Origin of the sequence: Haloplanus ruber, assembly GCF_024494725.1 — an archaeon.
Taxonomy (GTDB): Archaea; Halobacteriota; Halobacteria; order Halobacteriales; family Haloferacaceae; genus Haloplanus; species Haloplanus ruber.
Window position 1 is genome coordinate 1 of record NZ_JANHDK010000003.1, and the last position, 110,018, is coordinate 110,018.

Here is a 110,018-nt window from a genome sequence, read left to right on the forward strand (position 1 = left end):
ACCACGGGGTAAGAGCTGAACGCATCTAAGCTCGAAACCCACCTGGAAAAGAGGTACCACCGAGGACACTCGTAGAAGACGAGTTAGATAGACTCGGGGTGTACGCGTCAAGGCAACGAGACGTTCAGCCCGCGAGCACTAACAGTCCAAGCCACATTCATTGGAGTCCGCGCTGTGACCCGATTTGACTGTCGGGTCCAGGCGCTAACTGGATCGCACGTACACACGGTTGAGAGACCCTCACCGACACTGGTATGGCGACGGTTCGAATCCGTCGGTCGGCATGAAGGCGGCCAGAGCGGCAGGGAGACACCCGTACCCATCCCGAACACGGACGTTAAGCCTGCCTGCGTATCGGGCAGTACTGGAGTGGGCGACCCTCTGGGAGTGCCGATTCGCCGCCTCACCATTCATACTTCATCAACCTTGGCGAGCGACAGTGCTGTCGCTCGCCACTTTTCATACACACTACCGGACAGCGACCGCTAGGCTTAAGCGCCGGACACCGGTACTATCGACTGCGCCAAGGTGGCAGAGTCCGGCCTAACGCAGCGGCCTGCAGAGCCGCCCATCGCCGGTTCAAATCCGGCCCTTGGCTTTCTTACGCTGAGCAACTCGACAGCGCGGCCTCAGCCCTGGTTCTCGGACAGGGCGTGCTCGATGCCCCGCTTGATTGCCTCGTCCTCGTCGGCGTCGTCGACGGCAGCCTCGTAGCCTGCGGTAAAGGAGTCCATCACGTCCTTCGCCAGCTCGCGACCATCGGCTTCGGAGGGTTGCACGTTGTCGACGGCGGCCGAGTCGTCGCGTTCCTCGTCGACGATCCACACCTCGAAGTTTCCGTCCTGATCCGGCGTCGGCTGGAACTTCACCTCGACCTCGACGGTTCGGTTCTCGTACTCCCGCCGCCCGGTTTTCAGCCACCCGTCGGGTACTGCTCGACTCATAACCGCTACTGGGACCGTAATCGGGATAAGCGTATCCGTGCCGTGCCCCTGACGGATCGTCAGTCGTCGGCGGGCGTTCGGCTCTCGGACTGTGCGTGCCAGAGTGCGGCGTAGTCGCCTTCGTCGGCCAGAAGATTCGCGTGCGTTCCCGATTCGACGATTTCGCCGTCCTCGAGGACGACGATGCGGTCGGCATCGCTGATCGTCGAGAGGCGGTGAGCGATGACGAAGGCGGTGCGGTCCTCGACGAGACGGTCGAGGCTCTCCTGGATGCGTTCCTCGGTTTCGGTGTCGACGTCGCTGGTCGCCTCGTCGAAGACGATGATCGCGGGGTCGTTGACGAGGGCGCGGGCGATGGCGAGGCGTTGGCGCTGGCCGCCGGAGAGTTTGATGCCGCGTTCCCCGACGAGCGTGTCGTAGCCGTTGGGGAGGTCGCTGACGAAGTCGTGGGCTTCGGCGGCTTTCGCCGCCTCGATCACCCGGCTGCGGGCGGCATCGTCGGCATCCCGCTCGGCGGCCAGCGCCGTCTGGTCCCCGTAGGCGATGTTCTCGGCGACGGTGCCAGAGAAGAGATAGGGGTTCTGTTCGACGACCGCAATCTCCTCGCGCAGGGCGTCGAGGTCGTACTCTCGAACGTCGACGCTGTCGACCCGGACGGCTCCAGCGTCGACGTCGTGAAACCGCGGCAGAAGCTTCACCAGCGTCGACTTCCCTGCGCCGGTGGTTCCCGCCAACCCGACGGTGGCACCGGCGGGCACATCCAACGAGACGTTTCGAAGCACCGGCTCTCGGTCGCCGTAGCCGAAGGTCACGTCGTCGAAGGTCACGTCGCCGTCCACGTCGTCCGGGCGGTAGGGATCGGGCGGCGAGGTAACCGTCGGTTCCCGTCCGAGGAGGCCGAACACCCGTTCCGCGCTCGATTTCGCGAGCTGATATTTGTTCGCGGACTTTCCGACGCGGCGCATGGGCGAGTAGAGCCGTCGAAGGTACAGAAAGAAGAGGGCGAAGCTCCCGGCGGTGAGCGCCCCCTCGGCGCCGTTGATGTTGTCGAGACCACCGACGTAGAGCACGAGGACGAACACGACGCCGGTGAGGAGGCGGAGACCGGCGAAGAAGGCCCGTCTGATCCGCAGGGCGCCGATCTTCTCGTCGTGATAGTCCTGGCTTCGCTCGGCGACCCGGTCGCGCTCGAAGCCGTAGCGGTTGAACGTCTTGATCACCGCCGCGCCGCCGAGGTTGTTCTCCAGGCGGGTGTTGAGTCGGGCGACCGACTCCCGAATGGACTTGTAGCGTGGCTCGATCCAGGTGAGGAACCGACCGCTCGCGAGGCCGATAACGGGGACGGGCGCGAGTGCGATGGCAGCGAGTTTCGGTGAGTAGTGCCAGAGGACGACTGCGATGCCGCCGACGGTGGCCACAACACGGATCACCTGCCGGAACTCGGTGTTGAGGAACTTCTCCAGTCGGTTGACGTCGCTGTTGAGCACCGACATCATCGCGCCGGTCTGGTGGTCGACGAAGAAGTCCATCGAGAGGCGCTGGAGGTGGTCGTAGGTGTCGTTCCGGAGGTCACGCTGGATCTTCTGGGCCGAGGACTGGAGGAGATAGCGGGAGGCAAAGCGGGTGCCCGACCGAACGAGGTACGCGAGCGCCGCGATGAGCACCAGTCGTTCCAGGAGCGCGACCCGGGCCGCCCGGCCGACGATGGGTTCGGCCGGGAGCAGCCCGACCGAGGCGAGCAGTCCCGGGTCGGCGGGACCGTTGATAACTCGGTCGATGGCGGTGGCGACGAGTATCGGCGGGACGAGGCGGGCAAAACGGGTACAGAAGGAGGCGAGGACGCCGAGGGTGAGACGCGGCCAGTAGGGGCGGGCGTAGGCTAGCAGGCTCACCATCGGGTGTCCGTCGAGCGTCTCGCTGACGTCCTCGAATCCCCCGTGTTCGTCGGCCATCGACGCGCGATACTCGACGAACGGTCAAGTACTGTGGGATTCCGGGTCGGCCCGCCGCAGTTCCACACAGAAAACGGCGCCTTCGGGATCGTTGTCCTCGACCCAGACTGCTCCGCCGTACGTCTCGGCGAGGTTGTCGACGAGATAGAGACCGAGACCGCTTCCAGGACTGCCGAGTCCCTTCTCGCCGCGGCCGAAGATGGCCGGCTTTCGCGCGTCGGGAACCCCGGGACCGTTGTCGGCGATTCGGACGACGACCGTCGCGTCGCTCACTTCGGTGTCGACCTCGATTTCGATGGCTGGCTTGTCGTTGTGAAAGACGGCGTTGTCGAGGAGGTTGCCGAAGACCGACGAGAGAATCGAGGTGGCCCACACGTCCACTGTCGGCAGGTCGTCGTCGCCGCGGATCGTGAGCGACTGTGACCGATAGTCGAAGTTCGAGCGCACACGGTCGACCTCTGTCCGGAGCACCGGCGCCAGGCAGACCGCTTCGAGTTCCGGATCGGTCGTCCCTAGGATGTCGATGAGATTCCCCACCGACTCGGTAAGTTCCTTGGTGTGAGTGGCGGCGGTCATGATCCGCTCGAAGGCGTCCTCGTCCTCCGGGCCGATCCGCTCGGCGAGTTCGCCGCCCCACCCTAGCGCGACCGACATGTCGTTGCGGATGTCGTGGCGGACGATCTGGTTGAGGAGTGCGAGCCGATCCCGCTCGGTTGCGAGGTCGCGTTCCGCCTGTTTGCGGTTGGTCACGTCTTGTTGGAACCCGACGTAGTGTGTGAGCTCGCCGTCCTCGTCGTGCAGGGGCGCGATGGTGACTTGATTCCAGAACTCCTCGCCGCTCGGCCGGTAGTTGCGTACCTCGACGGTAACGGGTTCTCCGTTGTCGACCGCGCGGCGCATTCGAGCGACCGGCTCCGGATCGGTGTCGGGACCCTGCAGAAACCGGCAGTTCCGCCCGAGCACCTCCTCGACGGGATAGCCCGTGATGCGCTCGAAGGCGTCGTTGGCGTAGACCACCGGCATGTCCGGTTGCTCCGGGTCCGCGATGGTGATTCCGATGGGCGCCTCGTCCATCGCTCGCTGTTTGAGGCTGGCATCGACGTCCGCCCCGTTCTGTCGGCCGCGCGCTCGGTCGGTGTGAGCGAGGACCGCGTACCGGTCACCGTCGCGGAGCACCGCGGCGAGGTGGATGCGCAGTCCCCGGCCGTCGTCGTCGGCTCGGTACGCGAGAGTGCGCTCGTCGTCGTCGCCGTCGAGAAGCGACCGCAGGTGCGCCGCGACCGCCGACACCTGTTCGTTCTCCGAGCGGGTGAGCGCGCCGAGATACGACTGTTCCTCGGACACAGACGCGGGGACAAGCGGGTGGTCGTGGTCCGTGGCGAACGCACGCCACGCGGCGTTGGTCTCGACGATTCGCCCCGTCTCGTCGAGTACCGCGACCCGGTCGGGGAGGGCATCGAGCACCTCGCGCATCAGTCCCGGTGCCATGCTATCGCCGTCACGTTCCGCTCTCTGTGGCCACAGTATTAGAACTGTTCGCTCCCGGCGGGCAGCCCCATCGCGGTGCAGTCTGCGAATCTTTCCGCCGGTCGACGAGCGACAGTCGATGCGATCAATCGCTCACCGGAGGGCGCCCGTGACCGGGACAGCCGTCTCGTGCGGAGCGGCAGTACGCGAATCGCACCGACGCGACCTTCGGGACGCCCAACGATCCCAACTGATGGCGGCTGTCGGTCCGGAACCTCTCGACCCCCGTCGGTCACGGTCGGATGCGGGCGGCCTTGCCCCGAGCGCACGCGTTTTCCCGTGTCGTCCCGTCGGTCGGAGTATGACAGACACGATGCGAGCGGCTGTCGTTCCCGAAGCGGGCGCCGACTTCGAAGTGGTCGAACGGGAGGTGCCGGAACCGGCACCAACCGAGGTACGCATCGACGTCGACGCCTGTGGCGTCTGTCACAGCGATGCCTTCGTCGTCGAGGGGGGCTTCCCCGGCGTGAGCTACCCCCGGGTTCCGGGTCACGAGGTGGTCGGTCAGGTCGACGCCGTCGGCGAGGACGTGACCGCTTGGGACGAGGGTGACCGCGTCGGCGCCGGATGGCACGGCGGCCACTGTTTCACCTGCGATCCCTGTCGTCGCGGCGACTTCCTCCAGTGTGAGAACGCCGAAATCACGGGGCTGACCTTCGACGGCGGCTACGCCGAGTACACAACCGTCCCTGCCGAGGCGCTGGCGGCCGTTCCCGGCGATCTGTCGGCCGTCGACGCTGCGCCCCTCCTGTGTGCCGGTGTCACCACGTACAACGCGCTCCGAAACAGCGATGCACGTCCCGGTGACACCGTCGCGGTCGTCGGCGTCGGCGGCCTCGGTCACCTCGGTGTCCAGTATGCCCACGCCGCCGGCTTCGAGACCGTCGCCATCTCCCGAAGCCCCGAGAAACGCGAGTTGGCGCTCGACCTTGGCGCGGATCACTTCGTGAACGCGACCGAGCGCGACCCCGCCGAGGCGCTTCAGGAACTCGGCGGCGCCCGAGTCGTCCTCTCGACGGCCCCCTCCGCGGACGCCATCGAATCGGTCCTCGGCGGCATCGGCATCGACGGCGACGTCGTGATCGTCGGTATCCCCGGCGAACCGGTGCCAACGGACGTCCAGCATCTGGTCGCCACCTGTGGCTCCGTCTCCGGATGGGGTTCCGGACACGCCCGCGACTCCCAGGACACCCTCGAGTTCAGCTCTCTTCGTGAGATCACGCCAGTCGCCGAAACCTTCGATCTCGACGATGTCGGCGAGGCCTACGACCAGATGATGGAAAACGAGGCTCGCTTCCGCGCCGTGCTCGATCTCTAGTCCGGGCGCTATCACTCCGGATAATCGACCACCAGATATATTCGCTCATACGTTCGTCTCGATGCTAGCCACGGCGAGATCCATGAGCACACCCAAACAACCTAACCGACACGCGGCTGCGTTTCCCCTCTCGTTCGACGCGATCATCGGCCGGATCGGCGCACCCATCTTCATTCTCGACGCCGACCACGATGTCGTTCTCTGGAATCGGGGGATGGTGGAGTTAACCGGGAGCACTGAAGCCGACGCCCGGGCAGCGGACACGGTCGGGGAGGCGTGGTACCAGGACGGCCGGCGGGCCAAGACCCTCGCGGACAAGGTCCTCGAATCGCCCCGCGACGCCCATCGGGAGTTCGACGTCGAGCGGATCGACGACGGCGATCACCCCGAGTATCAGGACCGGAGTACGTTCACCGACACGCGCGGCGACACCCGGCATATCACGTTCAGCGCGTCGCCGCTGTACGACGACGACGAACTCGTGGGTGTGGTCGAACTCGTGACAGACCGTACCGAAGAGGTCCGCCGCCGGCAGCGTATCGAGGATCTGGTCGCGGAGGTCACCTCGGCCATGCACGCGATTCAGGACGGCGACCTGGGTGCTCGCGCCGAGTTCACCGCCGACGAGTACATCGACGAGGAACTGCTGACGGTCGTCGACTCGCTAAACGAGATGGGGGCGACCCTAGACGGACTCGTCGCGGACGTGGACGAACAGACACAGGAACTCCGAGCGATCACCCAGGAGGTTGCCGACAGCGCTACGCGGATGGAGGGGATCGCCGAGGAGCAGGCCGACCGCACCGAGGAGGTCGCCAGCGAGGTGTCGAACCTCAGCGCCACCGTCGAGGAAGTCGCCTCGACAGCCGACTCCGTCGCCGACACCAGCCGGCAGGCACGGGATCACGCCGAATCGGGGCGCGAGGTCAGCCAGGAGGTCCGCGACGTGATGTCGTCGGTCCGGACGTCGAGTCGGGAAGTCCGAACCGACGTCGACGAACTCAGCGGCACCGTCGACGAAATCGACGCGGTGATCGACGTGATCAACGACATCGCGGACCAGACGAACTTGCTGGCGCTCAACGCCAACATCGAGGCGGCCCGTGCCGATCACGACAGCGACGGATTTGCGGTCGTCGCCAACGAGATCAAGTCACTCGCTCAGGAGGCCCAAGCCCAGGCAGGGGAGATCGAGTCGATGATCGTCGAGGTCCAGCGACGGACCGAGGGGACCGTCGAGAGTCTCGAAACGACCGAGGGAGAGATCGACGACGGGGTCGCCGAGGTCGAGGCGAGCATGGCGAAACTCGACGAAATCGTCGAGGCGGTCGGCGAGGCCGTCGCGGGGATTCAGGAGGTGTCGACGGCCACCGACGAACAGGCCGCCAGCGCCGAGGAGATTGCCGCCATGGTCGACGAGGCCCGCGACCGCGCCGACGAGGTCGCGGAGGAGGTCACAGAGGTGGCTCGCGCCGCCGAGCGCCAGACCGAGAAGGTCACCGAGATCGAACGCAGCGTCGGACAGTTGCGCACCGAGTAGCCCTCGGGCGATTGGCGACAACATCCGCCGTCACCAAAACGCCGTAGTGGTCGCCGCCTCTATCTTCCTGGCGACCATGGACCGACGCGCAACCCTCGGCATGTCGTTCGCGGAACTGGTCATGGCACGGGTCGGCCAAGGAATCGGCGTGCTCTGTCTCGTCTTCCTGTTGCCGATCCTGCCCTTCCTCACCGTCGGTGCCCTCGTTTCGTCGCTCGTTCGACCCGACCCCGACCATCCCGAACCCTCCTACCGTCCGGACTGGGCGGAGTGAGGGCGTGACCCGTTCTGGGTGGCGGCGGCTGTTCGGGGGTTGGAACGGCGCTCGATGGTCGAGAATCGCTTCGAACTCGGCGAGCCGTCAGTGGTCGTGATCGTGGTCGGCGTGTCCGCCGTCGCCCGCGACCAACGTGTCGGCGTCGCCGTCGATCATGTCCATGTTCTTGAGGTTGTCCCGCTCCTCGAAGTCCTCGACCGCGTCGAGGATGTCCGCCTGGGTGAGTGTCGTCCGCTCTTCGGTGAGTGCCTCTAGCACCGCCTCCCGGAGGACCATCCGGAGGTCGCTCCCGGTGAGGCCCTCGGTGCGGTCTGCGACCGCGGCCGGATCGAACTCGGCGATGTCCATTCGGCGCGTGATCACGTCGAGGATGTCGGCCCGCATCCCGCTGTCGGGTTTGGGGAAGTTGACAATCTCGTCGAACCGACGCCAGGCGGCGGCGTCGAGTTGATCGGGGTGGTTGGTCGCACCGATCAGGAGCACCTCGTCGCGGATGAGGCTGATGTCGTCGATGCTCTTGAGCAGCGTGTTCACCGCGCGTTTGAGCGCCGCGTGTTCGTCCGACCGGCGGGTCTTGGCGACCGAGTCGAACTCGTCGATAAAGAGGATACACGGGGAGAGTCGTTTGGCGACCTCGAAGGTCTTTTCGACGTTCTTGGCCGTCTCGCCGAGGTACTGGCTGGTGATCATCGACAGCTTCACCTCGACGAAGGGAAGCCCGAGTTCGTGTGCGAGCGCCCGCGAGGCGGTCGTTTTCCCCGTCCCCGGCGGCCCGACAAAGAGGAGTTTTCCGATCTCGCGGAGTCCGATCTCGGCCAAGTACTCCCGGTGTTCGATGGCCTTGACGATCTTCTGAATCTCGCCTTCCTGATCCCCGGTGAGCACGAGGTCGTCGAGTGTCATCTCGATTTCCTCGGGGGCGCGGACCTGGACGAGATCCAGCATCTCGCCGTCCTCGTCCTCGTCGAAGTAGGCCTCCAGCAGGCTGTCGATCCACACCCGGTCGGCGTGGATCGGCCGGGTCTGCTCGCGCGCCTCCGCGAGTGTCACGTCGACGTCGTCCCGGTCGGCGACGACCGACGCGACCGTCGGGTTGGTCGCAATGCGGTCGCGGTCGGCGCGCTCGACCAGCCAGTCGATTGCCATATCGGCCTGCGTGAGCGAGATACGTCCGGAGAAGTTCTCCTGTTCGGTGAACAGCAGGTCCGAGACGGCGTCCCAGGGGTGTTCGACCCCCGTTGCCTGTCTCGCGGTCGTCTCCGTGACGACCAGCGGCCGCTCGATGCCGCCGGTCGGCGTCCGGTCGTCCGCCGCGTCGTCGTCGTCCCCGTCCTCGTCGGTCCAGAACACGCGACGGTATCGCGGCGGCAGGTCGTTCTCGTCCAGGCTCCGGTCGTCCGTGTAGACGTGAGCCGTTAGGAGAAACTCTACGACTTCGAGAGCCGGGTCGGTCATCCCTATCCCGTTCTCGTGGGAGCCGTTTAAGCGCGTCGGATCGGGCGACGGCACCGACACGGTGTGTCAGGCCGTCTGTGGGCGTCCTACTTATCGGGGTGGACGAAGGCCAACGCCTCGGCGATAGCGTCGTCGTCCCCGATCAGGGTGATCTGGTCGCCCCGTTTGAGCTGGCAGTCGCCGTCGGGAACGATGCTTTTTCCGTCGCGGGTGATCAGCGCGATCAGACACCGGGCGGGAAGCTGTGGGCCGATCTCCGAGATAGTCTTGCCGACGAGGTCGTCGGCGGTGACCTCGATCTCCTGAACCTCGCCTTCGTGTCCGATCTCACTCGTCCAGTTGACGAGCGACGGGCGCTCGATGTAGTCGTCGAAGGCCATCGCCGTCGCCTCGGTCGCGGAGATGGCTCGCACCCCGAGATCCTCGAACGCGTCGACGTTGTCGGGGTTGTTTACGCGCGCCAGGATGGTGCCGGGCGAGAACTTCGAGTCGGCCAACTGGGCGACCAGCAGGTTCACGTCGTCGTCGCCGGTGGTTGCGGCGACGATTTTGGCGTTCTCGGCGCCGGCCGACCGCAACACCTCGGTGTCGGTTCCGTCACCGTGGTGGACGGTCAACCCGTCGTTGCGGGCTTGCTCTACGTTGTTCACGTCCTGTTCGATCAGGACGACGTTCTCTCCACGGTCTTCGAGGCGCCGAGCGAGGGTTCGACCCACGTTTCCGGCGCCGATGATGATTACACGCATTGGTATCACGTCGAGAAATTCGGCGATCTGTCTGGCGAATCCGGCCTCTAGCGCGACCGTGAGGAAGATGACGAGAAAGACGGTGCCGACGAGGACATTCGCCTCGGCGACCATCCCTTGGGCCCGGAACTCGACGGCAAAGAGCGTCGCGACCGAGGCGGGGATGATCCCCCGTGGCCCCACGAAGCTCATGAAGAGGCGCTCTCCGCGGGTGAAGCGGTCGCCGGCGGTGCTGATGAACACGAGTAGCGGCCGGATGATTACCGCGACGAGAGCGGCCACGAGCAGGCCGCCCACACCCAGCGCAAGCAGATACTCGACCTGGAGCAACGCCGCGAGCGTAATGAAGACAAAGGAGAGGACGATCAGCGTCACGTCGCCTTTGAAATCCGTGATCTCGTCCTCGTAGGGCACGTCCGTGTTGCCGAGCAGAATACCCGCGGTGGCGACGGCGGCGATGCCGGCCTCGGTCGCGACGACTTCGGCGGCCCCGTACGCGACTAGCGCCCCCCCGAGTACGAGCAGTCGGGCGTTCTGTGGCGCGTTCCCAGGTGAAAGGTTGACATACCGGAGCGCGTAGAAGACGACGGCCGCGACGGCGAGGCCGACGGCGATGCCGCTCCCGAGTCGCTGTGTGAACAGCACGAGCAGTTCACCCGGCGCGCGGACGTCTTGGATGATCGCCTCGAAGATGACGACCGCGAGAATCGCCGCCGTCACGTCGTTGACGATCCCCTCGGTCTCGAGGGCGGTCCCGACGCGGTTTCGCACCGGCACCACCTCCAAAATAGGGGCGATGACGGTCGGACCGGTGGCGACCAGCAACGCGCCGATCAGCGCCGCGACCATCCACCCCGTGCCGAGGGCGTAGTGGACGACGACGGTGGTTCCGATCAGCGCGATGGCCGCGCCGAGTGTCACCAGTTTGAACGTCGCAGCCGGGGCTTCGCGCAGGCGGCCGACCCGCAGGTGGAAGGCGCCTTCGAAGACGATGATCGCCACCGAGAGGCCGACGATGGCCGAGAGTGCGTTTCCGAAGGAGTCGGGACCGACGACGCCGAGTACCTCGGGACCGAGGATGACACCCGACGCCAGGAGGAAGACGACGCTCGGAACCCGGAAGCGGTCGGAGAGTATCTGTGCGACGACTCCGACCCCGATGAGTGCGGCGACTAGCGTGATGAGGTTCCCGCCACCGGCGGCCATTCAGTGCACCTCCATGTACGTCCGTGATCGAAGAGCGACACCGATAAAACCCGACGTTTCGCCCCGGCGATACCGGGGCAAAATACGACAGATGGAAATTGATCGCCGGGAGGGTGGACGATCAATCACTCTTCGGCCGTGTCGAGGTAGCCGAGGACGCCTCGGACGTTGAGTCGGTGCTCCGCGCGTGTCTTGCGTCGCCCCCACGGTTCGATTGGGTCCGCCGTCTCGGCGAAGTGTTCGATCACGGCCTCGTCCGTGTCGAGCTCGGCCCGTTTCTCGCGCACCTGTTCGACCCACGAGGACAGGACGTCGGCGTACTCGTCCATCAGATCCGGGCTGAAGGTGGCGTCGCCGAAGTGGCCGAAACAGATCGTCTCGGGGTTTCGCTCGGCGATGGTCGCCGCGTCGTCGAGACAGGTCTCCAGGTCGAAGTTGACCGGCGGCGAGGTGGGGTGGAGTTCGTCGGCGCCTCGCGGTCGGATGCCGGCGGCGTCGCCCGAAAAGAGGACGTCGTCGGCCCGGTCGTGGAGGACGACCTGGTGGGGGGCGTGTCCGGGAGCGTGGACCACGTCGATAATCCGGTCGCCCAGATCGATCGTGTCGCCGTCGGACAGCGACTCGATTCGCTCCTCGGGGACCGGCTTCGGGTCGACGTAGTACTGCCACTGGTCGCCGACGGCGGCTTTCGTCCCCGCGACCAGCCGTGAGGGGTCGATCAGGTGCGGCACGCCGATTTCGTGGGCCAACACGGTCGCTCCGGGGTAGGCGTCGAGCAGGTGGCCCGCCCCGCCTGCGTGGTCCAAGTGAACGTGTGTCGTCACCACGTATTCGAGGTCGTCGATCCCGCGTTCGTCGAGCGCGTCGATCACCAGGTCGACGTTCGTGCCGAGTCCGGGGTCGACGACCGCCGGGCGCTCGGCGTCGATCAGGTAGACCGACCCGTAGCCGGGGACGTCGTAGGCGCCGACGTCGACGTAGTGGATGTCGGTACGAGGGACCGTCGCGAGGTCGCCGATGGCCATGGACGAACCCCGACGGCGGTGGTGAAAAGCGTTCGGTCCCGACACGGTTTTGTCTCGGCCCCGAGAAGTGCGTCCAAATGCTCAGCAGGCAGTATCTCCGGGAGAACCCGGACGTGGTGCGACGGACCCTCGCGGACCGGGGGATGGCCGACGACGTCGATCTGGACCGACTCCTGGAGATCGACGAGGAGTGGCGGTCGCTCAAAAGCGAGGGCGACGACCTGCGACACGAGCGCAACGAGGTGAGCGACCGCATCGGTCGCCTGAAGGCCGAGGGCAAAGACGACGAGGCCCAGGCGGCTATCGAGCGCTCCCAGGAGCTCAAAGAGCGCCTCGCGGAGGTTGAGGCCCGGACCGACGAACTCGAAGCCGATCTGGAGGCGGGGCTGATGGAACTCCCGAACGTTCCGCACGACGACGTGCCCGTCGGTGCGGACGAGAGCGACAACGTCGAGACGCGCCGTCACGGCTTCGACGACTCCCGCGACCTGCCCGACACGATTGTCCCTCACTACGACCTCGGGGCGGACCTGGACATCATCGACGAGGCCCGCGGCGCCAAGACGACCGGCGCCGGCTTCTACTTCCTGAAAGGCGACGGCGCCCGCCTCGAACACGCCCTCATCCAGTTCATGCTCGATGTCCACCGCGAACAGGGGTACGTCGATCTCTTCCCCCCTGTCCCGGTGAAATCGGCGTCGATGGAGGGGACCGGCCAACTGCCGAAGTTCGCGGAGGACGCCTACCGCGTCGGCGGCGCCGAGACCGACGACTACGACGACGACGACCTCTGGCTCTGTCCCACCGCGGAGGTCCCCGTCACCAACATGTACGCCGACGACATTCTCCTCAGCGACGACCTCCCGCTCAAACACCAGGCGTACACGCCCAACTTCCGGCGCGAGGCGGGTGAACACGGCACCGAAACCCGTGGTATCGTCCGCGTCCACCAGTTCAACAAGGTGGAACTCGTCAACTTCGTCGACCCCGCCGAGAGCTACGACCGCCTGGACGGGTTGGTCGACGAGGCCGAGGAGGTCCTTCGGCGCCTCGGCCTCCCGTACCGGGTTCTGACGCTCTGTACCGGCGACCTGACCTTCGCCTCCGCGAAGACCTACGACATCGAGGTGTGGGCGCCGGGCACCGACGCCGACGACGGCCCGGATCGCGGCGGCCGCTGGCTCGAAGTCTCTAGCGCCTCGAACTTCGAGGACTTCCAGGCTCGGCGGGCCGGTCTGCGGTACCGCCCCGAACGCCACGAATCGGCGACGTATCTCCACACGCTCAACGCCTCCGGGACGGCCGTGGGCCGTGTGATGGTCGCCATCCTCGAATACTACCAGAACGACGACGGGACGGTCACCGTCCCCGAGGCGCTCCGGCCCTACATGGGCGATCAGGCGGTCATCGAGGGTCACGAGAAGGTCGGCGAGAGCGCCGTCGGCGCCGGCGAGCGGGAGTGAGACGGTCCCGAACGCGGTAAGGGGCTCATACTTATCGAGTCGGTGCGCGATGGGACTGACATGGCAGAGCTTCCAACCGACGACACGGACCACGACGACGCCGTCACCGACGACTTCTTTACACGGGAGTACGGCGTGAGCGCCGCCCACGCGGGGGAGTTTCTCGTCGAACTGGGTGAACAACTCCAGTCCGGCGACGGCGACGTGACGATCTCCGGTGACGACTGGGAGATCCCCTTCACCTACGGGGAACCGGTCGAACTCGAAATCGAGTTCGTCGGCGGCGCCGACGCGGAACTGGAGATCGAGGTCGAACTGTCGGCCGCCCGCGACGGTGAGATGCCGTCGCTCGGCTGACCGGGCGCCATCGCCGCCGTCAGTCGGTGTAGGTCGTCAACGACTCGATCACCCCGTCGACGCGGTGGACGTCGACGAAGCCGAACAGGTCTTGGCCGTCGGTCGACCGGAGGCGCCCCCGGGCGAACGCCGTCGCGGGAGCGTCGTCGGTTGACACGCACAGGGTCGTCAGCACGTGTTCGGTGTCGGTGCGTGGGCGCTCCTCGCGCATGAACCGCACGAACTGCTCCCGGCCGTCGAGGGTTTGGTCCGGGCGGCGGTGGACGAACGAGGGGCCGAGAAGGCGTTCGAGGCGGTCGTACGCGCCCTCGTCGATGGCAGCGTAGAACGACCGCACGGTCCGTTCGACGGCGGCGCTCGACCCGTCTCCGCCCGCATCCACGTCCATACTCCGTCGATGCGTGCCGACAGGCAAAACCGTTCGGTCCCGAACGCGGCGCTTTTGCCGGTCGCCCGTCTGGGTCCGCCGTGGACCTACACGTCCGCTACGAGGGCGACGACGACCCCGAGAAGTGTACGGCCCGGAAGCTCGCGCGATTTGACCTGGTCGATCTGCACCGCTCGGATCGGGCGACGCCCTACGGCGTGGTGCTCAATCCGCACGCGGAGCGTGCGCTCTCGCCCGCCGACGCGAATGGGACGCTGGTCGCGCTCGACTGCTCGTGGGAGTCGGCCGGCGAGGCGCGTTTTTCGATCCCGGGCACACACCGTGCGCTCCCCTACCTCGTCGCCGCCAACCCCGTCAACTTCGGCAAGCCGTTCCGACTGACGACGGTGGAGGCCCTCGCCGCGGGGCTGGTCATCCTCGGGGACCGCCCCCATGCCGAGCGCCTCCTCGCGAAGTTCACGTGGGGAGAGACGTTCCTCGAACTCAACGCCGAACCCCTGCGGCGGTACGCCGACTGCGCGGACTCCGAGGCGGTCGTCGCGGTCCAGGCAGAGTATCTGGACCGGTAGCGGCGACGACCGTCGCGTGGATTGATATGCGCCGGCCGGCAAAACGAGCGTATGCGCCCCCGACGATTGGTCCCCGTCGCGCTCGCGGCCGCTGGTGTGGTGGCTATCGTGATCGGCGTCCAGCAGGAACTGGTCCACGTCGCCTCGGGGTACGAAGGCAGGGTCGTGACCGGCTGGGGTGGCAAACTCAACCACGAGGAGCGACTGCTCGCCCGACTCGGCGCTGTCGGCGTCGCCGGTGCCGTCGCCGCCCTCCGGTGGCGACGGCTCGCCGTCGTGCCCGTCGCGACGGGTAGTGTCGTCCTGTGTTACGCGCTCCGGGCCGTCCTGTACTACGCCTTCGATCCGGGCCTCTACACGACCGTTCCAGTGTACGGCGGGACGACGCGACTGGTCCTCGGCGCCGAACCGGCGTTGCTCGCCGTCGGCGGCACCCTCCTTGTCGTCGCCGGCGTCGTCCGCGGGCGGGCGACGACGGAGCGCGTGGCCGAGGGAACGCCGCTCACGCCGACGTAGCCGTCGCGAACGGACGACCTTTTATCCGCCCGTGTCGAAGCGCCGACAATGATTTTCGAAGGCCTGCCGACCACGCCCCGGTCGGAGGAGCTCATCGACAAGGCGTTCTCGCGGGCGGCCCGCTCCGGGCGTGCGAAGTCGGGCCTAGAGGCCCAGCAGTCGATGTTACAGACGGCAGGGAACATCCTCTCAGACAATCTGGAGAACGTAGTGACCGAGTGGCCCGATTTCGGCATCGTCGATCCCTTCTATCGGGAACTCGCGGACGCGGTGTTGCGACGAGAGATCGATCAACGAATCGCCGAGGACGGCACGGAACAGTGGGGGCTAGACGCCCTCCGGGCCAGCCTCTCCGAGGTGACGTGGGCGAGCCGCCAGGTCGAGACGATCCAGCGGGAGTACAACTCGAAGCTTCGGAAGACCGACCCCGAGACGGCGCGCAAACACCGCAAACAGGCGTTCGCGCGGATGGCCGACGTGGTCGAGGAGGTCGAATCGGACCTCCTGCGGGTTGGCGAGGCGCGCAACGCGCTCCGTGACCTGCCGGATATCCGGCCCGACGAACCGACCATCGTCGTCGCTGGCTACCCCAACGTCGGCAAGTCGTCGTTCGTAAACGAGGTCACCCGCGCCGACAACGAAATCGCGCGCTATCCGTTCACCACCCGAGGGATCCAGATCGGACACTTCGAGCGTGATCACATCCGCTATCAGATTATCGACACCCCGGGGTTGCTCGACCGCCCCGCCGACGAGCGCAACGACATCGAGAACCAGGCCGTGAGCGCGCTGTCCCACCTCGCCGACGCCGTCGTGTTCGTCGTCGACGCCAGCGGGTCGTGTGGCTACCCCCTCGACGCACAACTCGCCCTCCGAGATGCGGTCCTCGACCGCTTCGACGCGCCCGTCCTCACCGTCTGCAACAAGAGCGACCGCTCGCGCGACGTGGAGGCCGACGCCTACATGAGCGTCACCGAGGACGAGAACGTCGACGCAGTCCTCGATCTGGCCGTCGAAACCGTCGACTGGGAACCCGACCTCCCCTCCCGTTCGGGGTAGTTCAGAGCTACGTCCGCCACGGCGTGCCGACGGTGGCGGGCACCGTCACCGGCCCGATCAGCCTCGGCACCCTCGGCGTCCGCGAATCGATCCGCCGGCACGGGATCGAACGCTGTCCCGACGGTGACGCGGTCGACGCCCGTCACCGAGCGGTCCGCGGCGGTCGCACGCTCGACGACGACAGAGCGCACCTCGATGGCGACGGGGCGGTCGGGTCGGAAGGGTGTGTCGCTGATCGTGTTGATCCGCTCGGCGAGGCGGCCTGCCAACGCCGGTGTCTCGCTCCCCGGCGGGTGGCCCACGACGACGGTCACCCGCTCCGGTCGGGTGAACGGAAACGTCTCCTCGTAGCTGATCGTGATCGAGATGCGTTCGAGGGCCGCGTGCTCGTCGAGGACGTCGTCGACGACGACCCGCGTCTCCTCTTCGAAGGTGGATGTCCGGTAACTGCTGTACGTAACGCCCGCGAGCAGGGTCGAGAGGACGAGCAACACGGCCCCGAGGGCGGCGATGCGTTTCAGCGTCGCGACCCGCGCCTCCTCGTAGCGGAGCCATCCCTTCGGGCGGTAGCCCATCGCCCACAGCACCGCGAGCGCCGCGAAGTTGACCGACAGGAAGTTGACGAGGACGAGAACAACGGCGCCGGTGACGGTGCGGGGCGACCCCCACGCGAGGCCGATACCGACGACGGCGGTGGGTGGGACGAGCGCCGCGGCGATCATGACGCCGACGAGAGCGGTCGAGACGCCGGTCGAGAGGGAGAGCGCGCCCGCCGCCCCCGCCCCGAGCGCGATGACCAGCGAGAGGACGTCCGGAACGAGTCGCTCGCGCACCTCGCCGATGGCAAAGATATCGGCCGTCTCCAGCGGCACGATGTGGGTCGTTCGCAACAGGATCGCGAACGCCGCAGCGGCGAGGACGGCCAGGACGCCCCCGGCGACCTGCTGTTTCACCCCTCGGCGGAGGAGTTCGTGGTCGTCGACGACCGATCCCGTACTCGTCGCCATCGCGGGGCCGATCAGGGGCGCGATCACCATCGATCCGACGACGACCGCCGGGGAGTCGAGCAACAGGCCGGCGGTGGCGACGACCGAACTCACGACGGTCATAATCGCGAACGTGCGCCAGTTGGGCGCCAGCGACCGGGCTCGCGCCGCGAGCTCTTCCCGGGCGATCCGGTCGCCGTTTTCGTCGTCGGCCTCGTAGCGGTCGACGAGGTCGTCGAAGCGGCGCGATATCACCGTCTCAGCGTTCAAAACCACAGTGTAGGCCTCCCGATCTAGCCCTGCCTCGTGGAGGCGTTCGAGGACGGGTTCGACCGCCGCCTGCGGGAGCGGGAAGGTGATCGACGCGGTGTACTCGCGGTTACTCGTCTCGTCGGCGACGACGTAGTCGATGCCTTCGTCGTCGAGGGTCCGCAAGACCGCGTCGCGTTTCCCCGGCGGCACCATGACCTGGACGAGTCGCACGCCGACACGTCCGTCCCCCGGGGAGATATAGCCTGTCGTCGCCGTCAGTCCGCGGTCGCGGCGTCGGCGTTCGCCGCCCGATCCTCGCGCCAGGTGAAGTAACTCGCCAGCGCGGGACCGGTGACGTTGTGCCAGACGCTGAACAGGGCGGGAATCAGGGCCGCGGCCGGCGAGAACAGTGACGTGGCGAGCGCCACCGCCAGCCCACTGTTCTGGAGACCGACCTCGAAGGCGCAGGTGCGCACGCGGTCCTCGGACATGCCGGCGGCGCGACCGACGCCGAACCCGGCGCCGAGACCGATTCCGTTGTGGGCGACCACCGCGAGGACGACCAGTGCCCCGGCAGTGCGGATGTTCTCGACGTTGGCACCGACGACACCCGCGACGATGGCGACGATGGCGGCGACGCTGATGACGGGGAACACGTCGACGCCCACCTCGGCCGCCCGTGGTGCCTTCCGGTCGAGGACATAGCGGATCGCGAACCCGAGGACGACCGGGATGATGACGATCTGGACGATGCTCGTGAACATCTCGATGAACGTCACGTCGACGCTCTCACCGAGAATAAAGAGCGTCCACGCGGGCATCACGATTGGCGCGGCGAGGGTCGTCAGCGTCGTGATCGCCACCGAGAGGGCAACGTCACCCCGGCCGAGGTAGGTCATCACGTTCGAGGCGGTCCCGCCCGGTGCTGCGCCGACCAGAACGAGGCCGAGGCCGATGGCGTCGGGCAGATCGAGGACGAGATACAGGGCGTAGGCCGCAAGCGGCATCACCAGCCACTGTGTCACGGCACCGATTCCCACGTCGACGGGACGGGCAACCAATCGCTCGAAGTCGGCGGGCTGGAGGGTCAGCCCCATGCCCAGCATGATCAGGCCGAGCAAGGGCGTGACGTAGCTGAGCACGGGAACGAACGGGTCCGGGTTCGTGAGCGCCGCGCCCGACGCGAGCACGACCCAGACGACGAAGTATTTGCTTGCGAGACGGCTGATGTGTGAGAGTCTGTCAGTGAAGCTCACGGGAACAACGTCGATGCAGTGTCCCGGATAGCTCTGACTATTTCCTCGTGCGGGCGTCGAGCGTCCGGTGGCTGTCGTGTCACCCGCCTCGCCGGATCATGCCCCCCGCAGTCGCTCCAACAGCGGTATCTCCGCGACCCGCTCGGCCGGGAGCGCGTCCCAGTCGATCCCGGTCGGCTTCGCGCCCGCCGCCGTTCGGACCGTCCGCGACGGCGTGACGACGCCGTCCATCGGCACGTCGTGGGCGGCGGTCGGCAGGTCGTCCGCGAGTACCTGTCGTTCGTGGACGGTCGTGACCGTCGTCGTGTCCGGTCCCACGCAACCGAACTCCCGGAGGACGGCGAACTCCAGGTCGCTGTACCCTTCGCCCTTGCCGATCCGCGTCCCCGCCTCGTTCACCGCGACGCTTCCGCTGACGATCAGGTCGATGGCCTCCATCTCGTCGGGACCGACCGGCGTGCCGTACTCCTCGATACCGCCGACGGTGGTCGCGGCGTCGTAGTCGTCGACGTTCTCGGGGTCCAGCCGCCGGAACGCCCGCTCGTCGCGTAACCGGGGGACGGCCACGTAACACACCTTCCCGTCACGGAGCGCCGCCCGTCGCACCGGCAACTGCGGGGCGTCGGGGTTCGCCTTGATAACCGCCGTCGCCGCCCACTCGTCGGTCGCCGCCAACCGCTCGGCGGCGTCGGCGGCATCCGCGAAGTTGGGGATGCGACCGTGGGGCGGGAACGGGAACCGGGCCACACCGCTTTCCTCCAAGTCGTCCCAGATGCGCGCTCTGATCCGATCCTTGTCCATGGTCGGTCACAGCGCTGGACGCCCATACGTCGCTCGGGGTGGCGCCGCGCCGACACGCCGACTTTAACCGCCCGAGCGTCCAAGCGAAGATATGTTCGAGGACCGCCCGGACCGCGACGAGGTCGTCCTCGTCGGCCGGTCGAACGTCGGCAAGTCGACGCTGATGCGCGAGTTGACCGGGCACGACGTCTCTACGGGCCGCAAGCCGGGCGTGACACGCCAGCCCAACCACTTCGACTGGGCGCCCGAGGGGTTCATGTTCACCGACCTCCCGGGATTTGGCTTCATGTCCGGCGTCCCGGAGGAACACCGGGAACAAATCAAGACGGACGTGGTGCGGTATATCGAGGACAACGCCGACGACATCCTGGCCGGCGTCCTCGTCGTTGACGGCAAGAGCGTCGTCGACATCATCGACCGCCACAGCGGCGAGGGCGAGGTACCCCACGACGTGGAACTCTTTCACTTCCTCCGGGACGTGGGGGTGCCGACCGTCGTCGCCGTCAACAAGATGGACAAGGTCGACGACCGAGACGAACGGCTGGACGACCTCTGTGACCGCCTCGGCATCCTCCCGCCGTGGCAACAGTGGCGCGAGACGGTCGCTCCGATCTGTGCGAAACGCGGCGACATCGACCCGCTGGCCGACGCCCTCGAAACCCACTTTCACGAGGCGAAACGCGACGACCTGCTGAAATTTTTGTAGGTCTCACCCGCCGAGACCGAGGCGGTCGTCGCCCATCCGCTTACCGCGTTCGACGAGGCGGCTCCCCGCGTCGGTCCGGTCTCGCCCCCACGCCGCGAGTGCGGCGGTAAGCGTGTCGTGATCGTCGAGCGCCGACGCCAGTTCGACCGCGTCCTCGGCCGCCTTCGCGGTTCCGGCGGCGGTGTGCGGGCGGGCGACGAACGCCGCGTCGCCGAGCAGGCACGCTCGGTCGACGACCATCGACGGGGTCGTCAGATCGTAGATGGCCTGTACGAACGGCTCGTCGGTCGCCGCCACCACCGCCGCGAACGTCGGCGGGAGAGCCGTCGACGCCCGGTCGCGCTGCCGGCGCTCGACGGGGGCACGGAGCTTGCCTGGCGGAACGCCGAACCGCTGTTCGGTCCCGCTCGCGTCCGTGAAGAGTTGCCCACGGTCCCGTCCCGCGAGCGTGTCGTACCAGACCCAGTTGAGGCGGCGGTCTCCGGGGTCGATCCCGCCGTCGGGACCGGGGATGAAGTACGCCAGGATCAGCGACCCCGTCCCCTGATAGAAGGTGAACCGGTCGTCGAAGGCGTCGGCGACGTCCGCGGACAGGTCACTCTCAGGCACGACCCCCCGCCAAGCGACGTAGTCGGCGAATTCGGGCGACACGTCGGGAAACAGTTGCTCGCGGGTCGACGACCGGCCACCCTCGGCGGCGACGAGGAGGTCCGCCGACCGCTCGCTCCCGTCCGCGAACGTCGCCGCGGCCGTCGCCGGCGTCACGTCGGTCACCCGCCTCCCGGTGTGATAGCGGTCGTCGGGGAAGGCGTCCCGTAGCGCGCGGTAGACGGCGTCCCACGAGGTGAACGTCATCGAGTCGGAGGTCGCCGTCCGAACGTCGCCGTCGGCGGTGAGAAACCGTCGCTCGCTCGTCGTCGTGGTAACGTGTTGGGGTGTGACGGCGGTGTGACGGGAGAGAAACGACCGGACGGACCGCTGGGCGACGATGCCGCCACCGCGGCTCCGGAGTTCGCCGGCTGACTGCTCGAAGACGGCGACGTCGTGGCCCGCCCGGTCGAGCGCGACGCCGGTGAACAGCCCACCCATCGATCCGCCCGACACGGTGACCGTACACTCCTCCGCCGAACAGGCCGCGTCGTCGTGGGGCACGCTTTCGACTCGGTGCCCGCGGACCGAAAGGGCGTCGCCTCCAGTCGCCCGTCGCCGCCGGGCTACACGACCTGGTTAGTCAGCGACTCGCCCGCCGCCAGCCGGCGCAGGTTCTCGCGGACAATCGTCGCCACGCGCTCGTAATACTCGTCGTTCATGCCTGCGGCGTGTGGCGTGACGATCACGTCCTCGCGGTCCCAGAGCGGTGAGTCCGCCGGGAGCGGTTCGGTCTCGAAGACGTCGAGACCGGCGCCGGCGATGGCCCCCGATTCGAGGGCGTCGACGAGTGCCGCCTGATCGACGACCGGGCCGCGGGCGACGTTGATCAGATACGCGTCCTCGCGCATGGCGGCCAGTTCGGTCGCCGAGATCATGCCCTCGGTGTCGGGGTTCAGCGGGACCGCGAGCACGACGAAGCCGGCGTTGGCGACGGCCTCGTGGAGGTCCTCGGGCGGGCGAACCCGGTCGACGCCGTCGACGGGCGTCGGTGTCCGCTTGACGCCGGTCACGTCCATCCCGAGCGCCGACGCGCGGGTGGCGATCCCTCGGCCGAGCGTCCCGAGACCGACCACGCAGGCAGATTCCCGGCGCAGCGAGAAGGCATCGTCCCACGCGGGCTTGCGCCACTCGCCGCGCTCCTGATTCGACCGGTGGACGTGCAGGCGGCGAGCGAACGCGAGCATCATCCCCACCGCCGTCTCGCCGACCACGTCGCCGTGGATGCCGGTACTGTTGGTGAGTGCGACCCCCCGGTCGGCTAGGTCGTCGAACGGGAAGCGGTCGACGCCCGCCTGAATCGAGTGGATCCAATCGAGGCCGGCGTCGAGAAACTGTTCCTCGTAGGCGAAGGTCACGAGGGCGTCACACCCGGATGGGTCCCCGTCCACGACCCGGACGGACGGGTCGGCATCCGCGAGGGCGTCGCGGAACACCGATACAGGAAACACTTCACCGACCGATTCGTGGACGCCGAGCGTCGAAACGGACATACTGGCGGCTACCGAAGCCGGCACAAAAAGCTTGGCTGCAACCGACGGTGGCTCAGGAAATGGGTGTCATCACACGGGGCTGAGTGGGGGTAACCGTCATCATCGCCACCGACCGGTCGTTGGGTCGGCGGTGTAAAGAATCCACGGCCTCGGAGCCGTCCGGCGCCGCCGCGTGCGGCGACCCGGCACGCCCCGGTCTCCCCATCGCCGGCTCCGCCCCGCGCCCACCACGCTTCATCGGGAGTAAATTCGGCTTAATGTGGGTTCAAACCGCCGAACATCCGGGTTCACGGCGTCGGGGGTTCAATACCCCCTGGCTACAGGCCCCAAGCGCAACGATGACCCGAACAAAACTCGTCGCCGTCGTGTTCGCGGCGCTCGTGGTGACCGTCGGTACGGTCGCCGCGGCCCCCGGGAACGCGCCCGTCGACGTCGGTGCGGACGACCAGCACGACGACCAGGCCGCGGCCGACGACGCCGCGGCCGAAAACGAGTCGACGGATGGCGGCCCGCCCGCCGATCTGCCGTCCGACGACGCCGACGACGCGGCTCCCGACCCGGCTGCCCGCGGCCCGCCCGCTGACCTCCCCACGTCGGTGCCCGATCACGCCGCCGCGATCCACGACCTGATCGGCTCGTTCCTGCGCGGTGACCTCGACGGCTCGCTCGGCCCCGCGGTGAGCGACGCGACACCCGACGACGCGCCCGACGAATCGGCGGACGACCAGACCAACACCGCCGACGCGAGCGCGGCCTAGCGGACGCCGACCCAGTATCGAAGGCCGTCTGCTCACGCTCCTCGTACGCGCTGATCGGCGGTGTGGCCATCCACGCCGGCGCTCGGCGTCCCGGGCGCCCGACCTCCCGACCCGGCCCTCACTCCGCGTCCCACGCGGCGTTCGCCCGATGTTCGGCGGCGACCGACCGGACCGCGTCGCCGTCGAGGACGCCCCGCTCCGTGACGACGCCGGTCACCAGATCCGCTGGCGTCCGGTCGAAGACGGGGTTCGCGACCGACACTGGCGCCGCCCCGTCGTAGATGTCGGCGGCGTCGCCCGTCTCGCCGTGGACCGTCTCGTCGGGGCGCACCTTGGCCGCGGCGGCGACGACGTACACCGGTACGCCCTCACGGGCGGCCGCGAGCGCCAATCCCCGGGTGCCGACCTTGTTGACGACGCTGCCGTCGGCCAGCACCGCGTCGGCGCCGACGAGGACGGTGTCGGGGTCCCGCGTCGCCAGTTCCGACGGGAGCGCGGCGTCGGTCGTCAGCGTCACGTCGAGTCCCGCGTGGGCTAGCTCCGCGGCCACGTCCGCCCCCTCGCGGGCGGGCCGGGACTCGCCGATCAGGACCGCGGGCTGTGCCCGTTCGAGCGCCGCCCGGACCGTCCCGGACCGCGAGAGGGTTACCACCGACTCGCCACACAGATCGGCGGCCCGCGTGGCGGCCTCGCCGTCGGCTTGGCGGGCCGCGTCGGCCACCCGTTCGGTCGCCGCTCGGATCGACGCGGGCGTCCGCTCGGCCGCGCTCATCACCCGGTTCACGCGGTTCGCGACGGCGGCCATGCTCGGCCTGGCAGTCCGGAGGTCACGGGCGACGGCCGCGACGACGCCGTACTCGTCGGCGACGGCCGCCCGATCCCGGAGCACGTCGAGTGCCCGGAGCGAGAGCCACGCCGACCCGTGGACGGTGTCGGTCGCGACCGTTTCCACCGTCGGCGCGACGGCCTCGTAGGCCGCCCACAGCCCCGGCACCGTCTCGCGCTCGCGAATCGCCGGCGGCAACACCCACTCGTGGGTCGCAATCTCCTCGTTTGGCGTCACCTCGCGCGAGTCCACCTCGAACAGGAAGGGGTGGACGGTCCAGGTTCGGTCTCCGTCCCGAAGCTCGACGGGGTCGCCGGCGCGGACGAGTGTCGCGTCCGCTCGCCCTGTTTCCTCGCGAACCTCGCGCCGGGCGTCCCGTTCGGCGTCGCGCGGGTCGCCCTCGACGTAGCCCGAGACACCCGCCCACCGGCCGACGTAGGTGCCGACGGCGTCGCTCCGACGGCCAAGGAGGACGTCGCGTTCGTGGCGCAGGAAACAGGTGACGACGTGGGTCATGCGATACCCTTGGGCTGCCCGCGGCACGGATCTTGCGGCGTCGGTGGGACAACGATTTGACCGTCGGCGCTCAACCCATCCCCATGCGACTCGCGATCATCAGCGACACGCACATCCCCGACCGCGCGACGGGGATTCCGGACTGGGTCCGCGAACGCGTCGAGGCCGCGGACCACGTCGTTCACGCCGGGGACTTCGAGGCCCCGGCGGTCGTCGAAACAGTCCGCTCGCTCGCCGGCGGGAACCTCACCGCGGTCCGTGGCAACGTCGATCCGCCGGGCGTCGATCTCCCCACGGTGGCGACCGTCGAACTCGGTGGCGTCGCGTTCGTCGTCACCCACGGGACGGGCAACCGCGTCGGCTACGAGGACCGCGTCGCCGCGACGGTCCGAGAGCACGGGGGTGACGTTGGAATCGCCGGCCACACTCACGACCATCTCGACACCGAACACGACGGCGTCCGCCTCCTGAACCCCGGGTCGGCGACCGGCGCCGATCCGGCCACCGAGACGACAATGCTCTCGGCGACTGTCGCCGACGGTGACCTCGACGTAACGCTACACCGCGGCGAGCGGTGAGTGGAGGTGGGGGACGACCGCCCCGATACCGGTCGCTCTCGCCATTGGCGCGGCGCTTTTCACCCCGCCCGACCCAGACCAGCCATGGATGTCTTCGCCGTGCCCGACATTCCGGAGGTGCGCCCGGGCGATTCGCTCGCGGCGCTGATCGACGAGCGGGTCGATCTTCGCCCGGACGACGTGGTCTGTGTCGCGAGCACCGTCGTCTCGAAGGCTGAGGACCGAATTGCCGACCTCGACGCCTTCACCGCCGATGGGCGTGCCCGCGAACTCGCCGTCGGCCTCGAACGCGCCACGGGCGAAACGAAGGACCCGCGGTTCGCACAGGCGGTACTCGAAGAGAGCGCCGACCTCCTGATGGAGGCACCGTTCCTCCTGACCGAGACGAACTTCGGCCACGTGACCGTCAACGCGGGCATCGACCGCTCGAACGTGCCCGGCGGCGACCTCCTCCTCCTGCCGGCGGCCCCGACGGAGAGCGCCGCCCGGATCGAGGCGGGACTCGACGCCGACCGAGTGATCGTCACCGACACCTGCGGTCGCCCATTCCGCCACGGCCAGCGGGGCGTCGCCATCGGCTGGGCGGGGACGCCCGCCGCCCGCGACTGGCGGGGCGAGCGTGACCGCGAGGGGCGCGAACTCGGCGTGACCGTTCAAGCGGTCGTCGACGAACTCGCCGCCGCCGCCAACCTCGTCGCCGGCGAGGGCGCGGGCGGCACCCCGGTCGTCGTCGTCCGCGACTTCGAGTTCGGCGACCACGCCGGGAGCGACGCGCTCTTTCGCGACATCGAGGGCGACTTCGTGCGCCAGGCGCTCCACGAGTGGTCATTCGCGGAGTAACGGCGTCTTCGACACCGGCAGGTCCCGCGACTGACGAACGGTTTTTCCGCCTTCGCGCCAATCGGCGGACAGATGCTCTCGACGCGTTCGCCACCGACAACTGCGAGGTGCCGATACCGCTGATGCTCGGGATCGAACTCACCCCCGAACACCCGATCGACCGACTGGTGGACCTCGGCACCGCCGCCGAACGCGCCGGCTACGACACCGTCTTCGTCGCCAGTCACTACAACAACCGCTCGCCGTTTGCCGCCCTGTCGCGACTGGCGACCGCGACCGACGACGTCCGACTCGGCCCCGGCGTCGTCAATCCGCTCGAACGCCACCCAGTCACCCTCGCGAGCGAGGTGGCGACCGTCGCGGAGGCGAGCGACGGCCGCGCCGTCTTCGGGATCGGTCCCGGTGATCCCTCGACGCTCGCCAACCTCGGGCTTGCCGACGACCGCGGCCTCCGCTCCGTGCTGGAGGCGTTCAAGATCGCGAACCGCCTCTGGGACGGCGAGCGTGTCACCCACGACGGCACCTTCACGGCCGACGACGCCGGTCTCAACTTCGACGTTCCCACCCCCATCCCCACCTACGTGGGTGGCGAGGGGCCACACATGTGCAAGATGGCCGCCAAACACGCCGACGGCCTCCTGTTCAACGGCTCTCACCCCGCGGACCTGCGCTGGGCGCGCGCACAGGTCGCGGACGGCCTCGGCGACCGTCTCGACGGCCTCGGCGCGTTCGACCTCGCGGCCTACGCCAGCGTCAGCGTCGCCGCCGACGCCGACGCCGCCCGCGAGGCCGCTCGCCCGCCGGTCGCCTTCATCGCCGCCGGCGCCGCCCCGCCCGTCCTCGACCGTCACGACATCGATCACGACCGCGCCGACGATATCGGCGCGGCGCTCAGCGCCGGCGACTTCAAGACCGCCTTCGACCGCGTCTCGCCGGCGATGATCGACGCCTTCTGCATCGCCGGGACGGTCGAAACCGTCGCCGACCGGATGGCTGCCGTGCTCGAGCACGCCGACAGCCTCGTCGTCGGGTCGCCGCTCGGCCCAGATATCGACGACGCCATCGACCTCGCAGCCACGGCCCACGACCGGGCCACCGCCGAATCGGCGGACGACTGAGGTCGATCAGGGGGCCACCGCTTCGCGCACCCCGTCGGCCGCCGCCCCGAGGACGAGGACGGCGAAGAAGCCGGCCGCGAACGTCGTCAACGCCGCTCCGGCGAGGAAGATCAGCAGTGTGATCGGTCCGTGTGCCGCCACCTCGGTCACGAAGATAACCACGAGTTCGACGATACTCCGCACCAACTGGACCACAAACTCGGTGACGGTCGGCATACGCTCGGTAGGAACGGGGCGGACTTGGTGGTTCCGGGCCGACGGTCGTCACGGCTAAGCCCCTCGAAGCCCGGATAGCGTCCATGGGCGACCGTTCACTCGACGAGTTCTCGACGCCGGCGGAGCGTGCGGAGGGACACGACGGGGACGACGCGGCCGATTCGCCCGCCTCCGACCCGACGCCGGCCACGCCGACGATGCGGTGGTCACCCGACGGCGCCGCCTGCGCGGCCTGCGGCGCGACCGCTTCCCGTCTGTGGCACGCCGGAGACGGCGACGCCTTCGTCTGTGCCGACTGCAAGGAGTGGTAACGAGGCCGCGCCGTCACCCCCGCCGCGGGTGGCGCTCGAACCCACGGGCGAGATGTGTCTTCTCGATGGCGAGGACGGTCGGCCGCCCGTGCGGGCAGGCGAAGGGTTGCTCGCAGGCACCGAGGCGGTCGACCAGTCCCGCCGCCTCCGCGTCGGTGAGGGCGTCGCCCGCCTTCAGCGACGGGTGACAGGCCAGATCCGCGAGGAGCGCGTCCCGGTCGTCCGGATTCTCGCCCGCCCGCAACGCCGCGAGGGTGTCACGGAGCGACTCGGGGTCGGCGACCCGCCCCACCGGTGCCGGGACGGCACGCACCCGGACGGTCCCGCCGCCGAAGGGGTCGACGTCGAAGCCGAGCGCCGCGAGTTCGTCGGCGTACCGCTCGACGGCCGCCGCCGCCTCGGGCGCGAGCGAGAGCGTCGCCGGCGGATCGAGGGGGGTCGATGGAATGCCCTCCGACCCCACCGCCGCCCGTAGGCGCTCGTAGTTGATCCGCTCGTGGGCGGCGTGCTGATCGACCACGAGCAGGTCGTCACCCGCCGCACAGAGCACGTAACAGTCTCGAAACTGCCCGATTACCGCGGCCTCGTCGAGCGCCGAGGGCGCCGACTCGACCGGATCGAGCGCCGCTTCCAGGTCCATCGCCACGTCCGCCGACCGCCGCAGGTCGGCCGTCGAGAGCGCGTCGCTGACACCCTCCTCGACGGCGTCGGCAACGGCGTCGGCCCCCCTGATCGCCACCTGTGCTTTGGTCGGGTGGACGTTCGGATCGACCGCTCGTGCCGGCACCGACACCGACAGCGCCGCGACCGGGTAGCGGTCGCCCGGGAGGAGTGAGCCGTAGCCCCGCGTAATCGCCCGGCGGAGGTCGGGCATCGCGACCGGGCGCCCGTTGACCGCAATGCGGACGTGGTCCGCCGACGCGCGGGTGATCGAGGGGTACGCCAGCAGGCCGCGGACCCCGACCGACGCCTCCTCGTCGCCGACCGGAACGCTCGCCGTGGCGGCGAGGGTCGTGCTCTCGCGGGCCACCTCCCGGTCGTAGACCGCCAGCGCGGCGTCCGCGAACGATCCCGATCCGGGGGTGGCGAAGGTCCGCCGGCCGTCGTGTTCGAGGGAGACGGCCACCTCGGGACGGAGGAGTGCGTACGCGGCGACGCGGTCGCTGATCCGCTCGAACTCCGTCGCTGGCGCGGCCATCGACGCCCGCCGCGCCGGCCGGTTGTGGAACAGGTCGGTCACCTCGACGGTTGTCCCCCGGCCCCGGCCCGTCGCCTCGACGGTCACGTCACCGTCGGCGACTTGGACCCGTGTCGCCCGCGACCCGCCGTCGTTCGTCGTCAGCGTCAGCGTCGCCACGTCGGCGATGCTGGCGAGTGCCTCGCCCCGAAACCCGAGCGTCTCGACCGCCCGCAGGTCGCCGTCCGGGAGTTTGCTCGTGGTGTGGCGCTCGACGGCACGGGCGGCCTCGTCGGCGCTCATCCCCCGGCCGTCGTCGACGACGCGCACCCGTTCGGTGCCGCCCGCCGACACCTCGATTTCGATCCGCTCGGCGCCGGCGTCGAGGGCGTTCTCCAGCAACTCGACGACGACGCGGGCTGGCCGCGTCACCACCTCGCCGGCGGCGATACGGTCGACCGTCTCCCGGTCCAGTCGCCTCATGACTCCTCGATCCGGTCTTTCAGCTCCGCCAGCAGATTCAACGCTTCGATGGGCGTCGTCGTCGCGAGGTCGACCGCACGGAGGGTGGCCAGCGTCTCGCTCGTCACGCCCGCTGCTGCGTTGGCGTGTCGCTCGTCGGTCGCCGGGGCGTCGGCGTCGGCCGTTCCGTTCTCGGCACCGTTCGCGGCGTCGCCCGCCTCGACGGCGTCCGAGAGTGTCACTTGCGTTCCCGCGTCGTCCGCGTCGTCGACGAGCGCTCGCGCCCGCCCGACGACCGGGTCCGGAACGCCGGCCATCCGCGCCACCTCGACGCCGTACGACGACGAGGCCGGTCCCTCGGCAACCCGGTGGAGGAAGGTCACGTCGCCGCCGGGCGAGGCCTCCTCCTCACTTTTGCCACCACTACGTTCCGCGGCGAAGTGGAGGTTCCGGACGCGGTCGCGTTCCCCGGCCAGTTCGGTCAGGTCGTGGTAATGGGTGGCAAAGAGCGTCGTCGCCCCAACCTCGTCGTGGACGAACTCGACGGTGGCGCGGGCGATGGCGCGGCCGTCGGCGGTGCTCGTGCCACGGCCCACCTCGTCGAGCAGGATCAGCGACTCGTCCGTTGCCTCGTGGAGGATCTCCGTGAGTTCGGTCATCTCGCGCATGAACGTCGACTGCCCGCCCGCGATGTCGTCGCTCGCGCCGACGCGGGTGAACACGCGGTCGATCACCGGGAGGCGGGCGGCGTCGGCCGGGACGAACCCGCCCGCCTGTGCCAGCACGACGATCAGCGCCACCTGGCGCATATACGTCGACTTCCCGCTCATATTCGGTCCCGTGACGAGCGTCACGCTCCCCGGCGGCAGGGCGGCGTCGTTCGGGACGAACCGCTCTTGGGTCGCCTCGACGACGGGGTGGCGCCCGGCCTGGATCTCGATTTCGCCGCCGGGTTCGCGGACGGCCGGGCGGACGTAGTCGCGCTCGACGGCGACCGTCGCCAGCGCCGCGAGCGCGTCGAGTTCCGCGAGCGCGTCCGCCAGGGCTTGGATTCGGCCGGTTTCGGCCGCGACTGACGACCGAACCTCGCGAAAGCGCTCGTACTCCAGTGCGTCGGCCCGCTCCGCGGCCCCGATGATCTCGTCTTCGCGTTCCTTGAGTTCCGGTGTGTAGAACCGCTCGGCGTTTTTGAGCGTCTGTCGGCGCCGGTAGTCGTCCGGCACCCTGTCCAGGTTGGGGTCGGTCACCTCGATGTAGTAGCCGTGGACCTGGTTGTGCCCGACCGATAGGGAGTCGATCCCCGTTCGCTCCCGTTCCTGGGCTTCGAGATCGGCGACCCACTCTCGCCCCTCGCGTTCGGTCGCCCGCAGGTCGTCGAGTTCGTCGTCGAACCCCTCGCGGATGACTCCGCCGTCGGTCACCTCGACCGGTGGGTCGGCGCGGATCGCTCGCTCGATCAGGTCGCGGACGTCGGTACGTGGGTCGATCCGCTCGCCGAGGGTCCGCAGACGCGCCGATTCGCACCCCTCGAGGGCGTCGACGACGGCCGGCACGGCGTCGAGAGTGGCCGCGAGCGACCGGAGGTCACGGGCGTCCGCGCGCTCTCGCGAGATCCGGCCAGCCAGGCGTTCGAGGTCGTACACCTCGCGGAGCGCCTCGCGGATCGTCTCTCGGGTCAGCGCCTCGGCGGCGAGTTCGCCGACTGCGTCGTGTCGCGCCGCGATCCGGTCGCGGTCGACCAGCGGCCGCCGAAGCCAGCCGTCGAGTTCCCGCCGGCCGAGCGCACACGCTGTCTCGTCGACGACCGAAAAGAGCGTCTCGCTCGCGCCGGCGCCACGGTTCTCGAACAGTTCGAGGCTTCGGATGGCCGTCGCGTCGAGAGCGAGGGCGTCACGCGGATCGTACCGTCGGACCCGGGTGACGTACTCCAGTGGTCCGTCGTCGCCCTGGGTCCACTCGGCGTAGGCGAGGGCCGCGCCGCAGGCCCGGCGCTCGGCGGTCGACTCGACTACCGCCGACGGGGTGGCGACGTACGCTTCCAGGCGCTCGGTCGCGGCGTCGTCGTCGAGTCGTGCGGCCTCGTGGTCGGTCACCATCGGGTCGACCGACAGCGCCTCCGGATCGACCGACGCGTCCGGGCCGACGAGTAACTCGGCGGGTGCGAGGCGGTCGAGTTCCGCTATCAGTCCGGGGTCGTCCGGCGGACTGGTGACCCGACACTCGCCGGTCGAGGCGTCGACGGCGGCGACGGCACGGGTCGACCCCTCCCGGGCCACCGCGGCGACGTAGTTGGTCGTGCCCGCTCCCAGGAGTTCGTCGTCGAGAACCGTCCCCGGGGTCACCACCTGCGTCACCGCGCGGTCGACGAGGCCCGTCGCCTCGGCGGGCGACTCCACCTGTTCCGCGATGGCGACCCGGTAGCCGGCATCGAGCAGTCGCTCGACGTACGCCGCGGCGTCGTCGACGGGGATGCCCGCCATCGGGTAAGTGCCCGTGCTGTCCTCGCGCTGCGTGAGCGTGAGTTCACAGACCCGGGCCGTCTCCTCGGCGGCCTCGCAGTACGTCTGGTAGAAGTCACCGTTCTGGAAAAGGAGGAGGGCGTCCTCGTAGTCGGCACAGCACTCGAAATACTGCCGCAGCATCGGCGTCAACTCCGCCTCGGCGTCGACCATCCCGTCGGGGGGGCCGGTCACGGCGTCCGCGTCCATACCCCCAGTCCGGCGGCCGAGGGATAAAAACCGTCAGGTTAGCCGAACAGCCGTTCGAGCAGGCCACGGTCGCGTTTGCGCTCGGCCAGCAGGACCGAGCACTCCACGTCGTCGACCACGTCGATTGCGAGGGCGCCCCCGATCAGCCGTGAGAGGAGTCCGCGCTCCGTTGCGCCGATGACGAGCATCGTCGCGTCGGTGGTCGCCTCCTCGATGGCCGTCTCGACGTCGCCGGAGCGCACGACGAGTTCGGCGTCCTCAAGGTCGTTTTCGGCTGCCCACTCCGCCAGGAACGCCTCCCCTTCGGCAACGTCGTCGGCGACGTGTAACACCTGTACCTCGGCGTTTCGGGCGGTGCGGAGCAGCGTCGCCACCTCCGCGGCGAGTTCGGAGTCGGGGCCGCCGGCGGTCGGGACGACGATCCGTGAGGGGTCGAACCCGCGGTCTTTCATCACTAGTATGTCACAGGGCAGCGAGTGAACGAGTTCGTCCATCGTCCCCTCGATCCGGCCGGGTGCGCCGTGGGCGCCGGGGTTCCATCCCATCACCACGAGGTCGGCGTCGTGGGTGCGCGCGGCGTCGAAGACTTCCTCGTAGGAGCGATGCGAGAGGATGGTGTGTGTCTCGATGTCGACGCCGAACGTCTCGGCGTCCTCGCGGGCGCGGTCGAGCAGATATTTCGACGTCTCGTCGATTTCGTCGGCTCGGCCCCTGGCCCGTTCCAGTGCCGTCTGGTCCGGCACCGTGATGATGTGGGTGGCGACGACGGTGCCGCCCCGCTGTTTGGCGACCGTGCTGGCGAGTTCGATCAGTTCGCGCTCGTGTTCCGGGTTCGCGAGCGGCACCATGACGCGGTACTCGCCGCCGTCGGGTTGGACGCTCGTGGCGGCGTCGACGGCGGCGTCGGGCATCCGCTCCGCGCGGTCGAGGACGTACTCCGAGAGCACGCCCTGCTTGGTGGCACGCGAGCGGGCGTAGGCGAAATACCAGACGACGGCGCCGGCGACGAGGAGGGCGCTCAGCGCGATCACCAGCGGCGCGATAAAGACGATCAGCCCGAGCGCCGTGAGCGCCCCGAGGATCGGAACGACCGGGTAGAGCGGGATCGTGTAATCCGGATCGTAGTCGGCCGGCTCCGCCTCCCGCATCACGATCAACGCGACGTTGAGGAGCGCGTAGATGACTAGGTGGAGGACACTGCCCATCGCCGCCAGCGTCTCGACGGTGCCGGCGGCGATGAACACGAGGATGAGGCCCCCGGTAACGGCGATGGAGCGATACGGCGTCGCGAAGCGCGGGTGAATCTCGTTGAGCGACTCGGTGACGATGCCGTCCCGGCCCATCGCGAAGTTGATGCGCGAGGACGCGAGAATCGAGGCGTTGGCGCTGGAGGCGGTGGCTAACAGTCCGCCGAGTAGCATGGCGATGGCGCCGGCGGGACCGAGGAGGAGTCGCGCCACCTCGACGACGGCGATCTGTTCGGTCGGCAGGGCGTCGATGAATCCCTGCTCGACCGCGGCGGCCATCGTCACCAGCACGAGTGCGTAGATGACAGTCACGAGGACGACGCTGCCGATGACCGCCCGCGGCAGGTTGACCCCCGGGTTCTTGATCTCCTCTGCGACGCTCGTGATCTGGACGAAGCCCAGATAGGAGACGAAGATGATTCCGGTCACGGCCATCGTGTCGCCGAAGCCGGCGGCTGGCGGCAGGTTCGCGGGATCGGCCCGGAGCGCGCCGTAGGCGGTGAAGACGGCGAGAATGGCCACGAGAACGATCACGATAATGTTCTGGAGACGCCCGGTCTCCTTTGCGCCCACGTAGTTGACGCCGACGAAAAAGGCCCCACCGGCGAGGGCAATGAGCTTCACCGGATCGAGACCGACCGGGCCGAGCCCGACCGTTCCCGTGATCCCGAATATCTGCTGGATATACTGCCCGAACCCGACCATGTAGAACGCGGAGGCGAAGGCGAGACCGAGCCAGTTGGCCCACCCCGCGACCGACCCGAACAGCGGGCCGAGTGCGTGGTTAACGTAGTAGTACGCGCCTCCCGATTTCGGCATCGCCGTCCCGAGTTCGCTCGCGGAGAACGCCGTCAGGAGGGCGATACCGCCGCCGAGCACGAACGCGACGACCGCGAAGGAGCCGGCTTGGCTGATCGCGGTGCGGGGTAACACGAAGATGCCCGCCCCGATCATCGTCCCCACACCGATGGTCAGCGCCGCCAACGGACCTAGGTCCTTGGCAAGTTCCTCGTCGCTCACCGGCTCTCCTCCCGGTCGTCGTCCTCGGCGCCCGGCAACACGATCACCGGCCGGTCGCTTCTCGCCACCAGGCTATCGCGCACGTTGCCGGTCAGCAGGTTGAGCCACCACGACCCGCCGCGCGGGCGGAAGACGATGGCGCTGGCGTCGGCGTCCCGGGCCGCGTCGACGATGGCTTCCGCCACGTCGGTGCCGTACAGAATATCGGTCTCTACGTCCAGGTCGTAGTCGGCCGGACAGCCACGGGCGGCCGCGAAGGCCGCCCCGGCAACCTCTTGACGCTGTTCGACGCTCGCCTTGTCGGGTGCGCCGCCCGCCTACTCGATGACGGGGACGACCAGCGGCCGACCACCCGTGGCGGCGATGCGCGGGAAGGCCACCCGGCAGGTCTCTCTCGCGTCGGCCTCCGTCGCCACCGGCACGACCGGTCAGGAGAGGAGCGCGTCGCTCATAGCTCCGTCACCCACGCGTGGTAGTCGTCGTCTAAGTCGTAGGTGACCTGGAGCGCCCGGTCGAGAAACTGGCCGAGGCGACTGGCGTCGGAGCGGGCGGTGACCCGCACGTTCGCGCCTTCAGCTTCCTCCGGCCGCTCGATTTGCTCGATGCGGAACTCCGGGAACTCGTCGAGTAACCCCTTCAGGCGGTCGAGTTCCGCGTCGGTGCAGTCGAGGTTGACAGTCTGCTCCGCGAACTGGACCCAGGGGACCGTCGTCCCCTCGTCGTCGTCGTCTCCCCCCGGTGTGTCAGCGGGGTCGACCTCGACGGTGAGAAACGGACTGCCGCGGTTCCGGTGAGCGAGCACCGCCTCCGCGAACAGCTTGCGTCGACCAGCTGCGTCGGCGGCGTCGAACCGTGTCATGTCCACCTGTCGTACCCCAGCGGCAAAAAGAGGGTTGGGTTGTGGTGGCGTATCCGAACGCCTTTTGGCGTCGCGGCCTTCCTTCGTGACGATGAACACGCTGCTGTGGGTGCTCGTCGGCGTTCTCGTCTACTCCCTCGTCGCCAAGGCGCTCCAGATCCGGGGCTATCTCCCCGACTCCGTCCGGCTTCAAGGCCCCATCGCGACGATTCACACCCAGCGCGGCCGCGCCCTCCTCACCCGTCTCGCCAGCCCTAAACGCTTCTGGCGTGCGTACAGCAACGTCGGCGTCGGTGTCGCCCTCGTCATCATGGCCGGGATGTTCGTCCTCCTGCTCTTTCAGGCGGTGACTATCCTCCGGAACCCGCCGGCGCCGTCGGCGGTCAACCAGCCTCAGAACTTCCTGGTCGTCCCCGGCGTCAACGACTTTCTCCCGCTCGCGGTGGCGCCGGAAATCGTCTTCGGCCTCCTCCTCGGCCTCGTCGTCCACGAGGGTGGCCACGGCCTCCTCTGTCGGGTCGAGGACATCGACATCGACTCGATGGGGGTCGTCCTCCTGGCGATTCTGCCGGTCGGAGCGTTCGTCGAACCCGACGAGGAGAGCCAGCGGACGGCCGACCGCGGCGACCGTACCCGGATGTTCGCGGCGGGCGTGACCAACAACTTCGTGCTGACGGCCGTCGCCTTCGCCCTCCTCTTTGGCCCCGTCATCGGCGCCGTCGGTGTCGCCCCGGGCGTCGCCGTCGACGGCGCCTACGAGGGGTCGCCCGCCGCGACGGCGGGAATCGGGAACGGCGACCGGATCACCGCCGTTGGCGGCACTCCTGTCCAGAACGACGGTGACTTGGACGCCGCCCTCCTCGCAGCCGAGAATCGCACCGTTACGGCCGAAATCGACGGCGGCGACCGGGCCGTCCAAGTCGAGCGCTCGCTCGTGATCGTCGGGAGCGTCTCGGGCAACCCCGCGAACCTCTCGGTCGAGAGTGGAAGCGATCCGATTCGGGTGACGGCCGTCAACGGCACGCCCGTCGACACCCGCGGGGAGTTCCGCGCGGCGACGGCCGACCGGGAAGTCGCTCGCATCGAGACGAGCGCCGGCGACGCCGTCGTGCCCGTCGGTGCCTACGTCACCCGCGCCGCGCCGAACGGCCCGCTGGCGAACGCCAGCGCACCGACCAACGCCAGCCTGATCGTCACCGCAATCGACGGCCAGCGGATCACCTCCTCTGCCGACCTGGCGCGTGTTCTCGACGAGTACGAGGCGGGCGACCGGGTGCCCGTTCGTGCCTACGCCGACGGGTCGGTCGAGACCTACGACGTTCGCCTCGGCGAGAACCCCCGCGACGGCCGGGGCTTCCTCGGCGTCGACATCTTCCCCGGCACGAGCGGCCTCCTCGTCACCGACTTCGGCGTCAGAGACTACCCGGCCGGCACCTATCTCGAACTCCTCGGGGGCGACGGCGGGTCGGGGTCGGCCAACCCCTTCCCCGGGCTGACCGACTCCCCCCTGAGTCTCGTCTACGTTGCGTTGGTCCTTCCGCTCGCCTCCTTCGTCCTCGGGATTCCGAACTTCCCGGGCTTTACGCCGTCGGTGACGAACTTCTACGTCGTCCAGGGGCCGCTCGCTCCGCTCGGTGACGGGGTGTTCATCTTCGCGAACGTCCTCTTTTGGGCCGCGTGGGTCAACCTCCAACTCGGTCTGTTCAACTGCATCCCCGGCTATCCCCTCGACGGCGGCCGCATCCTGCGGATGGTCGCGGAGGCGGTGGTGTCGCGACTCCCCGTCGGCGACCCTGAACGCCTCGTCCGCACCGTCACCACCGGCGTCGGCCTGACGATGCTCGCGTCACTGCTCCTGATGATCTTCGGGCCGCAGTTGCTGTCGTAGGTGGGGCCGCGACGGGCGACGACTGACAGGGCCACCAGACCACCGTCGAAACGACCCCAGCGGACTCCCGGTTTCTGCGAAGACACGCAACGCCCATACCGCACCGGTTCCAACGAGCGACCATGCGCGAGCCACCCCAGACGGACGAAGGCTGGTACGTACTGCACGACTTCCGTCGGATCGACTGGGCGGCGTGGCGTGACGCCCCACAGCGAGAGCAGGATCGGGCGGTCGACGAGGGGGTCGACTACCTCCAGACCCACGAGAACGTCGCGGACGACGAGGGCGCCTCCGCCGTCTTCTCGATGGTCGGCCACAAGGCCGACCTGCTGATCGTCCACATGCGGCCGACGCTGGACGACCTCTCGACGGCCGAACGGCGCTTCGACCGGACGGCGCTCGGCGCCTTCACCGAGCAGTCCACCTCCTACGTCTCCGTCACCGAGGTGAGCGGCTACGTCTCCGACGCCTACTTCACCGAAGACGAGGAGGAGGTCGACACCGGGCTGAAGCGATATATCGAGGGAAAGCTCGAACCCGACATCCCCGCAGACCAGTACGTCAGCTTCTACCCGATGAGCCGGAAGCGCGGCGAGCAGGACAACTGGTACGACCTGCCCTTCGAGCGACGCCGCGAGATGATGCAGGAACACGGAGAGCACGGCCGTGAGTTCGGCGGGCGCGTCAAACAGATCGTCGGGTCGTCGGTCGGCCTCGACGACTGGGAGTGGGGCGTGACCCTGTTCTCGGAGGACCCCACTGACCTGAAAGACATCGTCTACGAGATGCGCTACGACGAGGCGAGCGCCCGCTACAGCGAGTTCGGCCCGTTCTACGTCGGTCGTCGGTTCCCACCGGCCGATCTGCCGGCGTTCCTCGAGGGGGAGTCGGTGCCGACGAGTGACGCGGACGCTCCCGCGCACGCCCACGGCGACGACGGCGACGACGCGCCGGTCCACCCCGACGACGCTGTCGACGACGACGGCGACGACCACGGCGCCCACGACGCGGACGGCGACGAGGACGACATTCGCGGCGAACTCGCCGATCTGGATATCTACGCCGGCCAGCCCCACGGCGAGGACGTCTACGCGACGGTGCTCTACTCCGAAGCCGACGCCGACGACCTGTTCGAGGAGGTCGACGGCCTCCGGTCGAACTTCGACCACTACGACACGCACGTCAAGACCGCGGTGTACGATGCGCTCGAACGCGACCGGCGGGCGGTCGTGAGCATCTGGGACACCGCGAGCGCGGCCGACACGGCCGCCGGGTTCCTGTCGGAACTGCCCGATATCGTCAGTCGGGCCGGCGACGAGTCCGGCTTCGGGACTATGGGGATGTTCTATACGGTCAAGCCCGACCACCGGACGGACTTCGTCGAGAAGTTCGAGACGGTGGGTGGCCTGCTCGCCGACATGGATGGCCACGGCGAGACGGATCTGATGATCAACCTCGAAGACGAGAACGACATGTTCATCGCCAGCCAGTGGCGCTCGAAGGACGACGCCATGGCCTTCTTCCGCTCCGACGAGTTCGCCGACACCGTCTCGTGGGGGCGTGACGTGCTCGCCGACCGGCCGCGACACGTCTTCCTGGCCTGATTCCGTCGGCCGTTCCCGCTTTCGCGCCGCTCAGCCACGTCTCCGGTCGCGGCCCATCGGTTCCAGCCTGACACGCACACCCGAACCCCTTTGAGTACCCCTGACTTACGACGCCTGCAATGACGAAGCGCCACGTCGCGCTCCCCGTGGAGGCCGATGCCGGGGTCACGGAGTTCATCGACCACGTGGACGAGCGACTCGGCTCCGACGAGGACACCTGCAACGTCGTACAGGACGTGTTGATCGACCTCTTCGGGGACCGTGAGGCGTACGAGCGGTGGCAGGACGGCGGCGACGTGTCCCCCGCAGAACGTGTCCGCCTGCAGGGGTACGACCCCTGTAACGCCACACTCGAGAGCGAATACTACGCCGAGAAAGACGAGGATCGGTTTCAGGAGTCGAAATATCTCCAGTGGCTCTGGCGACAGTTCGACGCCACGCCGATGGCCGACAACGTGGAGTTCGCCCTCCGTTTCCGGTCGATGCTGGCTGATCACCTCTTCGCGGAGTGTGGCGACGACTGCCGATTTTTCAAGGGCATCACCTTCACGTACGGCCACAACATCTCCGTCGGCGACAACGTCGTCGTCCACGACGACGTCCACCTCGACGACCGTGGACGGCTGACAATCGGCGACCGCGTCTCCATCTCCGACGGCGTCCACGTCTACAGCCACGACCACGACGTCGTCGACCAGACCGAGGTCCGGAACTACCACACGACCATCGCGGACGACGCCCGCGTCACCTACGACGCCATGGTCAGTGCCGGCGCTCGGGTCGGCGAGAACGCCGTCGTCGGCGCCCGTGGGGTGGTCCAGGGCGACGTTCCCGATCACCACATCGCCGTCGGGATGCCGGCAAAGAGCGTCCGGGTCAAGCCGGGCTGGGACGACCGTGCGGACCCGCTCGAAGCCGGCGGCGAGAACCGACAGGAGTCCCGCCGTATCGAGTACGACCTCCCCGACGACCTCGACGTCTTCGACGAGTTCCAGCGGGAGCTCGACCCCTCGACGTAGGCTTTTACGGATCGAGTCCTCAAAGCCGGTATGAACCGACGACGCTATCTGGCGACCCTCGGCGCCGCGGCGGCGGTCGCTGGGTGTGCCGGCCGCCCGCGCTCTGACGGGACAGCCCAGACCGGAGCGGCCACCACCGCCGACGGCGACGACGGCACCGGTGACAGCGCTCCCGACGTCGCCGTCGAGACGCTCGCGACGGACCTCGAGGTGCCGTGGGGCGCCGCCTACCGTGAGGGTAACCTCTATCTCACCGAGCGGTCGGGCCGGATCGTCCGCCTCGCCGACGGCGAGGTGGAGCCGGTCGTCGCGGACGTTCCGGTGAAGGCCGTCGGCGAGGGTGGCTTGCTCGGGTTGGCCTTCCACCCCGACGAGCCGTACGCCTACACCCACCAGACCTACGACCCCGCGGACGGCGGAACGGCCAACCGGCTGGTGCGACACGACCTGACCGACGACTGGGCGGCCGACCCCCTGATCGAGGGCGTTCCCGGCGCCCACATCCACGACGGCGGGCGGCTTCTCGTCCACGACGATGCGCTGTACATGACCTGTGGCGACGCCGCAAGCGAGGAGCGAGGTCAGAATCCCAACGTCCTCGCGGGGTCGGTCCTTCGGGTCACCCTCGATGGCGACCCCCACCCCGACAACCCGCTCGACTCCCCGATGTTCAGTTACGGCCACCGCAACCCGCAGGGCCTCGTCGTCCGCGACGGCGCGGTGTACAGCACCGAACACGGCCCGCGGGTCGGCGACGAAATCAACGTTCTGACCGCGGGCGGGAACTACGGCTGGCCCGAGGTGACGGGACCGAGCGACGACGACCGCTTCACCGACCCGGTCACGAGCTACTCCCCCACCATTGCCCCGGCCAGCGCCGCCGTCTACGACGGCCCTATCGAGGCCTGGCAAGGGGACTTCTTCTTCGGGACGCTCGCGGGCGAACACCTCCACCGCGTCCGGTTCGACGGTGGTGGGACCGACCCCGGCGTCGCCGCCGAGGAGCGTCTGTTCTCGGGCGAGTTCGGGCGCATTCGGACGGTCTTTACCGGTCCGGACGGTCACCTCCACGCCGTGACGAGCAACCGCGACGGCCGGGGTTCGCCCGCCGCGCCCGACGACCGCGTCCTCCGGTTCGTCCCCGCCTGAGATGCCCAACCGTACCTGCTCGCCGGCGACGGCCGAGACCCGCGGCTAATGCCCCGCGCCGTCGCCATCAACGTCGGTGCCAACACCACGCTCCCGGGATTCCGGGGGCCGGTCCGCCCCGACCGCCGATTCGCGTACGTCCCCATCCCGGAGCGGGAGCCGACAGCCGAACCGGTGCCGACGTACGGCGACCTCGCTGTCCCGCTCGACGTCGACGTTTCGGCGGTCGCCGACCGTCAGGTTCACCTCGATCCGGAGTTCGTCGGGCACTACGGGTCGACCGCCTACACCTACGGCGACGAACACGGCGTGAAGGCCGGCCCACTCTCGACGCTCGAGTCCGGCGACTCGCTGTTTTTCTACGCAACGCTCACCCTGCGTGGCGACCCGGACGCGGCGCCGGACCTCCCCCCGGAGTGGGGCGCCTACCTGATCGGCGAGTTTCGGGTCGACCGCGCGGTGACCGGCGAGACGTACCGAACCCTCGACCCGGCCGAGCGCGAGCGGTTCGCGAGCAACGCCCACTGCAAGCGTACCGACTTCGACGCGAAGGTGCTCGTCGCCGGCGGTGCCGGCTCTCGCCTGTTCGACCACGCAGTGCCGCTGAGCGCGTCCGAGGGCGGCGCGACGGCTGGCCCGCTCGTGACCGACCTCTCGGCGGACTCGGGAAAGGGGCCGTGGTGGCGGCGTGTCCTCCGGTACGACGCCGACGCGACCGAGCGCCTGCGGGCCGCCGTCAACGACGCCCAGCCGTAGCTACCGACCGCGCAGGCGGTCGATCCGGTCGCCGAGGGCGACGGAGACCGACAGCGGGTTCGGGATGCGCCGTCGCGTCGGCTCCATCTCGTGGACCGCCGCGTAGCGGTCGAGCGCGTCCGCGACGGAGTCGGCGCCCAGCCGCGCCGCGGCGTGGTCGTCGGCTGCCCGGAGCGCCCGCCGACAGCCCCAGAAGCCGCCGAGGAGGGCGAGGACCGCAATCCCGAGGAGTACCCACCGCGGCCCCCATCCAGCCACCGACGCGACGAGGGGGACCCCGGCCGCGACGACGCTCGCCGCTCGCAGAGGCTGAACCCGGGTCTCGATCTGTCCGGCCTGCATCGCCAGTAACGCCGCGGCCGTCTCGTCGTCGAAGCGGTCGAGGAACGTGCTCGTGACGAACAGCCGTCGGTAGCCGGGCGGCCCGCGGACGTGTGCCGTGGCCGTCTCTTCGTCGTCGGTGTCAAGAATCACCGTGTCCCGGACGTCGAGGCCCGCCTGCTCACGGAGGGTGTCGAGGCGGTCCCGGGTCTCGCCGGTCGGTGTCGTCGTCGAACGCACCGCGGCGACAATCCAGGGTGCCCCGCCGAACAGGCCCACGACGAACACGACGAGGACACCCACCAATCCGAGCGGCGACGCGACGCCGGTGACGTGCAGCGGTGCGATGGCGCCGGCGACGATGACGCTCAGACCGAGGACATAGCGGGCCATCCGGGCGAGCGCTCGCCCGGTCGACAGCTCGATGTCGCGAACCGCCCGAATCCCGCGGATCGTCGGCGCGTACGCCGCCAGGCCCACGAGGCCCGCCCCGAGAAGTTCCGCGAAGTCGGCGAGGGCGGCCGCGGCGACGCCCTCGGTCCCGCCGAGGACCGCCGCCGCTACGGCGTCACCCAGACTCAGGAGTGCGAGGAGACCGTAGGCGAGCAGTGCGAACGGGAGTAAGACACCCACGTAGAGGAGCCGGTACTTGCCCACCGGGTTCGGGAGGCGGCGGGCGACGATACTGCCGACTGCGCCGACGCCGATCCCGAGAACGGCGAGGACGGCGAGGACGGCCAGCGGCGGTGCGAGTGAGGGCGCAGACTGGAGGGCGACGGCAGACACGCGTGGTAGTGATCGACGGCAACACAAAAATCGTGGCGCCGCGGTTCCGAGCGTGTGACCGTGGTGGCCTCGCAGGCGACCTGGAGTCATGCGCCGTCCGGGAATTGAACCCGGGCTAGTGGCTTGGGAAGCCACTGTCCTACCACTGGACCAACGGCGCTTACGCACTGAACTCGTCACGCATCCCACTTCAACGTAGCGTTTCGCCGAACGAACGCTTTTGCCGCCACACGCCGTACGATGTGGTCGATATGACAGGCTCACAGTTGTTCGAGGTGTTCCTGACCGACGAGGCGAGCGACGACTTCGGCGACGGGTCGATCCGGGCGGAGTCGATTCAGTTCTACGACTCCGGTGTCTGGGTCGACCACGCCGACGGTCGGGAGTTTTTCCCGTACCGACGGGTGCTTCGGATCAGCGAGCGGCCCACGTCCGCGACGGACGATACCTCGGGCGAGCGTCGGGACGCCGCAGGGGGGTCCGCCGGCACCGTCGACGGGGCCGGCCTCGACGTGGAGTGAACTGTCGATCTTGGCGTCTCAGTCCCGATAGCGCCAACAGATGTCCATCGCTTCTGCGGCATGAGAGAGTATTTCAAACTGGGGACCGTACTAACGTGTGATGAGCGAGCAATCCGTCATTCTGGAACCGTCGGCGCCGCTCGACCTCCGCCTCTCGGAGGCGGAACTGGCGGACGCCCGGGAACACATCGTATCGTTCGTCCGGCAGACGGTCGACCACGCCGGCGCAGACGGCGCGGTGCTCGGCCTCTCCGGTGGTATCGACAGCACGCTCACGGCGCACCTAGCGGTCGAGGCACTGGGCGCCGACGCCGTCCACGGACTCGTCATGCCCAGCGAGGTGAACGCCGCGGACAACATGAGCGACGCCGAACGAATCGCCCGTGACCTCGACATCGAGTACGACGTGATCGACATCGAGCCGATCTTCGACGCCTTCGTCTCGGCGTTTCCGGGGGAGACGGACGGGGATCGACTCGAAACCGACCCGCTCCGGACCGCCGCTGGCAACGTCCGGGTGCGGATCCGTGCCGTCCTCGACTACTTCGTCGCCAACGCCGAAAACCGGGTCGTCCTCGGCACGGGCAACCGGAGCGAGGCGCTCACCGGCTACTTCACCAAGTACGGCGACGGCGCCGTCGACTGTCACCCCATCGGCAACCTCTACAAACAGCAGGTGCGCCAACTTGCCGCCCACGTCGGCGTCGACGACGACCTCGTCACGAAGACGCCCTCGGCGGAGATGTGGCTGGGGCAGACAGACGAAGCGGAGATGGGACTGGACTACGACACGCTCGATGCCATCCTCGCGCTCCACGTCGATGGCCCGCTCTCGGAGGCCGCGACTGTCCGCGCCCTCGACGTGACCGCCGAGCAGATCGACCGCGTGGTCGACCTCTACGAGACCAGCGCCCACAAGCGCGCGATGCCGCCGTCGCCCGACCCACTCTACCTGTAACCGCGCGCTCGGGCCACCCTCTACACGACACCCTACTGTCCCGGTCGGGGAGTGGGGCCTGTCACGACACTGTCCCCGTCCGTGGCCGGGCGTTTCCAAAGGCCTTTGACTTTCCCCCCGCAACCGTAATGCAATGGACGATGCCGTGCGGGCCCGGCGTGCTGCCCGCGACGCGCTCGCCGATATCGAGCCCGAACGGCTCCGCGAGGCGATTCGTGACCGCCTGGCGGACGCCTCGATGGCCCCCAGCGTCCTGACGCTGGTGAGCGCTCGCGCCCTCGATGCCGCGGTCGATCCCGACGATACCGCAGAGCGCGCTGCCGGCGTCCAACTCATCTACGAAGGACTACGACTCACCCGGACGCTCACCCACACCGAACCTTGGCTCGACGACGACGAGGCCGCCCGCCAGGCCGACCTCGATATCCTCGCTGCCGACGTCCTCGTCTCACGTGGCTTCTACTTGCTCGCGCGGACCGAAACCGCCGAGCGGGCCGTCGAGGTGGTCCGTGCGTTCGGGCGCGATCAGACCCGGCGGCGTGACCCCGACGCCGATCCGCCGGCGCTGGATCGCAACCTCGAAGCCGACGTCTTCGCCCTCGCCGTCGCCGCGGGGACCACCGCCGCCGGCGTCACCCCCGGCGCCGAACTCCTCGAATACGCCGCCGGTCTCGCCCGCGAATTCGACGGCGACCTTCCCCCGACCGACACGGCGCTCCCCGACGCGGTGGCCGACCGCGTCCTCGCACTCGCCGACGGCGATGCCGCCCCGCCGGCGGACCCGTAAATCGAAACGCCTAAAAATTGGTCCGGCCAACTGATGTACGCGTGCCTGGGTAGCTTAGCGGTAAAGCGCGTCCTTGGTAAGGACGAGACCCCGGATTCAAATTCCGGCCTAGGCTCTTTCTGCTGTACACTGCTTGTACGTACACGTTTCCGGCTACGCTCGTCTGAACGAACCCCGATCAAGATTCACGTCTCTCGATAAACAGGGCATCCCCCGCCGTCTTTCGATTCGATAAACTGTCAGTACACACAAACTAACTCACAGACAGCGGCGGGATAGCTCCGAAAGCGACCGGGGGTACATCTCCTCAAGTGACACACCCGATTTCGCTAATCAATGCTCACAGAGGGACGAAGGGTAGTACGGAATGCGATAGAACCCCCTCGATGTGGTGAGTAGCTTCGGTAAGTACAGAGCGCGAGTCTATCGGGGGTCAAACGCGTAGTAGACGATTACCGTTGTAACTCCCATCATTACTGCGTGGACGGTGGTCAACCCCTGAAAAAACAGACTCCCAGCGAATACTCCGAAGAAGCTCGCAACACCAACTGCGATGGCGTATTTCAGTCGAGGGAGACCTTCGACCCACGCCTCCAAACGGTAGTATGATTGCAGCACCATCTCCGCGATGTTCGTTAAATAGCAGTATATAAAAATCACACCTTGATACACTCGCACCTCCTACTTTCCAGCCGAGTCATCACTGTATCTCTGAAACGAATGTGGTACACCTCGCGCAATGAAGTGCGCCACACGTATGAACCACGTAACCCCCTTCACAGATACGATGCGACGGTCGGCAACGCTCGAATCCGAATGTTCGGATCACATCTGTCGTTTCCCGGTATCCACAGAGTTCATACCGACCGAATACAGCTCGTTCACGGTTCGCTTCTCCCGTTAACCCGATCCCTCGTGACCGGCCCCTTCGATGACCGACGCGTGGGCACGTTCGGAGCCATCCGACGGCCGCGCAGTCGCCCCGGACCGAACTGGAACTACTACGTTCCTCCACGGCCTATCGGTCGTACGATGGATTACGAATACTCCAGCAACGCCCACCGCGAACTCGTCGCGGCCTATCGAGCGGACGAACCGCCGTTCCCGACGGACGACTCGCGGGTGTATCCACGCCGCGAGTTTCTGCGTGACGAGCCACTGCTTCTCAAGCAACTCCTCTTCCCGCGGTGTTGGAACGGGACGGCGCTGCTCGACGACCCCGACGAAACCCGAGGGCACCTGACCGCGCTCGGGACGTGTATGCGAAAAGGGATCGGCGCCTACTCGGGGCAGGACGGGGACGAACTAACCGAGACCGTCGACCGAACACTCGACCGATTGCCGACGATTCGGCGCGCCCTCAAGCAGGACGCCGAGGCCGCGTACAAGGGCGATCCCGCGGCGAAGAGCTACTGCGAGATCATCCGGTCGTATCCCGGCTTTCACGCCATCCTCACCCACCGCGTCGCACACGTACTCTACGAGGCCGACCACCCGGAGTACGCGCGCGAACTCGCCGAATACTCCAAAACCGAGACCGGGATCGACATCCATCCCGGGGCGGAGATCGGCGAGTGTTTCTTCGTCGACCACGGGACCGGCGTCGTCATCGGCGAGACTGCCACGGTCGGCGACTGGGTCCGGATCTACCAGAACGTGACGCTCGGCGCTCTCCACTTCGAGGAGAAGGAGGGTGCGGAACACATGCTGGCGAAGGATTACAAGCGCCACCCCGACATCGGCGATCACGTCGTCATCGGGGCCGGAAGTAACGTCCTCGGCCCGGTCGAGATTGGCGACCACGTGAGTATCGGTGCGAACTCCTGGGTTACCGACGACATCCCGGACGATACGAGCGTCTTCGTCTCCGAACACCCCGAGCAAGAGCGGAAGCCGAACCACTAATCGACGGTCGGTTGGGTCACACGGGCACAGAACGGGCGCAATCGCGGCCTCTGTGCCGGAGGCGGTACGGTCCGACGGACGCCGATTGTGGGTTTCTCCGACGCCGAGCGTCGGCCACCCGGAACCTGATGCCCGGCCCCGTGAGCGTGTACGGACTCCGCCCCGGAAGCGGCCGAAGACGGCGCCGTGGGGGAACGGCGCCGAGCACCGAGGTGCCAGTGGGGTGTGCCGGGCGCGCGGGTGGGGAGGATGGGAACTGAAGCCGGTGGTGCGCGCCCGGTCCAACAGTTGCTATCCCCCGACTTAAATATACGTCAGACGTTGACAGCGTCGTCGTGCGATGAGGGCCGTCGTTGGCGGCATCAGTACGGGGTGTGAACGCGCCAACCGGCCCGCCTCGCTTTCGGCCGTGGCACGCGTTTCGACGGGTCCCCAACGGGTGGGGAGGAAGGCTTTTGCTCGCCGCGACGGAGGGTTCGGCGTGACCTGGGACGACCTCTTCGGCCGCGCCGAACGATACGACCGGACCGAGGCGGACATACTCGACGCGCTCCGCCGGACGCGTGGTGACGATGCCGACGACTGAGGCGGAGCGGCCCCGTCTCCCCGCAGTCGTCGCCCCGAGGGGTGGCGACCGGTGACCGCCGACAGCCCACACGATCCGATGCCGACGCGGGTCGTCGCCGACGCAGGCGTCCTCGCGGCGGACCTCCTCGTCGGCGACCCGTCGCGGGCGGCGCTGGACCGCGTCCGCGAACACTCGTGGATGACTCTCGTCGCCAGCGAGCCACTTCTCGACGACGCTGCGGCCGTCGTCGCCGACGTCGCGGACGACGCGCTGGCTCGCGACTGGCGCGCCCGCGCTCAGCGGGCCAGCGAACGCGTCGCCCATCCCGACGGTGACCACCCGGCGCTCGCGTCCGCCTACCGCGGCGGGGCGATGCACCTGCTCACCCTCGACGAGTCACTGCTGTCGGCGGCGGCCGGGGCGGCCGTCCGCGGCCGTGTCGAGACGAGCGTCAGGCACCCTCGGGCCTTTGCGACGCTGTTCGACGCCGCGAGCCTCCATCGGGAGGCCGTCGGCGGCGGGTATCCGGGGCCGGATCGGGACCCGCGGGGCTAGCGGCTCGGATACCACTCCGCGAACTTCTCCAGGGCGCGCCCGCGGTGGGACACCGCGTTCTTCTTCGCCGGTCCCATCTCCGCGAAGGTGGTTCCCTCGTGTTCGAACACGGGGTCGTAGCCGAACCCCCCGTCGCCGCGAGGATCGACCAGGCGCCCGCGCACGGCGCCTTCGAAGAGTTTGACGGGAAGGTCGGCGTCACCCTCCGGGTCGTTCTCCGCGGCCGCGGCGGCCGCCCGGTCCCCGCGGTCGACGGGGTCGGGGCTGGCCGCGAAGTCGTCGCCGTCGCAGTAGGCGAGGACACAGCGGAAGGCGGCACGTCCAGGTCCCTCGGCGGCCTCGCGGGCGAGGCGACTCACCCGCTCGATCCCGAGTGTTTCCTCGGCGTACGCAGTGTAAGGCCCTGGAAAGCCGTCGAGGGCGTCGACAAACAAGCCGGCGTCGTCGACGACGACCGGTTCGCCGGCGTGGCGGTACGCCTCGCGCGCACCGCGGACGGCGATGGGTTCGAGGGTCGGCGCCTGAATCTCGGCGTAGTCGAAATCGAGTTGCGTGACCGCACCGTCGTCGAGATATTCGCGGACCTCGCGGACCTTGCCCGCGTTGGTCGTGACGTAGTTGAGCACAGCGGCGGTGGGGACGGTCGGGGCAAAGAGGCGTCGGTCCCGGACTGGCCTCCGCGTTCGGCCGTCTACGGACTGGTTGGTCCCCGAGACCCCGTCGCGGCGGCGTCCGACGCGGCCAGCGGCTCTCGCCCGGAGAACAGCAACTTTATCACCCGCAGGGAGCGAAATTCCTCCAAGATTACTCTCAATGGCGACGGAAACACACCAGCAACCGGAGGTGAACATCGGTCTCGTAGGCCACGTCGATCACGGGAAGACGACGTTGGTCCAGGCTCTCAGTGGGTCTTGGACGGACCAACACTCCGAGGAGATGAAACGCGGTATCTCCATCAGGCTCGGGTACGCGGACGCGACGTTCCGCAAGTGCCCGGAGGTCGAGGAACCGGAGGCGTTCACCGTCGAGGAGACCTGTCCCGACGGCTCGGAGAGCGAGGTGTTGCGGACGGTCTCGTTCGTGGACGCGCCCGGTCACGAGACGCTCATGGCGACCATGCTCTCGGGAGCCGCGCTCATGGACGGTGCGGTGCTGGTCGTGAGCGCAACCGAGGAGGTGCCCCAGGCTCAGACCGAGGAGCACCTGATGGCACTCGACATCATCGGCGTCGAGAACATCGTCATCGCACAGAACAAGATCGACCTCGTCGACCGAGACCAGGCGGTCCGGAACCACGAACAGATCCAGGAGTTCGTCGCGGGCACCGTCGCCGAGGACGCTCCCATCGTCCCCGTCAGCGCCCAGCAGGAGGTCAACATGGATCTCCTCATCGACGCCGTCGAGCGAGAGATTCCGACGCCCGACCGCGAGGCGAGCGACGCCGCGCGGATGTTCGTCGCCCGGAGCTTCGACATCAACCGCCCGGGGACGACGTGGGCGGATCTCAAGGGTGGGGTCGTCGGCGGCAGTCTCGTCGACGGCTCTCTCGAAGCCGGTGAGGAGATCGAACTCCGCCCCGGCCGAGAGGTCGAGGAGGGCGGCCAGACCGAGTGGCGACCCATCACGACTGAGGTGCGCTCGCTACAGGCGGGGAGCCAGTCGGTCGACGTCGCCACGCCCGGCGGCCTCCTTGGTGTCGGCACGGGGCTGGACCCGTCGCTGACGAAAGGCGACGCGCTGGCCGGGCAGGTCGCGGGCGAACCCGGGACGCTTCCCCCGACCCACGAGGCCTTCGAGATGGACGTGGAACTGCTCGACCGAGTCGTCGGCGAGGACGGCGACGAAATCGAGGAGATTTCGACGGGCGAACCGCTGATGCTCACCGTCGGCACCGCGACGACCGTCGGCGCGGTGACCAGCGCGCGCTCCGGTGAGTGTGAGGTATCGCTGAAACGCCCCGTCTGTGCGGAGTCGGGGTCGAAAATCGCCATCAATCGCCGCGTCGGCGCGCGCTGGCGGCTCATCGGCATCGGCACGCTCAAGTGACAGGGCCTCGCGTCGCCATGGACACCAGCGCGCTCATGATGCCTATCGAATGCGACGTGCGGGTGTTCGACGAACTCGACCGCCTGCTCGGCGATATCGCGTTCGTGACGCCGGCGACGGTGATTGCGGAACTGGACCGGCTGTCAGCGGGCGCCGGCGAGGAGGCCACGGCCGCGAGCGTCGGTCGGGACCTGGCGGAGCGCTGTGACGTGGTAGAGACGGACGAATCGCACGCAGACGACGCCCTCGTCGAACTCGCCGGCCGCGGCGAGTGCGAGTACGTCGTGACGAACGACGGCCCACTCAGAGACCGCCTGCTCGAACGCGGAGTTCGGGTAATCGGTTTAAGGGGTCGGAACACACTGAACATAACACAACCTTAGCATGTACAAACGGGTACGACTCAAGGACACGGTCGAAGTGCCGCCGCGGCACCTCGCCGACGTGACGCCCGAGCGGGTCAAGCGCCTGCTCCAAGACAAACTCGAAGGTCGGATGGACGAGGAGGTGGGGAGCGTCGTGAGTGTCGTCGAGGTCCACGATATTGGCGACGGCGCGGTGCTGCCCAACCGCCCCGGAGTCTACTACGAGGCGGACTTCGATGCCATCACCTACGATCCACAGATGCAGGAGGTCGTCGACGGCACCGTCGTCGAGGTCGTGGAGTTCGGCGCCTTCGTCGGGATCGGTCCCGTCGACGGGCTGCTCCACGTCTCACAGATCTCCGACGAATATCTCGCCTACGATGGCGAGAACCAGCAGCTCGCCTCGACGGAGACGAACCGCACCCTCGCGGTCGGCGACGAAGTCCGGGTCCGGATCGTCACCAAGAGCGTCGACGAGCGCAACCCGCGGGACAGCAAGATCGGGTTGACTGCCAAACAGCCGGGACTGGGCAAGCACGGCTGGCTCGAAGAGGAGCGACAGCAACGCGAGGCACAGATGGAGGGTAACTGATGGCCGAGGACCGCCTCGCCTGCCGTGAGTGTCACTTCATCAACGACCCCGACACGCAGACCTGCGCGAGTTGCGGGTCGTCGAGTCTCACGGAGGACTGGGCGGGCTACGTCATCATCACCCACCCCGAGCGCTCCGAGGTCGCCGAGGAGATGAACGTCTCCGAACCCGGCGGGTACGCGCTGAAGGTCCGCTGACCGTGCTCGAACTCCCCGACGATCTTCGGGACGCGTTCAAAGAGCCGCTGGGTCGGGTGTTCACCGATCCTACGACCCTGCTCGCCGCCGACGACGCCGGCCGCCCGCTCGTGGCTATCGGCGACGTCGTCACCGCGCACCTCCTCGACGCCGGCCGTCAGCCGGACGTGGCGGTGATCGACGGCTACACCGAGCGCGAACCGGTCACGGACGACGTGGCCGCGGCCCTTCCCGAGCCGGACGTCACGGTGACGAACCCGCCGGCGACGCTCTCCCGAGAGCTACTCACGGCGCTCGTGACCGCCCTGGCGGACGGGCCGACCGTCGTCGGGGTCGACGGCGAGGAGGACCTGGCAACGTTGCCTGCGCTTCTCGCGGCCCCGCTCGGCGGCGCCGTCGTCTACGGCCAACCCGGCGAGGGGATGGTGCTCGTACCCGTCACCGACGAGTCGCGGGCGACCGCTCGCGACCTGCTCTCGCGGATGGCCGGCGACGTTGAGGGCGCACTCGATATCGTCGCGTAACGCCGCTCGGAGCGCTTCGGTCGCTTCGTAATGCTTTTGTCCGGTTCGAGACCACGTATGGGTAACTGAACGATGGATATCGATATCATCGAGGAAGACGAGAACCCGATGTTGCACCGCACGGACGTGCGTTTCCGGATCACCCACGAGGACGCGACTCCCTCCCGCCTCTCCGTTCGAGACAGTCTCGCGGCCAAGCTCAACAAGGACTCCGCCGAAGTCGTCGTCCACGAACTCGACACGAAGTTCGGGATGCGCAAGACCATCGGCTACGCCAAGGTGTACGAGAGTCCGGACCACGCCCGCGACGTGGAACAGGAGCATATGCTCGACCGGAACAAGATCAGCCCCGACGCTGAGGACGCCGAGGACGCCGAAGCCGAAGAGGCGTAACGCCCCGAACTGATGCGGATTCTCGGCATCGAGGGGACGGCGTGGGCCGCCAGCGCGGCGGTCTACCGGTTCGATCCGGACGCCCCCCTCGACGCCGACGCGGACCCATTCATCGAAACCGACGCCTACCAGCCCGAGAGCGGCGGCCTTCACCCACGCGAGGCCGCCGAACACATGGGCGAGGCCATCCCCGCCGTCATCGAGGCGGCGCTCGACGCCGCCGACGGCCCCATCGACGCCGTCGCCTTCTCTCGCGGCCCGGGACTCGGCCCCTGCCTGCGGATCGTCGGCACCGCCGCTCGCGCGCTCGCCGGCACCCTCGACGTGCCCCTGGTCGGCGTCAACCACATGATCGCCCACCTCGAAATCGGTCGCCACGGCTCGGGGTTCGACTCGCCGGTCTGTCTGAACGCCAGCGGTGCCAACGCCCACCTGCTCGGCTACCACGACGGCCGGTATCGCGTCCTCGGCGAGACGATGGACACCGGTGTGGGCAACGCTCTGGATAAGTTCACCCGTCACGTCGGGTGGTCACACCCCGGTGGTCCCAAGGTCGAGGCCGCCGCCGCCGACGGCGAGTACGTCGACCTCCCCTACGTGGTCAAGGGCATGGACTTCTCTTTCTCGGGGCTTATGAGCGCCGCCAAGGACGCTTACGACGAGGGGGCGCCCGTCGAGGACGTCTGTTTCTCTCTCCAGGAGACGACTTTCGCCATGCTGACCGAGGTGGCCGAACGCGCCCTGTCGCTGACGGGCGCGGACGAACTCGTCCTCGGGGGCGGCGTCGGGCAGAACGACCGCCTGCGGGAGATGCTGACGACGATGTGTGCCGACCGCGACGCCGCGTTCTACGCGCCCGAGCCACGCTTCCTCCGTGACAACGCCGGCATGATCGCGGTTCTCGGCGCGAAGATGTACGCCGCCGGCGAGACGGTCGCCATCGAGGACTCGGCGGTCGACCCCAACTTCCGCCCCGACGCCGCGGCGGTGACCTGGCGTGACGACGAGTCGGTCGTTATCGACCCCGTCGAGCGACCGGAGCGTCAGGGCGCCGAGGCCGTCGTCACGGTCGGAGACGACCGCGTGACCAAGCGCCGCCTGCCCAAGGCCTACCGCCATCCGGCGCTCGACGAGCGACTTCGCCGAGAGCGAACGGTCGCGGAGGCTCGTCTGACGAGCGAGGCCCGACGCCACGGCGTCCCGACGCCTGTCGTCCGCGACGTGGACGTTCCCGCCGCGACGCTCACACTCGACCGGGTGGGCGACCGCGACCTAGGGGCTGCGCTCACGCCTGCGCGGGCCCGGGCTGTCGGCGAACATCTCGCGACGCTCCACGACGCCGACATCGTCCACGGTGATCCGACGGTGCGGAACGTTCGCCTCGGCGACGACCGGGTCTTCCTCATCGACTTCGGCCTCGGGTACCACAGCGGTCACGTCGAGGACCACGCCATGGACTGTCACGTCTTCGAGGGGAGCGTGCGAGGCACGGCTGTGGAGACGGACGCTGACGCCGCGCTCACAGCCTTCGAATCGGGGTATGCGGCCCGCGGCCCCGAGGCCGTGCTCTCACGCCTCCGAGACGTGGAGGGGCGCGGCCGGTATCAGTAATTAGTCGGCGTGGATCGGTTGGCACCCCGTGACGCGCCGCTCGTCGACGAGTGACCGGCAGTCCGGACAGCGAACGCGTCGGTGGCCGGCGACTGTTCGAACGACCCAGTCGCCGTCGAGCGGATTCGTGTGTCCACAGTCGGGGCAGAAAAGCGTCGCCTTGCGGCCGTTGTCCCCGTCGGGTGAGGGCCGCGAGGGCGTGGGGGCGGAGGTGTGTTCCATCAACTGTTTGTTGGTGCTCGTCCCGGATAATTCTGGCGGCTCAGCGTCCAATACGGACGATCATGACTAATTTACCGTGTCGGATCGGTGTCGAGACGCGGCCGGTTCGTGCCGCCCGGACGGCCCGCCACGGGCCGGGGCACGCTCCGAGCCGAAACGATTTATCCCGGGGAGTCGTACCTCCTCCTATGGCCGACAAACCGCAGTCCGGTTCGATCCTCGGCATCCCGTACAACTTCGAACGCCCGAGCCTCGGGCGCCTGCTCTCCGCCCACTGGAAGCCCGGCGAAGGGATGGTCGTCGAGAAGCCCTTCGGGATTGGCTACACGCTGAACCTGGCGAACTGGCGCTCCTGGCTGGTCGTCCTCGTCGCCGGTGTCCTGCTCTGGCAGGAGAACGACGGCGGCCTGCGTCCCGACACCGACACCGACGAGGATGCGGACGGGGACGACCCCGTCGAAGTCGTCGTCGACGACTGACTCGGCCGCCAGCGTGGACTCGGAGTACGCGTTCGAACTGACGCTGTGTGCACACCTCGAAGAGCGACGCGACTGGGTGCTCGGCCGTCAGCTCGGCGCCTCGGTTGCCGACCCCGGTGCCCGCGTCGTCGACGTCTGTGCGGTGGTGCCCGGCCCCGAGTTCGACCGCCGGGCCGCGATCACGCGAGAGACCATCCCGCCGCGGGCCGTCGAGAGCGACGTCGGACCGGGACGCGCGGTCGACCCGGTCGACGCCTTCGATTGCTCACCCGGCGTCGCCCGACGTACCACCGACCGCGCGGTCGAGGTCGGCTTCTTCGAGGCCGAGCGACGGGGGAGTCGCCGACACGTCCGGGCGACGGCCCGCTACCCCGACTGGATCGGCCGTCTGATCGGAATCGAGAACAAACCCGACCTCGGCCGGCCGGGCGACCTGGAGCGCCAACTGCGCCGGGATACCGCTCTCGGCCTCTTTGACGCCGTCGTCCTCGCCACCGAGAGCTACGTCACCGGCGCGCACCTGAACCGCATTCCCGACTCGGTGGGGGTGTGGCGGTTTTCAGGAGCCGACAGCGACCTGACGGTCGTTCGGGAGCCGACGCCGCTCGCCTCCGACGCTCCGGGGATCGAACCGCTTGCCGACCACCCGCTCCGGACGGACGTGGCCGTCGTCCCGGCCGCGGCGAAGGCCCGAAAGCGACGTGCCATCGCCGAGCGTGCGTACGGCAAGGGCTGGCGCCCGGACGCCTACCCTGGCTGTGCGTCGATGTGCCCCACCGACGAGGGGGCGCCCTACTGCGTGGAATTCGACCGAGTCGTCCACCCCGGGAGCGACTGTGGCGAGGCGTGTCCTGCCTTCGAGGCCGCCGACCCGCCGACGGTGGACTGCGAGGCGTTGCGGGCCGAGCGGACGCCGTGGGTTGCCGACCCCGATGGCGTCGCCCGGCGACAGACGGGGCTCGACCGATTTACCTGACTCGGCGTGACGGTCACGACGGCGAGCCGTCAGCGGTGGCGCACGAGTGCCGTCACCGCGGCGACGGCGAGTGCGAGGACGACCCCGGCCGCGGCCGCTCGGCGCGGGTCGGGGCCGCCGAGAAAGAGCGCGGAGACGGCGACCCAGACGAGCACCCCTGCCAGCCCGCTCGCGGCGCCGCGGCCGAGCGTCGTGACGACGGTCATGGCCGGGACTGCGTTCGGCCGGGAGTTAAAGGTCGTAGGTCTCGCCGTCGACAGCCAACGGCTCCGCGAACGCCTCGTCGGCGGGGTAGAAGTGCGCGAGGTGGACCAGGCGTGTCTGGTCGGCGTCGAGTTCGGCCGCCAGATCGAGTGCGCCCTCACGGGTCATGTGTTTCGTCCCGAAAGTCCGAGGGACACCCGCTTCGTCGCGGTGTTTCCCGCCGTGCGGGTGGTACGCACAGGACGACGCCGGAACGATGGCGTCGGCCAGGAGGAGGTCGGGATCGGCGAGGGCTGTCCGGGTGTCCGCCGGAATCCCGAAGCTCGTGTCGCCGGTGAGCGAACACTTCGCGCCCGTCTCTGGGTCTTCGATCACGACGCCATAACACAGGAGCGGCGGGTGATCGACGGGGAGAAAGCGCACGTCGAGGCCACAGACACGGAAGCGCTCGTGGGGGTCGTGGCCGTGGACGCGCACCCGGTCGAGGTAGTCGTACTTTCGGCGGACGGTGTCCGCGACGCTCTCCTCGGTCACCGGGTCGACGACGTCCGTCGCGTGGACCGGTAGTTCGTCGAACAGGCGGTAGGCGTTGCCGAGACCGTCGAGGTGATCGAAGTGGATATGGGTCACGAGGGCGGCGTCGGGAAGCGGGACGTCCCGCGTGAGAAACTGATGCCGGAAGTCGGGGCTGAAATCGATCAGTAGCGATTCGCCGGTTCGGTCGTTCTCGACGTGGACCGAGAACCGCGAGCGCTCGATATCACGGTCTCGCGCTCGTTCGCAGGTGGCACAGTCACAGCCGACCGTCGGCGTGCCCGTCGTGTCGCCGGTTCCGAGTAGCGTCACCCGCATTCGGCCGGACGTTGCCCGCGAGCGACCTTATCGGCGTCGCTCGGCGGACGGGATCAGCGACGGTGGCCGTGGCCGACGACCAGCGCTGCGGCGTTGAGAGCGAGGACGGCGCCAACGAGGACCAGATTCACCCCGAGCGCTAGCAGGAGGATAACGACGGGCGGGAGGCTCACGGCGGTCCAGAACGCGGCGGCGCGGACGGCGGTCCCGGCGCGGGTGGCGGCGGACCGCGCGCCGGCCGAACGGACGGAGGGCATCGGTAGCGGTACTCGGCACGGAAGAGGCAAAAGCCTGTGCAACGCTCAAATGATCGCTTGTGTGTCCGCGTCACGACCCGCCGTCGGCGACGGCGGCCGGCCCAGGATCGGGCGTCTCCGCGCCGCCGGTTCCTCCGGGGGTCGTCTCGCTCCGCTCACCGGCGTCGATATCGCCGAATCCGCGGGCCGAGTTCGCGACCACCAGCAGGCTGCTCGCCCCCATGGCGACGGCGGCGACGAGGGGGTCGAGCGCGCCGACCAGCGCCACCGGAACGGCGACGGCGTTGTACAGGAACGCCCACCCGAGGTTCTGCCGGAGCCGCCGTCGTGTCGCCGCGGTCAGGTCGAACACCTGCGGGACCGTCGCTAGGTCGTCAGTGGTGACGACGGCGTCGGCCGCGTCGGCGGCGAGGCGGGTCCCACCCTCCATCGAAATCCCGAGATCCGCGGCCGCAAGCGCCGGCGCGTCGTTGCTCCCGTCACCGACCATCACGGTCGTTCCGTCCCGGCCGAGGCGCTCGACCACGCTCGCTTTCGCCTCCGGACGGACGTTCGCGAAGACGTCGTCGACGGCGGGATGCTCGCGGAAGCGCGCGGCCGCCGCCTCGCCGTCGCCGGTGAGGACGACCACCTGCTCGACTGTCTCGCCGACCGCCGCGACGACCGACTCCCACTCCGGCCGCGGACGGTCGCCGACGACGAGAACGCCCCGGACGTCACCGTCCCACCCGACGTACGCGGGGATCTGTCCGGCATCGACCGCCCGCTCGTAGCGCTCGCGGTAGCGGTCGGGCACCGTCGCGTCCGCGAACAGCGCGGCGCGGCCGACGGTCACCCGGTCGCCCTCGATCACACCACCGACACCGCGACCGGGGTAGCGCTCGAACTCCTCGACCGGCGCGTCGACCGGGTCGACCGCCTCGCCGACCGCCTCGCTCATCGGATGGTCGGCGAACGCCTCGACGGCTGCCGCGCGGGCGAGCGCCGTCTCGTCGCCGACGGCGTCGTGGAGGCGCATCTCCCCGGTCGTCAGCGTCCCCGTCTTGTCGAAGGCGATTACGTCCGCCTGGGTCGCCCGCTCGAAGACGTCGCCCTCGGCGATCACGACACCGCGGTCGAGCGCCTCGCGGACGCCCGCGGCGACAGCTAGCGGCGTCGCCAGCCCCAGCGCGCACGGACACGACACCACGAGCACTGCCAGGCCGGTCAGGAAGGCGTCGGTCGGCGCCGCACCGAGCGCGAGGTGGACGGCAAACGCCGCGGCGGCGAGGAGCAGGACAACCGGGACGAACACCGCAGCGAGGCGGTCTGCGAGGCGCTGGACGCCGGATCGCGAACTCCGGACGCGCCAGAGGGTGGTCACCAGGCGGTCGAGCGTGCTCGACTCCGCGGCCTCGATCACGATTCCACCGTCGGTCACGAGGCCGCCGCCGATCACCTCCTCGCCCGCGCTCCGGCGCACGGGGACGGACTCGCCGGTGACGAGCGACTCGTCGACGGCGGCGGTTCCCTCGATCACCCGGCCGTCGACCGGCACCCGGTCGCCCGCGCCGACGAGCAGTTCGTCGCCGGGGTCGACCGCCGCGACCGGCACCGTCTCCTCGCCGTCGGCGGTACGGCGGCGCGCCTCGTCGACCCGGCTCTCCGTGAGTTCGGTCAGCCGCCCCGTCGCTCGCTCTTTCAGGCGCGTCTCGTAATAGCCGCCCAACGTGACCACGAGGACGACGACAGTCGTGATGTCGAAGTAGACCTCCGTCCCGCCGACCAGGAGCGTCGCGGTGCTGTAGACGTAGGCGGTGCCGGCCGCGAGCGCGACCAGTAGGTCCATGTTCGGCCGCCCGGCCCGCAGGCTGACGTACGCCCCCCGGAGGATCGGGTAGCCGGTGTAGCCGAGAACGATGCTCGTCATCACCCAGACGTTCCAGAGGAGGTAGTCGCCGGCGGCGCCCGTCACGTCGAACAGGAGTCGGTCGGGGGCGACGCCGAAATAGGCGGGGTACAGAAAGAGGACGTACCACGCCATCGTCATCATGCCGAAGAAGCCACCAATGATCAGGCGGCCGACCGTCTCGGTGGTGTCGTCCTCGCCGTCCTCGTCGATGGCCCGGGCGCGGTAGCCCGCGCCGGAAAGGAGCGGCGGCAGGTCGTCCGTCGCGAGGCTGTCCGGATCGTAGGTCACCCGAACCAGGTTCGAGGGGTACGACGCCGCCGCCGCGACGACGCCTGGCTGATCCTCGGCGCGGGATTCGAGAAACGCCTCGCAGGTCGCACAGTGCATCCCGTCGACGGCGACGAACGCAGTCTCCGTCTCCTCGTCCGCGTCGACTTCGGTCTCCGTGTCGTCGGTCGTCAGCGCCGCCCGCAGGTCGTCGGGGTCGGTCGCCGCGGCCGTCCGGTCGTCGTCCATCGCGGTTAGCTGTCGGGCCACCTCCAGACAGCCTCGACAGCAGAAGGATCCTTCCACGTCCGCGTCGGTAACGGGCGGGTCGGGCGTCGGCAGGTCACAGAGCGTACAGGACGTCATCCGAGGGGTTGGTAGACCGGAATCGGTGGATGCGGGAGGGTGATCCCAAAGAGCATCAGTCCGTGCGCCAGCGGCAAGTAGCCCAGGGCGACGAACGCGACACCGAGAGCGCGGTGGAGTCCTACCCGGTGCCCCGTATCGAGCGACTGAAAGACGGTGCCGTACGCGAGCAGCGTCGGCACGGTTCCGATCCCCAGTACGGCGAGCGACAGCGCCCCGCGGACGGGGGAGCCGACGGCGAAGGCATAGAGGTAGGCCGGATAGAGCAACGGACAGGGGAGGACCCCGTGGAGCGCACCGAGGGCGACGATCCGCGGGCCACCCACCCACGCGTCGACGCGAGTCGTGACCGCGCCGTACACCCGCGAGAAGGCGTCGCCCACGAGGGGGATCGACACGCCGTGGCCGACAGAGCCACGAAACAGGTAGCCCACTCCGGTGAAGACGATGAACCCGCCGGCGAGAATCCCCGTGACCGCGCGTACGTCAGTCGCGACGGTTGCGACGGCCGCGACGTCGAAGAGGGTTGCCCCAAGCGCCCCCATCAGCGCGCCGATGGCGGCGTAACTGAGGGTTCGCCCGGCGTTGAAGAGCAGATGTTGGCGCACGTCAATCGGGCGGACACGCCCCGCCTCGGCGCCGAGGCGGTCGGCGTACAGCGTGACGAGCGGGCCACACATTCCGAGACAGTGGGCGCCGCCCAGGGCGCCGATGGCGAGAAATACGAGGAGTCCCGGATCGCTCGCTGCGGCGGCGGCTGCGGTGCCAGCGGCGCTCCCCTCGGTCGCGGCGGCGGCGTTCGTGACGGCGGCCGCGATACCGACGAGCGGGTGCATCACCTACGAGGACGCGGCGGTGCCCTTGACCGTCGACTCGCTGGGAAGAAACATCACGTACACGCTCGCGGCGATGAGAACGACGTTGACGAGCGACACCGCCGCGATAGATTCGATCGACAGCGTGTACGCCGCGACCGGGAGCAACGCGAGCAGAGCGACGAGCGATGCAGTGCGAACGGAAGCCATACCGGCAATATCGCTCTGTAGAACTAATAACTGCCGCCGTTATTCCAGCGTTCCGAAAACGGGATCTCAATTTATGTAATAGAAGGTCCCTGTTCGCAGGTATGGTCGCATTCGACGGTGACGAACGGTTCGTCGGCCAGTGGTACGGGGGTGTACACGCGCGCCGGCAGGGATGGCGGAGGCCATCGCCCGGCCGGTCACGTCCAACGGACGTGGCGTGTGACGACCACAGGGGGGCACCGGCATGACCGACGCGACGGATCGCCCCGCCCTGACACGGCGCACGGCGCTCCGAACCGCCGCCGGGGCGGTGGCGGCGGGTCTCGGTGCCCGGACCGTCACCGCGCAAGGCGGCGTCGACTACGGTGGCTGGTTCGGGTCCGGCACGGGCGGCGAGACACAGAACTTCGACGGAACCGCCGACCACACCGGGCAGGATTCGGTGACGGTCGAGGTGGGCGCCGAGGGCAACGGTGGGCCTTACGCCTTCGGTCCCGCCGCCATCCGAGTCGATCCCGGGACGTCGGTGACCTTCGAGTGGGTGTCCGACACCCACAACGTGCTGATCGAGGAACAGCCGTCCGGCGCCGACTGGGGCGGTGTCGACAGCATCGAAAACACCGGGTACTCCCACGAACACACCTTCGAAACCGAGGGGGTCTACAAGTACTACTGCCAGCCACACCTCGCGCTCGGGATGAAAGGCGCCATCGTCGTCGGCGGCAGCGGTGGCGGCGGCGATGCTGGTGGCGGCGCCGGCGGTGGCGGTGAGACCGGTGGCGGCGAGGCTGGCGGTGGCGAGGCCGCCGGTGGCGGTAGCTCACCGGTCCTCTCTCTGGCCTTCCGCCTCGTCGGCGGCGCCGTCGCGGCGGCGCTCGCCGTCGTCCTTGGAATCACCGGCTGGGTGTTCCTCAACTACGACGAGTTCACGACTACCGCCGACGCGGACACGGCCCCCTCACAGGCCGCGCGGACGTCTTCGGAATCGGTGTTCGAGGCCGGGGTTGTTCGCGAACTCGGGCACGACGAGTACGACCCGTACGGGACGGCGACGCTGATTGTCATCTACGTGGGGATCATCAGCCTGCTGTGGGTGTTCATGTACTTCGTCGAGTTCCTCGGTGGCGGACCGACGGTGATCGGCTAACTGGAGGGATCACGCATGGAAATTCATCGATACGAGAAACTCTGGACGGTGGCCGCGCTCCTGTTGATCGTCGGCCTCATCGCGACGGTAACTTACGGAGCGGTCGGCCCGGGCGTAACGATGGTCGACGACTCGGGCGGAACGGTCGACGCTCAGTCGCTCGGCGACACCGAGTTTAGCGACCCTGGTGTGACACAGGTCGACAACAACGAGTACGAAGTCCACGTCGTCGCACGACAGTTCCTCTTCCAGCCTGGAACCGCCGAGCCGATCCGGGTGCCGGCCAACTCGGAGGTGACGTTCTACATCACCGCCGCGGACGTGGTTCACGGCTTCGAACTCGCGGGTACCAACGTCAACACCATGGCGATCCCGGGACAGGTCGCCGAAGTGACCGTCAGATTTGACGAACCCGCGCAGTATGGGATCGTCTGTCACGAGTACTGTGGCGCCGGGCACCACACGATGGCGGGACAACTCGTCGTCGTGCCCGAAGACGAGTACGACACGGAGGGTAGCTAAATGGCATACGTCGACGACTTCCCGACCGACGCACGCATCGTTCGCTGGAACATGGCCGTCGCCTTCTTGGCACTCGGCGTCGGCGGCCTGTTCGGCATGGTACAGGCGCTTCACCGCACGGGGGTCTTCCGCGGGTTCGTGAGCTCCGCCGACTACTATACGGTGCTCACGGGCCACGGTGTCCTCCTCGCGCTCGTCTTTACGACCTTCGCCCTCGCCGGACTGTTCACGTGGGGCGTCACGCGGAGCCTCGACCGCTCGCTGCCCAGTCCGCGGTTCTCGATGGCCTGGTTCAGCCTGATGCTCGTCGGGGCGATTACGGCGGCCGTAACCATTCTTGGGGGACTGGTCCCCTCGATGCCGCTGAGCGCCGACGTGCTCTATACGTTCTACGCGCCCATGAAGGCCCACCCGCTGTTCTACATCGGTCTGACGCTGTTCATCGTCGGCTCGTGGCTCGCGGGCGTCGACTGGTTCCGCACCTACTGGCACTGGCGCGGCGACAACCCCGACGAGCGCATCCCCCTGCAGACGTTCATGGTGCTGACGACGATGCTGATGTGGTACATCTCCTCGGCCGGCGTGGCCGTGGAGGTGCTCTTTTTCCTCCTCCCGTGGTCGCTAGGCCTGATCGCCGAGGTTGACCCGCTGCTCACCCGGACGCTGTTCTGGTACTTCGGGCACCCGGTCGTCTACTTCTGGCTCATGCCGGCCTACTTCATCTGGTACACCGTGTTGCCGAAGCTGTCCGGTGGGCGGCTGTTCAGCGACCCGCTCGCCCGCGTGGTGTTCGTCCTCTTCCTCTTGCTCTCGACGCCGGTTGGCTTCCACCACCAGTACGTCGACCCCGGAATCCCCGAGGGCTTTAAGTTCATTGCGATGACAAACACCATGTTCCTCCTCTTGCCGAGCCTCCTCACCGCGTTTACCGTCGTCGCCAGCATCGAACACGGCGGCCGCCAGCGCGGCGGCGAGGGTCGGCTGGGGTGGCTGCGGACGCTCCCTTGGGACGAACCCGCCTTCGCCGGCTGTGTGCTTGCGGGGCTGATGTTCGCTGCCGGCGGCTTCTCGGGCATGATCAACGCCGGGATGAACATCAACTATCTCGTCCACAACACGCTGTGGGTGCCGGGGCACTTCCACCTCACCGTCGGCACCGCCTCCGCGCTCACGTTCATGGCCGCGGGCTACTGGCTGTTCCCGCAGATCACCGGGAACCGCCTGCGCTTCCGGACGCTCGCGACCATCCAGCCATACCTCTGGTTTATCGGCATGACGTTCATGTCGAACGCCATGCACCGCGCCGGTCTCGCGGGCATCCCCCGGCGTACCGCCGAACCCCAGTACGACAGCGTCACCTTCCAGGGCGTCGTCGGCGGCGTGAGCGAGATGCGCCTCCAAATCGCCCTCGGTGGCACTCTGCTGTTCGTCGCCCTTCTCCTGTTCCTGATCGTCGTCTTCGGAACGTGGCTGGGCGGCGACGGCACCGACTCTCTCCGGGTCAACAGCTCGATTCCGGCGCCGCTCTCCGGCCCGGAACACAGCCCGAAGATCCTCGACAACCTGAAGCTCTGGACGGCCGTCGCCATCGTCCTGATCGTGCTCGCCTACGGCCTGCCGTTGTCGGCACTGGTCGCCGACGGCCTGTTCGCACCGGGAAGCCCGCCGATTCCGGTGTGAATTCTCAGTCGTGAGCGACGATAGCACCACGCCGGACGGCGGGCCTGACGACAGGGGGCGTGATCCCGCCGACCCGCCGGACGGCTCGGACGGTGGGCTCTCGAAGCGCACCCTGATCCGCCTGCTCGTCGGATTCAGTATCGGCGTCCCGCTGCTCGTCGAGGGGGTCACGTTCTTCGGCCTCCTCAGCGACCAGTTCGGTGGCGGCGGTGACGACGGCGGAAGCGACGGCACGTCGACCGCTGCAGACGACGGCAACGCTGTCGGCGTCGGCGACGACATGCTCCCCGAGACCGACCGCTCGGAGACGCTCGCCAGCGCCATCCTCCGGGAGACCGGTGAGGACCGCTGGCCGCTCTCGCTGACCGTCGAGGTGACGAACACCGGGTCGACCGACTACGAGTTCCAGTTGCTCGATGTCCACCTGGCAGACGGACGGCGCGTCGACGGGCGCACGAGTACCGACCGCCTGGCGCCGGACGAGGACCGGACCGTTACGGCCGAACGATCGATCCCTGCCGGATCGACCCCCGACTCCATCGCAGTCGTCGCGCTGATCTACCGGGAGGAGGGGGTCGAGACAGTCGAGCGACGCGTCGACTTGGCGAAGATTCCCGTTCGAGGCGGCTGATCACGCCCCGCCGTCGGCGTCGCCGAAGGCCGTCGGCTTCCAGCGAACTGTTCCTCGCACTGCGTCCCACTCGTCGCGCTCCCGAAGACGATACCGGGCGAATGCGGTGTTTCGAACCAGTTCGAGTTCGGCCAGCCGTAGCTGTACGGCCCACCGGAGTTGGTCCCACTCGCGTCGCTCTCGGCTCTCTTCGGTCGTCCCATCTTCCGGCACGAAATCGATGTACTCGTCACCCGCCTCGAACCCCGAGACGGTGCCGCGCTGGGCGCGACGCCACCGCTCGTAGGTCTCTATGGGTTGTGTCTCGGTCGGCATGGGCGCCCGCGAGAACAGGGACTTGAATCGCACGTCCGCGTCCTCGCCACCCCACCGATATCCCCTGGCGGTCAGCTTGATCGTCCCCGCCCCGTCGACGGCGCAGTTGAACTGGATCCGCGCGTACTCGGCCGTCTCCGCCCCGTCGGCCGTCGGCGCTGTCGCGGGCGTCAGAAAGGCACCGTCGGTGTACTGGACCGGATAGCGGGTCGCGTGTGCCCGCTCGACGACGGGCGTGGCCGGCGGGACTGCCGGCCGCTCGGGACCCTCCGCCGCCTCACTCCACGCTCCGGCGGCCGTTTCCTTCGGATCGACCCAGACCTTCATGATCGATCATACGATATGCGGCGAAAAAACGATTCCGGCGCCGGCCGTCGTCAGTACCGCGACGGCATGTACGCCATGCCGAGCAGCAGGATGGCCGTCGCGAAACTCACGATAGAGACGCCCCAGAGTCCGTTGACGTGTCCGTGATACGTGTCGATTTCGTCGGTCTGTTGCTCGTACACGCCGTAGTCGCTCTCGAGGACGAGCGTGCTGTTGTCCGGGAAGTACGCGAAGTACTCCTGACCGTTTAGCGTAACGTTGGCCTCGTTGCCGACGTCGACCGTGTTGGTCCGCGTGCCCGTCCAAGCGAGCGTCGCGCCGTCGCCCGACACGCTGGCGACCGTCGTCGCGTTGCCCTGGTACTGGACGGTGTCGCCCTCGCTGTACTGTGTCGACGACGGCTCCGGGAAGTACTCGCTCGCCGGCGTCAGCGACCGGTTGTCGCCGCTCTCACGGACGACGTACTCGGTGCCGTTGACCGTGACGAGTTCGTTCCTGACGGCCTCGTCGTTCTGCAGGATCGCGCTCCGGTTGATCCGCTCTTCGAGTCTGAACGCGGTGGGGTCCTCGGCTTCCTCGACGAGGACCTGGTACTCCTCGCCGTCGTAGGTGACGTTGGCTTCGTGTTCCCACGTCTGGGTGTAGCGCGCCGAGTCGTTGGTCCAGGAGACCTGCCCGGAGCGCGTGAGTTCGGGGCCGCCGCCGTGGCCACCGCCACCACCCGACATCTCGGCCGAAATCGTCGTGACGGTGTACGTCCGGTCGTCGACCGAGAACTCGCCACCCTGGGAGAGCCTGTGGTCGGGGTTATCGAACTGGACCGTCGGCGCGGTGGCCGTGGCGATCACCGAGTACGACGCCGCGCCGAGGACGATAAAGAACGCGACGTAGATGGCCGCAGCGCGTCGTTGCATATCTGGGGCCTAGTCCACCCGGCGTATAACGATTACTAACTGACGACGACGCTCACCGATGTGGGCCGTCGTCGGCTCCGACCAACTGCAACGCCTGCCGGAGGTGGAACCGGGTCTCTTGGGAGTCGGCAGCCTCGAGTGCCGCCCACAGTTGCCGTTCGACAGCCGCGTCCGCCGACACCGTTGGTTCGGCCGCGCGCTGCGTCCCTCGCTTGGTCGTGGACCGGGAATCCATAGTTGGTCGTTCGACCCCATCTGTGTTAGGTATCCGGACCATACCGTCGTTCTATGATCCCGTGAACGTCCGGCATGGACAGGATAACCCCACCTGTCCCGGCCGCAGTCGACGACTCCTCGCTCGACCGGCGCGCCGTCGACACCGGATCTCGTTCCGGCGCCAGCCCGACACCGCCGGTTTAAACGGTCGGGTCGACGGCCAGTGCCGTGCAACGACCGACAGGTTTTGTATCGACCTTCCCCTAGACATAGCGTATGACTACCGGGATCGTGTTGCTCAACTTTGGTGAGCCGGCGGAAGGAGAGAGAGAGACCGTACTCGACTATCTCGAACGGATATTCATGGCAAATATGTCCATCGAAGGGGAGGAGACGACCGAGGCAGCGGCCCGGAAACGGGCGGCGAAACTGGCCGAGCGTCGGGCCCCCGGCCTCCTCGAGGAGTACGACGACATCGGTGGCTCTCCCCTGATCGACCACTCCACCACCCAGGCGGCGCTGCTGGACGAGGAGTTCTCCCGACGGGGATACGACATCGAGACCTACCACGGGATGCAGTACACGGCACCGTTTATTACCGACGCCGTGGAGGCGGCCCGCGAGGACGGGGTCGACCACCTAGTCGGGCTTCCGATCTACCCGCTCTGTGGCCCCTCGACGACCGTCCAGTCGCTCGACGAACTCGACGAGGCACTCGACGAGGTCGGGTGGGACGTCCCTGTCGACGCTCTCACCGGCTGGCACAAACATCCGGCGTACACCCGGACTCGCATCGACAACATCCGGCGCTACTTGGACGACCACGACCTCTCGCTTGGCGACGGGACCCGACTCGTGTTCTCGTCCCACGGCACCCCCCAGTACTACCTCGACGAGGGAAGCCGGTACGAGGAGTACACCGAGGAGTTCTGTTCGGTAGTGGCGGCGGCACTCGACGCCCCGGAGTACGAACTCGGGTACCAGAACCACGAGAACCGCGACGTCGAGTGGACCGAACCCGACGTCGAGGAGGTCATCGAGACGGTCGACGCCGACCGCGTCGTCGTCGAACCCGTGAGCTTCATGCACGAACAGAGTGAGACGCTCTCGGAACTCGACATCGAACTCCGCGAGGAGGCCGAAGAGCGGGGACTCGAGTTCCATCGTGTCCCCATCCCGTACGACGACGACCGGTTCATCGGGGCGCTCGCGGACCTCGCCGAACCGTTCGTCGCGGGCTACGATCCGGAGTACGCTGGCCTCCGGCAGTGTGAGTGTCGAGACGAACCGGGAACCATGTGCCTGAACGCGCCCCACGAGGCATGACCGTCGGTATCGTCGGCGCCGGCATCACGGGACTCGCCCTCTCGGAGTTCTGCCGCGAGCGCGGCGTCGACACCGTCACCTTCGAGGCATCCTCGGAGCCTGGCGGCGTGATCCGGTCGACCAGCGTCGACGGGCGCGTCCTCGAACACGGTCCCCAGCGCACCCGGATGACCGACGAGTTAGCGACGCTGATCGACGCCTGTGACCTCCGGGACGACTTGCGGACCGCCGACACTGACCTCCCGCTGTACGTCTACGCTGACGGCCGTCTCCGGCAGGTCCCCTTCTCGATGGAGGGGTTCTTCCGGACCGATCTGCTCTCGGCGACGGGGAAGCTTCGGATGCTCGCCGAACCGCTGACCGACGGCGCCCGCGACGACGAGACGGCGGCCGACTACTTCACCCGGAAGTTCGGTGCCGAGGCGTATCACAACATGATCGCGCCACTGTTCGGCGGCATCTACGGCTCCGACCCCGCGGAGATGCCCGGAGAGTACGCCCTGCGGACGGTGCGGCGGATGGAACGCTCCGGGAGCCTCGTTCGGGCCGCGGTTCGTCGTCGACTCGAGGGCAAAGAGCGGGAGTCGCCCATCTCCTTTGCCGACGGCATGGCACAGCTCCCCCAAGCGCTCTACGAGCGCAACACCGACCAGGTACACCTAGAGACGCCAGTCGAGGGTGTCGCCACCGCGGGAACGGGCTACCGCCTCGACACCGCCGACGGGAGCCACGTCGTCGACAAGGTGGTCGTCACCGCGCGGGCGGACGTGAGCGCGAGTCTCCTCGACGACGTGGATCCGGAGAGCGCGCGCGCGCTCCGTCAGCTCTACTACAACCCGCTGGCCTACGTCCACCTCGCCTCCGACGCCGACCCCGCGGGGTTCGGCTACCAGGTCCGACACAACGAGTCGCTCCGGACTCTCGGCGTGACCTGGAACGCCAGCCTGTTCGACCGAGACGGCGTCTACACCTGCTTCCTCGGCGGGATGCAGGCGCCGGGGTTGGTCGACCGCGACGACGACGAACTCGGGCGCATCGCCCGCGAGGAGTTCGAGACGGTGATGGGAGCGTCCGGCGAGGTGCTGAACGTCACCCGTCACCCCCGTGGCATGCCCGCCTACGACGGCTCGTGGACGGCGATGGAGGCGGTCGATCCGCCCGAAGGGATCACGCTGGCCACCAACTACACCGGCCGGATGGGCGTCCCGGCGCGGGTCCGGGAGGCAAAGCGCCTCGCCGAACGATTCGCGGACGACGGAGCGACGCCGACGGCCGCCGTCGCCGAGGCGTAGCTACCGGCTGATCGATTTTGCCGTCTCGACGAACGCTCGCACGGATTCGACGGGCGTATCGCGGTTGACGCCGTGGCCCAGGTTGAGGATGTGGCCGCGTGGCCCGGCAGCGTCGATTACCGCCCGCGTCCGCTCGCGGACGAAGTCGGTCGGGCCGAAGAGATACTGGGGATCGAGGTTGCCCTGTACCGGCCGGTCTCCGAGTGTTTCCCGCGCGTCGGCCATGTCGACGGTCCAGTCGAGACCGACCACGTCGGCGCCAGCCGTATCGAGGCTGTCGAGACGGCCGGCCATGTTGCGCACGAAGACGATGGAGGGGACCGAAAGGTCCGAGAGAATCTCACGGTGGAGCGGTAGGACGAACTCGCGGTAGTCCGCGGGCGAGAGCACCCCGGCGTAGGTGTCGAACAGTTGCACCACGTCCGCGCCGTGGGCAGCCTGATACTCCAGATAATCCCGGACCACGTCCGCGAACGCCGCGAGGAGCGTACGGAACGCCTCGGGGTGGCGGGCCCGGAAGCGCCGTATCGGCCCGTGGTTCCGCGAGGCGCCGCCCGCGACGGCGTAGGAGGCGAGGGTAAAGGGGCCGCCAGCGAAGCCGATAACCGCCGTCTCCGAACCCACCCGCTTGACGAGGTTGTCGAGGAGCGCGCCGACGAAATCGAGATCCTCGGCCACCGTCCCCCGCGGGCGCTCGGCGTCCGCAGGCCCCTCGACGGGGTTCTCCACGACTGGGCCGACGCCGCTTTCCAGGTGGTAGTCAAAGCCCAGCGGCTCCAAGACAGTCAGGATGTCGGAGAACATCACCACCCCGTCGGGTTCGTACAGATCCCACGGTAGAAGGGTGATCCGGGTGGCTACCTCGGGGTCCTCGATAGCCTCGCGGAATCCGTAGTCGGCGCGGATTTCGCGGTACTCGGGGATGTGTCGGCCGGCCTGTCGCATCAACCAGACGGGCGGCCGCTCGGTTCGTTCGCCCCGCGCCGCGCGGACGAGGAGATGCGTCATGACCGGTGCTCGGGCCGAAGGCGGCCTAAGTATGTCGCCTCGTTCCCATCCGGTAGTATATGTGTCGCGGTCCCATAGCGCGCCCATGCGTTTCCCAACCATTAATCGTGATCAACTCTCCCCGCTAAACGTCTCCTTGCTCGGCCTTATCGCCACCATCGTCGGCGGATACGGGCGAACGATTTCGGTGCCGCCCGACACCTCGCCGCATCTCATCCGGTTCTTCTCGGTGTCGCCGGACCGAAGCTATGCGGCGGTGATGCCACAGGACAAGGCGTTGCTCCTCCTGAGTGACCCGGCGACGGGGGAGGCTACCCGCGGGGCCACCGACGCCGCCGGATCACTCCACGGACTCTGGACGCTCGTCGCCTTCGTGGGGTTGATACTCCTGTTCGCGGGGCCGGTCCTCGTCTGGCGGAACCGCGACGGCGGCTGATACCGCCGCCGATGGGCGTATTCGCCGCTTCACCGCGGTGACGCCCCGATTCCTCGATCAGGCCTCCAGTTCCTCCTTGGCGACCCACTCCCGTGCCCAGTCGCCGATGGCGTCGAACACCGGACAGAGCGACTCGCCTTTCTCCGTCAGGGAGTAGTACGTCGCTACCGGGGCGTCTTCCTCCAGTCGCCGGTCGACGAAGCCCATCTCCTGTAGGTCGTCGACGACGCGAGAGAGCGTCCGCGAACTCGCGCCGGTGGAACGCTTGAGTTCGTTGAATCGCTTCTCGCCGTCCTGTAGGTCGTGCAGGACCGCCAGGCGCCACTGCGAGCCGATCTGTTCGAGCGAGTCGATGACGTAACACGTCTCGGTGTCGGATCCCGATCCGATGGCCATACGCTTTCCTCGTTCTCTCCCCGGTTAGCAGTTCCGGAGCGAATCAGGTGTCGAAATGTTACCGTAGGAGCACAACCCCCGGTAACATCCGCGCCACCTGGTGACATCAATGTCAGATAACATATATGTCTATGCAGGGCGTGAAGTAGTGTACGATGATCTGTTCATCCACTACCGACGCACCGCTTCGGACGACTACCCCCGCCGGGGTGGTCGCCTAATGGTCTTCGACACCGCCGGCGCGGGCGTGGCCTTTCTGCTCGCTCGCGTCCTCTTTGGCGCCGTCTTGGCGTTCACGGGCGTGAATCACTTCCTGGACGCCGAGGGGATGATTGGCTACGCACAGGCCAAGGGCATCCCCGCGGCGTCGCTGGGCGTTCCCTTCTCGGGTGGACTCCTGATCGCTGGTGGTCTGGGAATCGTCCTCGGCGTCTATCCGACGCTCGCGGCCGGCGCGCTTGCCGTCTTCCTCGCCGTCGCGACGCCGACGATGCACGACTTCTGGAACGCCCCCGAGGAGGAGTACCAGGGCGAGTTCAACAACTTCCTGAAAAACGTCGCGCTCCTCGGTGGTGCGCTTGCCTTCCTCGTGTTCGCCAGCGAAACGTGGCCCCTCGCGGTCAACGTTGGCCTCTAAGGCGGGTACTGCGCCGAGCCGAGTTTTTATCAGCGCCGATTTCCTGCGTTAGCGTATGCACAGTGATCGGAAACGCCACGTCGTGTCAGGCCTACTCGCGGGACTGGTCGTCGCCGCACGACCTGTCGAAGCACACGTCGACTACGTCACCGAGGAAGGCGGCGACAGTCCCACCGTCGTTGAGTTCCTGACCGCCGTCCTCTCGGACCCGCTTCACCTCCTGCTTCTCGGTGGTGGCGGCGTCGGCGTCGCCGTCGCGACGGCGGGGTGGCTCCGGTACGGCGACCACCTGCAGGACGTGACGGTCATTCGGCGGACGCTCCGCTCGTACCAGCCGTATCTCGGCTGGCTGTTGCGTCTCGCCATCGGCCTTCCGCTCATGGGCGCCGGCTTCGGCGGCTACTTTTTCTCTCCTGCCGTCCCCGTCGAGGCGCGCCTCGTCCAGATCACACTCGCTTTTCTCCTCCTGTTCGGGTTCGCGACGCGGTTGGCGGCCGCCGCGGGCCTCGTTACTTACGCCGTCGGCCTGACGACGCACTTCCCGACGCTCCTGCTGGCCTCCGAGTACGTCGCCGGCTTCCTCGGCATTCTCGTCGTCGGCCCTGGCCAGCCGAGCGCGGACCTCCTCTTGCGTCGGGTGGTCCTCACCGACGGGACGTTCATGAGTCGGTTCCGGGAGACGACAACCGTCTCTGACCTCCTCACTAGGGCTGGCGTCGGGAAGTCCGCCGCACCCCTGCTCATTCGGGTCTTCCTCGGGTTCAACTTCGCCTTCCTCGGCGTGACCGAGAAGTGGCTCACCCCGGGCCGGGCGCTTCAGGTCGTCGATAAATACGACCTCACGGCGGTTCTCCCGGTTGCCCCGGAGATGTGGGTGTTCGGTGCCGGCCTCGGTGAACTCGCCGTCGGGCTCTGTATCCTCACCGGCACCTTCACGCGAAGTGCCGCGGGCGCCGGCTTCCTCATTCTCACGACCACGCTGTTTGGCCTCCCGGACGACCCGGTGCTCGCCCACGTCACCCTCTTCGGTCTCACCTCCGCGCTGTTGATCACCGGGAGCGGTCCCGTCGCGCTCGACCGGTCGCTGATCCCGACACTCCGGGCGCGCTTCGGCCACTCCCCCTCGACCGACCCCGAGGTGACGACGCCAGCGGACTGATCGACCCCGTCGCCGCGCCCGCGGAACCCCGACGCGTCCAGCTAATTATCAGATATTGTATTGGGAGGGGTGGGGTTATTATTACCTATTCGTTACACGGTAGCAGGCATGGGTACTCCCCTTTTAGACCGCATACGAGAGCGGTATGGGCTCAAGTTGGTAGCTGCCCTCCTTGCGGCACTGCTGCTGACGGTTGCGGTCGGCGGTATCGTGAGTGCCGACGCGTCGGCACAACTACGTGAGGACGTGCAGCAACAGATGACGGATCGGACGGAACAGCGGTCGGCTCAGCTCGATGCGTGGCTCACGGGGCTGACGACACAGGCGCGGGTGGCCTCGGACCACCCCGCGCTCCGGAGCGACGACACGGCGGCAGTCGAGTCACAACTCGACGAACTGGCTAGCGAGGAACGCGCGCCGCCGGGCGTCGTGGCGGTCCACTACGTCGACGCCACGTCGGGTACCATCGTGGCGAGTTCCGACGACGCCCTCGACGGCGTCGACGCTCGCGCACAGGGTGCCCCGTTCGCACAGGAAAGCGTTTCCTTCGAGAGCGCCGACGACGTACTCGTTACCGATCCGTTCCGCCCCGATGTCGTCGATTTCACGACCGTCGCCGTCGCGACGCCGGTCGAGGGGCGCTCGGATCGACTCCTGGTTTACATGATCAACTTCGAGCAGCAGGTGGGTCAGTTCGCGACTGCCGACGACGGGACCGAGACGGTCGTCGTCGGTCAGAGCGGCACGATCATCGCCCACCCGGACACGACACTGATCGGCTCGAACGTCGATGAGACGTCGACGTTCGTCCCCGACGGCGCCTTCGAGGGGTCGACCTTCGCGGAGACCGACGACCAGGCCGTCGCCGCCGCGCCGATGACGGCCGCCGACTGGTCGGTCGTCGTCTCACAGCCGGCCGATGCCGCCTTCGCCGTTCAGCGTGGCGTCGTCTCCGGCATCGTCGGCCTCATTCTCGTCGCGGTCATCTCGCTTTCCCTGATCGGTGTCACCGTCGGGAGTCGCTCCTCGCTGTCGCTACGGCGGCTGGCGGACAAGGCCGAGGCGATGGCCGGCGGCGACCTCGACGTCGACCTGACGACCGGTCGGACCGACGAAATCGGCCAGCTTTACTGGTCGTTCGACCAGATGCGTGACTCCCTCCGCGAGCGGATCGCCGAGGTCGAGGAAGCCCTCGACGAGGCCGAGGCGGCCCGCGCCGAAGCCGAGGCGGCCCGCGCCGAGGCGACCCGCACCAGCGAGCGTCTCGAACGCACCGCCGAGACCTACGGCGAGGTGATGCAGGACGTGGCCGACGGCGACCTCACCCGTCGGATCGACGTGAACGACTCCAACGAGGCGATGGCCACCATCGGTGTCGCCTTCAACGACATGGTCTCGTCCATCGAATCGACGATCCACGAGGTGAAGACCTTCGGGGCGGAGGTCGCAAACGCCGCGGAAGCGGTCGACAGCAACGCCGCCGAGGTCAAGGCGGCGAGTGAGGAGGTCAACGAGTCGGTCGCCGAGATTGCCGACGGCGCGCGCACGCAGACCGAGAGCCTCCAGGATATGACCGGCGAGGTGAACGACCTATCGGCCAGCGCCGAGGAGATTGCGGCCACCGTCGACACCGTCGCCGACACCTCCGAGCACGCCTCCGAGGCCGGCGCCGACGGCCGCGCCGCCGCCGAGGCTGCCGTCGAGGAACTCGACGGGATCGAAGAGACGACCGAAGCCACCCAGACGGAGGTCGAGGCGCTCAACGAGGAGATGGCCGAGATCGGCGAAATCGTCGATGTCATCTCCGATATCGCCGAGCAGACGAATCTGCTCGCCCTGAACGCCTCCATCGAGGCCGCCCACGCCAACGGCGAGGCTGGCGACGCCGACGGCTTCGCGGTCGTCGCGGACGAGGTGAAGAACCTCGCCGAGGAGACCAAAGAGTCCGCGAGCGAAATCGAGGCCCGGATCGAGTCGGTCCGCGACCGGACCGAGGACGTCGTCTCCGGCACTCAGGAGACCGGACGGCGCGTCGCCGAGGGTGTCGACACCGTCGAGGGCGCCATCGACGCGCTCGAACAGATCGCCGACTACGTCGAGGAGATCGACACCAGTATCCAGGGGATCGCCGACGCCACCGACGGGCAGGCCGACTCCACCGAGCGGGTCGTCGAGAGCCTCGACGAGGTGGCGGCGATCAGCAAGCAGACCGCGGAGGAGGCCACCGGCGTGACCGACACCGCCAGCCGGCAGGAGCGGACCCTCACCGAAGTCGACGACGCGGCCGACGAGTTGACCCGCCAGGCCGAGCGCCTGCGCGAGCAACTCGCCGACTTCGAGGTCGACAGCGCCGGTCCCGATCCGGCGACGGCCGGCGGGCGGTCGAGCGCGCTCGGTGACGGTGGCTACGAGGAGGGAGGGTACCAATGATATCCACCATCACCACTTGGGCGGCCCTCGGTGCCATCGGCATGGCTCTCGGTACCCTCGCGCCGCTGTGGGGGCTCACCAACGACCCCGACCACCGTGAGCACTACCTCGTACTCGCCGGCGTCACCGGCGTCGCGGCCGTCGCCTACACCCTGATGTCGTTCCGTATCGGCGACATCGGTGTCTCCGGGCGGGTTGTCTCTATTCCCCGGTACGTGGACTGGCTGATCACGACCCCTCTCATCCTCCTCTTCCTGGCGATGCTGGGGAATACCGGCCGCGGGTCGCTCGGCCGCCTGATCGTCGCCGACATCACTCTGCTCGTCCTCGGTGCCGTGGCAGTCGCCATTCCCGGCCCGATCCGCTGGCTGGCCTTTGCCGGTGGGCTCGCCGCCTTCGGCGTGCTGGTGTACGAACTCTACGTGCGCATCCCGCGGTTGGCGTCGTTCACGAACGAGCGGACGCGCATCCTGTTTGTCACCCTCCGGAATCTGACCATCGCACTCTGGACGCTCTACCCGCTGGTCTGGGTGCTCGCACCCTCCGGGATCGGCCTGCTCACTCGCGACATGACGATGCTGGTGATCGCCTACCTCGATCTGATCAGCAAGTCGGCGTTCGTCGTGCTGGCGGTCGACGGGATGGACGCCCTCTCCGAGACTGGACGCGGAGCGACGACCCCCGACGCCGTCACGGTTGACGGCGGTGACGCCGCCACAGACGCGAGCACCGATCCCGCCGACTGACCACCGCCCGACTGGCAGGCAGTTGCGGCCTGCCACCGCCCTCCCGACATGACTTCCGAGTCGCCAATCTCCGTCCTCCACGTCGACGACGAATCAGCCGACACCGTCGCCACTCGCTTAGAGCGGGCCGACGCCCGAGTGTCCGTCCGGACAGCCGCCTCCACCGACGACGCGCTCGCCGCCCTCGATGCGGCGCCCACCCCACCGGTCGACTGTCTGGTGAGCGAGTACGACCTCGCCGAAACGAACGGTATCGCGTTACTCGACGCCGTCCGGGAGGACTATCCGGATCTACCGGTGATTCTCTACACCGACGCAGGCGACGAGACGGTCGCTAGCGACGCCATCGCCGCCGGGGTGACCGACTACGTCCCGAAGCGGCACGGCCCCGATCACCTCGCCGACCGCCTCCGTGACGCGGTCGACGGGACGCGAACCGACGCCACCCCAGCCCTCGGTCACGACCCGGACGCCCAGTATCGCCGGCTCTTCGAGGACGCCCCGGTGATGTACGTCGTCGTCCACGAGGTGGACGGAGCGTCCGTCCTCGCGGACTGTAACGACCGGTTTCTCGACCGACTCGGCTACGACCCCGACGAGGTGCTCGGCCGGCCGATCTGGGAGCTCTACGCCGCGCCGCCGCTGCCCGACGCGGTCGAGGGGGTCGACCGGGGCCGCGAGGGCACCGTCGGACGCCGAGAGCGGACGCTGATCGCCGCGGACGGGAGCCACGTCGAGACGCTGTTTCGCGCCAGTCCCTGGGTGGGCGCCGACGGCGACGTCATCGGGACGCTGGGCCTCTACGTCGATCTCACGGAGGCGAAACGGCGCGAGCGGACGCTCGACCGTCTCCACGACGTAACTCGCTCGCTCGTCCGCGCCGAGGGGCGAACCGAGGTGGCGGAAAGCATCATCGACGCCGTGAGCGACGTGCTCGGCTACCCGCGGAATCTCGTCCGCCTCCTCGACGACGACGGGACCGAACTCCGGCCGGTCGCAATCACCGATGCGGCCGAGGCGGCGTTCGGCGAGCGGCCACGCTACGCGGTCGGCGAGGGAACGGCCGGGCGCTCCTTCGCCGCCGGCGAGACACGCGTCTACGACGACGTCCAAACGGTCGACGACGGCTACGACCGGTCGGGGATCCGCGCGGCGATGTTCGTCCCCATCGGCGAGCACGGCGTGTTGTGCCTCGGGAGCGCCACAGTCGGCGCCTTCGACGACGTGGACGTCCACCTCGCGGAGGTGTTCGCCGCCAACGCCGACACGGCGCTGACGCTGCTCGACCGCACTCACGAACTCGAACGACAGAACGAGCGACTGAGCGACTTCGCCAGCGTCGTCTCACACGACCTCCGCACACCGCTTTCGGTCGTCGACGGCTCGCTCGAACTCGCCCGCGAGCGGTACGGCGACGACGCGGACCTCGCCCGCGCGGTGCGGTCGCTCGACCGCGCGTTCGACCTCATCGAGGAACTGTTGACGCTCGCCCGCGGCACCGATACGCTCTCGTTCGAAGCGCTCTCCCTCCGGGCGATGGTCGAGGCGTGTTGGGACCCGCTCACGACCGACGGCGCGACACTCGTCGTCGCCGACGACGCGACGATCCGCGCCGACGAGACGGCGCTCCGTCGCTTGCTCGAGAATCTCCTCAGGAACTGCGTCACCCACGGCGCTACCGACGGCGACGTGACCGTCACCGTCGGTCTTCTCGACGGCGGCCGAGGCTTCTACGTCGCCGACGACGGGCCGGGCGTCGACGCCGACGTCGGCGACGCGGTCTTCAACGTGGGGTACACGACCGCCGACACGGGGACGGGGCTAGGCCTCGCCATCGTCAAACGGATCGCGGAGGAACACGGGTGGGCCGTCGGCCTCGGTGACGCCGACGGTGCGCGCTTCGAGATCGAGGGTGTCGATGTCGAGACGCCCTAGGGCGCTTCGCCGGTCTCGATGGTGAAGTCGCCTTTCGGATAGGCCACACAGGTCAGGGTGTAGCCGTCGCCGAGTTCGTTGTCGTCGAGCATCTGCTGGTCGTCGTGGACGACGTAGTCCTCGGAGCTTCCGCCGGAGGTGATCTGCCCGGCACACGAGACACACTGCCCCTGCCGACAGGCGTAGGGCATGTCCCAACCGGCGTCTTCGCCGGCTTCGAGGACGGTCTCGTTTTCGGCCACCTCGATGGTGTCGCCCTCCTTGGCGTATTCGATCTCGAAGGTGTCAGCCTCGTCGTCGGGCACGTCCCACGGCCCGGACTCCTCGGCCGCCTCGCCGCCTTCGAGTTCGGCCCCCTCCTCCTCGCCCGCAACCGCGCCCGCCGCGACGGCCCCGCCGCCGCCGGCGCCGATGGCCCGGTTCATGGGTTCGGGGAAGTCGGTCTCGGGCACCGACTCGGCCCGCCGTTCGAGAACCTCCTGACTGATGTCGGTCGTGGGCGTCCACCCCGTCCCCTTCGCGAGGTGGAGGGCAACGGCCGTGAGCGTGAGGGCCGCGCCGATACCCAGTCCCACCATGTTTACCTCGACCATGGCTGGCGCTATGGATGCGGGGGTTAAGGGAATTGTGATCGGCGTCGCCCGCCGGGACTCACTCCTCGCGTCGCGCGACCTCGTGGCGCCCGAACCCGTAGCGCAGGCGGTTGGCCAGGCGCCGCGAGAACCGATCCCGACGCGACGCGAACCGCTCGGTCAGCGCTTGCTGAATCAACGGGACCGGTACCTCCCGCTCAAGCGCCTCCCGAACCGTCCACGTCCCCGTCGACCCGCCGGCGACGTGGTCGGCCACGTCGCCCAGATCGCTGCCCTCCTCGCGGAACGCCTCCTCGCAGAGTTCCAGTAGCCACGAGCGGATCACCGCGCCGTTGTTCCAGGTCCGCGCGACCGCCTCCAGATCCAGGTCGTAGCGCCCCTCGTGGAGCAACTCGAACCCTTCGCCGTAGGCCTGCATCAGCGCGTACTCGACGCCGTTGTGGACCATCTTCACGTAGTGGCCCGACCCCGCCGGCCCCATCCGGTCGTGGCCGTCCGGGCCGGTGGCGACGGCGTCGAAGACCGGCACGAGTTCCTCGTAGGCCCACTCCGGCCCGCCGATCATGAGCGAGAAGCCGAGTTCGGCGCCGGCGGGGCCGCCGCTCGTCCCGCAGTCGAGGTAGGCGGCGTCGGTCGCCTCCGCCCGCCGAGTCGAATCCTCGAAGTGGGAGTTGCCGCCGTCGACGACCACGTCCGTCTCGGACAGCCCCGGTTCGAGTTCGTCGAGGGCGGCGTCCACGGGGTCGCCCGCGGGCACCATCAGCCAGATCCGTTTCTCGCTCCCTAGACGCTCCGCGAGGTCGGGGATCGAGTCGGCCGGCGTCGCCCCCTCGTCGGCCACACTCGCCACCGCCGCCTCGTCGATGTCGAACGCGACGACCTCGTGGCCGGCTGCGAGCACCCGCTCGACGACGATCTGTCCCATCCGTCCCAGCCCGATGACGCCCAGTTGCATATCCCTCCTTCCCACACGCCGGGAGGTAGTGGTTGCGGTCTCCTCCCTCGCTGCCCTTTTGCGCCCTCGCGGCCATCCTCTCTCATGGACGACCGCATCCGCGCCCACGCCGAGACGCTCGTCGACTGGAGCGCCCGGGTCGACCCCGGCGACGACGTGGTGGTGCGCGTCGACGAGGGGGCCCACGACCTCGCCGTCGCCGTCGCCGCCGCCCTCGGCGACAGGGGTGCGAATCTGCTCGCTACCTACGGTTCCGACGAGATGACCCGTGCCTATCTCCGCGCCCACGACGGCGACTTCGCCCCCGCCACGGCCGAGCGCACACTCTACGAGCGTGCCGACGTTACCCTCTCGCTTCGCGGTAGTCGAAACACCGCGGCCACCGCCGACGTCCCCGGCGACGTGCGAAACGCTCACGCCCGCGCCCGACGCGATGTCCGCGAGGCGCGTCTGGCGACCGACTGGGTGTCGACGGTCCACCCCACCCGCTCGCTCGCGCAGGCCGCCGGGATGTCCTACGAGGCCTACCGCGAGTTCGTCTACGACGCCGTTCTCCGGGATTGGGCATCGCTTGCCGACGAGATGGGACGGGTGAAAACGCGCCTCGACGACGCCGACGAGGTTCGGATCGTCGCCGACGGCACGGATCTCACGCTCTCGGTCGGCGGCCGAACCGCCGTCAACAGCGCCGCGAGCGTCGCCTACGACTCTCATAACCTTCCCAGCGGTGAGGTGTTCACCGCGCCCGTGACCGCCGAGGGCGAGGTGACCTTCGACGTGCCCGTCACCGTCGAGGGGACTCGCGTCCGCGACGCTACCCTCGTTCTCTCGGACGGCGACGTCGTCGAGTTCGCGGCGGCGACCGGCGAGTCCGCGCTCGCCGACCTGCTCGCTACCGACGACGGCGCGAAGCGCCTGGGTGAACTCGGGATCGGCATGAACCGCGGCATCACCCGCCCAACGGACAACGTCCTCTTCGACGAGAAGATGGCCGGGACCGTCCACCTCGCTCTCGGCCGCGCCTACGACGCCTGTCTGCCCGACGGGGAGACCGGCACGGAGAGCGCCATCCACGTCGACCTCATCACCCGGATGGGTGAGGGTTCGCGGCTCCTCGTCGACGGCGACCCGATCCAGCGCGACGGCCGCTTCGTCTGGGAAGGCGCGTGACGTCCGTCGTCGCCCACCGCGGATTCGCCGGCGTCAACCCGGAGAACACCGTTGGCGCCGTCCGTGCCGCCGCCGATCACGCCGCCCTCGTCGAAGTCGACGTCGTCGCCTGCGCCGACGGCACGCCGGTCGTCTTTCACGACGACCGACTCGACGACGGCGACGGGAGCCGCGGGATCACTGACGGGGAAGGGGCGGTGCGGAACCGCCACCCGTCGACGGTGACGGACGCCATAGTGCTAGCAAGCGGCGAGACGGTCCCGACCCTCGACCGACTGCTCGCCGAGACGGCCACCCCGCTCAACGTCGAACTCAAGCGGCCGCGAGCGGCGACGATCCGTCGGGGGACGCTTTCGCCCGCCGACCGCGCGGCCGCCCGCGAGCGCTGGCAACCGTTCGTCGACCGAGTGCTGGCGGCGCTCGACGACCGGCGCGTCCTCGCCTCCTCGTTCTGTGAGGGGGCGCTCGCGGCCGTCCGAGCGGAGAGCCAGGGCGTCGATCTGGCGCCGCTCTGTCGGGGCTTCGAGACCGGTCGCGAACTCGCCGCGCGCTACGATGCCGACGCCATCCACCCGTCGCTCGACGCCCTCCGAGCGGCCGACCCCGACGCCGTCGCGGCCGCCCGCGACGCCGGCCACGCCATCAACGCGTGGACGGTGCGGACGTGGACCGAGGCGCGGGACGCGGCGCGGGCCGGGGCCGACGGGGTGATCGCTGACTACCCCGGGCTAGAGCGGTGGCTGGACGAGTGAGCGGCTGAGAGGAGTAAGCCCCCTTCTGTTCGTCCCGGCATTCGGCTGAGCGTCCACCTCCGCGTCCGGACTACCTTGACGAGGCGGACTTGCACCGGTGAAGATTCGCCGTTCCATCCGTTCTCGGCCGTCGCGGTTCGCGGCTCGCGCCGGTCACCGTTCGGGGACGTACTCCCCTGTTCGCGGCTGACGCCGCGCACACCGAGGCACATTGCGCCTCGCTACCCTCGGTGGGTCAACTCCCCTCGCTCGCGCTCGGGTTCGCACACCTCATCGGTCGGGCCGAGTGGTCTCGTTTCTGTTCCAGAGCCAGCCGTCTCCGACTCCGGGCTTGCGCCCGGTCACCTGTCCGGACGGTGGGGGGACTTTCCTCGTGCTCGCGCACGGGGGCCGGGCTCTCTCTGCCGCGTTTATGTACATTCGCCGCTCGAATAAGGCGTTCGGTCGCCTGACCCGTCGGTCAAAATTCATCACGGTCGTCCACGGTGCAAAGGAAGGGTTCAAGTCAGTTCGGGGCAAGGTATGGCGTATGTCAGAGGCGCAGATGGTCCGCCTTTCTTACGAGGATGGCGCCCGAGCGGTGGAACTGGCTCGCGAGGCCGTCGAAGCGTACGTACTCCAGGGGCAGCGAGAGCAGCCTGGGAGCATGCGTGACGCGTTCTACGCGCGAACCGGGGCGTTCGTTCGGATCACCTCGACCCGGGGACGGGGACGGCTTCGCGGGTGTTCCGGCGCCTATCGTGGCAACGACCAACTCGGACACGCCATCGTCGACGCGGCCATCACGGCCGCCTCCGACGACTCCTGTGGCTCCGAAATCGAACCACCTGAACTCCAGACGCTCAATATCTCCATCTGCGTCGTCTGCAATCACGTTCTGACCAACGACCCGCTCGCGGACCTCGAACTCGGGACACACGGTATTGCCATCGATATCGACGGCCAACACGCCTGGATGTACCCCACCCTTCCGGTGGAGAACGATTGGAACGAAGAACAGTTCCTCACCCACGCCTGCCGAAAAGCCGGTCTCCCGCCGCTCGCCTGGCAGGACGACGACGCCATGATCACGCTCTTCGAGGGCCAAGTCTTCCGCGAGCGCCCCGAGGGCGGCAGCGTCGAACAGCTCTAAGTCGCGCCAAAGCCGACCGTCTCAGCGTCCGCCAGCGCTCGCTCCGTCGCGGCGTCGAGGTCGAACTCTCGAACGACCTCTCCGTCCCGGACCAGCGGTTCGAGCAACGGCTCGCCCTCTGACGACCCCTCTCGCTCCGCGAGGCCGACGTGGTGGCCACCCTCGGGAGTCCGGTAGGCCTGTTTCGCCCCCGAGAGCTTTCCTCGCTTTGCCGCCGGCTCCCCGTCGACTTCCACGATATCGAGCGCGAAATCCACCGGGTCAGCGTTGGCGACGTACCCCCCGACGCCGAACCCGTCGGCGACGTCGCGAAGCGTCCGTAGCTCCGTAGGGCCGAGGCCGCCGCTCACGAACAGGTCCACGTCCCCGTGCCCTCGGGCGTCGAGTTCCCAACGTACCTCTCGGAGGATATGCTGGAAGTCGCCCCGCCGCGACCCCGTGGTGTCGAGGCGAACGCTGTCGAGGTCCTCACCCAGCGTCTCGACGGCGCGCAACACCTCGTCGACTTCGTCGCCGTAGGTGTCACACAGTGCCACCCGCGGCACCTCGGGGCCGACCGCCTCGTCGAACGCTTGCCACCCCGCCTCCTGGTTTCCGCGCCCGAAACAGATCAACAGCGCGTGGGGCATCGTGCCGCCGGCCTCCCGGCCCAACACCTCGCCCGCGGCGACGTGCGAGAAGCCGTCGAGGCCGCCGAGCAACGCGCACCGCTCGACGACCGCCGCGAGCGACGGGTGGACGTGGCGCGCGCCAAAGGAGAGCACGGTCGACTCCGGTGCCGCCCGTCGAGCCTCGAGGGCCGCCGTCGCGATACCACTCGCGTGTGAGAGCAGGCCGAGCAACGACGTCTCGTACCGTGCGAACGCCAGATACGGCCCCTCGATCCGAAGGACCGGCCCCCCGTCGAACAGGCGCCCCTCGGGTATCGCGTCGACGTCGACGTCCAACCCCGACAGCAACGCGGCCGCGTCCTTCACGCCCGCGAGCAGTTCGAACTCGCCGTCGGGGAACTGGTCGGCTGTCACCTCCGCAACGACCGTCGGGTTCCGACCGGCGTGGCGCAACGTCGTCTCCGTCCGCTGGAAGTAGGCGTCGGTCGCCGTCCCGTCGCTGATCGCCTCGGGACCGACGATGTCGAACGGTTCCATGTCTCCGAGCTTTGGCTCCCCCTGGTGAAAAACCCATTCGTTCGGTCGACCGTATCGAAGAGGATTCCTCTTCAGTCGCCCTCGGCGTGGACGGCATCGAGCGTCCCGACCGTCGGTGCGTTCACCACCGTGACCGTCCGCCCGTCGCGGGTCACACGGAACGCGTCGGCGTAGGGTCCCGTCGGCACCACCAAGACACCGTCGCCGCGGCGCTCGGCACCCCGGCGCTCCCGGAGGAGCGAGCGGTAAGCGGCCGCAAACGCGGCGGCGTCGTCAGCCGTTGCCCACTCGGTCCGGAGGACGTACCCCGTCCGCCCGTCCGCACTCCGGTAGGGGACCAGTCGGTCGCCGGCCCACCCCGCGGTCGTGGGGTGGGTGTAGTTGTACGCCCGATACGGTCGGCTCGGCCGTTGCAGGTGGAACGTCTCGACACCCCCGTTGGCCCACACCGTCGCGAACAGCGACGCCTCGCCGACGGTCGTTCCCGGCGGCGAGCGGTCGAACTGCGACCAGTTCCCGGCCGACCGGTCTGGGACACGCACGCTCCGCGGCGACCAGTCCGGATCCCGTTCGGGATGGATCACCGCCGTCGCCGTCGTTGGGGGGGCCGCGTACGCGGCGTTCACCGCCGCCCACCCGCCGCGCTCTCGGAGGTGATGGACGAACGCCGGGCCGTCGCTGTACGGTTGGTAGGCGGCGACGTAGACGCCGGCGTCGCCGTCGAGGCTCGCCCCCGGCCCGGTCGACGGCCGCGGCACGCAGGTCCAGTTCGACTCACACCGGCGCTCGTAGAGGGTCGTGACATAGCCCGCGTCGCCCTCGATCAACCCCTGCCGCGCCAGTCGCTCGTCGCGTGTGGTCGCCCCCTCGCGCACCCGGTCGAGGTCGAACTGCTGGTCCTGGAGCGCGTGGACGAGTTCGTGGGCTAGCGTCCGCCGGTCCACCGCTGGCTGTGCCGCGTCGCTCACGAGCACAACCCGGGCCTCGCTCGGGCGATACGATCCCTGGACCGACGCCCCGTAGAACGACTCGAACACCGTCTCGACCGACCGATCCTCGCCGACGAGGAGGAGTGCCTCCCACACCACCTCGTCGAACCCCGTCGCGGTCACGTTCTCCTGCCGGCGGTAGGTCTCTCGGTCGACCACCGCCACCGGCACGGACGACTCGAACTCCAGTCCCCGGAGCCGTTCGACCCGGGCCATCGTCCGCGCGACGACTGCGCGCCGCTCGCTCCGGTTCAGGCCGTTCGAGGCGTTCGTCGACAGTGGCTCGTCGTACCACCGACCGGCCTCCCACCCTAAGCGGTCCGTCGCCGGGTCGTCGTACCCGTCGCCGGACCCCGCCCCGGTGGTCGTGGTTGGCGCGGGCGTCGCTGTCGCCGTCGGGTCCGTGCCGGGTTTCGCCGTCGTCGTCGGCTCCGCCGGGCTGTCCGCGACGCCGCCACACCCGGCGAGGACGACCAGCAACGCGGCCACGAGGGCGAACGGACGCATCTCCTCGGCTCTCGGCGTCGCCAGGTAAAAAGGGTGCCGTCGCGTTCAGTCCCGCCGTCGAAGTGCCACCAGCGCGGCGGCGAGCACCGCGATGACGGCCGGGAGCACCCCGAAGCCGGGCGCTTCGAGGCCACTCGTGCCGCCGTCGCTGTCGGTCGACTCGCCGTCGCCCTCGCCGGCGCCGGCGCTCGCGGTCGTTCCGCTCGATGCGCCGTCGTCCCCGCTGTCGGCGCTCGGGCGGATGTTCTCGACCGCCTCGGGCGTCGGCCCGTTGACGATAGTGACGCGCGTGCCCGACCGGTCGATGCGGAAGGCGTCGGCGAACTCACCGTCCGGGATCACCAGCGTCCCGTCGTCACGCTGCTCTACGTCGTGGGCCGTGAGGATGGCGCGGTACGCCTGGGCGAACTCCGCGGCGTCCTCGGGAGTGTCCCACTCGGTCACCCAGACGTAGCCGCCCCGAGCGTCGTCACCGCTCCCCTGATGGTAGGGGTACACCCGGTCGTTCCCCCAGCCAGCCGAGGGTTCGGCGTCGTAGTTGTAGATGTCGTAGAGTCCGGACGTGCGGGCCACCGACCGAACCGGGACGGTGTCCGCGCGGGCCGTCCGCGCCTGATACCAGAACATCACGTACATCGACGCCTCGCCGACGGTATCGGCCCCGTCCTGACCCTGGTTCGGGAACGTCTCCCAGCCGTTCCGCGCCCGGTCCTCGTACTCGATGGGCGTCGGCTCCTCGTCGGTCAGGTGGATGACCTGCTCGCTCGACTCCGGCGGCTCGGTGAAGGCGGCGTCGACCGCCTCCCAGCCACCTTGCTCCCGCAACCAGTCGATGTACGCCGGGCCGTCGGAATACGGCTGGAGCAGGGTCAACAGGATGCCGAGGTTCGGCGGATCGCCCGCACTCGACCCGTCGCTCGGCGTACCGACACACTCCCACTCGATCCCGCACCGGTCGGTGTATCGCCCCTCGACGTAGTTCGCCTCGCCCTCGACGACGCCGTCGACCGCTAGGTCCCCGTCCTGGGTCTCGGCACTACTGATCCGCTCGCCGAGGTTACCGCTCTGGTCCTGAAGCGCGTGGACGAGTTCGTGGACCAGCGTCGCGTTGTCGATGGTCGGACTCTCCGGCGAGTCGGTGATGATTCGGATGCGGTCGTCGCCCGGCGCGTAGAAGCCGGCGGTGGACTGCCCCGATGCGGTCTGGAGGGCGTCGTTCGCACCTTGGTCCTCGCCGATCACGAACAGCGCCTCCCACACCTGGTCGTTCCACGCGTCGTACGAGGCGTTGCTCGTCCGGTTCTCCTCGGACTGTTGCTGGAACTCGTCCCGAGAGATGACTTCGACGGGCACCTCGGAGTCGAACTCTCGCTCGCGGATGTACTCGACCCGGGCCATCGCCCGGCTCACGTACGCGTCGAGTTCTGCGTCGGAGAGACCGTCGGACTGGTTGACCTCGATGGATTCGTTGTGCCAGTACCCACCTTCCCAGCCGATGACGTCCTCACCGGGATCCGCACGCTGGGGAGCCATGTCGTCACCCTCGGCCCCCGCGTCGACGGCGGCCGGCGGCCCGGACGCCCCGACTGCGGGAGCGACCGACGCCAGCACAAGCAGTACCGCGAGACCGACGGATACCCGCTTTCGCATACCCGCTGTTAGGAAGCGGTACGGAAGTACCTTGCCCGCTGGGGAATCACTCCGACCGGGCGCGCCGCCGCGCCGAAGAAGCTACCTAGCGTTCGAGGACCGTCGCGCTCGCGCCGACGACAACCTCGGGTTCGCCGTCGACCACGCCCCGCAGGTTCGCTCCCGCGGGCGTCGCCTCCTGGGTCCAGCCCTCGGCGTCGCGGCGGAAGACGGCGCCGCCGACGGCCAGTCCCGTCTCGCCGTCCATCTCCACGTCGCGGAGCGCGCCGTCGCCGGTATCCTCGCGGACCCACTCGGCCCCGTCCCAGTGGTAGACCGTCCCACCGCCGCCGACGACCGTCAGATCGTCCGGCGCGTCGGAGTCGACGCCGTAGAAGTTATTGTTGGCGTCGGCGATACCCACCTTCTCCCACGTCGAGCCGTCGTCGGTGACGAACACCGTCTTGTTGCCGTCGACGGCGTGGCCCGACCGGGGACCGTGGAAGTCGATGGCGTTGAGGTTCGACCCGCTTCCGGGGGTTACCGAGTCCCAGGTCCCGGCCTCACCGTTCTCGAAGCTATAGTAGATCTGTCCCGAGTCGCCGGCGACGTAGACGTTCGCGCTCCCGGCCTCGCCGGTCACCGCCACGTCGTTGAAGTTGTTCGTCACGTCGTTCGGCGCCGAGTGGTCGTTCAGCCCTCGGGTCCGCACGTCGTACTCACCGATGGCGCCGCTCGATCCGACGAACCAGAGTCGTTCGCCGTCGTCGGTCACGTCGGACCCGTAGAGGTCGTTGCCGTTACCGGTCGGGCCGCCACTGGCCGCGATACCCCACGCGTCGTCGCCACGTTCGAGGACGTATCCGCTCCCGCCCACCGCGTACGCGCCCTCGATAGTCGTCTCCACGTCGTACAGCGTCACGTCCACCGCCGTTTTCTCGCTGGTCCAGACGCGATCCGCGGCGCCGATGACCGGCACAGTCGCCAGCGCGGCGGCTGCTGCGCTACCTCGAAGGAACGTCCGTCGGGTCGTCTCGTGCATATTGAACACTCCACCTGACTCTGTGGGCGCTCGGCTGTTAATAGGGGATGGCGGTTAACGCCAGTTTACCGACGGTTAAGGAGAGTTTACCCGAATTTACGCCGTGTCGTCGGCCGATTCGTCGTCGACGCCGAACAGGTCGTCGACGGCGGCCCGGGCCGTCCGCGCGGCCTCGTCCGCGACCGCGTCGGGATCGGCCTCCTCGTCGGGCGCGTTCAGATACACGTCGACCTCGAGGACCCCCTCCTCGAAGGTCACTGTCACGTCCAGATCACGGACCGAGGACTGTCGGTAGTTGGCGAACACGACCCCTTCGGCGGCCTCGGCGGCCGTCCGCACGACCGTTTCGTCGTCCGGCGCGGACGATTCCGCTTCCGAATCGGTGTCAGCCACGGCGTCCTCAGTCGCCGCCGGCGCCGCCCGGACCCATCGGCCCGCCGCCGGCGCCACCCTGGAGCATCTGCTGGAGTTCCTGCTGGAGCGACTCGAACTGCTCGCGGACGCGCTCCTCTTGCTTGCTCAGCTGTTCGACGCGAACTTCCAGGTTCTCGACTTTCTCTTCGAGGTCCTCGCGAGCGGCACCGTACTCCGTCTCGACGAGCAGTTCGCCGACCTCTCGGTACATGACGGTGTCTTCGCCGATATCGTCGAGGGCGTCGAGCGCCGTCTCGGACTCGTTGAGCTGCGTCTCCGACTGCTGTTTCTGGGCCGCGACCTGCTGGGCCGTCTCCTGGAGATCCTGCAGTTCCTCGAGTTTCTCCTGGGCTTCCGGCGGCAGATTTCCTTGCATGGGCAAATCGTCGGGACCCGGAGTGAAAAAGCCCCGTATTCCCGACTGCGGGGGCGTCGCCGCCGACTATCGTCCGGCCGCCGTTTCGGCCACCCGTTCTGCCACCGACAGCAGCCGTCGCCACGTGTTCGCCCCTGCCCGGAGGGCAACGAGGTCCGCGGCGCCGACCCGCACCTCGACGGTGCGTCCCGCCCGCTCGACCCGGGCCGTCGACCGAGCGTCGTCGATTTCGCCCATCTCGACGCGGACCGCCCGTTCGACGATTCGTGCGCGCCGCTCGGTGTCGTAGTCGAACTGCAGGGAGAGACGGTGTGGCGCGTCGTCCGTGGACTCGGCCGCCACGGGGTTACTCGACGTCGACTTCCTTGATCGTCGGGGCGCGCTCCTTCAGGAGCACGCGGTGTCCGCAGTACGGACACCGGACCCCGCCGTACTCGTCGAGTTCGACGTCGCGCTTACACCGGGAACACTTGTAGCTCATTACTCCTCGTCGTCGGTGGCGAGCGCGGCGCGGATCGAGCGCTTCACCGTGCGCCCACCGGGCGTCTCCGGTCGGTACGCGCCGCCGGTGAACGTCTCGCCCGTTTCCTCGTTCTTCCAGACGCCCGTCCCGATTCGGGTGACGCTGTCGCCATCGAGCGTCGCGTTCTGCATCTCGCCTTCGATTTCCTTGACGCGGCGGCGGGCGACGCGCCCGTAGCGCGCGCCGAATCGGCCCGCGCTCCCGGTACTGCGTGCCTTGTTCTCGGCCATAGTACCGCCCAATACCGGCACGGAACGGATAAACCCTGCGAGTCTCTCCCCGCTACTGCAGGTCGGCGGCGTCGAGTTCCTCGTTCAGGTCGTCGCGCACTCGCTCGCCCGTCTCGCGGTCCATGGCCGTCGTCACGATCCGGTTTTCCTGCACGCTCGACCCGTCGCGCAGGAGGAGACGGACGTTGCCGTTGCCGTCTGCTCGCGTCACCTTCGCCCGCAGGCCGGACTGCGATCCCGTCCCCCCGGCGTCGATAGGCCCCGGAACGATCTTCTTGACGTGGGGGTGTTCGGCTACCGTCGAGATGGCCCGCCGCCCAGTCCGCCCGCCGATCAGCGTCGTGTGTCGTCCGCCGAGTTTCTCCTTCGGCGCCGTCTCGACAACCTCCAGCGCCCGCTCGCCCCGCCGCTCCAGCACCGTCGCCACGGGGTCCTCGCCCGCGACGCGGTAGAATTCGTAGTGGGTCTCGGCCCGCACCGCACGGATGATCTCTCGGTCACCCGCCGCGAACACCGTCTCCGGACGCTTGCGCTGGATCTCGTCGGCGATCAGCCCGGCGAAGTTCCGCCGCTCGACCACTCGACTCCGCCCTTCCTCCTCCGGACGGGTCGTGATCGTCGTCTCTCCGAGTACCGACTCGTCGTCGAGCATGGTCAGTGTCGCACGATCCGTTGCGACGTCTAGAACGACCGCATCGCAGTTGCCGGTATGACAGACTAAACAGTAATCACCCGGGCGATCCAGCGGCGACCCACACCGCCCACACTCCATGTCGGTCGCAGGCGACGACACCGGATAAGTCCGTCCCTCGCGTCCGACGGGCGACTCAGAGATCCCGCGGGTCGACCTTCAGGAACTCTCGGAGGACAGCGGTGGCGTACGACCCACGTGGCAGCGAAAACGAGAGGGTGAGAGGGTCACGACTGACCGACAGGTCGGTCCCGACGAGCAGCGCCCGCCGGGTGCCCGACGAGTCGAAGTTGCCGGGCAGGTCGAAGTCGGCCGGCGACAGATCGAGGTCGGCGAGCACCTCGCGCTCGATATCCCCGGGTTCGCCCTCGCCCAGTTCCGTCCCGGTGCCGACCAGCGGCGCGGTGACGAAGGCCCGTCCCCGCTCGCAGTGGCGACGGACCACGTCGACCCGTTCGTCGGTCACCCGCTGGAGGCGGTCGGTGTCGGGCACCGCGAGGTCGGCCGGTGTGTCCGCGTCCGCGAACGCCACCACGTCTCCGGCCACGGGGCGGTCGAAAGGCAGGCCGCGCCGTAGGCGCTCGGAGACGATCCGGTTGAAGGCAAACGACTGAGCGGCGTTGACGAACAGGCGCTGGAGATTCCAGGGGACGGCCTCCAGCGCGTCCCGGAAATCCGCCGGCTCGTTCCCGCCGTTCTCGACCAGGCGATGGAGCATCGACCGCTCGTAACCCAGGTGGCCAGGGGTCGCATCGAGCGCCGCCGCCCAGTCGGGGTCGTCCGCGGCGGCAACCTCTTCGACCCTCGCCCGCGCCGTCTGCGTCCGCTCCGGCTCCGTCGTGGCCGGGTTCCCGACGTAGGCTAGGACCGCCGCCCGCCACTCCCCGCGGACGACACACAGCCCCACCTCGTGGGTGACGGGCCGTCGGCTCCCGAACCGCTGGTGGCCGAAGACGTTCGGCACCGCGGGCTGCCCGCCACCGAAGGCCGTCAGCGCGTCGATCACGTCCTCGACCGCCGCGGGGCGACTCGGCTCGCTCACCCGAATCTCGAAGGCGTTGCCGGCGAGGTCGCCGAACTCTAAGTTCCGACCAACCCGGCCCAGCGGCTCCAGGTCGACGCCGTCGAGGTCAGGTAGGTCGCCGCTCTCGACCCCCCGGATCGAGAACAACTGTGTGGTGACCGCGCGCTTGTCCTTGGTGCCGGCCCACGACACCCGCTCGCGGCTCACACCCAGCGTGTTCGACAGCGCCCCCGCGAAGTCGTTGGTATCCCAGTCGACGAGCGTCGCCCGCACGAGCAGGTGGGGGTAGGCCCCGGGGTCGGAATCGAGTGGTTCGGGATCGACTCCTTCGAGCTCTCGGACCCGGAAGTCGGCGGGGTCGCTCCGAAGCCGACCACCGACTCCAGGCCCGTCGCTCACGTAGTAGTCGATACCGACCTGTCGTTCGAGCGGGTGTGCCTCGCGCATCGAAGTCGTCGACGATTCGCGGCGCCGACGGGTGAGGGTATCGGTTCGCCCAGCCGATGCGACCGATTCGGCCGACTTAATACAGAGAGAGGTCGCCCGTCACCCGGTCGATCGCCGCGTCATCACCCGGTCCCACTGCCAGCGCGGTCACGGTTCCGGGGTCCAGTTGCGTGTGGCCGGCGTCCCGGATAACGGCGTGTGGCACCCCTGCCCGTTCGGCGGTGTCGGCCAACTCGAACAGTTCGGACTCTCCGCTCGCTTTCAGTACCACCTTCTTCTGTCCCTCGCCTTTCCACGCCCGGCGGGTGCGGTCGTCGGCGTCCTCGTACGCCGAGAGTGCGGCGTGAGCGACCTGTGCGGCGAGCTTTCCCTGTCCCATCCCGAGATCCGTGCGCGCGACGATGGCCTGTTTCATGCGCCGTCGTCCGGGCGGCCGGGTCAAAGCGTCGTCGGTACCCGCCCGCGCCACGCCCGATGCGGCGGACAGATGCCGAAGCGTGTCCGTCGTGAGGGACCTCGCGACGAGGCGGAACAGCCGTTTCGACGCTAGTACGCGTCGGCGTCGACCAGTCGTTGCGCGATACGCTGGGCGCCGACCGCCGCCGACAGCGACGGTTCGTCGGGCGCCACCGCCTCGACGTCCCGCTGAAGTTCCTCGCTTAGGCGCTCCTCGAACTCCGCGACGATGCCCGGAATGCAGGCCATCCCCCCCGTCAGCACGATGGGGCGATCCAGCGCCAACTGGTAGACCTTGATGTGGTCGTTGGCGAGTTCGGGCAGGAAGGCGTTGGCCACCTCCTCGACGGCCTCGTCGACGTACTCGTCGACGGCGTCCATGACGCTGCGCTCGATGGTGAACTCGTGGGAGCCGCCACCGGGCTGCTGGATTACGTCCGTGAACGGCTCGAAGTCGACGAAGTCGGCGTGTTCCTCCTTGTACTCTCGGGCGGTTGTGGTGTCGATGTTGACCCGCCCTTGGGTCTCTTCCTCGACGTAGTTGGCGACCCGCCGGTCCACCTCGTTGCCGGTGACCGCACCCGTGGTGAACGGAACGAGTTGCTCGCCGCGACGGTATGCCGAGGCTTCGAGGTTTGTCGATCCCAGGTTCACCGTGACGAAGATGTCCTCGACGGCCTCCAAGTCGCCGCCGAGAGCCGGGACCGCCCCGCAGAGCGACTCGGGGTAGCTCCGGATCAGCGCCTCGCCGATGGTGCTCCCCTCGATGACCGATTCGAGGTTCGCCAACCCCTGCTCGTTGTCAATCGTCGGGATGGCGTACACCACCGCGCTATCGGTGGGCACGTCGTTGGCCTCGATGACCTTCTCGAAGAATGTCGCCGTCAACTCCGCCCGGGACTCGTCCTCTGGCAGCCCCGAGCGAAGGGTGTACTGCACGCGGTCGGGGTACTCCCGCGCTGCCTCCTCGCCGTAGAGAACGCGCTCCTCGCCCGTAATGGCGTCCTCGTAGGTCGCGAGGCAAGTGAGCGTCTTGACCGTCCGCAGGCCGTCGCCGTCAGGGATGGCAATCACCGTCCGGGTGCTTCCGAGTTTCACGCCGATTGGCGCGGGTTCGTCTTCGCTTGCTGTCGGCTCCTCCGTCGGCTCCTCGTCCCCGTCCTCGTTCTCGGAGTCACTCATGTGGCCGGCGCTACACGCGGGCGCGATAAATAAGCACTCCCCGATTCCTCGGGTCGCCGTTCGGGGTTCACCGACCGGCGAGCGAGGCCAGGCGCGCGACGTAGTGGAGGCTCACCCGGTGGTCGTCGGCATCGAGGTCGTTGTCGGCGTTCGCCCGCGGGTCGTCGATGCCCGTCAGGTAGGCGTCAAGCGCCTCGGCGGCGTCGGCACCGAGCCACCCGACGGACTCGTAGAAGGCCACGGCGTCGTTCACCGACTCGCGGCCCGCCTGCAACACGAGAAACTCCAACCACTCGAAGATCAGCGCCTCGGCGACCAGCGACGCCGGGAGCGCGGGGAGGTAGGGCCGTTCCATCGACTCGCCTTGGGCGTCCATCGCGGCCAGATCACGGGTTAACGACGCTTCGAACGCGGCGTCGGCCGCCGAGCGGTCGTCCTCGTCCTCGCTCTCGGCGTCGGCAGCCCCGTCTGGCCGCTCCGACCCCACGTCCGCGTCCGTCCGGTCCAGCGCCGACCCGCCGCTGGCCGTCCGGAGTTCGTCGAGGTCGTAGTTCCGCGGGTCGATGGCCATCGAACGACGAGACATACGGGCGCCTGCGAATTAAAGCTTCCCGACCGTGTGACGCCCGTCGGACGGCCTCAGGCGTCGATCCCTACCGTGTGGACTCCAACGAGAAGCGCCACGAGCGCCGCCAGTAGGACGGCTACCAGCGCGTAGGCGGCGAACCAGCCGGACGCCTCCGCGACGGTTCCCGTCACCCCGCTCCCGAGCGAACTGACGAGCAACACGACGGTGCGCACGAGACCGAACCCCGTCCCGCGCTCCTCGGCCGCGAGGTGGTCCATGAACCGCGAGTTGAGTGCCCCAGGCCACGAGAGACCCAGGCCGACGAGCCCCGCCCCCGCAACTACCGCAACCGGCCTTCCGCCGCCAAACAGAAAGCAGGCGTAGCCGCCGGTCCCCGCCAGGAACGACACGACCAGCGCCGGATCGCGCCCCGTCGAATCCGAGAGCCACCCCAGTCCCGGGGCGGTGACCATCGTGAGCGCGAACACCGCGCCGAAGGTGAGGCTTGACTGCCCGGCGGTGAGTCCCACGTGCTCTACGAGAAAGGTCGGAAAGAAGGAGGCGAACGATTGCCAGGTGAAAAAGCCGCCCATCGCGAGCACGGTGGTGAAGGCGATGCTCGGACGGGTGAGCAGGGCACACAGCTGTCCGATGTCGACGACCCCGTCGCCACCGTCGTCGCCGTCCGCCGACGTTGCCGGCGCCCGCCACGCGAACAGGACGAGGACGACTGGCGCGACGACGGCGGGGACGAGCACTCCCGCCCGCCAGCCGAACCGGGTCGCGGCGGCCGTACTCGCGACAGGGGCGATGAGTCCCGCGGCCGACACGCCAATCTCGTGGATTCCAAGCGCACGGCCGGTGTTCTCGAAGCGGGCGGTGAGAAACGAGGTGCCAGCGGTGAAATACAGCCCTGCGGCGGCGCCGAGGCCGACGGCCGCGACGGCGAAGACACCGAAGGTTGGCGCGCCCGCGAGCGCGAGACTCGCCACGGTGACCCCGGCCATCGCGACGAGGATCACCCGTCGTTCGCCAACTCGGTCGGCGACGACCCCGCCAGGAAACTGAAAGAGCGCGTAGGCGGCCCACATCCCGGAGAGTGCGAGGCCGACCGTCCCCGTCGTCGCCCCGAAGGCGTCGATGATGTCGGGGACGAGCGGACTCGGCGCCAGCCGGGCGACCATGGTCACGAAGAACGCCGCCGTCGTCACGCCAAGTAAGTCCCAGCCGCTGGATCGACCCATCGTCGGTCGGTCGACCCCGATCCGCTTCGTTCTTGCGTTCGTCGGGAGGGTTTTATCGCCTCGGGGACATGGGTCTGGGTATGGATCCCGGGGACGTCGAGTACGAACCGGTCAGCGTGAAGGCCGTCCTCGTCGAGATGAAGGACACGGCCGAACTCCTCATCGACCTCGCGTATTCGGCGGTTCTCCACGGGAGCGACGAGGTCGCCGCGGAGGTACTGGAACTCGAAGAGCGGATGGACGTGTTACAGCTTCAGGCGCGGATGAGCCTCCTGATGGCCGCCCGAAGCCCGGAAGATGCGGAGGCGCTGGCGCCCGTTCTCGGGGTCGTCGGCGCCGCCGAGAAGATCAGCGACGCCGCGGGCGACATCGCAAAGGTGGTGCTCGAGGACATCGGCGTCCCCGAGGCGATGCGGACGGCCATCCCGGCGGCCGTCGAGACGGTCGTCCGCGGGGAGATTGCCGCCGACTCCGCGTACGCCGGCACCTCGCTCGGCGACTGCAACCTCGAGACGGACACCGGCGTCCGGGTCATCGCCATCCGCCGTGCCGGCGACTGGATCGTCAACCCCGACCGGGACACGGTGCTCTCGGCCGCCGACGTGGTCCTTCTCCGGGGCACCGAGACGGCGCTCGCACCGGTATACGAGTCCGTCACCGGCGACGCCTACGTCCCACCCGAACCGGTCGACTCCTCTATCGACGACCTCGACCGCGCGGTCGACTCCATCGTGTTGATGAAAAACATGAGCGAGTTGGCGGTCGACCTGGCCTACGGATCGGTGTTGTTCGACAGCGAGGGCGTCGCCGCGGAGGTGGTCGAACTCGAAGCCGAGGTCGACGCGCTGAAATCCCGGTTCGAGGCGTGGGTGTTGCGGGCCGCCGGCCGGGTCGAGGACCCCATCACGCTCCGGGGACTGGTCCACCTCGCGAGCGCGACGGAGGTGATCAGCGACGCCGCCCTGGAGATCAGCGAGGGGGTGCTCCGCGGACTCGACACCCATCCGGTCGTCGCCGCCGCCGTCGAGGAATCCGACGAGGTGATCGTCCGCGCCGGCGTGGCCGCCGACGGGCGACTCGCCGACGCCTCACTGGGCGACCTGCAGGTCAAAACGGAGACGGGGATGCGCGTCATCGCCGTCCGCCGCGGTGACGGGGACTGGGTCGTCTCGCCCGGCCCCGAGACGACCGTCCACCCCGACGACGTCCTCATCGCGAAGGGGACCCGCGCCGGCGCCGACCGACTCGCCGACCTGGCGGGCGACGCCGAACCTTAGAGGCGACGCGCCAGACGAACGGCGGTCACGACTGTCAGCGCTGCCGTCACGAACAGTGCTGTCGCCGACGCGAGAACGAACGCGAGGCCGAGAAACCAGCCCTCGGGACCGAGGATCGGATACCGTTGCGTGCCGGTGACCGGCCCGATCAACTCGAAGACACGGACGAGATAGACTAGCGCCGCGAGGACGATGCCGGCGACGACGCCGGCAGTCGCGTTGCGTCGCACCCGTAACGCGTCGAGCAGCCCTGCCGCGGGGGGTCGCTCCGGTCGTTCGTCGCTCACGGTCGAAGTCCGGACTCCACGATCAAAGCCCCATCGTTGTCCCGCCGTCGTTCGGTCCGGGGCGGTCGGGACCGAATCGCTCAAAGGGCACGAGTGCCTGGGTCGAACAATGACTTCGGTGGGAAGCGCGGACGCGTCGCCCGGGACGGCCGATACCGGCCGTCTGGAGGTCGGCGAGACCCGCGACGGCAGTACGTTCGGTCTCCCTGTCGCCGTTATCGAAGGCGCCCGCGACGGGCCGACCCTCTACGTGCAAGCGGCCAGTGATGGCGACGAACTCAACGGTGTCGGCGTGGTGCAGCGCGTCGTCCCCCAACTCGACCCCGACGAACTCTCGGGGACGGTAATCGTCGTCGGCATCGTCAACTACCACGCCTTCCAGGTGGCCGAACACCGCAACCCCATCGACGACACGAAGATGAACCGGGCCTATCCCGGCGACGAGAACGGCACGTCGAGCGAGCGCATTGCCGCCGCCACCTACGACGTCGCCCGCGACGCCGACCTCGTTCTCGACCTCCACCAGGGGTCGACCAGTCGGATGATCGACGAGGTGCGGGTCCGGTGTGGCCGCCGACATCGCCTCCACTCGCAGTGTCTCGACCTCGCCAAGACCTTCGGGTGTGGCTACGTCCTCGACCAGAAAGGCCCCGACGGGCAGTTGGCCCGGGTCGCCCCGTCCGACGGCGTGCCCGCGGTCGATCCCGAACTCGGCGGCGCCGTCGGCTGGGACGAGACGAGCATCGCGAAGGGGGTCGAAGGCGTGTTCAACGTGCTCCGCGGGTACGACTTCCTCGACGGTGACGCCGGTATCGAACCGCAGACGCGCGCCAAGGCGTTCGACCAGTACGGCTCGCCCGTCGGCGGTCTCGTCCGCTTCAAACACGATCTCGGCGACCGCGTGACCGCCGACGAGACGCTGTTCGAGGTCACCGATCCCTTCGGCGGGTTGAAAGCCCGGATCACCGCCGACAACGACGGTATCTTCTGGCGGAGTCGCCGCCTCCCACAGGTCGCCACCGGCGAGTACGTCTGCTCGGTCGGGAAGAACGTCGACTCGTACTGATGCCGGCCCGTCTCGCCTGTCCGGACTGCGGCGAAACGTACGCCGACCGCTGGCGCTGCACCTGCGGGGCACCCCTCTCGTTTGCTTCGACGCCCCGGCCCGACGGACCGGCACCCGACGCTTCCTCGTTCGACGCCCGCCGTGGCCTGTGGGCGTTCGACGGCTTCCTGCCCGTGGAGCGGCGGGTCACCCTGGGCGAGGGGTTCACGCCGCTCGTCGACGCCCCCGCGTGGGACGTGACGTTCAAACTGGAGTACGTCTCACCGACGGGGAGTTTCAAGGACCGCGGCGCCGCGACGGTCGTCTCGCGCGCGGTGGAACTCGGCGTCGACCGATTGATCGAGGACTCCTCGGGCAACGCGGGCACGGCCGTCGCCACCTACGCCGCCCGCGCGGGCCTCGACGCCGACATCTACGTCCCCGCGTCGGTCATGGACGGGAAGCGACGCGCCATCGCCGCGACCGGCGCGCGGGTGCGGGAGGTGCCGGGGGACCGCGAGGCGGTCGCCACCGCGTGTCGGGACGCGGTCACGGCGGGCGAGGGCTGGTACGCCAGCCACGCCTGGAACCCGGCTTTCTTTGCCGGCACCGCCACCTTCGGCATCGAACTCGCCGCACAGCGGGACTGGTCGGTGCCCGACGCCGTCGTCGTCCCGCTCGGTCACGGAACGCTCTTGCTTGGCGCCTACCGGGGCTTTCGCGCGCTCGTCGAAGCGGGGTGGACCGACGAACTCCCGCAGTTGCTGGCCGTCCAGGCGACCGGGTACGCGCCGGTCGCCGACGACCGAGACGGCGGGACGACCGGACACAACGACCTCGCGGACGGCATCCAGGTGCGCGAGCCGGTCCGCCGCGGAGCCATCGACACCGCCCTCGATACGACCGACGGCGACGCTATCGCGGTGTCCGAGGCGACCGTCGAGACGGCTCTCGCCGACCTGCGGGACGCGGGGTTCGGCGTCGAGCCGACCGCTGCGGTCGGCTTGGCGGGACTCCGTGCGTACCGGGACCGAGGGATCCTCGACTCCGATGCCGATGTCGTCGTCCCGCTCACCGGCCGCGCGAAGTGAGGGTTCCCGTCCTCGCCACCGCGGTCTGAGGCCGTCGCCGGTGACGAGGGTCTCACCGGATTTCGTCGAGCGTGACGAAGGCGTCGTCGGTCGCCGTGATCCAGGCCGTGAGCCGGCGATCCTCGGGAACGTTCGAGGGGTGTATCGTACACCGACTCCCGTCGCTCCCGACGGCTTCGACGGTGTGATCCAGCGTGAACGTCGGCCAACGGTCGAGTGCGGGGCTGTCGACTACCGCCGGGCGGTCGTCCTCGTCGGCCGAACTCACGGCCCGATCACCCGACGAGGTGTGGGTCGTTGACACATCACCTCCACCGTTGGCTTCGTCCCTCTTCGCTATTCGCTCCTTACCACCGGGTAACGACTCGTTGAAGCGTGGATGGCTACCGTATACGATCAGCGCTCGGGGTGGATCGGCGCGTCGAACCCGCCCCGGATCAGCGGTTTGGCGACGTGACGGCGTGCACAGGGTGGCACCTCGTACCACCCGGGATCGAGTTGCCGGTCGAGGTCACGTTCGACCCGGCCGGGGGCCGTCGTTTTGCAGTCCCGGCACCGGTAGCCCTGCCCCCGGCCGGCGCTCTCCATCGAACGCTCGCAGTCCGGACACGTCGGCACGACGCGTTCGGTCGTCACCGCCTCTCGGACCGCGAACTTCTCGAGTTTGAGCGTTCCCTCGCTCACCTCGCCACAGACGGTCACGCGGTCGCCGACCCGAAGCGCACGCACCCGATCCCGGAATCGCTTGGTGGGTTCGAACGCCACGCAGGGGAGGCGGTCGTCGCCCTCGGAAAGCGTCAGGTGGACATGCCCCCCAGCCCGCGTCTCGGGGGCCTCGTCGACAACGCCGTCGACCCGGTAGGCCCGTCCGTCTTGGACCGTCCCGACCGTTCCCGGGCGCAGGTGGGCGTCGGTCCCCTGGTTGGTCACGAAGGTGGCGGTGCGGGCGACGGGTTCGCTCTCGATGGCGGCAGCCACGCGCTGGACCGTCTCTGGGTCGTCACCGCGGATTCCGTAGAGGATCGGCCCGGGCGCCGCGGGGACACAGACGAGTTCGTCCTCGACCCGGTCGACGGTGTCCCAGGCGTCGGGATAGGCCGCTTGCGCGGCCGCGACCACGGAGTCGTGATCGACCGTCCGGACGGTCCCACACCGATCCAGTTCCCGGTAGGCGATGTGTTCGTACGTCCAGTCTTCGAAGGCTTGGGCGGCGCCGACGGCCGCGAGAGCGCCGACTCGCCCCCGGCCCCCGGCCCATCCGTGATGGCGGTAGCCGGCGTCCTCGATCAGTGCCAGCGCATCCGCGGGGTCGACCCGTTCGCGAAGCGCCCGGCGCGCGAACGCGGCGACTGGATCGGGGACGGCCTCGGCCCCGCCCGGTGCCACGACGACGCCCGGACTCGTCCGCGGATCGTCGACCGCCGCGAAGCGGTCGATCAGGCGCTCGGCGAGGGCGCCCGTTCGGTCGGGTGCGAGGTCGGTCTCGACACAGAGGGCGGCGTTGCCCCGGGTCTTCCACTCGACGGCGGGGTTGAGACGGATCAGTCGTCGCTCGGTGACTCGTCCACCCGCGTCCGCGATGGCCTCCGCGAGACGGGTCGCCACGTAGGTCGTACACATCCCTCTGTCTCGGGAGTCCGTATCGTCGAGGCCGACGAGTGTCACGGAGGCGATACGCCGGGCGGCGTTGAAAGCCGTTTCGCGTCGTCGGACTGTGGCTCGCCCCCCGTGTGACACCCAATCGCCGGACAGCGGCCGGATCTCCGACACAACTTATATATGCCGCGGAACGCTTACCTTTCGGTATGTCACGGTCAGCACTGGTCGGAAACATCACTGCGATGCTCCAAGACGCGGGATTCGTGGTGAGCGACCGGTGTTCGATCCGCCCCAAGAGCTTCGACCTGGCGGCTCGTCACGGCGACGACCTGCTGTTGGTGAAGATTCTCGCCAACGTCGACGGTCTCGACGCTGCGACGGCGACCGAGATGCGTCGGCTCGGGTCGTATCTCTCCGCGACGCCGCTGGTCATCGGGCTGCGGACGCGCGACGAGGAGTTGAAACCCGAGGTGGTGTACTTCCGGCACGGCATTCCGGCGATCAACCCCGATACCGCCTTCGACCTGTTCGTCGAGAACGTCTCGCCGCTCATCTACGCGGCGCCCGGCGGTCTCTACGTCAACATCGACGGCGACCTGCTCGCGGACGAACGCGAGGAACGCGGCTGGAGTCTCGGTCGGCTGGCGACCGAACTCGGTGTCTCGCGCCGGACCGTCTCGAAGTACGAGGACGGCATGAACGCCAGTATCGACGTGGCCATCCAGCTCGAGGAACTCTTCGACCAGCCGTTCAGCGACCCCGTGGACGTGATGGAGGGTGCCGAAGGGGTCCGCGAGGCTGATCCGACCCCCGAAGATCCCGCCCTCGACCCCGAGGCAGACCACGTTCTCGCCGTCCTCGCTCGCGTCGGCTTTACCGTTCACCCGACGGACCGCGCCCCCTTCTCGGCCGTCAGCGAGGACGGCGACCGCGAAATCGCGAACCTGCTCACCGGGCACTCCGCGTTCACCCGAAGCGCCGAGAAGCGCGCCCGGATCATGTCCTCAATCGGGGAGGTGACACAGACCCGCGCCGTGTACGTCACCGAGGAACGCGAGAAGCGAGACGCTGTCGAGGGGACGGCGCTCGTGAGCGAGGACGAACTCGCCGCACTCCGGGACGCCGAGGACCTGCGGGATCTGATCCTCGAACGCGCCAGAGCGCCGGCCGAGAGCTAATCGCCGTCAGTTCTCCGCACGGGCGCCGTAGGTCTTCTCTAAGTACGCGACGATATCGTCACTCTCGGGCATCCCTTCGACCTCGTGGTCCGGATCGACGAGGACCGGGACGCCAGTCTGACCGCTTACCGCTTCGACTTCGGTCCGCTCCGAGTGGGATCGGGGGACCTCGTGAGAGACGTACTCCAGGTCGAGTTCGTCGAGTTTCTCGATTACCTTCGCGCAGTAGGGACAGCCGGGCAGCTCGTAGAGTTCGAGGTTCGACATCACGCAACTGTATGGCTTCGGGGAACTTGAGGGCGGCGGGCGTGTGCGCCGTCGGCGTCGCTACGCGAGCGTGTTCGTCCGCACGACGTAGTACAGGACGAACGCGGCGGCAAGCGCCCAGTGCCCAGGCCGGATGTCATCCCACTCGCCGCGGGCGGCATTCACTATCGGGTAGGTGACGATACCGGCCGCGATGCCCGTCGCGATGGAGTAGGTCAGCGGCATGACGAGGATGGTCATCCCCGCGGGAATCGCATAGGAGAGGTCGTCCCACGCGATGTCGACGACGTTGCCGAGCATGACGACCCCGATGACGACGAGGGCGATGTGAGAGGCATAGAGGGGAATCGCCGCCGCCAGCGGGACGACCGCGAGCGACCCAAGAAAGAGCAGGGCGACCACGAACGCGGTCATGCCGGTCCGCCCGCCCTCCTCGACGCCGGCGGCCGACTCGACGTACGTCGTCACCGTCGACGTGCCGAGCATTCCTCCCACCGTCGTGCCGACGGCGTCGGCCATCAGTGGCTTGTCGATGTCGGGTAGGTTACCGTCGTCGTCGAGGAAGCCGGCAATCTGTGCGACGCCGGTGAGCGTGCCGGCAGTGTCGAAGAAGTCGACGAAGAAGAACGTGAAGACGACCAGCGCGAAGGTGAACGCCTCGATGTCTGCCAGCCCCGAGACGAACGCGCCGGCCAGCGGCGTGATGTCGTAGGTGGCGCTCGGACCGCCGGCGACGAGTCGGCCGGCGGCATCGCTCCCGACGACCCCGGCGTTGGCAACGACCCAGCCCATGGCAGCGGTGGCGACGATGCCGAGGACGATAGAACCCTTGATCCCGCGGGCATAGAGCGCGAAGGTAAAGAGGAGACCGACGATGGAGACGATGGCGACGGGATCGGAGGCGACTGCCCCTAACTGTACGAGCGTCGCGGGGTCGTCGACGACGATGCCCATCGCCTGTAACCCGATGATGGCCAGAAAGAGGCCGATCCCGGTACCGACGGCGAACTTGACCGGTTCGGGGAACGCCCGGATGACGTACTCGCGGGCGCCGACGGCGGTGAGGAGAATAAAGACGATTCCCTCGACGACGACGGCCGCGAGCGCGGTTTGCCAGGGAATACCGAGCGCCCCGACGACGGTGAACGCAAAGAAGGCGTTCAGCCCGAGACCCGGCGCCTGTCCGAATGGACGGTTCGCGTAAAATGCCATGACGAGCGTCGCCGTCGCCGCCGCAATGATGGTAACCACCGCGAGCATCGACTGTACCTCCGGCGGGCTGTATCCTTGGACGATGATCCCGGGCTTCTCGCCGGGGATGCCGGCGAGAATACTCGGGTTCACCACCACGATGTACGACATCGTCAGAAAGGTAGTGATCCCCGCGATGATCTCCGTCCGGAGATCTGTTCCGTGCTCCTCGAGTGCGAAGTAGTTCGACAGCGAATCGCTCAGCGCCATCTATACCACAGCGTATCCGGGATGTATAACTTAACGTTTGGCATGCCTCATCCGCGAAAGCCGAACGAACGTCGATACCCGCTGGCGGTTCTCACTCTTCGCCGAGCAGGTCGTCGGCGGTCAGCAGGGCGTCGAGGTCGATTCCGTGGTCGGCCAAGAGTTCGCTCGCGCCCTCTCCTCGGTCGACGACCACCAGCACTCGGTCGACGACGGCGCCGGCTGCCCGGAGCGCCTCGACGGCGTCCAGTGCGCTCTTGCCCGTCGTGGCGATATCCTCGAGGACGACCACGCGCTCGCCGTCGTCGAGACGGCCCTCGATGCGGTTGCCCGTCCCGTACTCCTTTGCCTCCTTGCGGGCGATGACGTAGGGCCGGTCGGTCTCGGCACTCGTCACCGCCACCAGCGGCACTGCGCCGAGGGCGACGCCCGCGAGTTTCGGCTCGTCGATCCGCGCGGCGAAGGCTGTCGCGATGCGCCGCAGACACTCGGGGTCGGTCTCGAAGAGATACTTGTCGACGTAGTAGTCGCTCGTCCCGCCGTGGGAGAGTTCGAATTCGCCGAACTTGACGGCGTCCGCGTCCCGGAGCGCCGCGATGAGATCCTGGTCAGCCATTGCCGTGATCCGGGCCGCGAACGGACATAAACGGGACGGTCCCCGCTTACCACGGCTCCGACTTCAGCCCCAAGAGGTACGCCCCAGCGTTGGTCGTGACATGGAGGAGGGGCGTGGCGATCAGGACCACCGCCAGGCGCGCGGGCGAGAACGTCGCGAGCGTCCACGCGGGTTCGAGAAGCGCTGCCAGTGCGAGCGCCCCGACGACGAAGTCGAGTTGGTCCAGTCCCGGGACGGCCGCACCACGCTCGCGGTCGAGACGTCGCTTGACGAACGAGGCCCCGATATCACCGAGCATCGCGCCGAGCGCCAGCCCGACCGCCGCCCGGAGCGGGAAGGCCGGGAGCGAAGCCCCGAGTGCCGCGGCGACGCTCGGCCGGGCGGCATCGAGTCCCAGCGCCAGCGCGACGCCCGCAGTCGTCCCGGCCGCCGTGCCGCGCCACGTTTTGCCGTCGCCGAGCAGACGCCGGCCGTCGACCGTCCGCCCGCCGTCGATGGGGCGGCCACCGCCCGCAAGCACCGCGACGTTGTTCGGGACGTACGCCGGTAACATCGCCCAGAGCGCGCCCGCGACGAGCGAGACGACCATACCGTCCGTAGGTGGCTGGGGGGGCAAAAGCTCCGGCGGTTCGCAGCCCGACGTAGACACGCTGAAGACCCCGGCACTCCATCCTCCGGTAATGTCCTCGTGGAGACGCGACGTCGCCAGCGGACTGGTGGTCCTCGTCCCCATCCTCGTCACCCTCTTTGTCCTCAACTGGCTGTACGCCAAGGTCGCGGAACTGCCGGTCGTCCGGACGCTCCCGCCGTACTACGGCGTCCCCGTGGCCATCGTCGTGTTCGTCATGCTGGTGCTGTCGGTTGGTTACCTGATGCGGACCACCGTCGGCCGCCTGTTCGAGCGCGGCCTCGACAGCGCGATGAACCACGTCCCACTGATCCGGGTGCTCTACAACGCCTCGAAGCTCGCGGTCGAGACGGCACTCACCGGAACCGAGGACCTCCAGAAGCCGGTACGACTGGAGACTTGGCCCGGGATCAACATGACGGCGTTCAAGACCGGACAGACCACCGCCGATGGCAAGGTCGTCCTGTTTATGCCCACCGCCCCCAACATCACCACCGGCTTCGTCATCGAGGTGGCGCCCGACCGGATCGAGGAGACCGGAGAGAGCGTCGAGGAGGCGCTGACGCGCATCCTCAGCGCCGGGTTCGCCGAGGACGAACACGCCCAGGGGGTCGAGGTCCCCGTCGAGGAGGCGGTGGCGGACGCCGGTCGTGAGAGCGACGCGGGGACCGACGTGTCGACCGACGGAAGCGGTGATCCCGACTAGGCGTCGACGTACGTGAACCAGTCCTCGTGGGCGTCGGTGCGGCGTTCGACCAGGTCGAAAAACGCCTGTTGGATGTCGGCGGTCACCGGACCGCGGCTCCCCTCTCCGATGACGACGTTGTCGACCTTGCGGATCGGTGTGACCTCCGCCGCGGTGCCCGAGAAGAACAGTTCGTCGGCGGTGTTGAGTTCGCCGCGGCTGATCGTCGCGTCGTCGTGGACGGTGTAGCCCTGTTCGCGTGCGAGCGTGACGACGGTGTTCCGGGTGATGCCGTCGAGGATTCCCTCGGCGAGTCCGGGGGTGTAGATTTCGTCGTCACGGACGAGAAACAGGTTCTCGCCCGGTCCCTCGGCGACGTTGCCCTCGCTGTTCAGGAGGAGGGCCTCGGTGTAACCCTCGCGTTTCGCCTCCAGACTCGCCAGCACGCTGTTGACGTACGGCCCCGTCGTCTTGGCGTTGGTCGGAATCTGTGCCGAGGAGTACTTCTGCCACGACGACACCGTAACCTCGACGCCCTGCTCTAGGGCGTCCTCACCGAGATAGGCCCCCCAGGGCCAGACAGCGATGGCCACCTGTTCGGGACAGGTCTCGGGACTCAGTCCCAGCATGTCATAGCCGTAGTACGCTATCGGGCGGATATAACAGGAGGGAAGGTCCTGACGGCGGATGAGTTCCGCCGTCGCCTCGGTCAGTTCCTCGCGGTCGAAGGGAATCTCTAGGTTGTACGGCTTCCCCGACTGATAGAACCGATCCAGATGCTCCTCCCAGCGGAAGATGGCCGGTCCCTTCTCGGTGTCGTAACAGCGGACTCCCTCGAAGATTCCCGTGCCGTAGTGCAGGCCGTGGGTGAGCACGTGAATCTGGGCGTCGTCCCAATCGACGAACTCGCCGTCCATCCAGATGGTATCGACGTCGCCGGCCTCACGCATCTCGTCGAATCCCATCTCACGCACCCTCCGTGTGCCGGCTTGGACGTCCCGTCCGAATCCCGTCGCGAGAAGTCGTCGTATCGAACAACATACGTTAGTGTAATTTGTCCCAATCCGCTCTTAACAGTTTCCGTGCGGACGCTCCGATCACCCCGTGGGCGTTCCCCGTAACCCGCCGTGACCGCCGAGCGACCCTCGCGGGGGACACCCAGGACGGCCGGCACGACCCTCGCGGCCGACGGAGGCTAACACAATTGGTTTACTATTGGTCATGAGTTTACGAAATTTTAACGCATATCGATTACATCACCTGTGTGAGAGGCCGCCGATGCCGGCGGGGGCTCACTCGGGATGACGTCTCACTCTGTGCCATGGGGTCAGACTGCCCCCGCCCCCGAATGCGCCATCGTCGCCTCTCACTCCTCTGTACCTAGCGATCCGGAGTCGCCGTCGTCGCCGTCCGCTGATAACTGTGCGGCGCGGGCGCGCTTGGTTCGATAGCCCTGCGTGTGTCCGATGCCCGCCGGTCGACGATTCAGGCGAGTACGTCCACGAGCGTCGCGCCCTCGACGAACGGCACGCCGTGTTCTCGGGCGTAGGCTCGGGCGTCGGCGGTCGAGAGCGCCCCGCCCGTCTCGTCGTCGAGCATCTCACACCCGGCGACTGCGGGGGCGACGCCGGCCTCGCGAGCCAGCGCCACGCCGAGTTCGGTGTGGCCGCGGCGCTCGGCGAGGAGACCCGGGGCCGCGCGTAGCAGGTGGACGTGTCCGGGCGTGCGGAACTCCTCGGCAAAGGCGGCGACTCCGTAGCCTGCATCGTCGCTCACCTCGCCCAGACGGCGGATGGTCAGCGCCCGGTCGTCGTCGGTGATCCCGGTGAACCCGTCCCGGTGGTTGACCGTCAGCGAGAACGAGGGGTGGGCGTCGTACTCCAGGTCGCTGTGGTCGTTCGCCGGGTGGTCGAGCACCTCGTGGAGGAACGGGAGGTCGAACCGCTCGGCGACGGCGTCGGGAAGTGCGACGAACACGAGGCCGCCGCCGTCGTTTCGGAGGCGACTCATCGCGGCCGGGGTCACTGCACTCGCGGGGTAAAGCAGGTCCGTCTCGCCCTCACGGTCGTCGGCGTCGTGGACGAGCACCGGGTTGCCGGCACGAAACGCCGCGACGGCGCGGTCGAGTGCGTCCCGGTCCGGTTCCGTTGACTCCTCCTGACCCTGGACGGTCACGCGTCTTCGCCCCCCAGACGGACGGTCAGTGTGTCGCCGTCGTCGAGGCCGAGTTCGTCGCGAAGCTTCACCGGAGCGATGAGTTCGAGTTGTGTCTCGTCGTGGTGGGTCCGATCCGGGACGATGACGTGTGCGCCCTCGTACGAGTTCGTGTCGGCGTCGACCCGAGCGGCGTAACACGTCGCCGGCCCGAAGGTTCGGTCGCCGTCCTCCCAACCGTCGATGCGGGTCGTCCCCGTTTCGAGTGCGTCCATCTCTCCACGGGAGCGGACGCTCTCGGCCGTCAACTCGACGTTGAGCGTGCCGGGAAACGGCTCGTACCCGAGTCGCTCGCGGAACTGGCGCATGTAGCCCGACAGCGAGATGTAGTGACGCCCCTCACCCATGCCGCTCGTGACGGTTCCGTTGAGTGACAGCGTCGCGCCGTCCTCGAACAGTCGCCGGTAGTCGGCGTACTCGCGCCGTAACGCCGTCACCCCCGCGTCGGTGAGTGTCACCAACTGGCCGTCGGCCAGCATCTCCCGGTCGAGTAACCCCGCCTCGTCCAGTCGCTGGAGGCGGCGGGAGGCGGTCTGTGCCGACGCGTCGAGTCGCTCGGCCAGTCCAGAACACGAGACTTTCGCCCGTCCCGAGAGCCCGCCGTCGAGACCGATCCGCTTCAGGGCGGCGAGTTCGTCGTGGCTCACCGACGACGCCGCTGCGCTCTCTGCCATACCGCAGTTTGTCGCTCGCCGCCTATAAGCACACCGAATCCGGTATGCATAACATATTCGTGATGGTTGGCGGCGCGAGTATGTCGGTCTCCGGCCGCGGGTCAGCGTCCCGCGCCCGTCGTCACACCGGGAGGACGACGCCGGCGATCAGCGATCCCCCGATGCTCGACACCGCCAACGCGCCGATACCCAGCGAGAGCAACAGGAATAGCAGTACCCACCAGAACGGGATCGTATTCGACTCTGCCATACCGACCCGTGTATCCGATGTCCCAAAGGGTTTCCCGTTTATCCGAGGAGCCAGCGGAGGAATCCGGTCCGTTCGTTCGCGTCGTCGCCCTCCTCCGATCCGGTGTCGATGCCTTCCGCCGATTCGTCGTCCGCCTCCGTCCCACCGTCGAGGGCTTCGTCGCCCTCGGCCACCGCCTCTGCGTCGGCGACAGCCGCGGGACCTGTGGTCGACGCCGGTTCGTCGGCCGTCGCGGTGATCGAGTCGTCTCCGGTCAGCGCGGCCGCGAGCCGACGGTACGCAGCCGTCGCCGGCGCGGCCGGGGCGGCGGTGACCAGTGGCGTTCCGTCCGCCGCGGCGGCCGCCACGGCCGGATCGTCGGGGATCGACTCCAGGAGTTCGACGCCGAGTCGCTCACCGACCGATTCGGCGTCCGTCTCGGCGGTCGTCCGGGTCACCACGACCCCCATTACGGGTGTGCCGACCCGGTCTGCCACCTCGCTTGTCTTCGCGGTGTCGCCAATAGCGCCTCGCTCGGCCGTCGACACCAACACTACCTCGTCGGCGACCCGAAGCGGTTCGACGCTGTCGTGGCTCAGCCCTGCAGAGGTGTCGAGCAACACCACGTCCGCGTCAAGGGCGTCGAGAACCGCCGGCAACCCCGTTGGATCGGCCTTCCCGAAGTCATCGAGCGCGTCCGACGCCGGGAGGACAGACAGGCCGGCGGGACCCTCGCGGACGGTCTCACTAACCTCTGCCGTCCCCGCGAGTGCATCGTTGAGTGTTTCGCCCGCGCCAGCGTCGATGCCGAGCACGCCCGCCAGGTTCCCCATCCCGAGGTCGACGTCCACGACCACCGCCTCGTGTCCCGCCTCGGCGAGGACGGCCCCGAGGTTTGCCACCGTCGTGGTCTTGCCGACGCCGCCTTTCCCGCTGGCGACTGCGTACACCCGGGTCATCTCGTGGTGAACCTCCGCCGACGGCCATATAACTCTACTCCCCGATGTCCGCCGACCGGCCCAGTCAAAGGTTACTTAGCCGCGGACGGGGCTAGAAGCACCAATGAGTACCGACACGCAGGACGCCGACGACGACCGTCGGAAATACGAGTTCCGGAAGGTCATCGAGGACCTGAAGGAGTACGAGGGCTCCGGCACCCAACTCGTCACCATCTACATCCCGCCGGACAAGCAGATTTCCTCCGTCGTCGCCCACGTCACCCAGGAACACTCCGAGGCCAGCAACATCAAGTCGAAACAGACCCGAACCAACGTCCAGGACGCGCTGACGAGTATCAAGGATCGTCTCCGATACTACGACACCTTCCCACCGGAGAACGGTATCGTGATCTTCAGCGGCGCCGTCGACGCCGGCGGCGGCCAGACCGACATGGTGACGAAGGTCCTGGAGAGTCCGCCAGACCCGATTCAGTCCTTTCGCTACCACTGTGACTCAGATTTCCTCACCGAACCCCTGGAGTCGATGCTCTCGGATAAGGGGCTGTTCGGCCTCATCGTCCTCGACCGCCGCGAGGCGAACGTCGGCTGGCTGAAAGGCAAGCGGGTCGACCCCGTCAAGAGCGCCTCCTCGCTCGTTCCCGGCAAACAACGGAAGGGTGGCCAGTCCGCCCAGCGGTTCGCCCGCCTCCGACTCGAGGCTATCGACAACTTCTACCAGGAGGTGGCGGAGATGGCCAACGACCTGTTCGTGCCGGAGCGTCACGACCTGGACGGCATCCTCGTCGGCGGTCCCTCGCCGACCAAAGACGAATTCCTCGACGGCGACTACCTCCACCACGAACTTCAGGACCACGTCGTCGGCAAGTTCGACGTGTCCTACACCGACGAGTCCGGTCTCTACGACCTGGTCGACGCCGCACAGGACGTCCTCGCCGACCAGGAGATCATGAAGGACAAGGTGCAGATGGAGGAGTTCTTCGAGAACCTCCACTCCGGTGACCTTGCCACCTACGGGTTCGAACAGACCCGCCGGAACCTCGTCATGGGCTCTGTCGACCGCCTGCTCATCAGCGAGGACCTCCGCAAGGACGTGGTCGTCTTCGACTGCGACGGCGTCGAGGAGTTCGAGGTGATCGACCGTCGTCACTCGACACCCGACCACGAGTGCGACGACGGGAGCGAGGCCGAGGTGCAGGAACGCGAGGACGTGATCGAACACCTGATGACCATCGCCGGACAGCGCGGCACCGAGACGAAGTTCATCAGCACCGACTTCGAGAAGGGCGAACAGCTCTACGACGCCTTCGGCGGCGTCGCCGGCATCCTGCGGTACTCCACCGGCATCTGATCGCGGCCCTTTTGATCGTCGCCGTTCCAGCCCCCACCGCATGTCGCTCCTCCGCCGACTGCTCGCCCGG

At 68.3% G+C, this 110,018-nt stretch carries 115 protein-coding genes, 3 tRNA genes, 2 rRNA genes, 1 other RNA gene and 2 pseudogenes (1 of these 123 running past the window's edge); 59 read left to right on the plus strand and 64 right to left on the minus strand.

Annotated elements, in window-relative coordinates; translation table 11 throughout:
* The 3 genes from NO878_RS10460 to NO878_RS10470 all read left to right on the plus strand — a co-directional run.
* Nucleotides 1-162: ribosomal RNA gene (locus tag NO878_RS10460) — 23S ribosomal RNA — on the plus strand; the annotation flags it as partial.
* Between the two features lie 123 nt (nucleotides 163-285).
* A 5S ribosomal RNA gene (gene rrf / locus NO878_RS10465) occupies nucleotides 286-407 on the plus strand.
* Nucleotides 408-522: 115 nt separating this feature from the next.
* Nucleotides 523-598 (plus strand) — tRNA-Cys (locus NO878_RS10470).
* Between the two features lie 31 nt (nucleotides 599-629).
* Here the strand turns inward: NO878_RS10470 and NO878_RS10475 are convergent.
* From NO878_RS10475 to NO878_RS10485, 3 genes are read right to left on the minus strand one after another with little or no spacing between them, the layout of a single operon-like run.
* Nucleotides 630-944 carry a hypothetical protein gene (locus NO878_RS10475; protein ID WP_256405946.1) on the minus strand — a complete coding sequence of 105 codons (315 nt, stop codon included), beginning with the start codon at nucleotides 942-944 and terminating at the stop codon, nucleotides 630-632.
* A gap of 59 nt (nucleotides 945-1,003) precedes the next feature.
* Nucleotides 1,004-2,896: an ABC transporter ATP-binding protein gene (locus NO878_RS10480; protein ID WP_256405947.1), complete on the minus strand. Its 1,893-nt coding sequence runs from the start codon at nucleotides 2,894-2,896 to the stop codon at nucleotides 1,004-1,006.
* Nucleotides 2,897-2,920: 24 nt separating this feature from the next.
* A complete protein-coding gene (locus tag NO878_RS10485; RefSeq protein WP_256405948.1) occupies nucleotides 2,921-4,384 on the minus strand; it encodes a receiver/sensor box histidine kinase in 1,464 nt (487 codons plus the stop codon).
* 352 nt (nucleotides 4,385-4,736) lie between these two features.
* Between NO878_RS10485 and NO878_RS10490 the strand changes: the two genes are divergently transcribed.
* From NO878_RS10490 to NO878_RS10500, 3 genes are all read left to right on the plus strand, one after another.
* The gene (locus tag NO878_RS10490; protein ID WP_256406424.1) at nucleotides 4,737-5,741 is read left to right on the plus strand and encodes an alcohol dehydrogenase; all 1,005 of its coding nucleotides are present in this window, start codon (nucleotides 4,737-4,739) and stop codon (nucleotides 5,739-5,741) included.
* A gap of 82 nt (nucleotides 5,742-5,823) precedes the next feature.
* Nucleotides 5,824-7,281 carry a methyl-accepting chemotaxis protein gene (locus tag NO878_RS10495; RefSeq protein ID WP_256405949.1) on the plus strand — a complete coding sequence of 486 codons (1,458 nt, stop codon included), beginning with the start codon at nucleotides 5,824-5,826 and terminating at the stop codon, nucleotides 7,279-7,281.
* Nucleotides 7,282-7,357: 76 nt separating this feature from the next.
* Nucleotides 7,358-7,555, plus strand: a complete 198-nt coding sequence (locus NO878_RS10500) for a hypothetical protein (RefSeq protein ID WP_256405950.1) — start codon at nucleotides 7,358-7,360, stop codon at nucleotides 7,553-7,555.
* A gap of 87 nt (nucleotides 7,556-7,642) precedes the next feature.
* Here NO878_RS10500 and NO878_RS10505 read toward each other — a convergent pair whose 3' ends face one another.
* The 3 genes from NO878_RS10505 to NO878_RS10515 form a co-directional block, all read right to left on the minus strand.
* Nucleotides 7,643-9,013, minus strand: coding sequence for an ATP-binding protein (locus tag NO878_RS10505; protein ID WP_256405951.1), 1,371 nt, complete (start codon nucleotides 9,011-9,013; stop codon nucleotides 7,643-7,645).
* Nucleotides 9,014-9,099: 86 nt separating this feature from the next.
* Complete coding sequence (locus NO878_RS10510) at nucleotides 9,100-10,965, minus strand: cation:proton antiporter domain-containing protein (protein ID WP_256405952.1); 1,866 nt, start codon at nucleotides 10,963-10,965, stop codon at nucleotides 9,100-9,102.
* Between the two features lie 125 nt (nucleotides 10,966-11,090).
* A complete protein-coding gene (locus NO878_RS10515; RefSeq protein WP_256405953.1) occupies nucleotides 11,091-11,990 on the minus strand; it encodes an MBL fold metallo-hydrolase in 900 nt (299 codons plus the stop codon).
* 77 nt (nucleotides 11,991-12,067) lie between these two features.
* Between NO878_RS10515 and serS the strand changes: the two genes are divergently transcribed.
* Nucleotides 12,068-13,453, plus strand: coding sequence for a serine--tRNA ligase (gene serS, locus NO878_RS10520; protein ID WP_256405954.1), 1,386 nt, complete (start codon nucleotides 12,068-12,070; stop codon nucleotides 13,451-13,453).
* A gap of 60 nt (nucleotides 13,454-13,513) precedes the next feature.
* Nucleotides 13,514-13,810, plus strand: coding sequence for an amphi-Trp domain-containing protein (locus NO878_RS10525; protein ID WP_256405955.1), 297 nt, complete (start codon nucleotides 13,514-13,516; stop codon nucleotides 13,808-13,810).
* 19 nt (nucleotides 13,811-13,829) lie between these two features.
* Here NO878_RS10525 and NO878_RS10530 read toward each other — a convergent pair whose 3' ends face one another.
* On the minus strand, nucleotides 13,830-14,198 hold the full coding sequence (locus NO878_RS10530) for a nuclear transport factor 2 family protein (RefSeq protein WP_256405956.1): 369 nt from the start codon (nucleotides 14,196-14,198) through the stop codon (nucleotides 13,830-13,832).
* A gap of 80 nt (nucleotides 14,199-14,278) precedes the next feature.
* Between NO878_RS10530 and NO878_RS10535 the strand changes: the two genes are divergently transcribed.
* The 3 genes from NO878_RS10535 to NO878_RS10545 are packed head-to-tail and all read left to right on the plus strand — an operon-like array spanning nucleotide 14,279 to nucleotide 16,342.
* The gene (locus NO878_RS10535; RefSeq protein ID WP_256405957.1) at nucleotides 14,279-14,767 is read left to right on the plus strand and encodes a DUF367 family protein; all 489 of its coding nucleotides are present in this window, start codon (nucleotides 14,279-14,281) and stop codon (nucleotides 14,765-14,767) included.
* Nucleotides 14,768-14,818: 51 nt separating this feature from the next.
* On the plus strand, nucleotides 14,819-15,283 hold the full coding sequence (locus tag NO878_RS10540; protein ID WP_256405958.1) for a hypothetical protein: 465 nt from the start codon (nucleotides 14,819-14,821) through the stop codon (nucleotides 15,281-15,283).
* 48 nt (nucleotides 15,284-15,331) lie between these two features.
* Entirely contained in the window at nucleotides 15,332-16,342 is a 1,011-nt protein-coding gene (locus NO878_RS10545; RefSeq protein WP_256405959.1) for an NOG1 family protein, read from the plus strand.
* 173 nt (nucleotides 16,343-16,515) lie between these two features.
* On the opposite strand, the pseudogene NO878_RS10550 reads toward NO878_RS10545, so the two are convergent.
* From NO878_RS10550 to NO878_RS10560, 3 genes and pseudogenes are all read right to left on the minus strand, one after another.
* Nucleotides 16,516-17,811: pseudogene (locus tag NO878_RS10550) on the minus strand (TIGR00341 family protein); the annotation flags it as partial.
* 44 nt (nucleotides 17,812-17,855) lie between these two features.
* Complete coding sequence (locus NO878_RS10555) at nucleotides 17,856-18,836, minus strand: bile acid:sodium symporter family protein (RefSeq protein WP_256405960.1); 981 nt, start codon at nucleotides 18,834-18,836, stop codon at nucleotides 17,856-17,858.
* A 96-nt stretch (nucleotides 18,837-18,932) separates the two neighbouring features.
* Entirely contained in the window at nucleotides 18,933-19,637 is a 705-nt protein-coding gene (locus NO878_RS10560) for a 5-formyltetrahydrofolate cyclo-ligase (protein WP_256405961.1), read from the minus strand.
* Nucleotides 19,638-19,728: 91 nt separating this feature from the next.
* On the opposite strand from NO878_RS10560, the gene engB reads away from it, so the two are divergent.
* A complete protein-coding gene (engB, locus tag NO878_RS10565; RefSeq protein WP_256405962.1) occupies nucleotides 19,729-20,343 on the plus strand; it encodes a GTP-binding protein EngB in 615 nt (204 codons plus the stop codon).
* 3 nt (nucleotides 20,344-20,346) lie between these two features.
* On the opposite strand, the gene NO878_RS10570 is transcribed toward engB, so the two are convergent.
* Together NO878_RS10570 and ddh are read right to left on the minus strand one after the other, a co-directional pair.
* Complete coding sequence (locus NO878_RS10570) at nucleotides 20,347-21,495, minus strand: FAD binding domain-containing protein (protein WP_256405963.1); 1,149 nt, start codon at nucleotides 21,493-21,495, stop codon at nucleotides 20,347-20,349.
* Between the two features lie 62 nt (nucleotides 21,496-21,557).
* Entirely contained in the window at nucleotides 21,558-22,484 is a 927-nt protein-coding gene (gene ddh / locus NO878_RS10575; RefSeq protein ID WP_256405964.1) for a D-2-hydroxyacid dehydrogenase, read from the minus strand.
* Between the two features lie 338 nt (nucleotides 22,485-22,822).
* On the opposite strand from ddh, the gene NO878_RS10580 reads away from it, so the two are divergent.
* Nucleotides 22,823-23,242: a hypothetical protein gene (locus tag NO878_RS10580; RefSeq protein WP_256405965.1), complete on the plus strand. Its 420-nt coding sequence runs from the start codon at nucleotides 22,823-22,825 to the stop codon at nucleotides 23,240-23,242.
* A gap of 118 nt (nucleotides 23,243-23,360) precedes the next feature.
* On the opposite strand, the gene NO878_RS10585 is transcribed toward NO878_RS10580, so the two are convergent.
* On the minus strand, nucleotides 23,361-24,584 hold the full coding sequence (locus NO878_RS10585; RefSeq protein WP_256405966.1) for an eIF2B alpha/beta/delta subunit family protein: 1,224 nt from the start codon (nucleotides 24,582-24,584) through the stop codon (nucleotides 23,361-23,363).
* 83 nt (nucleotides 24,585-24,667) lie between these two features.
* Here NO878_RS10585 and NO878_RS10590 point away from each other — a divergent pair, with 83 nt between their 5' ends.
* The 3 genes from NO878_RS10590 to NO878_RS10600 all read left to right on the plus strand — a co-directional run bounded on the left by NO878_RS10590 (nucleotide 24,668) and on the right by NO878_RS10600 (nucleotide 27,120).
* Entirely contained in the window at nucleotides 24,668-25,162 is a 495-nt protein-coding gene (locus NO878_RS10590; protein ID WP_256405967.1) for a metallophosphoesterase family protein, read from the plus strand.
* 84 nt (nucleotides 25,163-25,246) lie between these two features.
* Nucleotides 25,247-26,002, plus strand: a complete 756-nt coding sequence (locus NO878_RS10595) for a coenzyme F420-0:L-glutamate ligase (RefSeq protein ID WP_256405968.1) — start codon at nucleotides 25,247-25,249, stop codon at nucleotides 26,000-26,002.
* Nucleotides 26,003-26,124: 122 nt separating this feature from the next.
* The gene (locus tag NO878_RS10600) at nucleotides 26,125-27,120 is read left to right on the plus strand and encodes a 5,10-methylenetetrahydromethanopterin reductase (protein ID WP_256405969.1); all 996 of its coding nucleotides are present in this window, start codon (nucleotides 26,125-26,127) and stop codon (nucleotides 27,118-27,120) included.
* A 6-nt stretch (nucleotides 27,121-27,126) separates the two neighbouring features.
* On the opposite strand, the gene NO878_RS10605 is transcribed toward NO878_RS10600, so the two are convergent.
* Nucleotides 27,127-27,336: a DUF8024 family protein gene (locus NO878_RS10605; RefSeq protein ID WP_256405970.1), complete on the minus strand. Its 210-nt coding sequence runs from the start codon at nucleotides 27,334-27,336 to the stop codon at nucleotides 27,127-27,129.
* A gap of 83 nt (nucleotides 27,337-27,419) precedes the next feature.
* Here NO878_RS10605 and NO878_RS10610 point away from each other — a divergent pair, with 83 nt between their 5' ends.
* A complete protein-coding gene (locus NO878_RS10610; protein ID WP_256405971.1) occupies nucleotides 27,420-27,647 on the plus strand; it encodes a DUF7573 domain-containing protein in 228 nt (75 codons plus the stop codon).
* A 13-nt stretch (nucleotides 27,648-27,660) separates the two neighbouring features.
* Here the strand turns inward: NO878_RS10610 and mutL are convergent, their stop codons facing one another.
* The 5 genes and pseudogenes from mutL to NO878_RS10635 form a co-directional block, all read right to left on the minus strand.
* Nucleotides 27,661-29,307: a DNA mismatch repair endonuclease MutL gene (mutL, locus tag NO878_RS10615; protein ID WP_256405972.1), complete on the minus strand. Its 1,647-nt coding sequence runs from the start codon at nucleotides 29,305-29,307 to the stop codon at nucleotides 27,661-27,663.
* Complete coding sequence (gene mutS / locus NO878_RS10620; RefSeq protein ID WP_256405973.1) at nucleotides 29,304-31,994, minus strand: DNA mismatch repair protein MutS; 2,691 nt, start codon at nucleotides 31,992-31,994, stop codon at nucleotides 29,304-29,306. The genes mutL and mutS overlap by 4 nt, the downstream gene beginning before the upstream one ends.
* 38 nt (nucleotides 31,995-32,032) lie before the next feature.
* Nucleotides 32,033-34,261 carry an amino acid permease gene (locus NO878_RS10625; protein WP_256405974.1) on the minus strand — a complete coding sequence of 743 codons (2,229 nt, stop codon included), beginning with the start codon at nucleotides 34,259-34,261 and terminating at the stop codon, nucleotides 32,033-32,035.
* Nucleotides 34,258-34,683: pseudogene (locus NO878_RS10630) on the minus strand (universal stress protein). The gene NO878_RS10625 and the pseudogene NO878_RS10630 overlap by 4 nt, the downstream one beginning before the upstream one ends.
* A 26-nt stretch (nucleotides 34,684-34,709) precedes the next feature.
* Nucleotides 34,710-35,120, minus strand: coding sequence for a DUF7975 family protein (locus tag NO878_RS10635; RefSeq protein WP_256405975.1), 411 nt, complete (start codon nucleotides 35,118-35,120; stop codon nucleotides 34,710-34,712).
* Nucleotides 35,121-35,211: 91 nt separating this feature from the next.
* Between NO878_RS10635 and NO878_RS10640 the strand changes: the two genes are divergently transcribed.
* The 5 genes from NO878_RS10640 to NO878_RS10660 all read left to right on the plus strand — a co-directional run bounded on the left by NO878_RS10640 (nucleotide 35,212) and on the right by NO878_RS10660 (nucleotide 41,536).
* On the plus strand, nucleotides 35,212-37,008 hold the full coding sequence (locus tag NO878_RS10640) for a site-2 protease family protein (RefSeq protein ID WP_256405976.1): 1,797 nt from the start codon (nucleotides 35,212-35,214) through the stop codon (nucleotides 37,006-37,008).
* Nucleotides 37,009-37,130: 122 nt separating this feature from the next.
* Nucleotides 37,131-38,612: a heme-binding protein gene (locus NO878_RS10645; protein WP_256405977.1), complete on the plus strand. Its 1,482-nt coding sequence runs from the start codon at nucleotides 37,131-37,133 to the stop codon at nucleotides 38,610-38,612.
* Between the two features lie 119 nt (nucleotides 38,613-38,731).
* Nucleotides 38,732-39,631 (plus strand): acyltransferase, encoded by a 900-nt coding sequence (locus NO878_RS10650; RefSeq protein WP_256405978.1) that lies wholly within the window; start codon nucleotides 38,732-38,734, stop codon nucleotides 39,629-39,631.
* 30 nt (nucleotides 39,632-39,661) lie between these two features.
* Nucleotides 39,662-40,780: a PQQ-dependent sugar dehydrogenase gene (locus NO878_RS10655; RefSeq protein ID WP_256405979.1), complete on the plus strand. Its 1,119-nt coding sequence runs from the start codon at nucleotides 39,662-39,664 to the stop codon at nucleotides 40,778-40,780.
* A 48-nt stretch (nucleotides 40,781-40,828) separates the two neighbouring features.
* On the plus strand, nucleotides 40,829-41,536 hold the full coding sequence (locus tag NO878_RS10660) for an Nmad3 family putative nucleotide modification protein (protein ID WP_256405980.1): 708 nt from the start codon (nucleotides 40,829-40,831) through the stop codon (nucleotides 41,534-41,536).
* On the opposite strand, the gene NO878_RS10665 is transcribed toward NO878_RS10660, so the two are convergent.
* Both NO878_RS10665 and NO878_RS10670 read right to left on the minus strand, forming a co-directional pair.
* Complete coding sequence (locus tag NO878_RS10665; protein ID WP_256405981.1) at nucleotides 41,537-42,643, minus strand: peptidase; 1,107 nt, start codon at nucleotides 42,641-42,643, stop codon at nucleotides 41,537-41,539.
* Between the two features lie 89 nt (nucleotides 42,644-42,732).
* A tRNA-Gly gene (locus NO878_RS10670) sits at nucleotides 42,733-42,803 on the minus strand.
* Between the two features lie 91 nt (nucleotides 42,804-42,894).
* Between NO878_RS10670 and NO878_RS10675 the strand changes: the two genes are divergently transcribed.
* The 6 genes from NO878_RS10675 to NO878_RS10700 all read left to right on the plus strand — a co-directional run bounded on the left by NO878_RS10675 (nucleotide 42,895) and on the right by NO878_RS10700 (nucleotide 47,937).
* A complete protein-coding gene (locus tag NO878_RS10675) occupies nucleotides 42,895-43,164 on the plus strand; it encodes a hypothetical protein (protein ID WP_256405982.1) in 270 nt (89 codons plus the stop codon).
* Between the two features lie 100 nt (nucleotides 43,165-43,264).
* Entirely contained in the window at nucleotides 43,265-44,122 is an 858-nt protein-coding gene (locus tag NO878_RS10680; protein WP_256405983.1) for an NAD+ synthase, read from the plus strand.
* 133 nt (nucleotides 44,123-44,255) lie between these two features.
* Nucleotides 44,256-44,909: a DUF7114 family protein gene (locus NO878_RS10685; RefSeq protein WP_256405984.1), complete on the plus strand. Its 654-nt coding sequence runs from the start codon at nucleotides 44,256-44,258 to the stop codon at nucleotides 44,907-44,909.
* 43 nt (nucleotides 44,910-44,952) lie between these two features.
* Nucleotides 44,953-45,024: transfer RNA gene (locus NO878_RS10690), tRNA-Thr, on the plus strand.
* 917 nt (nucleotides 45,025-45,941) lie between these two features.
* On the plus strand, nucleotides 45,942-46,814 hold the full coding sequence (gene epsC, locus NO878_RS10695) for a serine O-acetyltransferase EpsC (protein ID WP_256405985.1): 873 nt from the start codon (nucleotides 45,942-45,944) through the stop codon (nucleotides 46,812-46,814).
* Between the two features lie 664 nt (nucleotides 46,815-47,478).
* Nucleotides 47,479-47,937, plus strand: a complete 459-nt coding sequence (locus tag NO878_RS10700) for a DUF7384 family protein (RefSeq protein ID WP_256406425.1) — start codon at nucleotides 47,479-47,481, stop codon at nucleotides 47,935-47,937.
* Here NO878_RS10700 and NO878_RS10705 read toward each other — a convergent pair.
* Complete coding sequence (locus tag NO878_RS10705) at nucleotides 47,934-48,563, minus strand: non-canonical purine NTP pyrophosphatase (RefSeq protein WP_256405986.1); 630 nt, start codon at nucleotides 48,561-48,563, stop codon at nucleotides 47,934-47,936. The two genes, NO878_RS10700 and NO878_RS10705, sit on opposite strands and share 4 nt — an antisense overlap.
* 187 nt (nucleotides 48,564-48,750) lie before the next feature.
* Between NO878_RS10705 and NO878_RS10710 the strand changes: the two genes are divergently transcribed.
* The 7 genes from NO878_RS10710 (at nucleotide 48,751) to NO878_RS10740 (ending at nucleotide 53,665) form a co-directional block, all read left to right on the plus strand.
* Nucleotides 48,751-49,983, plus strand: coding sequence for a translation initiation factor IF-2 subunit gamma (locus NO878_RS10710; RefSeq protein ID WP_256405987.1), 1,233 nt, complete (start codon nucleotides 48,751-48,753; stop codon nucleotides 49,981-49,983).
* Between the two features lie 17 nt (nucleotides 49,984-50,000).
* Nucleotides 50,001-50,366: a PIN domain-containing protein gene (locus tag NO878_RS10715; RefSeq protein WP_256405988.1), complete on the plus strand. Its 366-nt coding sequence runs from the start codon at nucleotides 50,001-50,003 to the stop codon at nucleotides 50,364-50,366.
* 1 nt (nucleotide 50,367) lies between these two features.
* Entirely contained in the window at nucleotides 50,368-50,940 is a 573-nt protein-coding gene (locus tag NO878_RS10720; RefSeq protein ID WP_256405989.1) for a DNA-directed RNA polymerase, read from the plus strand.
* Nucleotides 50,940-51,137: a transcription elongation factor subunit Spt4 gene (gene spt4, locus NO878_RS10725; protein ID WP_157689847.1), complete on the plus strand. Its 198-nt coding sequence runs from the start codon at nucleotides 50,940-50,942 to the stop codon at nucleotides 51,135-51,137. Before NO878_RS10720 ends, spt4 begins: the two co-directional genes overlap by 1 nt.
* A gap of 2 nt (nucleotides 51,138-51,139) precedes the next feature.
* Entirely contained in the window at nucleotides 51,140-51,661 is a 522-nt protein-coding gene (locus tag NO878_RS10730) for a GTP-dependent dephospho-CoA kinase family protein (protein ID WP_256405990.1), read from the plus strand.
* Between the two features lie 72 nt (nucleotides 51,662-51,733).
* Complete coding sequence (locus NO878_RS10735; protein ID WP_256405991.1) at nucleotides 51,734-52,054, plus strand: 30S ribosomal protein S24e; 321 nt, start codon at nucleotides 51,734-51,736, stop codon at nucleotides 52,052-52,054.
* Between the two features lie 12 nt (nucleotides 52,055-52,066).
* The gene (locus NO878_RS10740) at nucleotides 52,067-53,665 is read left to right on the plus strand and encodes a bifunctional N(6)-L-threonylcarbamoyladenine synthase/serine/threonine protein kinase (RefSeq protein ID WP_256405992.1); all 1,599 of its coding nucleotides are present in this window, start codon (nucleotides 52,067-52,069) and stop codon (nucleotides 53,663-53,665) included.
* Here the strand turns inward: NO878_RS10740 and NO878_RS10745 are convergent, their stop codons facing one another.
* Nucleotides 53,666-53,887 carry a DUF8106 domain-containing protein gene (locus NO878_RS10745; RefSeq protein ID WP_256405993.1) on the minus strand — a complete coding sequence of 74 codons (222 nt, stop codon included), beginning with the start codon at nucleotides 53,885-53,887 and terminating at the stop codon, nucleotides 53,666-53,668.
* 188 nt (nucleotides 53,888-54,075) lie between these two features.
* Between NO878_RS10745 and NO878_RS10750 the strand changes: the two genes are divergently transcribed.
* A complete protein-coding gene (locus tag NO878_RS10750; RefSeq protein ID WP_256405994.1) occupies nucleotides 54,076-54,366 on the plus strand; it encodes a DUF5808 domain-containing protein in 291 nt (96 codons plus the stop codon).
* Entirely contained in the window at nucleotides 54,323-55,342 is a 1,020-nt protein-coding gene (locus tag NO878_RS10755; protein ID WP_256405995.1) for a DUF5787 family protein, read from the plus strand. The genes NO878_RS10750 and NO878_RS10755 overlap by 44 nt, the downstream gene beginning before the upstream one ends.
* A gap of 29 nt (nucleotides 55,343-55,371) precedes the next feature.
* Here NO878_RS10755 and NO878_RS10760 read toward each other — a convergent pair whose 3' ends face one another.
* The 6 genes from NO878_RS10760 to NO878_RS10785 all read right to left on the minus strand — a co-directional run bounded on the left by NO878_RS10760 (nucleotide 55,372) and on the right by NO878_RS10785 (nucleotide 60,204).
* Nucleotides 55,372-55,548, minus strand: coding sequence for a hypothetical protein (locus tag NO878_RS10760; RefSeq protein WP_256405996.1), 177 nt, complete (start codon nucleotides 55,546-55,548; stop codon nucleotides 55,372-55,374).
* Between the two features lie 25 nt (nucleotides 55,549-55,573).
* Nucleotides 55,574-56,398: an MBL fold metallo-hydrolase gene (locus NO878_RS10765; RefSeq protein WP_256405997.1), complete on the minus strand. Its 825-nt coding sequence runs from the start codon at nucleotides 56,396-56,398 to the stop codon at nucleotides 55,574-55,576.
* 53 nt (nucleotides 56,399-56,451) lie between these two features.
* Nucleotides 56,452-56,655 carry a DUF8028 family protein gene (locus tag NO878_RS10770; protein WP_256405998.1) on the minus strand — a complete coding sequence of 68 codons (204 nt, stop codon included), beginning with the start codon at nucleotides 56,653-56,655 and terminating at the stop codon, nucleotides 56,452-56,454.
* A 70-nt stretch (nucleotides 56,656-56,725) separates the two neighbouring features.
* Entirely contained in the window at nucleotides 56,726-59,179 is a 2,454-nt protein-coding gene (locus NO878_RS10775; protein WP_256405999.1) for a heavy metal translocating P-type ATPase, read from the minus strand.
* Complete coding sequence (locus NO878_RS10780; RefSeq protein ID WP_256406000.1) at nucleotides 59,176-60,015, minus strand: sulfite exporter TauE/SafE family protein; 840 nt, start codon at nucleotides 60,013-60,015, stop codon at nucleotides 59,176-59,178. The genes NO878_RS10775 and NO878_RS10780 overlap by 4 nt, the downstream gene beginning before the upstream one ends.
* A gap of 3 nt (nucleotides 60,016-60,018) precedes the next feature.
* The gene (locus NO878_RS10785) at nucleotides 60,019-60,204 is read right to left on the minus strand and encodes a DUF8131 family protein (RefSeq protein WP_256406001.1); all 186 of its coding nucleotides are present in this window, start codon (nucleotides 60,202-60,204) and stop codon (nucleotides 60,019-60,021) included.
* A gap of 244 nt (nucleotides 60,205-60,448) precedes the next feature.
* On the opposite strand from NO878_RS10785, the gene NO878_RS10790 reads away from it, so the two are divergent.
* Genes NO878_RS10790 through NO878_RS10805 form a run of 4 tightly spaced genes read left to right on the plus strand, consistent with a single transcriptional unit; the run spans nucleotide 60,449 to nucleotide 64,184 of the window.
* A complete protein-coding gene (locus NO878_RS10790; RefSeq protein WP_256406002.1) occupies nucleotides 60,449-61,351 on the plus strand; it encodes a halocyanin domain-containing protein in 903 nt (300 codons plus the stop codon).
* Nucleotides 61,352-61,366: 15 nt separating this feature from the next.
* On the plus strand, nucleotides 61,367-61,873 hold the full coding sequence (locus NO878_RS10795; RefSeq protein WP_256406003.1) for a cytochrome c oxidase subunit II: 507 nt from the start codon (nucleotides 61,367-61,369) through the stop codon (nucleotides 61,871-61,873).
* The gene (locus NO878_RS10800) at nucleotides 61,874-63,553 is read left to right on the plus strand and encodes a b(o/a)3-type cytochrome-c oxidase subunit 1 (RefSeq protein WP_256406004.1); all 1,680 of its coding nucleotides are present in this window, start codon (nucleotides 61,874-61,876) and stop codon (nucleotides 63,551-63,553) included.
* A 10-nt stretch (nucleotides 63,554-63,563) separates the two neighbouring features.
* Nucleotides 63,564-64,184: a hypothetical protein gene (locus NO878_RS10805; RefSeq protein WP_256406005.1), complete on the plus strand. Its 621-nt coding sequence runs from the start codon at nucleotides 63,564-63,566 to the stop codon at nucleotides 64,182-64,184.
* Here NO878_RS10805 and NO878_RS10810 read toward each other — a convergent pair whose 3' ends face one another.
* The 3 genes from NO878_RS10810 to NO878_RS10820 are packed head-to-tail and all read right to left on the minus strand — an operon-like array spanning nucleotide 64,185 to nucleotide 65,975.
* A complete protein-coding gene (locus NO878_RS10810; protein ID WP_256406006.1) occupies nucleotides 64,185-64,826 on the minus strand; it encodes a hypothetical protein in 642 nt (213 codons plus the stop codon). It lies immediately after the preceding gene.
* A gap of 50 nt (nucleotides 64,827-64,876) precedes the next feature.
* Complete coding sequence (locus NO878_RS10815; RefSeq protein ID WP_256406007.1) at nucleotides 64,877-65,740, minus strand: hypothetical protein; 864 nt, start codon at nucleotides 65,738-65,740, stop codon at nucleotides 64,877-64,879.
* 52 nt (nucleotides 65,741-65,792) lie between these two features.
* Nucleotides 65,793-65,975 (minus strand): hypothetical protein, encoded by a 183-nt coding sequence (locus NO878_RS10820; RefSeq protein ID WP_256406008.1) that lies wholly within the window; start codon nucleotides 65,973-65,975, stop codon nucleotides 65,793-65,795.
* A 257-nt stretch (nucleotides 65,976-66,232) separates the two neighbouring features.
* On the opposite strand from NO878_RS10820, the gene hemH reads away from it, so the two are divergent.
* Both hemH and hemG read left to right on the plus strand, forming a co-directional pair.
* The gene (gene hemH, locus NO878_RS10825; RefSeq protein WP_256406009.1) at nucleotides 66,233-67,282 is read left to right on the plus strand and encodes a ferrochelatase; all 1,050 of its coding nucleotides are present in this window, start codon (nucleotides 66,233-66,235) and stop codon (nucleotides 67,280-67,282) included.
* The gene (gene hemG, locus NO878_RS10830) at nucleotides 67,279-68,574 is read left to right on the plus strand and encodes a protoporphyrinogen oxidase (RefSeq protein WP_256406010.1); all 1,296 of its coding nucleotides are present in this window, start codon (nucleotides 67,279-67,281) and stop codon (nucleotides 68,572-68,574) included. The genes hemH and hemG overlap by 4 nt, the downstream gene beginning before the upstream one ends.
* On the opposite strand, the gene hemE is transcribed toward hemG, so the two are convergent.
* Nucleotides 68,575-69,582, minus strand: a complete 1,008-nt coding sequence (gene hemE / locus NO878_RS10835) for a uroporphyrinogen decarboxylase (protein WP_256406011.1) — start codon at nucleotides 69,580-69,582, stop codon at nucleotides 68,575-68,577.
* An 85-nt stretch (nucleotides 69,583-69,667) separates the two neighbouring features.
* Between hemE and NO878_RS10840 the strand changes: the two genes are divergently transcribed.
* The gene (locus tag NO878_RS10840; RefSeq protein ID WP_256406012.1) at nucleotides 69,668-70,018 is read left to right on the plus strand and encodes a hypothetical protein; all 351 of its coding nucleotides are present in this window, start codon (nucleotides 69,668-69,670) and stop codon (nucleotides 70,016-70,018) included.
* Nucleotides 70,019-70,075: 57 nt separating this feature from the next.
* Here NO878_RS10840 and NO878_RS10845 read toward each other — a convergent pair whose 3' ends face one another.
* Nucleotides 70,076-70,414, minus strand: a complete 339-nt coding sequence (locus NO878_RS10845) for a winged helix-turn-helix transcriptional regulator (protein WP_256406013.1) — start codon at nucleotides 70,412-70,414, stop codon at nucleotides 70,076-70,078.
* A gap of 220 nt (nucleotides 70,415-70,634) precedes the next feature.
* On the opposite strand from NO878_RS10845, the gene NO878_RS10850 reads away from it, so the two are divergent.
* The 5 genes from NO878_RS10850 (at nucleotide 70,635) to NO878_RS10870 (ending at nucleotide 77,321) form a co-directional block, all read left to right on the plus strand.
* Nucleotides 70,635-71,051, plus strand: a complete 417-nt coding sequence (locus tag NO878_RS10850) for a DoxX family protein (protein ID WP_256406014.1) — start codon at nucleotides 70,635-70,637, stop codon at nucleotides 71,049-71,051.
* A 55-nt stretch (nucleotides 71,052-71,106) separates the two neighbouring features.
* Nucleotides 71,107-72,210: a DoxX family protein gene (locus tag NO878_RS10855; RefSeq protein WP_256406015.1), complete on the plus strand. Its 1,104-nt coding sequence runs from the start codon at nucleotides 71,107-71,109 to the stop codon at nucleotides 72,208-72,210.
* Between the two features lie 156 nt (nucleotides 72,211-72,366).
* On the plus strand, nucleotides 72,367-74,640 hold the full coding sequence (locus NO878_RS10860) for a methyl-accepting chemotaxis protein (protein WP_256406016.1): 2,274 nt from the start codon (nucleotides 72,367-72,369) through the stop codon (nucleotides 74,638-74,640).
* A complete protein-coding gene (locus NO878_RS10865) occupies nucleotides 74,637-75,386 on the plus strand; it encodes a bacteriorhodopsin (RefSeq protein WP_256406017.1) in 750 nt (249 codons plus the stop codon). The genes NO878_RS10860 and NO878_RS10865 overlap by 4 nt, the downstream gene beginning before the upstream one ends.
* Nucleotides 75,387-75,434: 48 nt before the next feature.
* Nucleotides 75,435-77,321: a receiver/sensor box histidine kinase gene (locus NO878_RS10870; RefSeq protein ID WP_256406018.1), complete on the plus strand. Its 1,887-nt coding sequence runs from the start codon at nucleotides 75,435-75,437 to the stop codon at nucleotides 77,319-77,321.
* On the opposite strand, the gene NO878_RS17115 is transcribed toward NO878_RS10870, so the two are convergent.
* Both NO878_RS17115 and gnd read right to left on the minus strand, forming a co-directional pair.
* Nucleotides 77,318-77,914, minus strand: a complete 597-nt coding sequence (locus NO878_RS17115) for a 2Fe-2S iron-sulfur cluster-binding protein (protein WP_305882704.1) — start codon at nucleotides 77,912-77,914, stop codon at nucleotides 77,318-77,320. The genes NO878_RS10870 and NO878_RS17115 overlap by 4 nt on opposite strands.
* A gap of 58 nt (nucleotides 77,915-77,972) precedes the next feature.
* Nucleotides 77,973-78,869 carry a phosphogluconate dehydrogenase (NAD(+)-dependent, decarboxylating) gene (gnd, locus tag NO878_RS10880; RefSeq protein WP_256406019.1) on the minus strand — a complete coding sequence of 299 codons (897 nt, stop codon included), beginning with the start codon at nucleotides 78,867-78,869 and terminating at the stop codon, nucleotides 77,973-77,975.
* 84 nt (nucleotides 78,870-78,953) lie between these two features.
* On the opposite strand from gnd, the gene NO878_RS10885 reads away from it, so the two are divergent.
* Both NO878_RS10885 and NO878_RS10890 read left to right on the plus strand, forming a co-directional pair.
* A complete protein-coding gene (locus NO878_RS10885) occupies nucleotides 78,954-80,039 on the plus strand; it encodes an aminopeptidase (RefSeq protein WP_256406020.1) in 1,086 nt (361 codons plus the stop codon).
* Nucleotides 80,036-80,791: a glycerophosphodiester phosphodiesterase gene (locus NO878_RS10890; protein WP_256406021.1), complete on the plus strand. Its 756-nt coding sequence runs from the start codon at nucleotides 80,036-80,038 to the stop codon at nucleotides 80,789-80,791. Before NO878_RS10885 ends, NO878_RS10890 begins: the two co-directional genes overlap by 4 nt.
* 2 nt (nucleotides 80,792-80,793) lie before the next feature.
* On the opposite strand, the gene rnpB is transcribed toward NO878_RS10890, so the two are convergent.
* An RNA gene (rnpB, locus tag NO878_RS10895) (RNase P RNA component) lies at nucleotides 80,794-81,197 on the minus strand.
* A 123-nt stretch (nucleotides 81,198-81,320) separates the two neighbouring features.
* Between rnpB and NO878_RS10900 the strand changes: the two genes are divergently transcribed.
* Nucleotides 81,321-81,923, plus strand: coding sequence for a TIGR00296 family protein (locus tag NO878_RS10900; protein WP_256406022.1), 603 nt, complete (start codon nucleotides 81,321-81,323; stop codon nucleotides 81,921-81,923).
* Here the strand turns inward: NO878_RS10900 and NO878_RS10905 are convergent.
* From NO878_RS10905 to NO878_RS10975, 15 genes are all read right to left on the minus strand, one after another.
* Nucleotides 81,920-83,071 (minus strand): nicotinate phosphoribosyltransferase, encoded by a 1,152-nt coding sequence (locus NO878_RS10905; protein WP_256406023.1) that lies wholly within the window; start codon nucleotides 83,069-83,071, stop codon nucleotides 81,920-81,922. The genes NO878_RS10900 and NO878_RS10905 overlap by 4 nt on opposite strands.
* A 71-nt stretch (nucleotides 83,072-83,142) precedes the next feature.
* Nucleotides 83,143-84,567, minus strand: coding sequence for an Hvo_1808 family surface protein (locus tag NO878_RS10910; RefSeq protein WP_256406024.1), 1,425 nt, complete (start codon nucleotides 84,565-84,567; stop codon nucleotides 83,143-83,145).
* A gap of 45 nt (nucleotides 84,568-84,612) precedes the next feature.
* Nucleotides 84,613-86,217, minus strand: coding sequence for an Hvo_1808 family surface protein (locus NO878_RS10915; protein ID WP_256406025.1), 1,605 nt, complete (start codon nucleotides 86,215-86,217; stop codon nucleotides 84,613-84,615).
* An 85-nt stretch (nucleotides 86,218-86,302) separates the two neighbouring features.
* Nucleotides 86,303-87,238, minus strand: a complete 936-nt coding sequence (locus NO878_RS10920) for a WD40/YVTN/BNR-like repeat-containing protein (protein ID WP_256406026.1) — start codon at nucleotides 87,236-87,238, stop codon at nucleotides 86,303-86,305.
* A gap of 96 nt (nucleotides 87,239-87,334) precedes the next feature.
* Nucleotides 87,335-87,631, minus strand: coding sequence for a DUF3194 domain-containing protein (locus tag NO878_RS10925; RefSeq protein ID WP_256406027.1), 297 nt, complete (start codon nucleotides 87,629-87,631; stop codon nucleotides 87,335-87,337).
* A gap of 7 nt (nucleotides 87,632-87,638) precedes the next feature.
* Nucleotides 87,639-88,028, minus strand: coding sequence for a prefoldin subunit beta (locus NO878_RS10930; RefSeq protein WP_256406028.1), 390 nt, complete (start codon nucleotides 88,026-88,028; stop codon nucleotides 87,639-87,641).
* Nucleotides 88,029-88,094: 66 nt separating this feature from the next.
* Nucleotides 88,095-88,370: a KEOPS complex subunit Pcc1 gene (locus tag NO878_RS10935; protein WP_256406029.1), complete on the minus strand. Its 276-nt coding sequence runs from the start codon at nucleotides 88,368-88,370 to the stop codon at nucleotides 88,095-88,097.
* 4 nt (nucleotides 88,371-88,374) lie between these two features.
* Nucleotides 88,375-88,509 carry a DNA-directed RNA polymerase subunit P gene (locus NO878_RS10940; protein WP_114448489.1) on the minus strand — a complete coding sequence of 45 codons (135 nt, stop codon included), beginning with the start codon at nucleotides 88,507-88,509 and terminating at the stop codon, nucleotides 88,375-88,377.
* Nucleotides 88,509-88,781 (minus strand): eL43 family ribosomal protein, encoded by a 273-nt coding sequence (locus tag NO878_RS10945; protein ID WP_157689804.1) that lies wholly within the window; start codon nucleotides 88,779-88,781, stop codon nucleotides 88,509-88,511. The genes NO878_RS10940 and NO878_RS10945 overlap by 1 nt, the downstream gene beginning before the upstream one ends.
* Nucleotides 88,782-88,833: 52 nt before the next feature.
* On the minus strand, nucleotides 88,834-89,553 hold the full coding sequence (locus NO878_RS10950; RefSeq protein ID WP_256406030.1) for a DUF2103 domain-containing protein: 720 nt from the start codon (nucleotides 89,551-89,553) through the stop codon (nucleotides 88,834-88,836).
* Between the two features lie 55 nt (nucleotides 89,554-89,608).
* On the minus strand, nucleotides 89,609-90,943 hold the full coding sequence (truD, locus tag NO878_RS10955; protein WP_256406032.1) for a tRNA pseudouridine(13) synthase TruD: 1,335 nt from the start codon (nucleotides 90,941-90,943) through the stop codon (nucleotides 89,609-89,611).
* A 76-nt stretch (nucleotides 90,944-91,019) separates the two neighbouring features.
* Complete coding sequence (gene pth2, locus NO878_RS10960; RefSeq protein WP_256406033.1) at nucleotides 91,020-91,358, minus strand: peptidyl-tRNA hydrolase Pth2; 339 nt, start codon at nucleotides 91,356-91,358, stop codon at nucleotides 91,020-91,022.
* A 131-nt stretch (nucleotides 91,359-91,489) separates the two neighbouring features.
* Entirely contained in the window at nucleotides 91,490-92,581 is a 1,092-nt protein-coding gene (locus NO878_RS10965; protein ID WP_256406034.1) for an actin-like salactin, read from the minus strand.
* Between the two features lie 67 nt (nucleotides 92,582-92,648).
* Nucleotides 92,649-93,152 carry a FlaD/FlaE family flagellar protein gene (locus tag NO878_RS10970; RefSeq protein ID WP_256406035.1) on the minus strand — a complete coding sequence of 168 codons (504 nt, stop codon included), beginning with the start codon at nucleotides 93,150-93,152 and terminating at the stop codon, nucleotides 92,649-92,651.
* 68 nt (nucleotides 93,153-93,220) lie between these two features.
* A complete protein-coding gene (locus NO878_RS10975; protein WP_256406036.1) occupies nucleotides 93,221-94,393 on the minus strand; it encodes an MFS transporter in 1,173 nt (390 codons plus the stop codon).
* Nucleotides 94,394-94,473: 80 nt separating this feature from the next.
* Here NO878_RS10975 and NO878_RS10980 point away from each other — a divergent pair, with 80 nt between their 5' ends.
* A complete protein-coding gene (locus NO878_RS10980; protein ID WP_256406037.1) occupies nucleotides 94,474-95,670 on the plus strand; it encodes a potassium channel family protein in 1,197 nt (398 codons plus the stop codon).
* Here NO878_RS10980 and NO878_RS10985 read toward each other — a convergent pair.
* Nucleotides 95,667-95,957, minus strand: coding sequence for a DUF7536 family protein (locus NO878_RS10985; RefSeq protein WP_256406038.1), 291 nt, complete (start codon nucleotides 95,955-95,957; stop codon nucleotides 95,667-95,669). The genes NO878_RS10980 and NO878_RS10985 overlap by 4 nt on opposite strands.
* A 109-nt stretch (nucleotides 95,958-96,066) precedes the next feature.
* Here NO878_RS10985 and NO878_RS10990 point away from each other — a divergent pair, with 109 nt between their 5' ends.
* Entirely contained in the window at nucleotides 96,067-97,023 is a 957-nt protein-coding gene (locus NO878_RS10990) for a succinylglutamate desuccinylase/aspartoacylase family protein (RefSeq protein WP_256406039.1), read from the plus strand.
* Nucleotides 97,023-98,093, plus strand: a complete 1,071-nt coding sequence (locus NO878_RS10995; RefSeq protein WP_256406040.1) for a threonine synthase — start codon at nucleotides 97,023-97,025, stop codon at nucleotides 98,091-98,093. Before NO878_RS10990 ends, NO878_RS10995 begins: the two co-directional genes overlap by 1 nt.
* Nucleotides 98,094-98,145: 52 nt before the next feature.
* Here the strand turns inward: NO878_RS10995 and NO878_RS11000 are convergent, their stop codons facing one another.
* A complete protein-coding gene (locus tag NO878_RS11000; protein ID WP_256406041.1) occupies nucleotides 98,146-98,397 on the minus strand; it encodes a DUF7511 domain-containing protein in 252 nt (83 codons plus the stop codon).
* 92 nt (nucleotides 98,398-98,489) lie between these two features.
* Nucleotides 98,490-99,758: a TiaS agmantine-binding domain-containing protein gene (locus NO878_RS11005; RefSeq protein ID WP_256406042.1), complete on the minus strand. Its 1,269-nt coding sequence runs from the start codon at nucleotides 99,756-99,758 to the stop codon at nucleotides 98,490-98,492.
* A 140-nt stretch (nucleotides 99,759-99,898) separates the two neighbouring features.
* Between NO878_RS11005 and NO878_RS11010 the strand changes: the two genes are divergently transcribed.
* A complete protein-coding gene (locus NO878_RS11010; protein ID WP_256406043.1) occupies nucleotides 99,899-100,870 on the plus strand; it encodes a transcriptional regulator in 972 nt (323 codons plus the stop codon).
* Between the two features lie 6 nt (nucleotides 100,871-100,876).
* Here NO878_RS11010 and NO878_RS11015 read toward each other — a convergent pair whose 3' ends face one another.
* From NO878_RS11015 to NO878_RS11030, 4 genes are all read right to left on the minus strand, one after another.
* On the minus strand, nucleotides 100,877-101,137 hold the full coding sequence (locus NO878_RS11015) for a glutathione S-transferase N-terminal domain-containing protein (protein ID WP_256406044.1): 261 nt from the start codon (nucleotides 101,135-101,137) through the stop codon (nucleotides 100,877-100,879).
* Between the two features lie 60 nt (nucleotides 101,138-101,197).
* Nucleotides 101,198-102,598 (minus strand): NCS2 family permease, encoded by a 1,401-nt coding sequence (locus NO878_RS11020; RefSeq protein ID WP_256406045.1) that lies wholly within the window; start codon nucleotides 102,596-102,598, stop codon nucleotides 101,198-101,200.
* 91 nt (nucleotides 102,599-102,689) lie between these two features.
* Complete coding sequence (gene pyrE / locus NO878_RS11025) at nucleotides 102,690-103,211, minus strand: orotate phosphoribosyltransferase (RefSeq protein ID WP_256406046.1); 522 nt, start codon at nucleotides 103,209-103,211, stop codon at nucleotides 102,690-102,692.
* A 46-nt stretch (nucleotides 103,212-103,257) separates the two neighbouring features.
* Nucleotides 103,258-103,800 (minus strand): CDP-2,3-bis-(O-geranylgeranyl)-sn-glycerol synthase, encoded by a 543-nt coding sequence (locus NO878_RS11030; protein WP_256406047.1) that lies wholly within the window; start codon nucleotides 103,798-103,800, stop codon nucleotides 103,258-103,260.
* 91 nt (nucleotides 103,801-103,891) lie between these two features.
* On the opposite strand from NO878_RS11030, the gene NO878_RS11035 reads away from it, so the two are divergent.
* Nucleotides 103,892-104,545 (plus strand): DUF502 domain-containing protein, encoded by a 654-nt coding sequence (locus NO878_RS11035; protein ID WP_256406048.1) that lies wholly within the window; start codon nucleotides 103,892-103,894, stop codon nucleotides 104,543-104,545.
* On the opposite strand, the gene NO878_RS11040 is transcribed toward NO878_RS11035, so the two are convergent.
* The 5 genes from NO878_RS11040 to NO878_RS11060 all read right to left on the minus strand — a co-directional run bounded on the left by NO878_RS11040 (nucleotide 104,542) and on the right by NO878_RS11060 (nucleotide 108,600).
* A complete protein-coding gene (locus NO878_RS11040) occupies nucleotides 104,542-105,489 on the minus strand; it encodes a branched-chain amino acid transaminase (protein WP_256406049.1) in 948 nt (315 codons plus the stop codon). The two genes, NO878_RS11035 and NO878_RS11040, sit on opposite strands and share 4 nt — an antisense overlap.
* Before the next feature lie 520 nt (nucleotides 105,490-106,009).
* Nucleotides 106,010-106,699 carry a 3,4-dihydroxy-2-butanone-4-phosphate synthase gene (ribB, locus tag NO878_RS11045; protein WP_256406050.1) on the minus strand — a complete coding sequence of 230 codons (690 nt, stop codon included), beginning with the start codon at nucleotides 106,697-106,699 and terminating at the stop codon, nucleotides 106,010-106,012.
* Entirely contained in the window at nucleotides 106,696-107,412 is a 717-nt protein-coding gene (locus tag NO878_RS11050; protein WP_256406051.1) for a CTP-dependent riboflavin kinase, read from the minus strand. Before NO878_RS11050 ends, ribB begins: the two co-directional genes overlap by 4 nt.
* Nucleotides 107,413-107,533: 121 nt before the next feature.
* On the minus strand, nucleotides 107,534-107,662 hold the full coding sequence (locus NO878_RS11055) for a hypothetical protein (RefSeq protein WP_256406052.1): 129 nt from the start codon (nucleotides 107,660-107,662) through the stop codon (nucleotides 107,534-107,536).
* A 38-nt stretch (nucleotides 107,663-107,700) separates the two neighbouring features.
* The gene (locus tag NO878_RS11060; RefSeq protein WP_256406053.1) at nucleotides 107,701-108,600 is read right to left on the minus strand and encodes a nucleotide-binding protein; all 900 of its coding nucleotides are present in this window, start codon (nucleotides 108,598-108,600) and stop codon (nucleotides 107,701-107,703) included.
* A gap of 103 nt (nucleotides 108,601-108,703) precedes the next feature.
* Here NO878_RS11060 and prf1 point away from each other — a divergent pair, with 103 nt between their 5' ends.
* Both prf1 and NO878_RS11070 read left to right on the plus strand, forming a co-directional pair.
* A complete protein-coding gene (prf1, locus tag NO878_RS11065; RefSeq protein WP_256406054.1) occupies nucleotides 108,704-109,948 on the plus strand; it encodes a peptide chain release factor aRF-1 in 1,245 nt (414 codons plus the stop codon).
* 40 nt (nucleotides 109,949-109,988) lie between these two features.
* On the plus strand, nucleotides 109,989-110,018 hold the beginning of the coding sequence (locus NO878_RS11070; protein ID WP_256406055.1) for a glycosyltransferase family 87 protein. Its footprint extends 1,197 nt past the window's final position; only the first 30 of its 1,227 coding nucleotides appear in the window; it begins with the start codon at nucleotides 109,989-109,991; the stop codon falls past the right edge of the window.

Coding starts and splice junctions, on each gene's coding strand:
- NO878_RS11040 (WP_256406049.1), bottom strand. CDS start 105,489: ATGGGATTCGACGAGATGCGTGAGGCCGGCGACGTCGATACCATCTGG.
- NO878_RS10720 (WP_256405989.1), top strand. CDS start 50,368: ATGTACAAACGGGTACGACTCAAGGACACGGTCGAAGTGCCGCCGCGG.
- NO878_RS10795 (WP_256406003.1), top strand. CDS start 61,367: ATGGAAATTCATCGATACGAGAAACTCTGGACGGTGGCCGCGCTCCTG.
- NO878_RS10700 (WP_256406425.1), top strand. CDS start 47,479: ATGCCGACGCGGGTCGTCGCCGACGCAGGCGTCCTCGCGGCGGACCTC.
- NO878_RS11055 (WP_256406052.1), bottom strand. CDS start 107,662: ATGGCAGAGTCGAATACGATCCCGTTCTGGTGGGTACTGCTATTCCTG.
- prf1 (WP_256406054.1), top strand. CDS start 108,704: ATGAGTACCGACACGCAGGACGCCGACGACGACCGTCGGAAATACGAG.
- NO878_RS11050 (WP_256406051.1), bottom strand. CDS start 107,412: ATGGCAGAGAGCGCAGCGGCGTCGTCGGTGAGCCACGACGAACTCGCC.
- NO878_RS10775 (WP_256405999.1), bottom strand. CDS start 59,179: ATGACGTCCTGTACGCTCTGTGACCTGCCGACGCCCGACCCGCCCGTT.
- NO878_RS10920 (WP_256406026.1), bottom strand. CDS start 87,238: ATGCACGAGACGACCCGACGGACGTTCCTTCGAGGTAGCGCAGCAGCC.
- NO878_RS10940 (WP_114448489.1), bottom strand. CDS start 88,509: ATGAGCTACAAGTGTTCCCGGTGTAAGCGCGACGTCGAACTCGACGAG.
- NO878_RS10750 (WP_256405994.1), top strand. CDS start 54,076: ATGGCCGACAAACCGCAGTCCGGTTCGATCCTCGGCATCCCGTACAAC.
- NO878_RS10870 (WP_256406018.1), top strand. CDS start 75,435: ATGACTTCCGAGTCGCCAATCTCCGTCCTCCACGTCGACGACGAATCA.
- hemG (WP_256406010.1), top strand. CDS start 67,279: ATGACCGTCGGTATCGTCGGCGCCGGCATCACGGGACTCGCCCTCTCG.
- NO878_RS10970 (WP_256406035.1), bottom strand. CDS start 93,152: ATGGCCATCGACCCGCGGAACTACGACCTCGACGAACTCCGGACGGCC.
- mutS (WP_256405973.1), bottom strand. CDS start 31,994: ATGGACGCGGACGCCGTGACCGGCCCCCCCGACGGGATGGTCGACGCC.
- NO878_RS10655 (WP_256405979.1), top strand. CDS start 39,662: ATGAACCGACGACGCTATCTGGCGACCCTCGGCGCCGCGGCGGCGGTC.
- NO878_RS10585 (WP_256405966.1), bottom strand. CDS start 24,584: ATGACCCACGTCGTCACCTGTTTCCTGCGCCACGAACGCGACGTCCTC.
- NO878_RS11010 (WP_256406043.1), top strand. CDS start 99,899: ATGTCACGGTCAGCACTGGTCGGAAACATCACTGCGATGCTCCAAGAC.
- mutL (WP_256405972.1), bottom strand. CDS start 29,307: ATGAGGCGACTGGACCGGGAGACGGTCGACCGTATCGCCGCCGGCGAG.
- hemH (WP_256406009.1), top strand. CDS start 66,233: ATGACTACCGGGATCGTGTTGCTCAACTTTGGTGAGCCGGCGGAAGGA.
- pyrE (WP_256406046.1), bottom strand. CDS start 103,211: ATGGCTGACCAGGATCTCATCGCGGCGCTCCGGGACGCGGACGCCGTC.
- truD (WP_256406032.1), bottom strand. CDS start 90,943: ATGCGCGAGGCACACCCGCTCGAACGACAGGTCGGTATCGACTACTAC.
- epsC (WP_256405985.1), top strand. CDS start 45,942: ATGGATTACGAATACTCCAGCAACGCCCACCGCGAACTCGTCGCGGCC.
- NO878_RS10660 (WP_256405980.1), top strand. CDS start 40,829: ATGCCCCGCGCCGTCGCCATCAACGTCGGTGCCAACACCACGCTCCCG.
- NO878_RS10735 (WP_256405991.1), top strand. CDS start 51,734: ATGGATATCGATATCATCGAGGAAGACGAGAACCCGATGTTGCACCGC.
- ddh (WP_256405964.1), bottom strand. CDS start 22,484: ATGTCCGTTTCGACGCTCGGCGTCCACGAATCGGTCGGTGAAGTGTTT.
- NO878_RS10545 (WP_256405959.1), top strand. CDS start 15,332: ATGATTTTCGAAGGCCTGCCGACCACGCCCCGGTCGGAGGAGCTCATC.
- NO878_RS11030 (WP_256406047.1), bottom strand. CDS start 103,800: ATGGTCGTCTCGCTCGTCGCGGGCGCGCTCTGGGCGATGTTACCGGCG.
- NO878_RS10605 (WP_256405970.1), bottom strand. CDS start 27,336: ATGCCGACCGTCACCGAGTTTGTGGTCCAGTTGGTGCGGAGTATCGTC.
- NO878_RS10760 (WP_256405996.1), bottom strand. CDS start 55,548: ATGACCGTCGTCACGACGCTCGGCCGCGGCGCCGCGAGCGGGCTGGCA.
- NO878_RS10810 (WP_256406006.1), bottom strand. CDS start 64,826: ATGAAGGTCTGGGTCGATCCGAAGGAAACGGCCGCCGGAGCGTGGAGT.
- NO878_RS10580 (WP_256405965.1), top strand. CDS start 22,823: ATGACCCGAACAAAACTCGTCGCCGTCGTGTTCGCGGCGCTCGTGGTG.
- NO878_RS10965 (WP_256406034.1), bottom strand. CDS start 92,581: ATGAGTGACTCCGAGAACGAGGACGGGGACGAGGAGCCGACGGAGGAG.
- NO878_RS10490 (WP_256406424.1), top strand. CDS start 4,737: ATGCGAGCGGCTGTCGTTCCCGAAGCGGGCGCCGACTTCGAAGTGGTC.
- NO878_RS10765 (WP_256405997.1), bottom strand. CDS start 56,398: ATGCGGGTGACGCTACTCGGAACCGGCGACACGACGGGCACGCCGACG.
- NO878_RS10930 (WP_256406028.1), bottom strand. CDS start 88,028: ATGCAAGGAAATCTGCCGCCGGAAGCCCAGGAGAAACTCGAGGAACTG.
- NO878_RS10600 (WP_256405969.1), top strand. CDS start 26,125: ATGCTCGGGATCGAACTCACCCCCGAACACCCGATCGACCGACTGGTG.
- NO878_RS10855 (WP_256406015.1), top strand. CDS start 71,107: ATGCACAGTGATCGGAAACGCCACGTCGTGTCAGGCCTACTCGCGGGA.
- NO878_RS10790 (WP_256406002.1), top strand. CDS start 60,449: ATGACCGACGCGACGGATCGCCCCGCCCTGACACGGCGCACGGCGCTC.
- NO878_RS10995 (WP_256406040.1), top strand. CDS start 97,023: ATGCCGGCCCGTCTCGCCTGTCCGGACTGCGGCGAAACGTACGCCGAC.
- NO878_RS10745 (WP_256405993.1), bottom strand. CDS start 53,887: ATGGAACACACCTCCGCCCCCACGCCCTCGCGGCCCTCACCCGACGGG.
- NO878_RS10945 (WP_157689804.1), bottom strand. CDS start 88,781: ATGGCCGAGAACAAGGCACGCAGTACCGGGAGCGCGGGCCGATTCGGC.
- NO878_RS11060 (WP_256406053.1), bottom strand. CDS start 108,600: ATGACCCGGGTGTACGCAGTCGCCAGCGGGAAAGGCGGCGTCGGCAAG.
- NO878_RS10510 (WP_256405952.1), bottom strand. CDS start 10,965: ATGGCCGCCGGTGGCGGGAACCTCATCACGCTAGTCGCCGCACTCATC.
- NO878_RS10950 (WP_256406030.1), bottom strand. CDS start 89,553: ATGGAGTGTGGGCGGTGTGGGTCGCCGCTGGATCGCCCGGGTGATTAC.
- pth2 (WP_256406033.1), bottom strand. CDS start 91,358: ATGAAACAGGCCATCGTCGCGCGCACGGATCTCGGGATGGGACAGGGA.
- NO878_RS10755 (WP_256405995.1), top strand. CDS start 54,323: ATGCGGACGGGGACGACCCCGTCGAAGTCGTCGTCGACGACTGACTCG.
- engB (WP_256405962.1), top strand. CDS start 19,729: ATGTTCGAGGACCGCCCGGACCGCGACGAGGTCGTCCTCGTCGGCCGG.
- NO878_RS10640 (WP_256405976.1), top strand. CDS start 35,212: ATGAACACGCTGCTGTGGGTGCTCGTCGGCGTTCTCGTCTACTCCCTC.
- NO878_RS10645 (WP_256405977.1), top strand. CDS start 37,131: ATGCGCGAGCCACCCCAGACGGACGAAGGCTGGTACGTACTGCACGAC.
- NO878_RS10485 (WP_256405948.1), bottom strand. CDS start 4,384: ATGGCACCGGGACTGATGCGCGAGGTGCTCGATGCCCTCCCCGACCGG.
- hemE (WP_256406011.1), bottom strand. CDS start 69,582: ATGACGCATCTCCTCGTCCGCGCGGCGCGGGGCGAACGAACCGAGCGG.
- NO878_RS10905 (WP_256406023.1), bottom strand. CDS start 83,071: ATGGAACCGTTCGACATCGTCGGTCCCGAGGCGATCAGCGACGGGACG.
- NO878_RS10480 (WP_256405947.1), bottom strand. CDS start 2,896: ATGGCCGACGAACACGGGGGATTCGAGGACGTCAGCGAGACGCTCGAC.
- NO878_RS10980 (WP_256406037.1), top strand. CDS start 94,474: ATGGATCCCGGGGACGTCGAGTACGAACCGGTCAGCGTGAAGGCCGTC.
- NO878_RS11015 (WP_256406044.1), bottom strand. CDS start 101,137: ATGTCGAACCTCGAACTCTACGAGCTGCCCGGCTGTCCCTACTGCGCG.
- spt4 (WP_157689847.1), top strand. CDS start 50,940: ATGGCCGAGGACCGCCTCGCCTGCCGTGAGTGTCACTTCATCAACGAC.
- NO878_RS10820 (WP_256406008.1), bottom strand. CDS start 65,975: ATGGATTCCCGGTCCACGACCAAGCGAGGGACGCAGCGCGCGGCCGAA.
- NO878_RS10915 (WP_256406025.1), bottom strand. CDS start 86,217: ATGCGAAAGCGGGTATCCGTCGGTCTCGCGGTACTGCTTGTGCTGGCG.
- NO878_RS10780 (WP_256406000.1), bottom strand. CDS start 60,015: ATGCACCCGCTCGTCGGTATCGCGGCCGCCGTCACGAACGCCGCCGCC.
- NO878_RS10505 (WP_256405951.1), bottom strand. CDS start 9,013: ATGACCGACCCGGCTCTCGAAGTCGTAGAGTTTCTCCTAACGGCTCAC.
- NO878_RS10850 (WP_256406014.1), top strand. CDS start 70,635: ATGGTCTTCGACACCGCCGGCGCGGGCGTGGCCTTTCTGCTCGCTCGC.
- NO878_RS10885 (WP_256406020.1), top strand. CDS start 78,954: ATGGACGACCGCATCCGCGCCCACGCCGAGACGCTCGTCGACTGGAGC.
- NO878_RS10845 (WP_256406013.1), bottom strand. CDS start 70,414: ATGGCCATCGGATCGGGATCCGACACCGAGACGTGTTACGTCATCGAC.
- NO878_RS10840 (WP_256406012.1), top strand. CDS start 69,668: ATGCGTTTCCCAACCATTAATCGTGATCAACTCTCCCCGCTAAACGTC.
- gnd (WP_256406019.1), bottom strand. CDS start 78,869: ATGCAACTGGGCGTCATCGGGCTGGGACGGATGGGACAGATCGTCGTC.
- NO878_RS11035 (WP_256406048.1), top strand. CDS start 103,892: ATGTCCTCGTGGAGACGCGACGTCGCCAGCGGACTGGTGGTCCTCGTC.
- NO878_RS10710 (WP_256405987.1), top strand. CDS start 48,751: ATGGCGACGGAAACACACCAGCAACCGGAGGTGAACATCGGTCTCGTA.
- NO878_RS10590 (WP_256405967.1), top strand. CDS start 24,668: ATGCGACTCGCGATCATCAGCGACACGCACATCCCCGACCGCGCGACG.
- NO878_RS10800 (WP_256406004.1), top strand. CDS start 61,874: ATGGCATACGTCGACGACTTCCCGACCGACGCACGCATCGTTCGCTGG.
- NO878_RS10530 (WP_256405956.1), bottom strand. CDS start 14,198: ATGGACGTGGATGCGGGCGGAGACGGGTCGAGCGCCGCCGTCGAACGG.
- NO878_RS10910 (WP_256406024.1), bottom strand. CDS start 84,567: ATGCGTCCGTTCGCCCTCGTGGCCGCGTTGCTGGTCGTCCTCGCCGGG.
- NO878_RS10515 (WP_256405953.1), bottom strand. CDS start 11,990: ATGGCCATCGGCGACCTCGCGACGGTCCCTCGTACCGACATCCACTAC.
- NO878_RS10475 (WP_256405946.1), bottom strand. CDS start 944: ATGAGTCGAGCAGTACCCGACGGGTGGCTGAAAACCGGGCGGCGGGAG.
- NO878_RS10740 (WP_256405992.1), top strand. CDS start 52,067: ATGCGGATTCTCGGCATCGAGGGGACGGCGTGGGCCGCCAGCGCGGCG.
- NO878_RS10650 (WP_256405978.1), top strand. CDS start 38,732: ATGACGAAGCGCCACGTCGCGCTCCCCGTGGAGGCCGATGCCGGGGTC.
- NO878_RS10865 (WP_256406017.1), top strand. CDS start 74,637: ATGATATCCACCATCACCACTTGGGCGGCCCTCGGTGCCATCGGCATG.
- NO878_RS10495 (WP_256405949.1), top strand. CDS start 5,824: ATGAGCACACCCAAACAACCTAACCGACACGCGGCTGCGTTTCCCCTC.
- NO878_RS10815 (WP_256406007.1), bottom strand. CDS start 65,740: ATGCAACGACGCGCTGCGGCCATCTACGTCGCGTTCTTTATCGTCCTC.
- NO878_RS10525 (WP_256405955.1), top strand. CDS start 13,514: ATGGCAGAGCTTCCAACCGACGACACGGACCACGACGACGCCGTCACC.
- NO878_RS11020 (WP_256406045.1), bottom strand. CDS start 102,598: ATGGCGCTGAGCGATTCGCTGTCGAACTACTTCGCACTCGAGGAGCAC.
- NO878_RS10685 (WP_256405984.1), top strand. CDS start 44,256: ATGGACGATGCCGTGCGGGCCCGGCGTGCTGCCCGCGACGCGCTCGCC.
- NO878_RS10680 (WP_256405983.1), top strand. CDS start 43,265: ATGAGCGAGCAATCCGTCATTCTGGAACCGTCGGCGCCGCTCGACCTC.
- NO878_RS10900 (WP_256406022.1), top strand. CDS start 81,321: ATGTCAGAGGCGCAGATGGTCCGCCTTTCTTACGAGGATGGCGCCCGA.
- NO878_RS10610 (WP_256405971.1), top strand. CDS start 27,420: ATGGGCGACCGTTCACTCGACGAGTTCTCGACGCCGGCGGAGCGTGCG.
- NO878_RS10770 (WP_256405998.1), bottom strand. CDS start 56,655: ATGCCCTCCGTCCGTTCGGCCGGCGCGCGGTCCGCCGCCACCCGCGCC.
- NO878_RS10715 (WP_256405988.1), top strand. CDS start 50,001: ATGGACACCAGCGCGCTCATGATGCCTATCGAATGCGACGTGCGGGTG.
- NO878_RS10990 (WP_256406039.1), top strand. CDS start 96,067: ATGACTTCGGTGGGAAGCGCGGACGCGTCGCCCGGGACGGCCGATACC.
- NO878_RS10975 (WP_256406036.1), bottom strand. CDS start 94,393: ATGGGTCGATCCAGCGGCTGGGACTTACTTGGCGTGACGACGGCGGCG.
- NO878_RS10560 (WP_256405961.1), bottom strand. CDS start 19,637: ATGGACAAGGATCGGATCAGAGCGCGCATCTGGGACGACTTGGAGGAA.
- NO878_RS10595 (WP_256405968.1), top strand. CDS start 25,247: ATGGATGTCTTCGCCGTGCCCGACATTCCGGAGGTGCGCCCGGGCGAT.
- NO878_RS10675 (WP_256405982.1), top strand. CDS start 42,895: ATGACAGGCTCACAGTTGTTCGAGGTGTTCCTGACCGACGAGGCGAGC.
- NO878_RS10635 (WP_256405975.1), bottom strand. CDS start 35,120: ATGACACGGTTCGACGCCGCCGACGCAGCTGGTCGACGCAAGCTGTTC.
- NO878_RS10540 (WP_256405958.1), top strand. CDS start 14,819: ATGCGCCCCCGACGATTGGTCCCCGTCGCGCTCGCGGCCGCTGGTGTG.
- NO878_RS10500 (WP_256405950.1), top strand. CDS start 7,358: ATGGACCGACGCGCAACCCTCGGCATGTCGTTCGCGGAACTGGTCATG.
- NO878_RS10785 (WP_256406001.1), bottom strand. CDS start 60,204: ATGGCTTCCGTTCGCACTGCATCGCTCGTCGCTCTGCTCGCGTTGCTC.
- serS (WP_256405954.1), top strand. CDS start 12,068: ATGCTCAGCAGGCAGTATCTCCGGGAGAACCCGGACGTGGTGCGACGG.
- NO878_RS17115 (WP_305882704.1), bottom strand. CDS start 77,914: ATGGTCGAGGTAAACATGGTGGGACTGGGTATCGGCGCGGCCCTCACG.